103 protein-coding genes and 4 tRNA genes (1 of these 107 running past the window's edge) are annotated in these 115,343 nt (G+C 41.5%); 53 read left to right on the forward strand and 54 right to left on the reverse strand.

All coding sequences use genetic code 11. The features are described 5' to 3' along the window. Window positions 1-193: 193 nt before the first annotated feature. The 4 genes from E0H89_RS08650 to E0H89_RS08665 form a co-directional block, all read right to left on the reverse strand. Complete coding sequence (locus tag E0H89_RS08650; RefSeq protein WP_131216240.1) at window positions 194-1,009, reverse strand: XAC2610-related protein; 816 nt, start codon at window positions 1,007-1,009, stop codon at window positions 194-196. A gap of 100 nt (window positions 1,010-1,109) precedes the next feature. Beyond that, on the reverse strand, window positions 1,110-2,126 hold the full coding sequence (gene ilvC / locus E0H89_RS08655) for a ketol-acid reductoisomerase (protein ID WP_131216241.1): 1,017 nt from the start codon (window positions 2,124-2,126) through the stop codon (window positions 1,110-1,112). Between the two features lie 120 nt (window positions 2,127-2,246). After that, entirely contained in the window at window positions 2,247-2,738 is a 492-nt protein-coding gene (gene ilvN / locus E0H89_RS08660) for an acetolactate synthase small subunit (RefSeq protein WP_131216242.1), read from the reverse strand. Beyond that, window positions 2,735-4,462 (reverse strand): acetolactate synthase 3 large subunit, encoded by a 1,728-nt coding sequence (locus E0H89_RS08665; protein WP_131216243.1) that lies wholly within the window; start codon window positions 4,460-4,462, stop codon window positions 2,735-2,737. The genes ilvN and E0H89_RS08665 overlap by 4 nt, the downstream gene beginning before the upstream one ends. A gap of 779 nt (window positions 4,463-5,241) precedes the next feature. Here E0H89_RS08665 and E0H89_RS08670 point away from each other — a divergent pair. The 7 genes from E0H89_RS08670 to E0H89_RS08700 all read left to right on the forward strand — a co-directional run bounded on the left by E0H89_RS08670 (window position 5,242) and on the right by E0H89_RS08700 (window position 15,129). Continuing rightward, window positions 5,242-5,619 (forward strand): DUF4124 domain-containing protein, encoded by a 378-nt coding sequence (locus tag E0H89_RS08670; RefSeq protein ID WP_131216244.1) that lies wholly within the window; start codon window positions 5,242-5,244, stop codon window positions 5,617-5,619. Between the two features lie 148 nt (window positions 5,620-5,767). Beyond that, entirely contained in the window at window positions 5,768-8,404 is a 2,637-nt protein-coding gene (leuS, locus tag E0H89_RS08675; RefSeq protein ID WP_131216245.1) for a leucine--tRNA ligase, read from the forward strand. A 233-nt stretch (window positions 8,405-8,637) separates the two neighbouring features. Continuing rightward, window positions 8,638-9,174: an LPS-assembly lipoprotein LptE gene (locus tag E0H89_RS08680; protein WP_131216246.1), complete on the forward strand. Its 537-nt coding sequence runs from the start codon at window positions 8,638-8,640 to the stop codon at window positions 9,172-9,174. Window positions 9,175-9,192: 18 nt separating this feature from the next. After that, on the forward strand, window positions 9,193-10,182 hold the full coding sequence (gene holA / locus E0H89_RS08685; RefSeq protein WP_131216247.1) for a DNA polymerase III subunit delta: 990 nt from the start codon (window positions 9,193-9,195) through the stop codon (window positions 10,180-10,182). Between the two features lie 203 nt (window positions 10,183-10,385). Next, window positions 10,386-11,732 carry a MacA family efflux pump subunit gene (locus E0H89_RS08690; RefSeq protein WP_131216248.1) on the forward strand — a complete coding sequence of 449 codons (1,347 nt, stop codon included), beginning with the start codon at window positions 10,386-10,388 and terminating at the stop codon, window positions 11,730-11,732. Window positions 11,733-11,734: 2 nt separating this feature from the next. Further along, complete coding sequence (locus E0H89_RS08695; RefSeq protein ID WP_131216369.1) at window positions 11,735-13,714, forward strand: MacB family efflux pump subunit; 1,980 nt, start codon at window positions 11,735-11,737, stop codon at window positions 13,712-13,714. 11 nt (window positions 13,715-13,725) lie between these two features. Continuing rightward, window positions 13,726-15,129 carry an efflux transporter outer membrane subunit gene (locus E0H89_RS08700; protein WP_131216249.1) on the forward strand — a complete coding sequence of 468 codons (1,404 nt, stop codon included), beginning with the start codon at window positions 13,726-13,728 and terminating at the stop codon, window positions 15,127-15,129. A 608-nt stretch (window positions 15,130-15,737) separates the two neighbouring features. On the opposite strand, the gene E0H89_RS08705 is transcribed toward E0H89_RS08700, so the two are convergent. Next, window positions 15,738-16,259 (reverse strand): CHAP domain-containing protein, encoded by a 522-nt coding sequence (locus tag E0H89_RS08705; protein ID WP_131216250.1) that lies wholly within the window; start codon window positions 16,257-16,259, stop codon window positions 15,738-15,740. Between the two features lie 741 nt (window positions 16,260-17,000). On the opposite strand from E0H89_RS08705, the gene thyA reads away from it, so the two are divergent. The 5 genes from thyA to msrA all read left to right on the forward strand — a co-directional run bounded on the left by thyA (window position 17,001) and on the right by msrA (window position 20,729). After that, window positions 17,001-17,843 (forward strand): thymidylate synthase, encoded by an 843-nt coding sequence (thyA, locus tag E0H89_RS08710; protein ID WP_131216251.1) that lies wholly within the window; start codon window positions 17,001-17,003, stop codon window positions 17,841-17,843. Between the two features lie 77 nt (window positions 17,844-17,920). Then, entirely contained in the window at window positions 17,921-18,433 is a 513-nt protein-coding gene (locus E0H89_RS08715; RefSeq protein ID WP_131216252.1) for a dihydrofolate reductase, read from the forward strand. Window positions 18,434-18,460: 27 nt separating this feature from the next. Next, on the forward strand, window positions 18,461-19,522 hold the full coding sequence (locus tag E0H89_RS08720) for an Lnb N-terminal periplasmic domain-containing protein (RefSeq protein WP_131216253.1): 1,062 nt from the start codon (window positions 18,461-18,463) through the stop codon (window positions 19,520-19,522). Window positions 19,523-19,625: 103 nt separating this feature from the next. Next, entirely contained in the window at window positions 19,626-20,084 is a 459-nt protein-coding gene (locus E0H89_RS08725) for an META domain-containing protein (RefSeq protein ID WP_131216254.1), read from the forward strand. 120 nt (window positions 20,085-20,204) lie between these two features. Further along, window positions 20,205-20,729, forward strand: coding sequence for a peptide-methionine (S)-S-oxide reductase MsrA (msrA, locus tag E0H89_RS08730; RefSeq protein ID WP_131216255.1), 525 nt, complete (start codon window positions 20,205-20,207; stop codon window positions 20,727-20,729). A 69-nt stretch (window positions 20,730-20,798) separates the two neighbouring features. On the opposite strand, the gene E0H89_RS08735 is transcribed toward msrA, so the two are convergent. The 5 genes from E0H89_RS08735 to E0H89_RS08755 all read right to left on the reverse strand — a co-directional run bounded on the left by E0H89_RS08735 (window position 20,799) and on the right by E0H89_RS08755 (window position 24,489). Further along, entirely contained in the window at window positions 20,799-21,203 is a 405-nt protein-coding gene (locus E0H89_RS08735; protein WP_131216256.1) for an ExbD/TolR family protein, read from the reverse strand. Further along, a complete protein-coding gene (locus E0H89_RS08740) occupies window positions 21,203-21,826 on the reverse strand; it encodes a MotA/TolQ/ExbB proton channel family protein (protein ID WP_131216257.1) in 624 nt (207 codons plus the stop codon). Before E0H89_RS08740 ends, E0H89_RS08735 begins: the two co-directional genes overlap by 1 nt. A gap of 20 nt (window positions 21,827-21,846) precedes the next feature. Beyond that, window positions 21,847-22,632 (reverse strand): TonB family protein, encoded by a 786-nt coding sequence (locus tag E0H89_RS08745; RefSeq protein WP_131216258.1) that lies wholly within the window; start codon window positions 22,630-22,632, stop codon window positions 21,847-21,849. A 210-nt stretch (window positions 22,633-22,842) separates the two neighbouring features. Then, window positions 22,843-23,709 (reverse strand): formyltetrahydrofolate deformylase, encoded by an 867-nt coding sequence (gene purU, locus E0H89_RS08750; protein WP_131216259.1) that lies wholly within the window; start codon window positions 23,707-23,709, stop codon window positions 22,843-22,845. A 78-nt stretch (window positions 23,710-23,787) separates the two neighbouring features. Then, window positions 23,788-24,489: a TetR/AcrR family transcriptional regulator gene (locus tag E0H89_RS08755; RefSeq protein ID WP_131216260.1), complete on the reverse strand. Its 702-nt coding sequence runs from the start codon at window positions 24,487-24,489 to the stop codon at window positions 23,788-23,790. A gap of 116 nt (window positions 24,490-24,605) precedes the next feature. On the opposite strand from E0H89_RS08755, the gene E0H89_RS08760 reads away from it, so the two are divergent. From E0H89_RS08760 to E0H89_RS08775, 4 genes are all read left to right on the forward strand, one after another. Next, window positions 24,606-26,054, forward strand: coding sequence for a coniferyl aldehyde dehydrogenase (locus E0H89_RS08760; RefSeq protein WP_131216261.1), 1,449 nt, complete (start codon window positions 24,606-24,608; stop codon window positions 26,052-26,054). A gap of 162 nt (window positions 26,055-26,216) precedes the next feature. Then, window positions 26,217-26,453: a 50S ribosomal protein L28 gene (gene rpmB / locus E0H89_RS08765; protein WP_053578814.1), complete on the forward strand. Its 237-nt coding sequence runs from the start codon at window positions 26,217-26,219 to the stop codon at window positions 26,451-26,453. 12 nt (window positions 26,454-26,465) lie between these two features. Then, a complete protein-coding gene (gene rpmG / locus E0H89_RS08770; RefSeq protein ID WP_001205031.1) occupies window positions 26,466-26,621 on the forward strand; it encodes a 50S ribosomal protein L33 in 156 nt (51 codons plus the stop codon). Window positions 26,622-26,758: 137 nt separating this feature from the next. Continuing rightward, the gene (locus E0H89_RS08775) at window positions 26,759-28,477 is read left to right on the forward strand and encodes a cation:proton antiporter (protein ID WP_131216262.1); all 1,719 of its coding nucleotides are present in this window, start codon (window positions 26,759-26,761) and stop codon (window positions 28,475-28,477) included. A 59-nt stretch (window positions 28,478-28,536) separates the two neighbouring features. On the opposite strand, the gene E0H89_RS08780 is transcribed toward E0H89_RS08775, so the two are convergent. The 12 genes from E0H89_RS08780 to E0H89_RS08835 form a co-directional block, all read right to left on the reverse strand. Next, window positions 28,537-28,815 (reverse strand): hypothetical protein, encoded by a 279-nt coding sequence (locus E0H89_RS08780; protein WP_131216263.1) that lies wholly within the window; start codon window positions 28,813-28,815, stop codon window positions 28,537-28,539. A 104-nt stretch (window positions 28,816-28,919) separates the two neighbouring features. Then, entirely contained in the window at window positions 28,920-29,423 is a 504-nt protein-coding gene (locus E0H89_RS08785; RefSeq protein ID WP_131216264.1) for a DUF6586 family protein, read from the reverse strand. A 132-nt stretch (window positions 29,424-29,555) separates the two neighbouring features. Further along, entirely contained in the window at window positions 29,556-29,828 is a 273-nt protein-coding gene (locus tag E0H89_RS08790; RefSeq protein ID WP_131216265.1) for an RNA recognition motif domain-containing protein, read from the reverse strand. A gap of 97 nt (window positions 29,829-29,925) precedes the next feature. Then, window positions 29,926-31,917: an ATP-dependent helicase gene (locus E0H89_RS08795; RefSeq protein ID WP_131216266.1), complete on the reverse strand. Its 1,992-nt coding sequence runs from the start codon at window positions 31,915-31,917 to the stop codon at window positions 29,926-29,928. A 333-nt stretch (window positions 31,918-32,250) separates the two neighbouring features. Beyond that, on the reverse strand, window positions 32,251-33,396 hold the full coding sequence (locus E0H89_RS08800) for a glycerate kinase family protein (protein WP_131216267.1): 1,146 nt from the start codon (window positions 33,394-33,396) through the stop codon (window positions 32,251-32,253). An 80-nt stretch (window positions 33,397-33,476) separates the two neighbouring features. Beyond that, window positions 33,477-34,049: an HdeD family acid-resistance protein gene (locus tag E0H89_RS08805; protein ID WP_131216268.1), complete on the reverse strand. Its 573-nt coding sequence runs from the start codon at window positions 34,047-34,049 to the stop codon at window positions 33,477-33,479. Window positions 34,050-34,185: 136 nt separating this feature from the next. Continuing rightward, a complete protein-coding gene (locus E0H89_RS08810) occupies window positions 34,186-34,944 on the reverse strand; it encodes a hypothetical protein (protein WP_131216269.1) in 759 nt (252 codons plus the stop codon). A gap of 5 nt (window positions 34,945-34,949) precedes the next feature. Next, a complete protein-coding gene (locus tag E0H89_RS08815) occupies window positions 34,950-35,756 on the reverse strand; it encodes an NYN domain-containing protein (RefSeq protein WP_131216270.1) in 807 nt (268 codons plus the stop codon). Window positions 35,757-35,847: 91 nt separating this feature from the next. Then, a complete protein-coding gene (gene topA / locus E0H89_RS08820; RefSeq protein WP_131216271.1) occupies window positions 35,848-38,487 on the reverse strand; it encodes a type I DNA topoisomerase in 2,640 nt (879 codons plus the stop codon). A gap of 35 nt (window positions 38,488-38,522) precedes the next feature. Then, a complete protein-coding gene (locus E0H89_RS08825; RefSeq protein WP_131216272.1) occupies window positions 38,523-38,972 on the reverse strand; it encodes an ammonium transporter in 450 nt (149 codons plus the stop codon). A 71-nt stretch (window positions 38,973-39,043) separates the two neighbouring features. Beyond that, window positions 39,044-40,042, reverse strand: coding sequence for a hypothetical protein (locus E0H89_RS08830; RefSeq protein ID WP_131216371.1), 999 nt, complete (start codon window positions 40,040-40,042; stop codon window positions 39,044-39,046). 98 nt (window positions 40,043-40,140) lie between these two features. Beyond that, entirely contained in the window at window positions 40,141-40,386 is a 246-nt protein-coding gene (locus tag E0H89_RS08835; RefSeq protein ID WP_131216273.1) for a SlyX family protein, read from the reverse strand. A gap of 33 nt (window positions 40,387-40,419) precedes the next feature. Here E0H89_RS08835 and E0H89_RS08840 point away from each other — a divergent pair, with 33 nt between their 5' ends. The 3 genes from E0H89_RS08840 (at window position 40,420) to E0H89_RS08850 (ending at window position 44,508) form a co-directional block, all read left to right on the forward strand. Beyond that, window positions 40,420-42,327: an ATP-binding cassette domain-containing protein gene (locus tag E0H89_RS08840; RefSeq protein WP_131216274.1), complete on the forward strand. Its 1,908-nt coding sequence runs from the start codon at window positions 40,420-40,422 to the stop codon at window positions 42,325-42,327. Window positions 42,328-42,433: 106 nt separating this feature from the next. Then, window positions 42,434-43,369, forward strand: a complete 936-nt coding sequence (gene lpxL / locus E0H89_RS08845) for an LpxL/LpxP family Kdo(2)-lipid IV(A) lauroyl/palmitoleoyl acyltransferase (protein ID WP_131216275.1) — start codon at window positions 42,434-42,436, stop codon at window positions 43,367-43,369. A 38-nt stretch (window positions 43,370-43,407) separates the two neighbouring features. Continuing rightward, on the forward strand, window positions 43,408-44,508 hold the full coding sequence (locus E0H89_RS08850) for a glycosyltransferase family 4 protein (protein ID WP_131216276.1): 1,101 nt from the start codon (window positions 43,408-43,410) through the stop codon (window positions 44,506-44,508). A 671-nt stretch (window positions 44,509-45,179) separates the two neighbouring features. Here E0H89_RS08850 and E0H89_RS08855 read toward each other — a convergent pair. After that, window positions 45,180-46,307 carry an endonuclease/exonuclease/phosphatase family protein gene (locus tag E0H89_RS08855; protein ID WP_131216373.1) on the reverse strand — a complete coding sequence of 376 codons (1,128 nt, stop codon included), beginning with the start codon at window positions 46,305-46,307 and terminating at the stop codon, window positions 45,180-45,182. A gap of 189 nt (window positions 46,308-46,496) precedes the next feature. On the opposite strand from E0H89_RS08855, the gene asd reads away from it, so the two are divergent. From asd to truA, 5 genes are all read left to right on the forward strand, one after another. Further along, the gene (asd, locus tag E0H89_RS08860) at window positions 46,497-47,615 is read left to right on the forward strand and encodes an aspartate-semialdehyde dehydrogenase (RefSeq protein ID WP_131216277.1); all 1,119 of its coding nucleotides are present in this window, start codon (window positions 46,497-46,499) and stop codon (window positions 47,613-47,615) included. 142 nt (window positions 47,616-47,757) lie between these two features. Next, window positions 47,758-49,206, forward strand: a complete 1,449-nt coding sequence (locus E0H89_RS08865) for a FimV/HubP-related protein (protein WP_131216278.1) — start codon at window positions 47,758-47,760, stop codon at window positions 49,204-49,206. Window positions 49,207-49,275: 69 nt separating this feature from the next. Then, window positions 49,276-50,577, forward strand: coding sequence for a T4P machinery localization factor FimV (gene fimV, locus E0H89_RS08870; protein ID WP_131216279.1), 1,302 nt, complete (start codon window positions 49,276-49,278; stop codon window positions 50,575-50,577). A gap of 48 nt (window positions 50,578-50,625) precedes the next feature. Then, entirely contained in the window at window positions 50,626-51,594 is a 969-nt protein-coding gene (locus E0H89_RS08875; protein WP_131216280.1) for an asparaginase, read from the forward strand. Between the two features lie 12 nt (window positions 51,595-51,606). Beyond that, the gene (truA, locus tag E0H89_RS08880; protein WP_131216281.1) at window positions 51,607-52,404 is read left to right on the forward strand and encodes a tRNA pseudouridine(38-40) synthase TruA; all 798 of its coding nucleotides are present in this window, start codon (window positions 51,607-51,609) and stop codon (window positions 52,402-52,404) included. A 136-nt stretch (window positions 52,405-52,540) separates the two neighbouring features. Here the strand turns inward: truA and E0H89_RS08885 are convergent, their stop codons facing one another. After that, the gene (locus tag E0H89_RS08885) at window positions 52,541-53,551 is read right to left on the reverse strand and encodes an AraC family transcriptional regulator (RefSeq protein WP_131216282.1); all 1,011 of its coding nucleotides are present in this window, start codon (window positions 53,549-53,551) and stop codon (window positions 52,541-52,543) included. Window positions 53,552-53,782: 231 nt separating this feature from the next. Here E0H89_RS08885 and infA point away from each other — a divergent pair, with 231 nt between their 5' ends. From infA to E0H89_RS08900, 3 genes are all read left to right on the forward strand, one after another. Continuing rightward, entirely contained in the window at window positions 53,783-54,004 is a 222-nt protein-coding gene (gene infA, locus E0H89_RS08890) for a translation initiation factor IF-1 (RefSeq protein ID WP_001284370.1), read from the forward strand. Between the two features lie 138 nt (window positions 54,005-54,142). Continuing rightward, on the forward strand, window positions 54,143-54,526 hold the full coding sequence (locus E0H89_RS08895; RefSeq protein WP_250697853.1) for a hypothetical protein: 384 nt from the start codon (window positions 54,143-54,145) through the stop codon (window positions 54,524-54,526). 142 nt (window positions 54,527-54,668) lie between these two features. Further along, window positions 54,669-55,070 (forward strand): hypothetical protein, encoded by a 402-nt coding sequence (locus E0H89_RS08900; protein WP_131216283.1) that lies wholly within the window; start codon window positions 54,669-54,671, stop codon window positions 55,068-55,070. Window positions 55,071-55,122: 52 nt separating this feature from the next. Here E0H89_RS08900 and leuB read toward each other — a convergent pair whose 3' ends face one another. The 5 genes from leuB to E0H89_RS08925 all read right to left on the reverse strand — a co-directional run bounded on the left by leuB (window position 55,123) and on the right by E0H89_RS08925 (window position 59,667). Then, window positions 55,123-56,202 (reverse strand): 3-isopropylmalate dehydrogenase, encoded by a 1,080-nt coding sequence (gene leuB, locus E0H89_RS08905; protein ID WP_131216284.1) that lies wholly within the window; start codon window positions 56,200-56,202, stop codon window positions 55,123-55,125. A 24-nt stretch (window positions 56,203-56,226) separates the two neighbouring features. Then, window positions 56,227-56,811: a hypothetical protein gene (locus E0H89_RS08910; RefSeq protein ID WP_131216285.1), complete on the reverse strand. Its 585-nt coding sequence runs from the start codon at window positions 56,809-56,811 to the stop codon at window positions 56,227-56,229. A 102-nt stretch (window positions 56,812-56,913) separates the two neighbouring features. Then, window positions 56,914-57,564, reverse strand: coding sequence for a 3-isopropylmalate dehydratase small subunit (leuD, locus tag E0H89_RS08915; protein ID WP_131216286.1), 651 nt, complete (start codon window positions 57,562-57,564; stop codon window positions 56,914-56,916). 146 nt (window positions 57,565-57,710) lie between these two features. After that, the gene (gene leuC / locus E0H89_RS08920; RefSeq protein ID WP_131216287.1) at window positions 57,711-59,144 is read right to left on the reverse strand and encodes a 3-isopropylmalate dehydratase large subunit; all 1,434 of its coding nucleotides are present in this window, start codon (window positions 59,142-59,144) and stop codon (window positions 57,711-57,713) included. A 331-nt stretch (window positions 59,145-59,475) separates the two neighbouring features. Beyond that, window positions 59,476-59,667, reverse strand: a complete 192-nt coding sequence (locus E0H89_RS08925) for a hypothetical protein (protein WP_131216288.1) — start codon at window positions 59,665-59,667, stop codon at window positions 59,476-59,478. A 175-nt stretch (window positions 59,668-59,842) separates the two neighbouring features. Between E0H89_RS08925 and E0H89_RS08930 the strand changes: the two genes are divergently transcribed. From E0H89_RS08930 to ovoA, 3 genes are all read left to right on the forward strand, one after another. Further along, window positions 59,843-60,097 (forward strand): DUF2061 domain-containing protein, encoded by a 255-nt coding sequence (locus tag E0H89_RS08930; protein ID WP_131216289.1) that lies wholly within the window; start codon window positions 59,843-59,845, stop codon window positions 60,095-60,097. 193 nt (window positions 60,098-60,290) lie between these two features. Continuing rightward, complete coding sequence (locus E0H89_RS08935) at window positions 60,291-61,157, forward strand: LysR family transcriptional regulator (protein ID WP_131216290.1); 867 nt, start codon at window positions 60,291-60,293, stop codon at window positions 61,155-61,157. A 150-nt stretch (window positions 61,158-61,307) separates the two neighbouring features. Beyond that, a complete protein-coding gene (gene ovoA / locus E0H89_RS08940) occupies window positions 61,308-63,494 on the forward strand; it encodes a 5-histidylcysteine sulfoxide synthase (RefSeq protein WP_131216291.1) in 2,187 nt (728 codons plus the stop codon). A 44-nt stretch (window positions 63,495-63,538) separates the two neighbouring features. On the opposite strand, the gene E0H89_RS08945 is transcribed toward ovoA, so the two are convergent. Both E0H89_RS08945 and E0H89_RS08950 read right to left on the reverse strand, forming a co-directional pair. Further along, entirely contained in the window at window positions 63,539-63,784 is a 246-nt protein-coding gene (locus E0H89_RS08945; RefSeq protein ID WP_131216292.1) for a DUF2789 domain-containing protein, read from the reverse strand. Window positions 63,785-63,961: 177 nt separating this feature from the next. After that, a complete protein-coding gene (locus E0H89_RS08950) occupies window positions 63,962-64,612 on the reverse strand; it encodes an HAD family hydrolase (protein WP_131216293.1) in 651 nt (216 codons plus the stop codon). Window positions 64,613-64,794: 182 nt separating this feature from the next. Here E0H89_RS08950 and E0H89_RS08955 point away from each other — a divergent pair, with 182 nt between their 5' ends. Together E0H89_RS08955 and ptsP are read left to right on the forward strand one after the other, a co-directional pair. Further along, a complete protein-coding gene (locus E0H89_RS08955) occupies window positions 64,795-65,271 on the forward strand; it encodes an RNA pyrophosphohydrolase (protein WP_131216294.1) in 477 nt (158 codons plus the stop codon). Window positions 65,272-65,358: 87 nt separating this feature from the next. Next, complete coding sequence (ptsP, locus tag E0H89_RS08960; protein WP_131216295.1) at window positions 65,359-67,656, forward strand: phosphoenolpyruvate--protein phosphotransferase; 2,298 nt, start codon at window positions 65,359-65,361, stop codon at window positions 67,654-67,656. 7 nt (window positions 67,657-67,663) lie between these two features. On the opposite strand, the gene E0H89_RS08965 is transcribed toward ptsP, so the two are convergent. The 3 genes from E0H89_RS08965 to E0H89_RS08975 form a co-directional block, all read right to left on the reverse strand. Further along, window positions 67,664-67,855, reverse strand: coding sequence for a DUF7230 family protein (locus E0H89_RS08965; RefSeq protein WP_131216296.1), 192 nt, complete (start codon window positions 67,853-67,855; stop codon window positions 67,664-67,666). 163 nt (window positions 67,856-68,018) lie between these two features. Then, window positions 68,019-68,399 carry a YkvA family protein gene (locus E0H89_RS08970; protein WP_131216297.1) on the reverse strand — a complete coding sequence of 127 codons (381 nt, stop codon included), beginning with the start codon at window positions 68,397-68,399 and terminating at the stop codon, window positions 68,019-68,021. 318 nt (window positions 68,400-68,717) lie between these two features. Next, window positions 68,718-70,373 (reverse strand): acyl-CoA dehydrogenase family protein, encoded by a 1,656-nt coding sequence (locus E0H89_RS08975; protein ID WP_131216298.1) that lies wholly within the window; start codon window positions 70,371-70,373, stop codon window positions 68,718-68,720. A 94-nt stretch (window positions 70,374-70,467) separates the two neighbouring features. Between E0H89_RS08975 and E0H89_RS08980 the strand changes: the two genes are divergently transcribed. Then, complete coding sequence (locus tag E0H89_RS08980) at window positions 70,468-71,103, forward strand: TetR/AcrR family transcriptional regulator (protein WP_131216299.1); 636 nt, start codon at window positions 70,468-70,470, stop codon at window positions 71,101-71,103. 261 nt (window positions 71,104-71,364) lie between these two features. Beyond that, the gene (locus E0H89_RS08985) at window positions 71,365-72,165 is read left to right on the forward strand and encodes an SEL1-like repeat protein (RefSeq protein ID WP_131216300.1); all 801 of its coding nucleotides are present in this window, start codon (window positions 71,365-71,367) and stop codon (window positions 72,163-72,165) included. Window positions 72,166-72,349: 184 nt separating this feature from the next. Here the strand turns inward: E0H89_RS08985 and katG are convergent, their stop codons facing one another. Next, window positions 72,350-74,542 carry a catalase/peroxidase HPI gene (katG, locus tag E0H89_RS08990; protein WP_131216301.1) on the reverse strand — a complete coding sequence of 731 codons (2,193 nt, stop codon included), beginning with the start codon at window positions 74,540-74,542 and terminating at the stop codon, window positions 72,350-72,352. Between the two features lie 305 nt (window positions 74,543-74,847). On the opposite strand from katG, the gene E0H89_RS08995 reads away from it, so the two are divergent. Next, window positions 74,848-75,291 (forward strand): thiol-disulfide oxidoreductase DCC family protein, encoded by a 444-nt coding sequence (locus E0H89_RS08995; RefSeq protein ID WP_131216302.1) that lies wholly within the window; start codon window positions 74,848-74,850, stop codon window positions 75,289-75,291. A 28-nt stretch (window positions 75,292-75,319) separates the two neighbouring features. Further along, window positions 75,320-75,682 carry a DoxX-like family protein gene (locus tag E0H89_RS09000; RefSeq protein WP_131216303.1) on the forward strand — a complete coding sequence of 121 codons (363 nt, stop codon included), beginning with the start codon at window positions 75,320-75,322 and terminating at the stop codon, window positions 75,680-75,682. Window positions 75,683-75,688: 6 nt separating this feature from the next. On the opposite strand, the gene E0H89_RS09005 is transcribed toward E0H89_RS09000, so the two are convergent. The 9 genes from E0H89_RS09005 to hcaE form a co-directional block, all read right to left on the reverse strand. Further along, complete coding sequence (locus E0H89_RS09005; protein WP_131216304.1) at window positions 75,689-76,744, reverse strand: MBL fold metallo-hydrolase; 1,056 nt, start codon at window positions 76,742-76,744, stop codon at window positions 75,689-75,691. A 76-nt stretch (window positions 76,745-76,820) separates the two neighbouring features. Next, window positions 76,821-77,759 carry a cation diffusion facilitator family transporter gene (locus E0H89_RS09010; protein WP_131216305.1) on the reverse strand — a complete coding sequence of 313 codons (939 nt, stop codon included), beginning with the start codon at window positions 77,757-77,759 and terminating at the stop codon, window positions 76,821-76,823. Between the two features lie 268 nt (window positions 77,760-78,027). Beyond that, on the reverse strand, window positions 78,028-78,927 hold the full coding sequence (locus E0H89_RS09015) for a DMT family transporter (protein ID WP_131216306.1): 900 nt from the start codon (window positions 78,925-78,927) through the stop codon (window positions 78,028-78,030). A gap of 320 nt (window positions 78,928-79,247) precedes the next feature. Continuing rightward, window positions 79,248-80,474: a 3-phenylpropionate/cinnamic acid dioxygenase ferredoxin--NAD(+) reductase subunit gene (hcaD, locus tag E0H89_RS09020; RefSeq protein WP_131216307.1), complete on the reverse strand. Its 1,227-nt coding sequence runs from the start codon at window positions 80,472-80,474 to the stop codon at window positions 79,248-79,250. A gap of 4 nt (window positions 80,475-80,478) precedes the next feature. Continuing rightward, window positions 80,479-81,444 carry a 3-carboxyethylcatechol 2,3-dioxygenase gene (locus E0H89_RS09025; protein ID WP_131216308.1) on the reverse strand — a complete coding sequence of 322 codons (966 nt, stop codon included), beginning with the start codon at window positions 81,442-81,444 and terminating at the stop codon, window positions 80,479-80,481. An 86-nt stretch (window positions 81,445-81,530) separates the two neighbouring features. Further along, window positions 81,531-82,346: a 3-phenylpropionate-dihydrodiol/cinnamic acid-dihydrodiol dehydrogenase gene (hcaB, locus tag E0H89_RS09030; RefSeq protein WP_131216309.1), complete on the reverse strand. Its 816-nt coding sequence runs from the start codon at window positions 82,344-82,346 to the stop codon at window positions 81,531-81,533. A gap of 2 nt (window positions 82,347-82,348) precedes the next feature. Further along, window positions 82,349-82,675 (reverse strand): 3-phenylpropionate/cinnamic acid dioxygenase ferredoxin subunit, encoded by a 327-nt coding sequence (gene hcaC / locus E0H89_RS09035; protein ID WP_067722172.1) that lies wholly within the window; start codon window positions 82,673-82,675, stop codon window positions 82,349-82,351. Next, window positions 82,675-83,193: a 3-phenylpropionate/cinnamic acid dioxygenase subunit beta gene (hcaF, locus tag E0H89_RS09040; protein WP_067722174.1), complete on the reverse strand. Its 519-nt coding sequence runs from the start codon at window positions 83,191-83,193 to the stop codon at window positions 82,675-82,677. The genes hcaC and hcaF overlap by 1 nt, the downstream gene beginning before the upstream one ends. Continuing rightward, complete coding sequence (gene hcaE, locus E0H89_RS09045; protein ID WP_131216310.1) at window positions 83,190-84,557, reverse strand: 3-phenylpropionate/cinnamic acid dioxygenase subunit alpha; 1,368 nt, start codon at window positions 84,555-84,557, stop codon at window positions 83,190-83,192. Before hcaE ends, hcaF begins: the two co-directional genes overlap by 4 nt. Window positions 84,558-84,838: 281 nt before the next feature. Here hcaE and hcaR point away from each other — a divergent pair, with 281 nt between their 5' ends. Continuing rightward, a complete protein-coding gene (gene hcaR / locus E0H89_RS09050; RefSeq protein ID WP_131216311.1) occupies window positions 84,839-85,738 on the forward strand; it encodes a DNA-binding transcriptional regulator HcaR in 900 nt (299 codons plus the stop codon). Window positions 85,739-86,021: 283 nt separating this feature from the next. Then, complete coding sequence (locus tag E0H89_RS09055) at window positions 86,022-86,699, forward strand: DUF1345 domain-containing protein (RefSeq protein WP_131216312.1); 678 nt, start codon at window positions 86,022-86,024, stop codon at window positions 86,697-86,699. 88 nt (window positions 86,700-86,787) lie between these two features. On the opposite strand, the gene E0H89_RS09060 is transcribed toward E0H89_RS09055, so the two are convergent. Both E0H89_RS09060 and E0H89_RS09065 read right to left on the reverse strand, forming a co-directional pair. After that, on the reverse strand, window positions 86,788-87,645 hold the full coding sequence (locus E0H89_RS09060) for an alpha/beta fold hydrolase (RefSeq protein WP_131216313.1): 858 nt from the start codon (window positions 87,643-87,645) through the stop codon (window positions 86,788-86,790). 289 nt (window positions 87,646-87,934) lie between these two features. Continuing rightward, the gene (locus tag E0H89_RS09065) at window positions 87,935-89,176 is read right to left on the reverse strand and encodes an OprD family outer membrane porin (protein ID WP_131216314.1); all 1,242 of its coding nucleotides are present in this window, start codon (window positions 89,174-89,176) and stop codon (window positions 87,935-87,937) included. A gap of 517 nt (window positions 89,177-89,693) precedes the next feature. Between E0H89_RS09065 and E0H89_RS09070 the strand changes: the two genes are divergently transcribed. Genes E0H89_RS09070 through E0H89_RS09080 form a run of 3 tightly spaced genes read left to right on the forward strand, consistent with a single transcriptional unit; the run spans window position 89,694 to window position 93,528 of the window. Further along, window positions 89,694-91,328: an arylsulfatase gene (locus E0H89_RS09070; protein ID WP_131216315.1), complete on the forward strand. Its 1,635-nt coding sequence runs from the start codon at window positions 89,694-89,696 to the stop codon at window positions 91,326-91,328. Between the two features lie 6 nt (window positions 91,329-91,334). After that, window positions 91,335-92,306 carry a formylglycine-generating enzyme family protein gene (locus E0H89_RS09075; RefSeq protein WP_250697854.1) on the forward strand — a complete coding sequence of 324 codons (972 nt, stop codon included), beginning with the start codon at window positions 91,335-91,337 and terminating at the stop codon, window positions 92,304-92,306. A gap of 28 nt (window positions 92,307-92,334) precedes the next feature. Then, entirely contained in the window at window positions 92,335-93,528 is a 1,194-nt protein-coding gene (locus E0H89_RS09080) for an OprD family outer membrane porin (protein WP_131216316.1), read from the forward strand. 244 nt (window positions 93,529-93,772) lie between these two features. Here the strand turns inward: E0H89_RS09080 and dmpG are convergent, their stop codons facing one another. From dmpG to mhpD, 3 genes are read right to left on the reverse strand one after another with little or no spacing between them, the layout of a single operon-like run. Continuing rightward, on the reverse strand, window positions 93,773-94,792 hold the full coding sequence (gene dmpG, locus E0H89_RS09085) for a 4-hydroxy-2-oxovalerate aldolase (RefSeq protein ID WP_131216317.1): 1,020 nt from the start codon (window positions 94,790-94,792) through the stop codon (window positions 93,773-93,775). Window positions 94,793-94,802: 10 nt separating this feature from the next. Continuing rightward, window positions 94,803-95,717: an acetaldehyde dehydrogenase (acetylating) gene (locus E0H89_RS09090; RefSeq protein WP_131216318.1), complete on the reverse strand. Its 915-nt coding sequence runs from the start codon at window positions 95,715-95,717 to the stop codon at window positions 94,803-94,805. Between the two features lie 39 nt (window positions 95,718-95,756). Beyond that, window positions 95,757-96,554, reverse strand: coding sequence for a 2-keto-4-pentenoate hydratase (gene mhpD, locus E0H89_RS09095; protein WP_131216319.1), 798 nt, complete (start codon window positions 96,552-96,554; stop codon window positions 95,757-95,759). A 604-nt stretch (window positions 96,555-97,158) separates the two neighbouring features. On the opposite strand from mhpD, the gene E0H89_RS09100 reads away from it, so the two are divergent. Beyond that, window positions 97,159-97,374, forward strand: coding sequence for a hypothetical protein (locus E0H89_RS09100; RefSeq protein WP_131216320.1), 216 nt, complete (start codon window positions 97,159-97,161; stop codon window positions 97,372-97,374). A gap of 79 nt (window positions 97,375-97,453) precedes the next feature. Here the strand turns inward: E0H89_RS09100 and E0H89_RS09105 are convergent, their stop codons facing one another. Further along, entirely contained in the window at window positions 97,454-98,122 is a 669-nt protein-coding gene (locus tag E0H89_RS09105) for an HAD-IA family hydrolase (RefSeq protein WP_131216321.1), read from the reverse strand. Window positions 98,123-98,362: 240 nt separating this feature from the next. Further along, window positions 98,363-99,334 (reverse strand): RluA family pseudouridine synthase, encoded by a 972-nt coding sequence (locus tag E0H89_RS09110; protein WP_131216322.1) that lies wholly within the window; start codon window positions 99,332-99,334, stop codon window positions 98,363-98,365. Between the two features lie 755 nt (window positions 99,335-100,089). Here E0H89_RS09110 and E0H89_RS09115 point away from each other — a divergent pair. The 6 genes from E0H89_RS09115 to E0H89_RS09140 all read left to right on the forward strand — a co-directional run bounded on the left by E0H89_RS09115 (window position 100,090) and on the right by E0H89_RS09140 (window position 106,384). Beyond that, a complete protein-coding gene (locus tag E0H89_RS09115) occupies window positions 100,090-103,554 on the forward strand; it encodes an Rne/Rng family ribonuclease (RefSeq protein WP_131216323.1) in 3,465 nt (1,154 codons plus the stop codon). A gap of 173 nt (window positions 103,555-103,727) precedes the next feature. Continuing rightward, the gene (locus E0H89_RS09120; protein WP_131216324.1) at window positions 103,728-105,569 is read left to right on the forward strand and encodes a long-chain-acyl-CoA synthetase; all 1,842 of its coding nucleotides are present in this window, start codon (window positions 103,728-103,730) and stop codon (window positions 105,567-105,569) included. A gap of 192 nt (window positions 105,570-105,761) precedes the next feature. Then, window positions 105,762-105,837, forward strand: a tRNA-Lys gene (locus E0H89_RS09125). A gap of 17 nt (window positions 105,838-105,854) precedes the next feature. Further along, window positions 105,855-105,930 (forward strand) — tRNA-Lys (locus tag E0H89_RS09130). Window positions 105,931-105,994: 64 nt separating this feature from the next. Then, window positions 105,995-106,070 (forward strand) — tRNA-Lys (locus tag E0H89_RS09135). Between the two features lie 238 nt (window positions 106,071-106,308). Next, window positions 106,309-106,384: transfer RNA gene (locus E0H89_RS09140), tRNA-Lys, on the forward strand. Between the two features lie 68 nt (window positions 106,385-106,452). On the opposite strand, the gene E0H89_RS09145 is transcribed toward E0H89_RS09140, so the two are convergent. Then, window positions 106,453-107,085 carry a hypothetical protein gene (locus tag E0H89_RS09145; protein WP_131216325.1) on the reverse strand — a complete coding sequence of 211 codons (633 nt, stop codon included), beginning with the start codon at window positions 107,083-107,085 and terminating at the stop codon, window positions 106,453-106,455. 300 nt (window positions 107,086-107,385) lie between these two features. Between E0H89_RS09145 and E0H89_RS09150 the strand changes: the two genes are divergently transcribed. Beyond that, entirely contained in the window at window positions 107,386-107,652 is a 267-nt protein-coding gene (locus E0H89_RS09150; protein ID WP_131216326.1) for a PspC domain-containing protein, read from the forward strand. Between the two features lie 61 nt (window positions 107,653-107,713). Here E0H89_RS09150 and E0H89_RS09155 read toward each other — a convergent pair whose 3' ends face one another. Both E0H89_RS09155 and E0H89_RS09160 read right to left on the reverse strand, forming a co-directional pair. Then, complete coding sequence (locus E0H89_RS09155) at window positions 107,714-108,820, reverse strand: HPP family protein (protein ID WP_131216327.1); 1,107 nt, start codon at window positions 108,818-108,820, stop codon at window positions 107,714-107,716. Between the two features lie 273 nt (window positions 108,821-109,093). Beyond that, window positions 109,094-109,900 (reverse strand): transglutaminase-like domain-containing protein, encoded by an 807-nt coding sequence (locus E0H89_RS09160; RefSeq protein ID WP_131216328.1) that lies wholly within the window; start codon window positions 109,898-109,900, stop codon window positions 109,094-109,096. A 755-nt stretch (window positions 109,901-110,655) separates the two neighbouring features. Here E0H89_RS09160 and glyQ point away from each other — a divergent pair. The 4 genes from glyQ to E0H89_RS09180 all read left to right on the forward strand — a co-directional run. Further along, window positions 110,656-111,645: a glycine--tRNA ligase subunit alpha gene (gene glyQ / locus E0H89_RS09165; protein ID WP_131216329.1), complete on the forward strand. Its 990-nt coding sequence runs from the start codon at window positions 110,656-110,658 to the stop codon at window positions 111,643-111,645. Continuing rightward, entirely contained in the window at window positions 111,645-113,714 is a 2,070-nt protein-coding gene (glyS, locus tag E0H89_RS09170) for a glycine--tRNA ligase subunit beta (RefSeq protein ID WP_131216330.1), read from the forward strand. Before glyQ ends, glyS begins: the two co-directional genes overlap by 1 nt. A 69-nt stretch (window positions 113,715-113,783) precedes the next feature. Next, window positions 113,784-114,851, forward strand: a complete 1,068-nt coding sequence (locus tag E0H89_RS09175) for a hypothetical protein (protein WP_131216331.1) — start codon at window positions 113,784-113,786, stop codon at window positions 114,849-114,851. Further along, a protein-coding gene (locus E0H89_RS09180; protein WP_131216333.1) for a hypothetical protein crosses the window boundary here: on the forward strand, window positions 114,844-115,343 show its 5' portion. Its footprint extends 31 nt past the window's final position; 500 of the gene's 531 nt are visible here — the first part of the coding sequence; it begins with the start codon at window positions 114,844-114,846; the stop codon falls past the right edge of the window. The genes E0H89_RS09175 and E0H89_RS09180 overlap by 8 nt, the downstream gene beginning before the upstream one ends.

The raw sequence follows: 115,343 nt of genomic DNA on the forward strand, positions 1-115,343 counted from the left end.
ACTATTTTATTATTTATATAAGCCTGGAAGAGCAAGCAATCATTCTAAATGATTAAATTTTTAAAACCAATGTTTTTGATATAAATGAATTTTCAATCTGCTTTATATAAAACTTAATATTATAAATTATTTAGATTAAACACTTAATTTGATTTAAATCCATTTTCTCTATTAAACTGTTAAAAATTTCCGCTCATTCCATTCGATTCAATAAGCCATTTTTTACTTGATATAACTGCCCCTCCCCAAAATCAATTTGTTGTTTTTCTCCATGTAATTTTGGAAATCCTACAATTTTTTCAAGTTGTGGTGAGCGCTGAAACTGTTGAGTTTTAGGATTATACATCCAGTAAATATAACGCTTATCCTGAATAGTGTGTTCCTCTGAAATATCGGATAAAACGATGTCGTAATATCCATCAAAATTAACATCCATATAACCGATACTTTTCGGGAAGGCGGTAAATCCCGTCAGAGTTTGTACAACATTATTATTATTTTTATTCACTATATCTAAACGTTTGAGTAATGAACCATAGGGCTGGTTAATATCTTCTAGACCATAAAATTTAAAAATGAAATTAGGTTTATCAGAAACTTTTATTGCAGGCTCAAATTGAATAGATTTTTCCGAAGTATCCTCACCATCAGCCAACATCGCCTTAAGATCACCGCTATTGGCATTGAGTATCCCTGATAATTGATAAGTCTTATTGGTTCTATTTTCAGAATCAGCATCAACGGATTTTAAATTCAGCTGATCTCCTTTTTGCGTTCCTTTTAAATTGATTGTCTGCTCTTCAACAAGGTCATATAGCGTGGCATGTGGATTCCAAACACCTGCATATAAGCTGAGGAAATATCTTCCCTCACTTGAACGCAACATGCGTTGCATGGAAACACGAACGCTATTGAGTGGTTTGTATTCTGGAGCATTTAAAACTATTTCAGCAGTACTGAGATTGGAAAAAGCCAACGCAGCAATACAAAGCAATAACTTAGTTTTCATTGTTCAGCACACTCAATAATGCAGACGATTATGAGTACTGTATCACAAAAAAACCGCTCAATTGAGCGGCCTTTTTGTATCTTTGAAACAGAAAGAAAATTTAGTTTTTCTCTTTGTCTACGATTTTGTTTGCTTGAATCCAAGGCATCATAGAACGAAGTTTGTTACCCGTTACTTCAATACCGTGAGCCGCGTTTTGACGACGACGTGCAGTCATAGATGGGTAGTTCAACGCACCTTCTTGGATGAACATTTTCGCATATTCACCAGACTGGATACGTTTAAGCGCATTACGCATCGCTTCACGAGACTGTTCGTTGATTACTTCAGTACCGGTTACGTATTCGCCATATTCAGCATTGTTAGATACTGAATAGTTCATGTCCGCGATCCCGCCTTCGAACATCAAGTCAACGATCAATTTAAGTTCATGTAGACATTCAAAGTAAGCCATTTCAGGCGCATAACCAGCTTCAACCAAAGTTTCGAAGCCCATTTTAACCAATTCAACCGCACCACCACAAAGAACTGCTTGCTCACCGAAAAGGTCAGTTTCAGTTTCTTCACGGAATGAAGTTTCGATGATACCTGTACGACCACCACCCACGCCTGAAGCGTAAGAAAGCGCAACGTTACGTGCATTACCAGACGCATCTTGGTGAATCGCGATTAAGTCAGGCACACCTGAACCACGTTGGTATTCAGAACGTACCGTGTGACCTGGTGCTTTTGGAGCAACCATGATTACGTCTAAGTCAGCACGTGGCACAACTTGGTTGTAAAGAATAGAGAAACCATGAGCAAATGCTAAAGTCGCGCCTTGCTTGATGTTTGGCTCAATCACGTCACGGTAAAGTTGTGACTGGAATTCATCTGGAGTCAAGATCATTACTACGTCAGCTTGCGCTACAGCAGCAGGAACTTCAGCAACTTTAAGACCTGAATTCTCAGCTTTTTTCCAAGAAGTAGAGTTAGCACGTAAGCCTACAGTTACGTCAACGCCAGAGTCTTTAAGGTTAAGCGCATGTGCATGACCTTGTGAACCGTAACCGATGATCGCTACTTTTTTGCCTTGGATGATAGATAAGTCACAGTCTTTATCGTAAAAAATTTGCATTGCTGTCTCCGCTTAAATGCTTTTGTTTCCTTTTATCCAAGCCAATGATGTTATTGGTATTCATTGGCTTAGAACCTCATCTACGAGATGAGCAGAATGTGTGAATAAAATTAAAATCTGTTAAATAGTTAAAACTTTTTCGCCGCGTGCGATACCTGAAACGCCAGAGCGTACCACTTCAAGAATGGTATTTTCCGCTAGAGCATCAATAAAACCATCTAGCTTTTCAGTGGTTCCCGCAATTTGAATGGTATAGGTTGTCGGTGTTACATCGACAACTTGAGCGCGGAAAATGTCTGCCGTACGTTTGATCTCTGCACGTGCTGATCCAAGTGATTTCACTTTAATCAACATCAGTTCACGCTCAATATGTGCACCTTCCGACAAATCTACAACCTTTACAACTTCAACCAGCTTGTTGAGCTGTTTAGTGATTTGTTCAATTTTATGATCATCACCATACGTAGTCAGAGTCAAACGCGACATGGTTGGATCTTCAGTCGGTGCAACGTTCAAAGTCTCAATGTTATAACCACGTTGAGAAAATAAACCCACCAAGCGAGAAAGCGCACCAGCTTCGTTTTCAACGAGTACAGAAATTATGTGTCTCATTTTGTGCGCTCTCCTTTTCCTAACCACATATCTTTCATAGACTGACCAGCAACCAGCATTGGATACACATGCTCTGAACGATCAACCATAACATTGATGAATACGCATTTATCATTGATTGCCATTGCTTCTGCAAGCTTAGACTCAAGCTCATCTGCATGGTCAATTTGAATACCGACGTGACCGTATGCTTCCATCAATTTGGCAAAATCTGGCAATGAATCAACATAAGAGCTTGAATGACGACCTTCGTAGTTCATATCCTGCCACTGTTTCACCATACCTAGGGCACGGTTATTCAAGCAGAGGATTTTTACATTTAAGCCATATTGCTTACATGTCGATAATTCCTGGATACACATCTGAATCGAGGCTTCACCAGTAATACACACCACTTGCTGATCCGGGAATGCGAGTTTCGCTGCCATGGCATAAGGCAAGCCCACACCCATAGTGCCTAAACCGCCTGAGTTGATCCATTGACGTGGACGTTTGTATGTATAGTAGTTTGCACCAAACATTTGATGCTGACCTACGTCTGAAGTAATGATGGCTTCACTGTTGGTGACGCGATCAAGTGCCTCAACCACTTGTTGTGGTTTCATTACACCGTCAACGCCCGCTTCATAACGTAAGCCATGGACTTTGCGCCATTCATTGATTTGAGACCACCATGCAGCAATCGCTTCAGGATTTGGCTTAGAAACATTCATTTGTTTCAATTGAACCAACATCTCTTGAAGTACAGGTTCTACTGCACCCACGATTGGAATATGCGCCATGATGGTTTTTGAAATCGTCGCTGGGTCGATATCAATATGAATCACTTTAGCATTTGGACAGAATTTTGCTGGATTGTTGGTTACGCGGTCATCAAAACGCGCACCGATACACAAAATTACATCTGCATTGTGCATGGTCATGTTGGCTTCATAGGTGCCGTGCATGCCCAGCATACCAATAAACTGCTCATCATTACCCGGAAACGCACCTAAGCCCATAAGGGTATTGGTTACCGGGAAGTTTAGAAGATGTGCAAGCTCGGTAAGTAACTCAGATGCATTACCCTGTACCACACCGCCACCACTATAGATGACTGGACGTTCAGCACTAATCAATTCTTCAATCGCTTTACGGATTTGACCCGAGTGACCACGATGCGGTGGTTGATACGAACGCATCTTCACTTTTTCAGGATATTCGTAAGCAAATTTTTCTGCAGGATTGGTTGCATCCTTAGGAATATCAACAACCACAGGACCTGGACGACCTGAAGAGGCGATATAGAATGCTTTTTTAATAATTCCAGGAATTTCACTGGCATGACGCACTTGGAAACTATGTTTCACGATTGGACGAGAAACACCAACCATGTCTGTTTCTTGGAATGCATCTTCACCAATTAGATGTGTTGCAACCTGACCAGACAAAATCACCATCGGGATTGAGTCCATATATGCGGTTGCAATAGGCGTTACTGTATTAGTTGCACCTGGACCTGATGTAACGAGAACGACACCAGTTTTACCTGTTACACGTGAATAGGCATCTGCCATGTGACCAGCAGCTTGCTCATGACGCACGAGGTAATGATTGATTTTGTCTTGTTGAAAGAGCGCATCGTAAATATGTAGTACTGCGCCGCCTGGGTATCCAAATAAATGTTCAACGCCTTCGTCCGCCAATGCGCGAACGAGCATTTCACCACCAGATAAAAGTTCCAACGTGATTCACCCTAATCTTTTCACTAACAAATGGAGGGCATTTGTAGTGGTTAATTCATTAACTGTCTGCACTGTTATAGCACACAAATTTCATAGTTTTCATAGCAATAGGAAAAAAATCTGACCTGACTGCTGTTTGAGCAATATGAGGTCTAAAACATGTTGGGATAAACACATTTTGTTGGCTTTGTTCAACTTCTCGGCTAGAGAGGAAGTCCACTGCTAAAATGACGCTGATTCGAAGGGTGATCAAATCAACGCATATAAAACTACAGTCAGCATTTTTGTGGTTTCGACTATTAAAGTCAAGTTTAAAAATTAGCTTTTTCTTGATTATTTACAGACCGTCTATTTTTTAAGCTTTATGCATGATTTTACAGTTTATTTGTTTATTGCAGATTTAATGAGAAAAACCAATCACTTTGTAATAAAAAAATATTATAAATTAAATAAATAATTTTAATGTGTTATTGCTTTGCAGATTCCTTCTCATTGATAAAAATTTAAAGTAATGCTGTCATTTACCTAATATTTTGTCTTTATTTTTATATTAGCCACAGTACTCAAAAGAGCATAAATCAATCAACATAGAACAGTCTTATATTTAAAAAATTACTGCCAAAATAGAATATGTTCGTGCAGAACTCAACAACCCATATCATTCATCAGCTTATCTTTTTTTTCTGCAATTAAATGAAAATCATATAAAATAGAACACATAGAATATGACTATATTTTATACTTTATAACTGACTGATTATTCTAGGAACTTATTCATTATGTCATCATCTTTCATTAAAACTGGATTCATGGCTGCATGCGTTACCTTCAGTCTAAGCTCCACCACTGGTTTTGCCAAAGAATATTATAAATGGGTCGATGCCAAAGGCTCTACGCACTATACCACCTCTCCTCCACCAAAATCGGCCAAGAAAAAAGGGAAAGTGGATACCTATGGTGTTACTCGTTCTTCAACGCCTAGCCAATCGGCACCTGAAAATATCAAGACCATAGAACAGCCGACTCAAAACACCACCATAGTGTCAGGCGAAAAAGTTATTGTTTTACCGCCACCCACTACAACTCCAGTTATCCAAGCACCTACCCCAATATCTACTCCAACGTCAACTGACACTTCAGCACCTTCGGCACGATGACCGATTTGGCTATATAAATTCACCCGCTAATATTTATCCAAAAACTTCAATATTTTTCTTATTTATCCATCGCCGCAAAATTCACTTTTAGGTGCATTTTGCGCTATGCTGTGCAACAAACTTTTAACCGTTGTTCTTAATTACGTTTATGACTACTCACATTGACCCTGAATATCAAGCTAGTGCGATTGAGCCAAATGTCCAACAAGACTGGGAAACTCGCAAAGCCTTTAAAGTTGCCGACACTGTAGAAGGTCCACATCGTTATATCCTCTCGATGTTCCCCTATCCAAGTGGCAAGCTGCATATGGGTCATGTGCGTAACTATACCATTGGTGACGTGATCAGCCGTTTCCACCGTTTAAAAGGGGAAACTGTACTGCAACCAATGGGTTGGGATGCGTTCGGTTTACCTGCAGAAAACGCAGCCATTGCCCATCAGGTTGCTCCTGCAAAATGGACTTTTGAAAATATTGCATACATGCGCGATCAATTGAAAAAGCTTGGCCTTTCCGTGGATTGGGATCGCGAATTTGCAACCTGTACGCCAGAGTATTACCACTGGGAACAATGGTTATTCGTACAGCTCTATAAGAAAGGTTTGATTTATCGCAAACTTTCAACAGTGAACTGGGATCCGGTTGATCAAACTGTTTTGGCGAATGAACAGGTTGAAAATGGTCGCGGCTGGCGTTCAGGTGCATTGGTTGAAAAACGTGATATTCCAATGTATTACTTCCGCATTACCGATTATGCACAAGAATTACTAGACGATTTAGATTCACTTAAAGACGGCTGGCCTCAACAAGTGTTGACCATGCAGCGTAACTGGATCGGTCGCTCTCAAGGTATGGAAATCACTTTCCCGTCAGCAAATCCAGAAATCTATGCCGATGATTTAACGGTTTATACCACACGTGGCGATACCTTGATGGGTGTAACTTATGTTGCGGTTGCCGCTGAACATCCAATGGCACTGAAAGCTGCTGCTCTCCAATCAGAAGCAGGCAACCCTGAATTGGCTGCATTCATTGAAGAATGCCGTATGGGTTCTGTTGCCGAAGCAGATCTTGCGACTGCCGAGAAAAAAGGCATGGCAACAGGTCTTTCTGTTAAGCATCCTGTAACGGGTGAAGCTGTTCCAGTGTGGATTGCTAACTATGTATTGATGTCATACGGTTCAGGCGCGGTAATGGCAGTTCCAGCACACGATGAACGTGACTTCGAATTTGCCAATAAATACGGTTTAACCATCAAGCAAGTGATTGATGCCAAAGGCGCAGACGATGCAGACTTTGACTCAACCCAATGGCAAGAATGGTACGGTTCTAAAGAAGGTAAACTGGTTAACTCGGATGAGTTTGACGGTTTAGATTTCCAGGGTGCTTTTGATGCCTTTATTGCAAAATTAGAACCACAAAATCTGGCAAATACCAAAGTTCAGTTCCGTTTACGTGACTGGGGTGTGTCGCGTCAGCGTTATTGGGGTTGTCCAATTCCAATGATCAACTGTGAAACGTGTGGTCAGGTGCCTGTACCTGAAGAACAGCTTCCGGTGATTCTTCCGACTGACGTGGTTCCTGATGGTTCAGGTAACCCGCTGAACAAAATGCCTGAATTCTATGAAACGACTTGTCCTTGCTGTGGCGCAGACGCGCGTCGTGAAACAGATACCTTGGATACCTTTGTCGAGTCTTCTTGGTACTACGCACGTTATGCATCTCCAGATTTTACGGGTGGTATGGTGAAACCTGAGGCTGCACAATCTTGGCTTCCAGTGAACCAATACATCGGTGGTGTTGAACACGCGATTCTACATTTACTGTACGCACGTTTCTTCCATAAATTAATGCGTGATGAAGGTGTGGTACAAGGTAACGAGCCGTTCACCAACTTGCTTACTCAAGGGATGGTACTTGCAGATACATTCTACCGTGAAGCAGAATCTGGTAAGAAAACCTGGTTTAACCCAGCAGACATCGAGTTAGAAAAAGACGAAAAAGGTCGTGTTCTTTCAGCAAAATATAAAGGTGACGGTCAGGAAGTTGTGGTTGGCGGTCAAGAGAAAATGTCGAAATCGAAAAACAACGGTATCGACCCGCAAGCCATTATTGATCAATACGGCGCAGATACTGCACGTGTATTCATGATGTTTGCTGCACCGCCGGATCAATCATTAGAGTGGTCTGATGCAGGCGTTGAAGGTGCGCACCGTTTCTTGAAACGTGTATGGCGTTTAGCGACAGGTTTCCTTGAACAAGGCAATAGCGCTACCACGATTGATAAAGCAAATTTATCAAAAGATGCACAAGATTTACGCCGTAAAACGCATGAAACCATTCAAAAAGTCGGTGATGACCTAGATCGTCGTCATGCATTTAATACAGCTATTGCAGCGATGATGGAACTGTTAAATGCCAACAACAAGTTTGAAGCGAAAGATGATAATGATGCTGCTGTAGCACGTGAATCTATCACCACCCTTCTGACTTTGTTAGCGCCATTTGCGCCTCATTTAAGTCAAACCTTATTGAATGAATTTGGCATTGAGCTCACCACTGCTTTATTCCCTGTCATTGATGAATCTGCGTTAACCCGCAATACTCAAACGATTGTGGTTCAAGTCAATGGTAAACTTCGTGGTAAATTGGAAGTGTCTGTCGATGCATCGAAAGATGATATCTTGGCGCAAGCAAAAGCATTACCAGAAATTCAACAGTTCTTGACTGGTCCAACCAAGAAAGAAATTGTTGTTCCAAATAAGTTAGTGAACTTGGTGGTTTAATTCTTATTTAAAATCCCTACCCTTGCGGAGCATGCTCCTCACCTTTGATAAAGGGAGGAGCTGTACTGGCTAGAGCCAATTCAAAACCTGGGAAGCCCCCCTTTGGAAAAGGGAGATTAAAATTTAAGATAAAACAAAAGCTAAACAAAGCCCGTTGCCAGCCAACGGGCTTTGACTTTACAATCAACTCAGAAATTCATTTACCCATCTTTGGGATAAACAGAGGAATAAGCATGCATTTAGTTCAACGTGTTGCAGCAGTTGTATTAACTTTGGGTCTAAGTGCCAGCTTAGTCGGTTGCGGTTTTCATCTAAAAGGGACTAACCCGAGCACAGCCCCTGTTGCGTACTCGAAAATGAGTTTAGCACTTCCAAATAACACAGAAGAATTACACGAAAAACTTGCCATTTACTTGGGTGCAACCGGTATACAACTCAGCAACAATCCAGATGCTTATGTGTTACATGTACTCGAGTACACGCCTCAACGTCATGAACTAAACGGTAAGTTGATTGAAACCTTGCTTCGCTTAACCGTGACTTTCCGTATTGAAGATGCGCAAGGTAATCCCGTGACTGAACCACGTACCCTGACCGCTTCACGCAGCTATCAATATGATGTCGCAACCGTAAACACCGATGACCAAGAACAGAAATATCTCAATCAAGTTATTGTTGATGATATTGCACAGCAAATTGTGCGTCAGATTTCATCGAACCGTTTACCGAAAGTCGTGACCAAACCAGCAGCTTCAACCACCCAACCTTAAAAATAGAAATTAAGCGCTATGAAACTTGACTATCCTCAAGCACTAAAACGTGTTGATGAAGCTCGCGGTGCCTGGATTATGTATGGTCAAGAGCCATTGCTTGAGCAAAACTTACTGGATGCTTTTCGAAAAAGCTGGCATACACAGGAAATTGAACGTCAACGCTATGACATTAACAATGTCAGCGACTGGAAAACTGTCTTTAATGCTTTAAATAGTTTATCGCTTTTTTCTAATCAACTTGCCATTGAAGTGCATGGCAATATTAAACCCGATGCGAATGGCATCAAGCAACTGAAAAGCTATATTCAGCACAATGAACAAAACCTGTTGCTTGTGGTGATGCCCAAACAGGACAGTAGCAGCTTAAAATCAAGTTTTTTCCAAGTGGTGGATGCCAACGGGGTGACCGTTCCTCTCACAGCCAATTATCCACAAGACCGACAACGGATTTTAGGGCTTGAGGCAGAAAAGCTCGGGATTAAACTCGCCAATGATGCGTGGCAGTGGCTTGAACAACATCATGAGCACAACTTGCTCGCAGCCAAAAACAGTTTAATGCGCGTCAGTGATACTTTTGCCGATGTCGATCTAATCCAGATTGAGCATTTGTATTCCTGTTTACAAGATCAATCCCGTTACACCACTTATGACTTAAACGATGCCGTGCTTGCCGGAAATCTGGCTCAGGCAATTAAAATTTTTCAATATTTAATTGCCTCAGGTGAGCCGATGAGTCTGATTTTATGGAGCATCAGTAAAGAAATGCGCCTACTGATGCAGCTGTTTGAACAACCGCAAAATGCCTTGCAACTCGGGATTTGGAAAAATAAGGTCAGTCAATATCAACAGGCTTTAAGACGACTGAACCCAAATAACTTTTTAACTTGGCCTTCGTTGCTGTTACGTATTGATGCATCCATTAAAGGGCTAGGAAAAGAGAATCCCGAACATCTGGTCTTGCAAGCCATTAGCAGCATGTGTGGTCAAAGTTTATTTTCAGAATAAAGCCAAATGCTGACGGTTTGGCTGATTGTTTTTCAGACTTAATACTTGCCTTTTAATATCTTTTTCAATCAAAAAAGTTCAGTTTACACATAAAAATTTGTCCAAGAAATCAATAACAATTCTCATTTATTATTAAAAAATTCACGTTTTATCCTCATTTAGCTTTTATAATCTGTTCAATTCTATTCATTTACCTGCTCACCATGCCAAAAATAAAACCGTCCAAAATCGTTGTCGCGGTGGTTTGCATTCTTGCTATCGCTTTTACCGCCTGGTATTTCTTAAAACCTAAAGAGCAACCCCCTCAATACATTACCAGCGAAGTCAGCCGCGGCGATATTGAAGACTCGGTACTTGCAACAGGTGTACTAGAAGCCACCAAAATGGTTAGCGTTGGTGCACAGGTTTCCGGTCAGGTTAAGAAAATGTATGTGCAATTGGGCGACCAAGTGAAACAAGGTCAACTGATTGCTCGAATTGATTCAATTCGCCAGGAAAATGATCTTAAAACGGCTGAAGCGAGTATTAAAAATCAACAAGCGCAACTCGCAGTCAAACAAGCAAACTTAGCCAAAGTTCAAGCTGAATATCAACGCCAGCAAGCTATGTATGCACAAGATGCAACTTCACGTGCTGAATTAGAATCAGCATTGGCCAGCTATAAAACAGCTCAAGCCGACATTCTGGCGATTAATGCACAAATTGAACAATCTCGCTTAACCTTGGCAACGGCCAAAGAAGATTTGGGCTACACCCAGATTGTTGCGCCTATGGATGGCACTATTGTGGCGATTGTGACCGAAGAAGGTCAGACCGTAAATGCCAATCAAAGTGCACCGACTATTGTTAAATTGGCCAAACTCGACACTATGACCATTAAGGCTGAAATTTCAGAAGCCGACGTGATGAAAGTTGAAGAAGGACAAACCGTTTATTTCACTACCTTGGGAAATAGCGACAAAAAACATTATGCAAAACTACGCCAGGTAGAACCTGCACCGAATTCAATTAATACTGAAACCAATAACAGCTCAACTTCATCTTCAAGTTCTGCAGTGTATTACAACGCCTTATTTGATGTACCAAATGAAGATGGCAAGTTACGTATTGATATGACAGCACAGGTTTATATCGTACTCAGTGAAGCAAAAAACACCTTAACAGTTCCTGCAGCGGCCTTACAAAGCTCAAACCGTCCTCAAGGCAAACGTGCTGATCGTAATCCAGATAAAGCTAAAGAACAAAAACCAACGGATACAGATCAAGCTAAAACTGAACGTCCAAAACGCTTAGAACTGTCTGCTGAAGAAAAATCACTGATTGAACAAGGCAAAGCCTCTATGTCAATGGTTCGCGTGGTTCAGGCCGATGGTACTGCAAAACCGCAACCAGTCTTGGTCGGTTTAAATAACCGTGTAACCGCTCAAGTGATTAAAGGCTTGAAACAAGGTGACAAAGTGGTGATTGCAGATGCTTCCGATACCTCGAATGATTCTGCAAAACGTAGTAGTAACCGTTCTGGCGGTGGTGCTGGCCCAATGAGAATGTAATGATGAGTCAAGATCAACAACCTTTGCTCAAGGTCACAGATCTGACTCGTGAATTCCCTGCCGGGGAAAACACCATTCAGATTCTGAAGGGCATTAATTTAGAGATTTACCCCGGAGAACTGGTGGCCATTGTCGGGCAATCCGGTTCGGGGAAATCAACCCTCATGAACATCCTCGGTTGTCTAGATCAACCGACTGCGGGTAGCTATCAGGTTAAAGGGCGGGAAACACGCAAATTGGAACCGGATGAACTGGCGCAACTGCGCCGTGAATATTTCGGTTTTATTTTCCAGCGCTATCATTTACTCGGTGATTTAACTGCAGCAGGTAACGTTGAAGTTCCGGCCATTTACGCCGGTGTAGATGCTTCAGCCCGTCAGCAACGTTCAACCGAACTGCTCTCGGACCTAGGTTTGGCTGAAAAAATCCAGAACCGTCCCAGCCAGCTTTCCGGTGGTCAGCAGCAACGTGTCTCCATTGCACGTGCCCTGATGAACGGTGGTGATGTGATTCTGGCCGATGAACCAACAGGTGCATTGGATAAAAACAGTGGTATTGAGGTGATGCGTATTTTACGTGAACTGAATGCCAAAGGTCATACCATCATTTTAGTCACCCACGATCATAATGTGGCGAAAAATGCCTCGCGCATTATTGAAATCAGTGACGGGAATATTATTTCGGATCGGGCCAATGTGCCTGAAACGGACGGCGAAGTGCTGAAAAAGCAGCAGCTTGACCGCACCCCACAAAAGAAAACCCCGTCTTGGCGTTCTGCTGCCGACCGACTGGCCGAAGCCTTCCGCATGGCACTGCTTGCCATGAATGCTCATCGTATGCGTACCTTCCTGACCATGCTCGGGATTATTATCGGGATTGCATCGGTGGTTTCAGTGGTGGCACTAGGAAATGGCTCGCAGAAACAGATTCTGGAAAATATCAGTAGCCTTGGCACCAATACCATTACCGTATTCCAAGGACGTGGTTTTGGTGACAACTCCAAAACAGCCCAAGTCAAAACCTTGGTTCCTGCCGATGCTGAAGCTTTGGCTGAACAACCCTATGTCGACGGGGTCAGTCCGTCGGTCACCAGTAGTGTTACTGCACGCTTTAAAGATACCGAAGCTTCAGCTACCGTGAATGGCGTCAGTGAAGATTTCTTCTATGTAAAAGGTATGACCTTCGAATCCGGACAACCTTTTGACAAAGAAGGAGTCACTGAACGTGCCCAGGATGTTGTAATTGATAACAACACCAAGAATACTTTCTTTAATGATGGCACCAATCCGGTGGGTCAGGTCATTTTATTGGGCAGTGTACCGAGTCGTATTATTGGCGTGATTGAAGCGCAAAAATCGATGATGGGTAACTCAGACAGCCTAAATGTTTATCTGCCCTACTCGACGGTCATGAGCCGCATGCTGGGTCAGTCCAATGTGCGTAACATTATTGTGCGGATTAAAGATGAATACCCAAGTGCTGCCGCTGAAAATGCCATTTTAAATTTATTGGTACAACGTCACGGTGCGCAAGATGTGTTTACCCAAAACTCCGACAGTATCCGTGAAACCATTCAGCAAACCACGCAAACTATGACCTTACTGGTTTCTGCGATTGCGGTGATTTCCCTGATTGTGGGCGGTATTGGAGTCATGAACATCATGCTGGTTTCGGTGACTGAACGAACCCAAGAAATTGGGGTGCGTATGGCGGTCGGTGCACGTCAAAGTGACATTTTGCAGCAGTTCCTGATTGAAGCGGTGTTGGTGTGTATTTTAGGCGGTGTCTTAGGGGTACTGTTATCTTTAGGGATTGGACAGCTGATTGGTCATTTTGCTGGCGGTACTTTCCAGATGGCTTACTCAACCACTTCGATTATTGCAGCCTTTGTCTGTTCCAGCATGATCGGGATTATCTTCGGCTTTATCCCTGCCCGTAATGCAGCACAGCTCAATCCTGTTGATGCACTTTCTCGCGAATAAGGATACTTAGAATGCAAATGAATTTTACCAAACTTGCCACTGCCCTTATTTTAACTGGTTCGCTGGTCGGTTGTGCTGCGGTGGTGAAAACACCGTATGAGCAACCTGCCGTAAATATTCCTAGCAACTTCCAGAACAGCAAAGCCATGAGTCAGCAAGTGCATGCCGATGTCTATGCAGACCAATGGTGGACCTTATTTGGCGATACTCAGCTGAATCAACTGGTTAATCAAGTTTTAGCGAGCAATAGTGATTTAGCAGTGGCGGGGATTAACTTGCAGCAAGCTCGTTTACAAGCTGGTTTGGCAAAAAATCAGCAAGGTCCACGTGTCAGTTCAAGCGTATCGGCAGGACATACGATTGACTTAAATTCAGGTGATGATTCGTCGCGTGGCTTGTCTTTAAGTGGCGGTGTAAGCTATGAACTGGACTTATTCGGAAAACTGGCTCGTCAAACTGAAGCAACTAAATGGGAAGCTTTAGCAACTGAACAGGATTTGCAAAGTACTGCACAAAGTCTGGTGGCAACGACTGCCAATTTATACTGGCAATTGGGTTATCTGAACGAGCGTTACGCCGTTGCACAGCAAAACCTGGCCAGTACGCAAAAGACGTATGAACTGGTGCGCATACAGTATCGTGCCGGGGCGGTTTCTGGTCTGGATTTAACTTCTGCTGAACAGTCTGTTCAAAGCCAGAGAGCGACGTTGAGCCAGATTGAGCAGCAAAAAGTGGAAACCAGAACGGCTTTAGCTGTTTTGATGAATCAACCTGTACAGCAACTGAATATAGCCGAACCGCAGCGCTTACCGCGTATAGCTTTGCCGAGCATTGCAGCCGGCTTGCCAGCAGACTTGCTGTCACGTCGCCCAGACTTACAGGCCGCTGAACTACGTTTACGTAAGGCTTTGGCCAGCAAAGATTCCACCAAAGCCAGTTATTACCCTTCAATTAATCTAACCGGAAATTTAGGTGCTTCAAGTACCTCTTTAACCAATCTATTACAGAATCCGGCTTTAACTTTGGGTGCCAGTCTCAGCTTACCTTTCTTGCAATATAACGATATGAAGAAAGATTTAGCGATTAGTGATCTGGATTATGAAAAAGCGATTATTCAATACCGTCAAACCTTGTATCAGGCTTTTGCAGATGTTGAAAATGCACTCTCGGCACGTACCGAATTAAACAAACAGGTGGCCTTACAAGAACGTAATGTACAACTGGCCGAGAAAACTGAGCGATTAACTGAAGTACGATACCGTAACGGCGCAATTGCACTTAAAAACCTGCTCGATGCCCAGGAAACCACACGTAATGCCCGTTTGTCTTTGGTACAAACCAAGCAGAGTCAATACAATGCCTATGTGACCTTGATGCAAGCCTTGGGTGGTAGTCCAATCAAACAGCTACCTTAACTCAGGCCATAAAAAGCCTCTGCGAAGCAATGCCAGTCAATTAAGAAATTGACTGGCATTTTCTATTTTTAAACTTGAAATGTTATTAGATACACAGAAAGGTCATCCGCAACTGTTTGAGTCAGGATTATCTTAAAAGAAACTGTTTCTGCGATAGATTTGTCATAAGAGGGTAGTGAACGAGTTTTGACGGTGAGAATAGCCGAAAATGTTTTTTCACATATTCGCAAGATGGTTTGACCTTGCACAACAATGTTGCTCATTCCGAAAGAAAAGTAGCATTTGAGCTGCAAACGTTTGACTTAATAAAGAAAAGACTCCAGCATAATATTTTAAAATATAAAAATATTTATGTTTTAGGACATTAACTAATCAGCATTATCCTACGAAGGCTTTTCTTATTGAATCAATAAACTTCTTCCATAAATCATTTTAAAAACCAAAATCGAAAATAGATTTTTAGCAAATATTAGAGTCATGAGCGTGACATGAATGCCTACAATAAGGTAAAAAAATTAAATCAATCAAATGAGGCCGTGCTGATTTAAAAAATCTAATATTGAATATTTTTTGATTTATGAAAGAGATCTAATGTTTATAGAAAAACTTTAAAAACTCGGACGATAATATTTATAGGTCAGCCCTTTTTCATTATAAACGTCATAACTTTTTTGCTTAAAGTCGGATACCCATTGCGTGCCATTAAACCCTGCAATATGTCCATAAACATGTTTTCCGGTTCGATCGATAATATAAATATCGCCTTCTTTCGGAGCATCAAATTTAGGATTAATTTGTCGATAGCCAATTTTCGTTAAAGTATTGCCCCAGTCTGCGGCAGCAACGGGATGACTTTGGAACCTTGCCCCTGCTGACTCCAAAGCAAGTCGGATACTTTTGGCACATTTTTGTGAACTACTGTATGAACTAATACCTTGCAAGAAATTCGTGAATTTATCAACATCAATTCGCTGCCCATTGCTTACAACGATGTTCTTTTTCGGAAAGGCTTGAACGGATTTGGACTCTGTATTTTTATTAGAATTGTTACCAGATTGGGAACGAATTACGATATTTGTTTGGACAGGAGCATAGACTTCATTCATGTTTACATTATGATCATACAGCATTCTTTACAACTACTCCTAACCCTTATAATTCGGGCTTTTCACTCATTTCGACGGCAAAGATAGTACCTTGTCAAATGTGATTTTTCATGCAATAAATGTAATTAAATATAAATAAATCGCTTTAAATTAACTTAACTGATTATTTTTTGTTAATTTTTATATTTGTAATTCTTCCCCGTAATTTAAAGTCATATTTAAATCATTCAAACTTTAATGAATCTTAAAATAAAAAAATAATCAGTTTTAAATCCTTCTATCATCCATATAGTTCAAGATTAGATTGATATTCTGTTTAGCTAATTTTTACTTTAAGAAACGACAAATAGGAACTGTGAGTATGCTCACCTATGAATTTATTTCTGTATTCAGATAATCCATTTCCTAATACCTATGTTTCAGTTTGTCTTTCAAAGGATTCTTCTCGCTCGAACTTAAAAATAGCCTGCTGAAATACAATCCACAGAAATTTTTATAGATTTCTATTGTTCGTTATAATTTTTAGTCAAACATTATTAGGCTGAAGATCAATCCTTCATATCAGATTCAAAAAAAATACTAAAAAAATTTAAAATCACTAACTTAAAATAAATCTAAATGTATTTTTAATTTCCTCAGATTTGATGAGATACAGTTTTCTGTAAAAAAAGGCTAATATGTAGGGTTAGCCAACAGATTCTAAAATTAGAGTTATCAAACAGATTCTAATGATAGAGACATAAACCAGATTCTAATGAGAGAGACATGCGTCAGTATTTAGACCTTTTACAACATATCCTCGACAACGGTGGTGACAAAGGCGACCGTACCGGTACAGGTACACGTTCTGTATTTGGTCATCAAATGCGCTTTGATCTTTCCAAAGGTTTTCCTTTATTGACCACCAAAAAAGTCCATTTCCGCTCTATCGTGATTGAACTGTTATGGTTCTTAAAGGGTGATACCAACGTCAAATATCTACAGGACAACAAAGTTTCAATTTGGGATGAATGGGCAACTGCAGAACAAACTGCCAGTTTTGGTCGTCCTGAAGGCGAATTGGGTCCAGTTTATGGTCATCAATGGCGTAACTTTGGTGCTACCAAAAAAGAAAATGGTTTATATGAGCAAGATGGTTTTGATCAAATTGAATGGTTGATTAATGAAATTAAAACCAATCCAAATTCACGCCGTTTAATCGTGTCGGGATGGAATCCAAATGAAGCAGGAACTGTGGCTCTTCCGCCTTGTCATACCCTGTTCCAGTTTTTTGTACAGAACGGCAAACTGTCTTGCCAGCTCTATCAACGCAGTGCGGACGTATTCTTGGGTGTGCCATTTAATATCGCCAGCTATGCCCTGCTCACGCATATGATTGCGCAAGTGTGTGGTTTAGCTGTAGGTGACTTTGTCTGGACTGGTGGTGATACCCATTTATATACCAACCACTTTGAACAGGCAAAATTGCAACTCAGTCGTGAACCATTACCGCTTTGCCAATTAAAACTGAATCCAGAAGTGAAAGACATCTTCGATTTTAAATTTGAAGATATCGAAATTGTTGGCTATGAGTCACATCCAGGGATTAAAGCACCGGTTGCCGTTTAATTTCTAAAATCCCCCTTTAATTCCCCCTTTTGCAAAGGGGGAAAACGTATCTGAGTATAAAAAATACAGGGAAAATTATGACCTTCCAAAACTTAGAAGTTGTACATGTTGTAGCCATGGATCAACAGCGCTGCATTGGTAAAAACAATGACTTGCCTTGGCACATTTCTGCTGACCTCAAGCACTTTAAAGAAATCACCCAAGGTGGTGTCGTGGTCATGGGTCGTAAAACTTTAGAGTCTATGGGACGCACTCTGCCGAAACGTGTCAATTGGGTGATTACCCGGGACATGAATTGGTCATTTGAAGGAACTAAAGTGGCCTATTCTATTGAAGATGCTTTGGCTCAAGCTGTAGCGGATGTGCAAGCTTCAGAAAAACCAGATGCGATCTTTGTGATTGGTGGCGGTGAAATCTTCAAACAGACTATGAATATTGCCGACCGTTTGGAATTGACCCATGTCGAGCTTGACGTTCAAGGCGATGCCTATTATCCGGAAATTCCAGCTGAATTTAAAAAGGTCGCTTCTGAACAACATATTGACGACAAAACTGGGATTGCTTTTGAGTTCGCAACTTACAGAAAATAAAGACAATAATTACTTATAAAGTCAAATATGCATAATATTGGAAAAAGGGAATTTTTCACTGCACTGGGCATGGCTTTACTCCATTCCGTGTTCAGTCTCTTCGTTATTATGTCCTCTATTTGGCTGTGTCTTGCTTTATGGTTTCAAGAACCTTTTGGTGGGTTAGTCACCCGGCTACTGATTGGCATTTGGATTATCTTTGCTTTAAGCATTCTCGGCATTTATATCACCCAGCATTTCTTTAACCGTCATACGGATGTGCTGATTTATGTCCTGGTTTTTCTACTGGGCTTATTTTGGTATTTTAACCTGGAAGCCAAACAAGATCGTGAATGGAATCCGGAAGTAGCCCGAATGCTGTTCTATGAACAAGAGGATGACAAGATCATCTTGCACAATGTACGTAATTTTAATTGGCGTGCTGATGGGAGTTATGATGAACGCTGGGAAACGCGTGATTTTGATTTAAACCAAATTACCGGTGTGAATATCATCACCTCCTATTGGATGGGACCACAAATTGCACATACCTTGGTTAGCTTTGATTTTGCCAATAGCAAGCCACTGACCTTCTCGATTGAAGTTCGCAAACAAAAAAATGAAGAATTTTCGACTTATGGTGGTTTTTTTAGAAAATATGAACTCAGCCTGATTGCAGCAGATGAAAAGGATCTGATTTATACCCGCAGTAATGTCCGTGGTGAACATGTCTATTTCTTTCCGGTCAATATGTCCAAAACTGAAAGACGTGCCTTGTTTGAAGAATATCTGCGTAAAGTCCATGAATTAAAAAATCAGCCGAAATGGTATAACAGCCTCACCAGTAACTGTACTACGCTGGTTTTTGATATGGTGCAAGCAGTATCTAAAAGACACTTACCGACTGATTACCGCCTGCTGGCTTCAGGATACTTGCCCAATTACCTGTATGACTTAAATGCCATTTCACACGATTTAAGCCTGCAACAGTGGTATGAGGTTGCTTATATCAACCCACGGGTCAGTAAATTAAAGCATATCTCCAGCACTCAATATTCATCCCTTATTCGTCAGGGTTTACCACAACCTATAACTGTAGATAAACCCTAACAGGTAATCTAAAAAATATATAAAACATACATTTAACGCTAGTTAATTGGCTATTTTTTTGTTTATATAGAACATAAGTTAAATCAACAACGAGAATTCCAATATGTTAAAAAAATTATTTGCTGTTGGCATACTGGGTGCTGCTATTGCTTTTAGCGGTTGTGAAACTACACCGAGTGCCTCTACTACGATTGAAACTGCAAATTTAGTGCAACTGCAAAACCGCACCTGGATTGCAACACATATTGGCAATACTGAAATAAAAACAGCCCCAACTGGACATAATATTCCAAGCTTACAGTTTGATGCTGCAACGAAACGCGTCAGTGGTGCAGATGGTTGTAACCGTATTATGGGGAGCTATGAGGCAGGACGGGATACTTTGGTTCTTGGCCCAATGGCAGGCACCAGAATGGCATGTCTAGATAGTCACAATGTATCGCAACAGTTTAATGAAGCACTGACTAAAGTGGCAAACTATCAAGTCTTTGGTAAAACACTCAAGCTGCTTGATCGTCATGGAAATCTTCTCATCCAATTTACCAGTCCGGTTCTCCGTTAAATAATGCAGATAAAAAGCCTGAAAATGCAGGCTTTTGTATTTAAAATACATAAATAAATACATTGTAGCTTCATAAAAAACCCATATATTAAAAATAATAAACAAATATAGGATAAAACCATGCAACAGGCATTATTTGGTGGTGGATGTTTTTGGTGTGTTGAAGCCATATTTTTACAGTTGAAAGGCGTAGAAAAAGTGGTCAGTGGCTATGCGGGTGGTCACACCGACAATCCAAGTTATGACGATATTTGCCGTGGAGACACCAATCACGCAGAAGTAATTTTAATTGATTATGATGAAACGCAAATTAGCTTTACCCAGCTTTTGGATGTATTTTTCACTACCCATGATCCTACTACATTAAACCGTCAAGGTAATGACGTTGGCACTCAATATCGTTCCGTGATTTATTACCTGAATGATGAACAGCAACAGCAGGCACAACAAACCATTGACGCTTTAAAAGCAGAAGGCCTGAATATTGTGACTGAGCTGAGTCCTGCACCCAAGTTCTATCCGGCTGAAGAATATCACCAGAATTTCTTTGCCCGAAATCCATCTCAAGGCTACTGTAATTTTTCCATTCCACCGAAACTGATGAAATTACGCAGCAAGTTTCAAGATTTGCTTAAATCTGAGTAACTCCATTTTTTCAGCAAACGTTAGACATAAAAAAAGCGACCCTCTCGGTCGCTTTTTTTACATTTTTTCTTAGTTATCAGTTGCAAAAGCAATATCGCTGAGCCCGGCTTCGCTCGCACGAGACATCACTTGTGCAACAGCGTCATAACGTGATTCTTTATCTGCTTTCAGCACAATGGTCGGCTGACGCTCTTCCTGACCCGCTTCTTTAAATTTTGTCTGTAGCTCATCAAGCGTGAGCACATCGCCATTCCAAGCCACGTCTCCACCCGCATTAATACTGATGGTCACATTTTTAGGAGGCAAATCAATAATATCTGCCGTGGTTTTTGGTAAGGTTAATGGAATTGAGGGGTTAGCAACGGTTGCTGTCACCAGGAAGATGATCATCAATACCAACATAATGTCGATGAGTGGAATGAGATTCATCTCATTCATGCCTACATCGTTGTCTTCGCCCAATTGAAAGCCCATTAAGCTTGACCTCCAACCAAATGATTCGAGGTTGCTTTAGCTTCAGTCACTTGAGCCGTGCTATCTTGTTGCAACATGGTATCAATTAAAAGACTGTGTGCCTGGTCTTGTAACTCATGCGATAAACCACGGTTTACACGGGTACAAATATTATAAGCCAATACTGCAGGAATTGCCACGGCCAAACCTAAACCGGTCATGATCAGGGCTTCACCCACAGGGGTCGCCACTTGTGCCAAACCGGCTTGTCCACTTTTACCGACTGCGACCAAGGCATGGAAAATACCCCAAACTGTACCGAACAAACCCACAAACGGTGCAAGTGAAGCAATAGTACCGAGAACTGCTACACCTTTTTCTGCACTCGATTTTTCAGCAGAAATTTGACGCAATAAAGCTTGTTCTGCAACAGCCTTACGCTGTTCAAAACTGAGCGGGGCAAATTTCGCTTTTAACTTGCTTAACGCTTGAGAAAGTTGAGCATAAGCTTGTTGCTTCAGTTGGCGAGTCCCCATTAAACGTAAAACGAAGACTGTCCATGTCGTGATCGACATTGCCAATAACACGAAATACAGTGTTTTACTCACTGCATCGGCGTGTTGCCAATAAACTGAAAAGTTCATACTCGAACTCCTAAAAAATGTTAGCCGTGTGGATTCAATGTCAATTCAAATGGTTGGTCAGCACTAATTGGGTAAGCCACGCCATTTTCTTTGTACGGTTTGAATTTGGAACTACGCACTGAGCGCAAAATCTTGTCATCTAAAGCAGGAATGCCACTTGAACGTGAAATGTGGGCAGAAGTGATCACCCCTTTTTCATTCGCTTCAATATGAACCACAATAGTTCGCGTCTGCCCTTCTAAATCATTGTTATTATAAGAAGGTTTTGGCGAACGACTCCATTGCACGCCTGAACCGCCAATTGATACACTTTTTGGAGATGGCGGTGCAGCAGGTGCCGGTGGTGTTACTGGCGCTGGCGGTGCGGGTGGCGCTACCGGTGCCGGTTTCACAGCTCTAGTTTCAGAAATCGTTGTAGTGACAGTCGGTTTAGGTGGTGCTTCAACTGGCTTTACTACAGGTTTTGGTGTTTCTGCTTTCTTAACCTGTTGAACCTTCTCTACCTTTTTCGGCGGTGGTGGAAGTTGTTTTTCTACAATTTCAACTTTTTTCACTTCTTTAGGCTTTGGCTGCTCTTTTTTTGGTTCAGCTTTTGGCTTCGGCGGCAAAGGTTTTGGAGGTTCTTGAATTTTAACAAAACGAACTTTTAAAGGTTCTTTTTCAATCGGTTTGAGTTCTGGGGTTTTCATTTGCCCCACCGCCCACAATACGCCCATGTGACCGACCACAACGGCTATAAGCGCTGTGATAATTTTCTTTTTCATCGGATTGGGAGTTTGCATATTTAGAGCGGGAGATTGACTCATTAAAATCAGTTACCTAATTAAAGCGATTGCAGGTCTATACAAATTTAAGCAATCAAGCTCATCGATTAATACAATTAAAGCAACGCAATAATAAATGAGAAGTGTTTTCATTTGCAACTATTAAATCGTAAGTTTTGATGAGTTTTTTGAATCAAAAACAAAAAAGGCAAGCCTAAAGCACGCCTTTTGAATGAATTATTTTAACAATTATTATTGGAAAACAACTGTTTTGTTGCCATCCACAATAATGCGATCTTCAAGATGCCATCTTACCGCACGAGCCAACACGTTTCGTTCGACGTCTTGTCCCAGTTCACGCAGTTGATCGACTGTAAAATCGTGATTTACCCGTTCTACATCTTGCTCAATAATCGGCCCCTGATCGAGATCCGCAGTCACATAATGCGCTGTAGCACCGATCAGTTTCACACCTTTTTCATAAGCTTGTTTATAGGGATTTGCACCAACAAAAGCAGGCAAGAATGAATGGTGAATATTGATCACTTTCATTTCCCATTTTTTGACAAATTCTTCATCCAGAATTTGCATATAACGTGCAAGAACTAACAAATCATTACCTTGCATCAATTCATCAATTTTTGCATAAGCTTCACGTTTGTTTTCTTTATTGACCGGCACGACTTCAAATGGAATACCAAAGTTTTCCACTGACTCGCGTAAATCTTCATGATTGGACACTACTTTGGTAATTTCACAAGGTAAACCGCCACGCGCATGACGCCATAAAAGCTCAAGCAAGGCATGATCGACTTTAGAGACTAAAATACCGACTTTTTTGACATCGCTGACCAAAGCCAAACGCCAATTCATGTTATAGCGCTCTGCAACATTGGTCGCAAAAGTTTGAGTCAAATTTTCTTTGCGGCTTTGCAAGTTATCCAGTTCAAACTCAACACGCATGAAGTAACGCCCGCCCTGAGCTTCAGTCGCGTATTGATCAAGTGCGGTAATATTTGCTCCCTGATGATACAAAAAGCTCGATACAGCTTGCACGATTCCCGGTTTATCCTCGCAAGTAATCAGTAAACGTGCTGTGTTGGCAGTGGTCATATTCATGTTGGTTTATATCACTAATCAGTTAAATTGAAAAACAAGCCGAGCATTCTAACGCTTTTTTAAGGCTTTCTAAATAGGCTATGTCGCATCGTGATTTTTACTTGAAGACAGACTTTCAAAAAGTTCTGAAGGCCCCAGCGTTTCAAGCAAATGTTCATACGTTTGACGACTTTCACCACGCAAATACGCCCCTTCCAGGAATACCATTTGACGTAATGCCTGCCAAACCCACTTTTCCTCTAAAGTATTGGAGTCGGTAATATGACCCGACATATATAAGAAGTTGGTCCAGTTGGTCAACACAATCCACAAGTTAATAATCAGAGCCTCAATTTCCGAGTCCGTCATTTGCATTAACCCTGCATTGACAAAGGCTTTATAAATTTTTTGCCCCTGCTGCATCACCTGACCGGCAAAACGTGGATACATTTTTCGAAAATCATCATTATTTTCAACCAAATGATAAACATCACGATGCAAAAAGCGATAAGCCCACAGCTGGCTGCTCAGCACTTGAAAATAACGAATCTTATCATTGGCATCGAGCAAGCGATCATCCGGCAATGCAAGCATTTCCAGAGTTTCTTTTTGATACTGCTCCATCAACTCTTTGATAATTTCGTTTTTATTACGGAAATGGTAATACAAATTACCCGGACTCATACTCAGTTCAGCTGCAATATGATTGGTTGTAACTGAACGCTCACCGCGCTCATTAAACAACTGTAAGCTGAGCTGTAAAATACGCTCTTTGGTTTTCACCGTTTTGGAGTGAGACATCCTGAAGTGACCATTTATTCAATAGGTTAGCGAGCTAACACATAAAGTAACTTGACTATTTAGAGCTTTTACTCTAAAAACTAACTTAATCGCTTTTTATTTAATGGTAGCAGGTCATGAATAGTCAAACAAAAACAACTTCAATGACACCACATTCTTTCGATATTCAGCACTTGCATAATGTGCTGGAACAGCAAAAACATGCCTATCAACGTCATTCTTTGCCAAGCGCAAAAGAACGTATTGATCGTTTAGCACGTTTAAAACGTATCTTAGTTAAATATCAAGATCAATTCGCCGAAGCAATTAACCAAGACTATGGTAACCGTTCTATTGGCGAAACCAAAATCGGTGAATTACTCACCTGTCTTGAACAGATTAAATATTATAGCAAGCATTTGACCAATTGGATGAAACCTTCGAAACGCCATGTCGGAATTATTCATCAACCGGCAAAAGCCTGGGTTCAGTATCAACCGCTCGGGGTAGTGGGAATTATTGCCCCTTGGAACTATCCTTTATTATTGTCGGTTGGTCCATTGATTTGTGCAATTGCTGCCGGCAACAATGCCATGATCAAAATCTCCAGTGCATCAAGCAATTTTGGTCGTGCCCTGGAAAAAGCCTTAAGCGAAGCCTTTCCGATCGAATTGGTTGCAGTCATCAATGGGGGTGGTCCTATTTCTGATGCCTTTAGCCACTTAGCTTTTGATAAAATTATTTTCACCGGTTCTACAGAAATTGGTAAAACCGTGATGGCAGCTGCATCAGAAAATTTAGTGCCTGTAATTCTAGAATTGGGCGGGAAATCTCCTGTTCTGGTTCATCCATCAATTGATTTAGAAGATGTCGCCCAACGTCTGGCTGCCGGTAAACTTTGGAATGCAGGTCAAACCTGTGTGGCACCTGACTATATGTTCCTGCCTAAGGGTAAAACGGCCGAATTCATCGAGCAGTTTAGGCTGTGTGTGGAAGAGATGTATCCAAATTTTGCCTATAATCAAGATTACACCTCGATTATTAATGACAAACAGTACAATCGCTTGCAAGGTTATTTGGAAGATGCCGTTAATCAGGGTGCCGAAATAATCGAAATCAATCCTGAACATGAAGATTTAACAGCAGTTCGAAAAATTGCGCCGACTTTACTGACCGGTGTAACCGCTGAAATGCGGATTATGAAAGAAGAAATCTTTGGGCCAATCCTGCCAATTCTAGAATATGATCAAATTGACGATGTTATTGACTTTATTAATAGCCGTCCGCGTCCACTTGCATTATACTATTTCGACTTTGATCAAGCGCGTGCCGACTATGTCGCACAGCATACTCATTCAGGGCATTTCGGGCAAAACACGGTATTGACCCATGTGGCACAAGACGATTTACCATTTGGTGGCGTAGGTGCTTCAGGTATGGGCAAGTATCATGGTCCAGAAGGTTTCTTCAGTTTGTCTCATGAACGGTCGGTGATGTCGAATCCTAAGCTCTATAGCTTGAAATTCATTCTCCCACCATTTAACAAGCCGATTCATAAATTGATTTCGAAGACCCTTCTTCGCTAACTGATCAAGGCATGAGCTATTGTACATATTCATGCCGGGTTTTTATTAAATTCGCTTGTCTTTTAAGCGCATTTTTGGTATAAAACGCCCCTTGAATGATTTCATCCGTTTACTTTTAATGACTAGCCGCACAATCGGTGCTGTCTAGCAATGGAGTTCACCATGTCTAAGGTTTGCCAAGTTACCGGCAAGCGTCCAGTCGTTGGCAACAACGTCTCGCACGCCAATAACAAAACCAAACGCCGGTTCGAGCCGAACCTGCATCACCACCGTTTCTGGTTAGAAACCGAAAAACGTTTCGTACGTCTTCGTTTAACCACTAAAGGTATGCGTATTATCGACAAATTGGGTATTGAAAAGGTTGTTGCTGACCTTCGTGCTCAAGGTCAAAAGATCTAAGGAGTTCGAACCATGCGTGATAAAATTCGTCTAGTTTCTTCAGCTGGTACAGGTTATTTCTATACTACGACTAAGAACAAACGTACTATGCCGGAAAAAATGGAAATCAAAAAATTTGATCCAAAAATCCGTCAACACGTGATTTTCAAAGAAGCTAAAATTAAATAATTTTGCCTTCTTAAAAAAACGACCTTTTAGGTCGTTTTTTTTGCATTTTTTTTATCCGACTTGATACACTTTAGCTACTTTTTTGGCACCACTTGTGCTTTTGTATTTTACCCTTAACTAGGCTTAAGGAGTTTTTAGTGCCTCATGACGTAGATCTCATTATATTATTAGCAGTTGGCTTTGGACTGGCGCTTATTTTTGGCTATATTGCGGCTCGTATACGCCTCCCCCCTCTGATCGGCTATTTAATTGCCGGTATCCTTATTAGTCCGAACACGCCCGGTGTGGTCGGAGATATTCAACTTGCGAATCAACTGGCTGAACTTGGGGTAATGTTCCTCATGTTTGGTGTCGGAATGCATTTTTCCTTAAGTGATTTAATGCAGGTGCGTCGAATTGCTTTACCGGGTGCTATTTTACAAATTGCTGTCGCGACCTTATTAGGTATAGGCGTTTCCATGATGTGGGGCTGGAGTTTTGGTTCTGCACTGGTGTTTGGTTTAAGTCTTTCTTGTGCCAGCACAGTAGTTTTACTTAAAGCTTTAGGTGACCGCGGTTTACTGAATTCCGTAAATGGTAAAATTGCCGTGGGTTGGCTGCTGGTTGAAGACCTGGTCATGGTGCTGGTCTTGGTTTTATTGCCTGCCACGGCAGTTTTACTTGGTGGCACACCCATTGCCGGAACAGATCCAAATGCAAACATCTGGCTCACTTTAGGTGTGACTCTACTTAAAGTTACAGGCTTCATTGCCTTTATGTTGATTGTCGGTAAACGTTTAGTTCCTTGGATCATGCAAATGGTTGCACGCTTGGGTTCGCGTGAACTGTTTACTTTAACCGTTGTTGCAGCTGCGGTTTCAATTGCCTTTGGTGCCTATAAAGTTTTTGGCGTTTCAATGGCACTGGGTGCATTCTTTGCCGGTATGGTGGTTAAAGAATCCGACTTTAGTCACCGGGCCGAAGAAGAAACTTTACCCTTACGTGAAATTTTCTCGATTTTATTCTTTGTTTCTGTCGGTATGTTGTTCGATCCACGCATTCTGATTGAGCAACCCTTACATGTACTTGCTGTAATTGGCATTATCATGATTGGCAAGACTATTGCAGCGATGGCTTTGGTTTTATTCTTCCGTTATCCGATTAACACTGCGTTAACCGTCGGGGCTAGCCTTGCACAAATTGGCGAGTTTTCTTTTATTCTGGCGACTTTGGGTCTCTCACTCAATTTACTCTCTATAGAGGGACAAAACCTGATTCTGGCAGGTGCGCTTATTTCAATTACACTTAATTCATTTATATTCTCTGCTATTGAACCCGTGCAAAACTGGATTCGTGAACGCTCGCATCTGGCGCGTTTGCTGGAACGAAGCGGTGATCCTCTTTCCATGCTGCCTGACGAAGTATCTCAAGAGTATTTACGTGATCAAGTAGTGCTGGTAGGCCATGGTGAAGTCGGTCGTCGTATTACCAAAGAATTAATGGCGCAAAATATTAAGGTGGTCATTGCCGAAGAAAACCGTGAAATTGTAGAAAGATTGCGACAAAAAGGGATTGCAGCGGTTTCCGGTCATGCCACCGAACCGAGTGTATTAATTCAAGCGCATATTCAACATGCGCGGCTTTTAGTTCTATCCCCAATGGATATTTTAGATATTCATAAAATTGTCGATATTGCCAAAACACTGAATCCTCAAATTCAGGTTCTAGTCTGTGCAGAAAGCAAGGAAGAAGCTGAAGTGATTCGGCGTGACAATATTGGTGAAGTCTATTTTTCCAAAGAGGAAATGGCGAAGAATATGACCAATCATATTCTCAATCAGATCCAGATTGCTCATCATCAAGAACCGACGCATTAATCTGGCATCGTAAAAAAACGCACTCATGAGTGCGTTTTTTAGCTTACTTCGATGAACGATCAGCTCAAATACTTCGGTTGCTCATCTACAATTTCTGCCTGCCATTCATTGACTTGCTTTTCCATCATGGCGAATAAAGCAGCTTGCACCATATGTTGTGCAATTTCAGGCATTTGGTCACCTAATAATGACTTTACTTCATCATTAAACTGAATTTTAACCAAGGGTTCTTTTTGAGAGCCTGCATTGCGTAATGCCAACTCACCACCTTCAAGTTGAACCAATTCTAAAATAGCTTCTTGATTACCAAATAATTCTTTCAATTGTTCTATAGACATAGTTCCTCCATGTTCAACATGGTGGCAAAGGCGGTTGCACTTTGCATTACATAGACTATTTATATCGGGTCGATGCTAAAAACTTCAAGAGCAGATAAAAAAGATTAAAACTCAACCATCTCATTACGAAAGCCATCAATCAGCTGAGTTAAATCACGATGCCATTCACGTATAATTTTGGTGTCTGGCAGCCAGGCCTGAGGCGTTTGCGTCACTTTAATAATTAGATTTGAAGATGTCTCACTCTCAGGTTCTGGCGCACTCGGTTCTGGCGCATACTGGCACATACGATAAGCACGCTTCAATTCTGCAATAAAACCTTGTTTTGCCAATTGCTGCATCACGTTTACTTCAGGAGAAACTTGCCCCTTTTCTGCCATGCCGTCTTCAATCGACTTGAGTGTCGGCATAAAGTCATTTAAGCGATAGTAACGTACTAATTCCTGTAAAAATGCCAAGACTGCACCATGTAAATGGAATACAGCAGCTTCACGATGTGCCTGTACCTGTTGAATATGATCGGTTTGCTCAGCTTGCTGACATGAAAGTCGTGCAAAATACAGTTTTTGATTGGTACGATCAGCATGGAAACGAGCAACACGGGACATAGCGATATTCCTAAATTTTGGCATTTGTTACATGCTTAAGCTTAAACTTTATTTTAGTCAATTCACAATAAAAATTATGCCTGATCCCTTACATTTCTTTTATTTATAAAAAAGGAGCTTTCGCTCCTTTAATTATTTGTTTTCAGTTTTACTGGTCACTTCAGGCTTATCATCCGCCTGTTTTACACGGATACCATGACCATGCAAACGAAGCGTATTTAAACCTTTAATCGCTTTGATCGCTTCACGAGCATGTGGCATTTCAACAAAAGCAAAACCTTTCGATTTACCGGTTGTCGCATCAAGTACCAACTTGCATGACTCAACTGTGCCAAAATCTTGAAATAGCTTCAATAATTCAGCTTCTGTTACTGTACGTTCTAAACTACGAACTAAAATTTTCATCTTACAACCTTAAAATAGGCAAAATCATCAAAAAGCACTCGCCTACTCGACTTTTTGAACTTCGCAATAAAAAACAGAATGACGCAATTGTGATAGTTTAATCGAGATCAATGCCAAAATCTAAATTAATCGACTGTCGTTCAATTAAAGCACTTTTTACGGTTTGCTGGCGTTGTTTGTAATGGGTTTCGCTAATACACAAATTTCGGCTTAATTCATTCAGAAAATAGCTTTCAATCTTACGCCCTTGATCATCGACCTGATCACGCGCCCATAAATTCAGATTCTGCTTGGTGAGAATCAATTCATTTTTGGCTCGGGTTAAGGCCACATACAACACACGGCGTTCTTCTTCGACGTCATCGAAATTACCCTGTGCCCTTGCATGCGGATACTGTCCTGCAGAGACATTCGCTACATAACAGACTTTTTGCTCTGTCCCTTTAGCAGAATGGATGGTGATAAGTGTGACCACATCATCCTGTGACTGACGCTCAATTTCACTGATCGACACGGGATCGAGCACATATTCCTCCAAAAACTCACTCAGTTGATCGTGTTTAGAGGCGAGTTGCTTTACTAAATCAAAATCGCCTAAACGTTTTGACCAGTCTTTTTTAGCGTAATTTTCTTCAAGCTGATCTTTTAACGCTTCAATACCCAGCGATACACAAGCCTGCACATGATCTTTCAACACCAGCATTTGTTTCATGATCAGCAAAGTATTGTCTGGAATACGGCCAAATTGTTCTAACTTTTCAAAAATACGGTCGGTCTCAGACTCAAGCAATAACTGTTGAGCCAGTTTACTTGCCCCGACATCACCCACACCATTCCACAGCGTCAGGAAGCGCATCCAGGCAATATCATCCAAAGGATTGGCAATCACACGCAATAGGCTCAGCAAATCTTTTACATGCGCAGTCTCGAGCAATTTCATACCGCCAATAAAACGGTAAGGTACATTGGCCTGAATAAAAGCCGCTTCAATATGTCGCGCGGCAAAACTTGAACGAACCAGCACCATGTGTTCATGCCATGCCGAACCTTGCAGCAAATGACGCTCTTTAATGTCGATGGCAATCCATTTTGCTTCATCAAACTCATTCGGGAAAATATGCATGCGCGGTTTGATGCCCTCACCGCGATAAGCCTCCAAATGCTTGTCATATTGAATTGGACTCTGATCGAGCAACCAGTTGGATAGATCTAGAATTTCTTGCGTAGAACGGTAATTTTTTTCCAGTTTAAAAATCTGTGCATCAGGCACACGCTCTTTAAAATGATGAATATTTTCAAAGTCCGCACCGCGGAAACCATAAATGGATTGTGCATCATCACCGACACAGAACAGGCGGGTTTTATGTTTGAGGGGGTCAAGCAAAGCCCATTGCAAAGGATTGGTATCCTGCATTTCATCCACCAGCATGTGCTGACAGATCGATGAAACATAATCCACCAAGCCTTCTGATTGTGTCAGAGCTGAAGCCACCACGGCCAAGATATCGTCATAATCCAGAAAGCTACGTGCCTGTTTTCGGGCTTCATACTCTTTCATGATTTCGGCAATTTGATCTTTATATTCCAGAAATTCTGGCATTTGCTTTTCTAGCGCCAGACTTAATTTTTGCCGCGTATTTCGTGCAAAAGAATAGAGGTCACATAATTCTTTCGGCTTTGGCAGGGCATTTGGATTTTTCTTATCATCTTTGCCCCGAATCAGGCGAAACATCATTAACTGATCATCACGGTCGATAATCGAGAATTGTTCCAAGCCAAACGCTTTCGGAATGCGGCGCAGCAAGTACATACAGAAGGTATGAAAGGTTGATGCTCGAAGCCCTTTGGCCTGTTCACCTAAAGCCAGTTCTACACGTGCCACAATTTCACTGGCTGAACGACGGGTAAAGGTCAGAATCTGGATTTGATTGGCAGGCACACCTTGATCAATCAGATAAGCTGCACGCGCCACAATGGTTTTGGTCTTGCCACAGCCTGCGCCTGCAAGTACCAAACTGTGCTTAGATTCGGTGGTTGCAGCTTGCTTTTGTTGAGGGTTTAATTCATCAATCAGGGTGGCTAAACTCATGGTGTCTCATCGTGTTCGGTAGACGAATAGTTTAACAGAGCTCTCCATAGAAAACTTGATGAGCAAACATGACGATATATTTTCAGCGCAATGCAGAACCGCTTTGTTGCTATCACGACTCATCTAAATTCACGACTAGGACGGCATGGATGCCGTCAGTTGGATTGGGGTATAGGGAAGTACCCTCAATCCAACAAAGGATTTTTGTTACTTTTCATCCATGAAAAGTAAATGTGCCTACCCGAAAACCGATGCTAAAGCTATTCATTCGAGGCCGTGAATATATGTAGATTATTATCCAGTTTATTATTTAATATGAACCTCATCAGAAAATTAAGAATCTTTTTCCAAGAAGTTGCTTAGAACCTCAACTACCGCATCCTCTAAATGTCTTTCTGCATTTTGCATTGCATCTTCTAAATCAAAATTAAGTGGATTAATCCCTATAATTTGACTAAAGCCCAAGTCATATAATTCATCTACACCATCGCCAACTAGACCCGAAAAAGCAATCACAGGCTTATTGAGTCTCTTCGCGACCTGCGCCACACCATAAGGGGTTTTGCCAAATTTGGTTTGAAAGTCGATGCAGCCTTCACCGGTGAATACATACTCTGCCTGAGCAATTTTCTCTGCCAACTGAGTTTGTTCAATGACAATTTTGACACCTGAATGAATACTTGCACCTGCAAATGCCATTAAACCAAAACCTAATCCCCCCGCAGCACCTGCACCTGGGATATTTTGTTTGCTGAGTTTTAAAGCTGATTCAACCACCTCGGCAAAATGTGAAAGATTTTGATCAAGCTGTTGTACCATTTGAGGCGTGGCCCCTTTCTGTGGCCCAAAAATATACGATGCGCCATTTACTCCACATAAAGGATTATTCACATCACTGGCAATCATGATTTCTACTTTTTTTAAACGCTTATCCAAACTTGCAGTATCAATTATTCTGATTTGATCAAGTTGCCCGCCACCTACTGCAACCTGAATATTATTGTCATCTAAAAATTTCACCCCTAAAGCTTGTGCCATACCTGCACCGGCATCATTATTAACACTCCCGCCCAAACCGATAATGATTTTAGAAACGCCTAAATCCAGTGCTGCTTTGATCATCTCTCCTGTGCCCAAAGTGGTGGTGAGCAAAGGATTATGCTGAGCAGGTTCAATCAGATGAATGCCATTGGCTTTCGCCATCTCAATGACTGCTGTTTTGACTTCATTCAGCAAGCCAAAATAAGTTTTTACTTTTTGTGTAGGTAAAGGTCCTGTGACTTCACATAAATTTTTTTGCCCATTTAAAGCTGAAATCAAGGCATCGACTGTCCCTTCACCACCATCTGCCATAGGAACCGAAATGCAAATTGCATCTGGACATACCTTTTCAATACCACGTTGCATTGCCTGACAAGCTTGTTCAGCAGTCATGCTTTCTTTGAAAGAATCGGGAGCGAGAACAAAAGTTTTAGGCATGATCTTGAAAAAATGAAATGAATAAATCTTTTATACAATAAAAAAAGAGCGCATATAGCGCTCTTTTGTCAAATTGTGCTTTATACATCAGCAGAACTTTTGGGCACATCGTGTTTGATATAAGAAGCTAAAGTGAGATAATTAATCCCTTGGAATAAAATATCCACGGCAAGAAATAAACCCAATACCCAGAATGGTGCATTAGGTGACATCAAAATAAGAATCCCTGTCACCAAGGTTAAAATGCCTGAGAATAGTGTCCAGCCCCATCCTTGATATGTCTTAAAGATCACAGCACTAAAGATACGAATTACACCCGCAATAATCAAAACGATGGCTAAAATATTGGTCAGGACAATTGCAGTTTTTACTGGCGTAGTAAATGCATAATAGCCTGCCACCAAATAAAGCAAGCCGAACAATGCCCACAACCAACGATATCCTCCATCAAAGATTTTAAATGCTGCAATGAAGTGTAGAACGCCGCCAATCATCATCAGTATTCCAAACAGGAAAACCACCGATAAAGTTGCAAACGGTAAAGATGCCAGCAACACCATTCCGAATAGGATCAGCAGAATGCCCAAACCTAAATACCATTTCCGATTTTCATGCAGTTGATGTCGAACTAAATCATTTCCTACTGTTTTCATGTTTCTTCTCAAGTCTTTTGTTGAGGAACAAATTTATTTTTCAATCTTTTAAAACTGATTTCTATTAGAAATATGCGACATTTTTACCCACATCAACAAGCTCAACTGTGGATAAATCAGGCATTATCCACAGCTTTTATTTTTTCCAACCCAGTTCAAGCGCACTAATTTCATTGATTAATGTCTGTTGCAAAGTGTCCGGCATCTTACTTTTGTCGCTTGACACAGGAATATGTCCTGCCATTAACTCTGCTTTGGCTTGGGGAAATAAAGGCTGTTGATTTGGATAAGCATAACCCACCGGATACAACGGTTGTCCTGTAGCTAAATCATATTTATCACTCGCACCGAAAGCATGGAGTAATTCATGTACCAGTACAATTTTATTTTGTTGCGACTGTTTTTTAGAGGCAAATAAATTGACTGAACCAATCCGCCCTTTTTGTAAGGCTGTAGAATGCTTTAATTCTTTGCTGTGCTTTGGATCATAATAATTTAAAAATAACGTCACACTGGGTGAGCCATCTTTGCTTTCATGCTGTTTCCAGGCATAAAAACGGAACCTTAAACTCCATAGAATAGTATCCAGCATATTTGCATGCTCAGGTACTTTTGGAGGCATTTTTTTGAGTTCGCGTCCCATTTGAAAATACAGAGAGATAGGTTGTCCACGGTATTGTGCCGACATATATTTGAGATATTCTTGTGCAGCAGTTAACTCAGACAAATTCAAAGATTGAATATAGTTTTGGGTAGCAACCTGTCCGTCTGCATTGATGGGATGCAGCATGACAATAATGGGTTTAGACCAATCCTGGTTTTGGTCACGGTAAGCGTTGACTGCCACGATGAATAAAATGATGAGTAAACACAGTACCCGAATTTTTTTCCACATTACAATTAAATACTCTGCTTTTTAATTTTGCGTAAGTACATCTGGCTCATTTCTATTTTTGTTTCAAATAAATTTAAAGTTTTTATTAATCCAGATAGTTTTGCTCTACCGTAGTTGCGAGAATCAAAATCAGGTTTTACAGCGCTAATATATTGTCCCACCATTCCCAAGTTGGCCCAACCATTTTCGTCCGCGTTATCTTTTACAGCTTTATAAATCAAATTTAAAGTTGCCCGATCCATTGATTCAGGAATATTCAAATTTTCCTTCGTAGTGGGGCTTGTTTTATTCTCGGGTAGTTTATCAGAGGCCAATGGTTTTTTCTGTATAGGACTTAATCCCTCCTCATCATCTTGTTGTTTAATATCTATATCAGCAATTAGATTTTCGACATAAATAAATTTATCACATGCTTTTTTAAATGCTTCTGGTGTTGATTTTTTACCGAAACCAAAAACATTTAATCCATTTTCACGAATTCGCGATGCTAAAGGCGTAAAGTCACTGTCACTTGAAACGATACAGAATCCATCTAATGCACCAGCATATAATAAATCCATAGCATCAATAATTAAGATCATATCTGTGGCATCTTTGCCCTTTGTATAAGCAAATTGCTGCACAGGTGTAATGGCATGAGGAAGTAAAACGTCCCTCCATTTTTTTAGTGTGTCACTACTCCAATCACCATAAACTCTTTTTACACTTGCAATTCCATATTTGGCGACCTCTTCTAATACAGAGGAAATTGCATTAATGGATGAATTATCTGCGTCAATTAATACAGCAAACTTTTTCGTTTGAATTTCCACGATTCCCTCAAATTAATTTTTTAAATTCTTATATAAATCATTCTGACATAAAAAATGCCGACTTTCGTCAGCATTTTTTCACTTCTTAAAATTAGGCTTCAACCCATTTTCCATCTTGGTAAACAAGGCTCCACTTGGTTTGTTTGCCTTCAGCATTTTCAGAACCAATATATTGTACTTGATTCTTACGACTGAATTTCACCAATGCTGGATTACCTTCAGGGTCTGTATCTGGTGCTTGTAAAATAAACTGGTATTTCGGGTCAAGCTGTTCAGCTACAGAACGTAGTTCAGCGACTTTCGGTGCACGCGTTTCACGAACTTTCGGGAATTTGCTGGCTGCCAGGAATAAGCCTGCTGCACCATCACGAAGGACAAAGAAGTCATCGTGTTTGGTTGAACGTAAATGTTCCATTCGGATTGGATCGACACGCGGAGGTGCAGGCTGGCCACTCTTTAATACTTTACGCGTATTGTCACAGCTGGTACATGCAAAGTAAGGTCCAAAACGACCGGTCTTAAGTTGCATTTCACCATCACATTTGTCACATGGAATGGTTGGACCATCGTATCCTTTAATCTTGAACTCGCCTTCTTCAAGCTCAAAACCGGCACAATCTGGATTATTACCACAGACATGCAGTTTGCGCCCGCCATCAATCACATAACTGTCCATTGCCGTTTCACAAATCGGGCAACGTTTTTTCGACATGAGATCAGCTGTTTCTGCTGTATCATCGTCAGACAAGGCCGCAAGTGACTCAACCGGAGTCAGGTTCAAGGTTCCCTTGCAACGCTCTTTTGGCGGCAAGTTATAACCTGAACACCCCAAGAACACGCCTGTGGTACCGGTACGAATCTGCATTGGACGGGAACATTCAGGACAATGTACTGCTTCAACTTCAACAGGCTGATTACGACGCATGCCGTTTTCACCCTGTGCTGTGGTTAAGCGGTTTTTAAAGTCACCGTAGAAGTTATCCAGTAATTCCTTCCAGTTGCGCTGTCCGTCAGCCACTTTATCGAGCTGACCTTCAAGATCTGCGGTAAAAGCATAATTCATCAGATTGTTAAAGTTTTCATCGAGACGATCCGTCACGATTTCACCCATCTTCTCAGCATATAGACGACGATTGTCGAGCTTTACATAACCACGATCTTGAATGGTTGAAATAATTGCTGCATAAGTTGATGGACGACCGATGCTTTTTTTCTCTAGTTCTTTAACCAATGAAGCTTCGGTAAAACGAGCCGGTGGCTTAGTGAAATGTTGAGAGGGATCAAGCTTCTCAAGTTGGAGAATTTCCCCCACTTTAACTGCCGGTAACAAAATATCATCATCGGCTTTGTTGGCACCGCGGACTTTGGTAAAACCGTCAAAAACTAAAGTACGACCTTTGGCTTTAAGTTCCACCCCATTGGCATCAACTAAAATGGTTGAAGACAGGTATTCTGCCGATGTCATCTGACAGGCAACAAACTGACGCCAGATCAGATCATACAAGCGCTGTGCATCACGATCGACACCGACCAACTGATCACCTTTCAGGGCCACATTTGAAGGACGAATTGCTTCATGGGCTTCTTGCGCGCCTGCTTTATTACCATAACGGTTGGGCTTGGCAGGTAAGTACTTTTCTCCGAACTCAAGTTCAATGTGATTACGAACCATATTGACTGCATCATCACTTAAGAAGGTTGAGTCAGTACGCATATAGGTAATAAAACCTGCTTCATATAGACGCTGCGCCATCGTCATGGTTTTCTTCACAGAGAAACCTAAACGTGTGCTTGCTGCCTGTTGCAAGGTCGAGGTGATATAAGGTGCGCTTGGATTAACCTTGGTCGGCTTATCTTCACGCGTCGACACTTTATATTCGGCATTATTCAAGACTTTTAATAAAGCATCCGTTTGTGCCTTATTTTGCAGTTTTAAGGTTTTTCCGCCTTGTTTCACTGCTTCCAGACGAATGTCATCGCTTGAAGATTTGGTATCTGCAAACACTTGCCAGTATTCTTCAGGAATAAAAGCGCGAATCTCACGTTCGCGTTCCACCACCAGTTTTACGGCAACTGATTGCACACGACCTGCCGATAAACCGCGGGCAATTTTTTCCCACAGCAATGGCGAAATCATAAAGCCCACCACACGGTCCAAGAAACGGCGTGCTTGCTGGGCATTGACCTTATCAATATCTAAACGTGAAGGCTGTTTAAAAGCTTCCTGAATCGCATTTTTGGTAATTTCGTTAAAGACTACACGTTGATAACGTGAATCATCGCCACCAATCACTTCTTTTAAATGCCAGGCAATGGCTTCCCCTTCACGGTCCATATCCGTTGCAAGATAGATTTCATCGACTTGTGATGCCAGCTTTTTCAGTTCAGCAACGACATGTTCCTTACCCGGAAGCACTTCATAGTGAGCTTTCCAATCATGTTCAGGATCGACGCCCATACGATTAACCAACGCTGATTGGGCTTTTTCAGCTTTTTGCTCATCGGTCAGTTTGGCACGTGATACAGGTTTTTTTTCTGTACTTTTAGAACCACCAGTCGGTAAATCACGGACATGACCAACGGATGATTTCACAATATAATCCGAACCTAGGTATTTATTGATTGTTTTCGCTTTTGCAGGCGACTCCACAATCACTAAGGCACGCTTTTTCGCAGCACTCGGTGATTTTGCTGTGGTGCTTTTGGATGTAGACCGAGGAGCGTTCGCCATAGTTAACCGTTAATCCTGTTTGTTTCGTATATAAATTAAATTTCAGCTAAAGACTGTAAATAGGTTTTGATGTCATCTAACTGTGTCGCTCGAAGGTCAGATTCTTCTTCCCAATAGAGTCCTACACAGTTTGCCTGCATATCAATAGCATAAATGCCCTTTAATGCAATGGGCAAATCGTTAAACTTATCATCACCCTGCACAATTTTTAGCTTTTGATCTTCAACACGCGCACGCATTAAAGGCAGGCGAGCATCTGGAATCAGTATGCTGTAATAAGCCACCATACTGGCACGGCTTTCTGTTGCCATAGGAATTTTGGTCCAATCGGGAGCGGCCACTAAACGTGGGTGCAGCCCCATTTTGCGTGCCTTCTCACGCATTATCCCTAATGCTTTTTCTCGCGGACTAACGCGAAGACCCAAAATTGAGCCCAAAACAAATACAATAATGAAGCCAATGACCCAAATACCGGTATTTTCCATAGTACAACCTTGTCTGTTCCTTTATTAGAGTTGCATAAGCTGAATATAAAACGCAAGTTACAACGATGAAATTAATTCAAGAACATCTCGTGACTATACAGCACTTCACTGCCATTCCAGTAGATATATCCCTTTTCAATCAACTCTTTAAGCAATAATCTGACATCCGATTTCGGAAACATTTGCTCCAGCAAATCACGTAAAGCATAAATATCTTTAGGTTTATCCGATTTTAATTCACGCAATTTACGCGCAACAATGACCTGCACCGGATCAATTTTAGAGAAGTTTTTAAATAAATCTTTTTGTGCCTGATGAATGGGATTTGACTGCTTCGGCTCTTCATCTACAGGAAGTTCTGTTTGTAGTTGAGCAAAAATTGGGGAAATGTTGTCTGCTGTTTCTAAAGGCATTGCTTGCTCTAAATTAAGTTCCGCCCATTGTTTCAACAGTTTTTTACGGAAGTTAATTTGCTCATCATAACGTTTCACAATTTTTAGATTGATCAGTAAAGCAATCAGCTGCTGAGCCTGATCACTTTCAATTTGCAAAATATTACTGATCGAGTTTTTAAGTTTCTCAATCGAGTTAGGTTTACCCTTCATTTTACCCAAAACATCACAATATTTTTTGATCAATAACAACTCTGGTTTTTGCTTAATCGTTTCAACACTTGGAAGTTTATATTTTGAATTTAAAGAAGAGCTTTCTGGCTGAATTTGAATCCAGTGACAGTTCATGTCTGAGGATTGCATCATTTCAAGCAGAATTTCACTGCTTGGCATGGCAGAAATGACTTCAATCGTCGTTTCAGGGTCTAACAATGCAATCAATTGTCCAACTACAACTGCATATTCAAATTCTTTTTGATCGATTTCTGCGGTTTCTAAAATCACCACTTGTCCACTACTGACCCAACTTGAAAACTCGGTTAAATCTTCAAGTGAGTATTCAAACTTTCCTTGGCAGTTAAATAAGTAAATTACAGCGTAGTGTTGAATAATCTTACGCAGCAATTGAGCGCTCGGCATATTATTTTCAAGATCAAGAAGAACGACTTTGTTGGACATAATCTCAATAGACAAGTAAGTAGACTTTGAGCCCGCATTAGAGCGAGCCTGAATAAAAAGGTCAAATCAATTCAGCAAAAAGACCAATAAATATTGACTCAATAATGCGGTGGTCGATTGGTCATTGGATCAAAATTGGCAATTCCATCGGATAAATCGGAAGACTCAATGCGTTGATACAAAAACTGCATTTGTTTTTTCAAATCAGCTATTTCGGCATGTTGCAGAGACACCTGCTCATTTAATTGTTCAACTAAATCATCTAAAAATGTAATTCGCACTTGCAAATCTTCTATGGGTGCGGAAAATGACGCCTGATCATTAAGATTTTTTTGTTTAGTCATTTTAAGTCCTCATTTTGGATTTCAGGAAACAGTATGGCCTATATTACGTTAAGGGATGTCCAACTCGCGTTTGGCGGACCTTCCCTGCTCGACGGCGCGAACTTCAATTTGGAACGCGGTGAACGAGTGTGTTTGATTGGCCGTAACGGTGAAGGTAAGTCTACTTTACTTAAACTCATTGAGGGAAGTTTACTGCCGGATCGTGGTGAAGTTTCTATACAAAATGGCATCACCATTTCCATGCTGGCTCAAGATGTACCCATGGATTCCGGTAAAGTTGCTGATATTGTAGCTGATGGTGCAGGGGAAGCTGCTACAGTCCTCAGAGCTTATCATGAAGCCAGTGACGCATGTGTCTTGGGCGATATGGACGCCTGTGACCGCATGGGTGAACTCCAGCACAAACTTGATCAAGTAGATGGTTGGGCTTTAGAAACTAAAGTAAATTCTATTTTAAGCAAGATGGGGTTAGACCCAGATGCTGATTTAGCCGATTTATCGGGGGGTCGTAAACGTCGTGTGCTATTGGCACGCGCATTGCTGACCCAACCGGATGTACTTTTACTTGACGAACCAACCAACCACTTGGACGTTGAAAGTATTGAATGGTTAGAAAAATTCCTCCTCGATCAGAATAATTTAACTTTATTATTTATTTCACATGACCGTTCATTTGTCGACAGCATTGCCACGCGTATTGTTGAACTTGATCGCGGTACTTTGCGCAGCTATGAAGGCAACTACACACGTTACCTTGACCTTAAAGCACAGCAAATGGAAGCGGAAGAAAAGCAAAATGCGTTGTTCGATAAACGTTTAGCTGAAGAAGAAGTCTGGATTCGTCAAGGCATTAAAGCCCGCCGTACCCGTAACGAAGGTCGTGTTCGTGCGCTGAAAGATTTACGTGAAGAATCAAAAGCGCGTCGCTCGCAACAGGGCAAAGTCAGCATGGCAACGCAAGATGCCAATCGCTCTGGTAAGCTTGTCTTTGATATTGAACACTTAAGTGTTGCTTTCGGCAATCAGGAACTGATCATCAAAGATTTCTCTGCTTTGGTACTTCGGGGTGATCGTATTGGGTTGGTCGGTGATAACGGTGTCGGTAAAACCACCTTAATCAAAGCCATTTTGGGTGAGCTTGAGCATGGCGGCACAGTAAAAACCGGTACCCAGCTTGAAGTCGCTTATTTCGATCAATTGCGTAATGCACTTGATCTGGAGAAATCGGTTAAAGACAACGTGTCTGAAGGTTCGGACTTTGTTGATGTTAACGGCGGTCGTCGTCATATCTACAGTTATCTTCAGGATTTCCTGTTCTCTCCTGAACGTGCTCGTACGCCAGTCAAAGCATTGTCGGGTGGTGAACGTAACCGGATTCTGCTGGCAAAACTACTCCTTAAACCATCGAATTTAATTGTTATGGATGAGCCAACCAATGACTTGGATATGGTGACCCTAGAGCTATTAGAAGAAATGTTGGGAGGATATACCGGTACATTACTTTTAATTTCGCATGACCGTGCATTTATGGACAATGTCGTAACATCAACATGGGTATTTGATGGTAAAGGTCATATCGACGAATACATCGGCGGTTATCAGGATTATCTGGAACAACGTCCTGATCAAACTGCTGTAGATCAAAAAAGTGATGTGAAAAAAGCCTTGGCAAAAGCCGAAGCAGCGGCTGCCGCAGCAGCACCTAAAAAAGTAAAACTCAGCTATAAAGACCAGCGTGCTTTAGAGCAGTTACCCGCTGAAATGGAAGCACTTGAGAAAGAACAAGCCCACATCAATGCACAACTTGCCGATGGTTCTTTATTTACTTCAGATGCTGATCAAGCGATGAAACTTTCTAATCGCCTGACGGAAATTGACGAGCAATTGCTTGAAAAATTAGAACGTTGGGAAGAATTAGACAATCTTAGTAAAGGCGAGTAATTTAGCCGCGTTATAAAAGCACCTGTAAAGTATTTTGCAGGTGCTTTTTTATTTAAAAAATAACTTCATGTTAAACTGCAGATAATTTTTGGTATAAACAGTCATTATGAGTAAAAAGCCAGACTACAAACCGGGCGAGTTTCAATGGTCTTTCCTGCTGCCTCAATACTGGGGCATTTGGATTGGAATCATCTTTTTAATGATTCTGGCAATTTTACCGTGGGCCATTCAACACCGTTTAGCCACCTTTATTGGCAATCTAGCGTTCAACAAACTAAAATCTCGCCGTAAAACTACAGTACGTAATCTGGAAGTCTGTTTTCCTGAATGGACAGCCGAACAAGTTCAGGAAAATACCCGACAAGTTTTTGTCGACCAAATGATTGGGATTTTTGAAACCTTAAATGCCTGGTATTGTCCACAATGGTTTAAAGGGCGTGTCACTATTGAAGGCTTAGAACATCTGCAAAAAGCACAAGCCGAGGGCAAAGGAGTTTTATTGCTAGGCACACATTCAACATTATTGGATGCCGGTGGTTATTTATGTGCCCAGTATTTTGAGCCAGATGTGGTCTACCGCCCGCAGAATAATCCATTGCTGGATATGCTGATCTACCGCTGCCGAGCCACTATTTACACCCACCAAATTGATCATGATGATATGCGTGGTTTAATTCGTCATTTAAAAAATGGGCGTGCCATTTGGTACAGTCCCGACCAAGATTACGGTCTAAAACAAGGCGTGATGGCACCCTTTTTTGGTACACCTGCTGCAACGATGACCGCACATCGTCGTTTGATTAAAATGACCAAAGCTGCTGCAATTCCACTGTATTTTTATCGGGCTGGTGATATTGCCAATCCACAATATAAAGTACTGATTGAAGCTGCCGTAGAAAATCTGCCGAGCGAAGATGAAGTTGATGATGCGACGCGTGTTAATAAGATTATTGAAAATCAGCTACGTATCGCACCCACTCAATATATGTGGTTTCACCGCCGCTTTAAAACTCGCCCTGAAGGCTATGACGAGATTTATTAATCAATTCCCCCACCTTTAAAATAATGAAGATAATACCGATGAAAATTATGCAGCTTCTTCCTGAATTGAACAGTGGTGGTGTTGAACGTGGCACACTAGAAATTGCACGTGCGCTTATTGCAGATGGTCACGAATCTTTGGTGGTTTCAAATGGTGGACGTTTGGTCGCACAACTTGAAGCAGAAGGTTCACAGCATCTCAGTTTAGCCATTCATAAAAAATCATTATCCAGTCTTTGGCAAATACGCCCTTTGCGTAAACTGATTGAGCAACATCAACCAGACATCGTACATGTTCGTTCACGTGTCCCTGCATGGCTAACTCATTTTGCATTAAAAGGCATCCCGGCAGATAAACGCCCACATCTCATTTCAACGGTACATGGTTTTTATTCAACCAATCGTTATAGTGCCATTATGACGCAAGCTGAAAAAGTCATTGCTGTCTCGGACAGCGTGGTGCAATACATTACCGAGCATTATAAAAACTGTCCGCCTGAAAATATTGTGCGCATTTATCGCGGTATTTCACCGCAAGAGTTTCCTCACGGCTATCAACCTTCTGCACAATGGATTAATCAAACCTTTAAAGATTTCCCTCAACTGGAAAATAAGTTTTTAGTTTGTCTTCCTGGACGGATTACTCGCTTAAAAGGTCATGAAACCTTGATTGATTTGATGGGCAAGCTCGTGCAGCAGTACCCTCATGTACATGCTGTAGTGGTGGGTGGCGCAGATGCGAAAAAACAGGCTTATTTGGAAGAATTAGAAAACAGCATTCAAGCCCAGGATCTAAGAGAAAAAATCACTTTTGTTGGACATCGTTCTGACATTCGAGAGTGGCTAGCATTCAGCGATGTGGTGCTTTCGCTGTCCAATCAGGCCGAAACATTTGGCCGTACGGCATTAGAAGCATTATCGGTGGGAACACCCGTAATTGGCTGGAATCGTGGCGGTGTCGCAGAGATTTTATCGAAGATTTATCCGCAAGGTTTAATTGATGTTGATGATCAATCTGCACTATTAAATGCAGTCAAGCAACATATTGATCAGCCTCAAGCAGTAAAACCTGTTGAAATGTTTAGTCTAAAAGAGATGTGTGATCAAACCATTGCTTTGTATAAACAGGTTTTGAAATAAACCCAAGTTTCTTTCTCCCAGCTGCTTTTAATCTCTTTGTTAAAGATAAAAGGAAAATTGGGAGATACCAATAAATGCGGAAATACACCACTCGATGTCCATCAGAGATTATATTTCCCAGACGAATAAGTACTCCATCTCGTCTGGCTGTAACCAGACTATACGAATGATGTAATGCTGCCATCAGCTGAACTGACTTTTGCGCTCATGACCAATGATTTACTGGATAAATTTTTAAGACTTCTGCTTCAGCAACCTGATCATGTGTGGATATTTTAAAAGTCATAGCACAGTTATAGAGATGTACAGCATCACATGTTAAATCAGTAAAGTTAAAGATATATTTTAAATGCTTGGAATTGGGATAAATCCGTAGCTGAATTTCCATTTTTAAGACCCGCTATAAAAGTAGAACCCGAGTTCTGCATCCTGCAAAACTCGGGTATATAAGGTTGTGCTTTCCAAATCATATTTTTATTATAGTGTTGCTATCCATTGCTGCATCATATCCATGATGACTCACTATCAGCCTATACCGTCTTCCATAATGGGATTTTCCATTCCCAGCTCCTTGGCTGATGAGTCTAGATTAAGTGGAAATGGAAAAAAGAACTATTCGCAATTAACCTCTATCCTTGTAAGCCATTTCGTACACTTTTCCTCTAATTGTCTTAAGGTACTTTCGCACCATTTTTATAGTCCTGTGCAATTTCATCAGTGACTAATTTTTCTTCTTTTTCTGCTTTTTGAATACCTTCCTGAATCGCCTCTTGAGCTTCTTGTTCATCGGCATCAGTTTGTTCCAGCTCGTCCTGAACCTGTTCGAAAACACGACCAGTTTGTAGCACCACATATACCGGAAAATGATCAGAACCGATATGCGGCAATCGTTCCATATGAACCAGAGCAAAATCGGTACTATGAAATATATGATCCAGTGACCAGCGTAACAACGGATAATCTGCATGGAAGGTATTGATATAATGCCGCCCTACACGTGGGTCAAGCAGTCCACTAATCCGCTGAAATAAGCGTGTGGTTCTTGACCAAGCCACGTCATTCAAATCCCCCATCACAATACAGCTTTCATCCAAATCTTTAATTTGATCACCCACCAATAAAAGCTCCGCATCACGCAGGGTGGAATCTTTGGCTTCAGTTGGGCTTGGCGGTTTAGGGTGCAAGCAATAGAGTTGTACAGGTTGGCCTGAGCGTAAAATTATAGTGGTATGAATGGAAGGAATCTCATCACTTAAAATGAATTTCACTTCGGTATCTTTCAACTCAAGACGACTATACAGATGCATGCCATATAAATTATCCAACGGTACCGGCACACGGTATGGATAATCTTTTTCAATCACTGAAAGCGCATTTTGCCAGATCTGATCCGATTCTAATGTCAATATCACATCAGGTTGATGTTTTTGAATCTGCTCTATCAACAAATGATATTTATGATTTGGAGTCAATACATTACAAACAATCAAAGAGATCTGCTTATCGGGGATGAGCTGATTCTTATGGACTTTTTTGACCTGTTTTTTCCAAATAAAAGTATAAGGCAGTACCATTTTCAGTTGATATGCGAGTGCCGCAATCAAGGCAATAAAGATAATTTCACGCCATAGATCCCACGGCTGATCCCAGACCACCAATAAGACAAAAGCGATCAGTCCCAAAACCAAAATTTGCAAGCGTGGAAAATCCGCCCCTCGAATCCACCATTCATCACGCGGGATCAGCGACCAGAAAGTCAGCCAAACCACAATGACTGCGATTATTTCCACCCAAACCATAGCCATTTACTCTTGTGTATGTTTTTAATTTATTTAGATTTAAAAAAGTTTATCAATTTTGTATGTAACATAAACAAGATATTCTCCTCAATAATATTGATGTTTTGATTATGTAGCACTTGCAGTTGTGGTCTCTTTTGATACACTCAAGCCCCCTTTTTATTTTTTTACGCACCGAGGCAAAATGACATGAAAGTAGGTCTGGTCGGTTGGCGCGGGATGGTTGGTTCTGTCCTCATGCAACGTATGGTTGAAGAGAATGATTTTGCTCACTTTGAGCCATTCTATTTTTCTACCAGTAATGCCGGTGGTGAAGCCCCTGCGTTTGGTGGTAAGACTGCCCCAGCACTTATGGATGCATCAGACATTAACAGTCTGAAGCAAATGGATGTCATTATTACCTGCCAAGGTGGTGATTATACTTCGGACGTTTTCCCTAAATTAAAAGCAGAAAACTGGAACGGTTACTGGATTGATGCAGCATCTACCCTGCGTATGGATGATGAAGCGATCATTGTACTTGATCCAGTAAACATGAACGTGATTAAAGATGGCTTAGTTAATGGGACTAAAACATTTGTGGGCGGTAACTGTACCGTTTCCTTGATGTTGATGAGCATGGGCGCACTTTACCAAAACAATTTGGTTGAGTGGATGACTGCAATGACGTATCAGGCAGCATCTGGTGCAGGGGCGCAAAATATGCGTGAACTGATCACCGGTATGGGTTATTTATATAACAATACCAAAGAATTGCTAGATGATCCCCGTTCCCCAATTCTAGATATCGACTCTAAAATTGCGGACTTGCAACGTGGTGAAGGCTTCCCTGCTGCCAACTTTGGTGTGCCTTTAGCTGGTTCTTTGATTCCATATATCGACAAACAACTTGATAATGGTCAGTCTAAAGAAGAGTGGAAAGCGCAAGTTGAAACCAACAAAATCTTGGGCAATCAACAAATTGTTCCGATTGATGGTCACTGTGTGCGTATTGGTGCAATGCGTTGTCACTCTCAAGCCTTAACTTTGAAGCTTAAGAAAGACGTACCACTTGATGAAATTGAAGATATGATTCGTCAATCTAACCCATGGGCGAAAGTGGTGCCAAATACCCGTGAAGCGTCAATGACTGACCTGACTCCTGTCGCGGTAACAGGTACCTTAACTGTTCCTGTAGGTCGTTTGCGTAAATTGAATATGGGTAAAGAATACCTCGGTGCCTTTACTGTAGGTGACCAATTACTTTGGGGTGCTGCAGAACCTTTACGCCGTATGCTTCGCATCCTTATTGAATATAAAAATTCTTAATTTTTTAAGTCAAGAAAACAAAAAGCCGGTCACAATTGACCGGCTTTTTTATGTATCCTTTATGTTAGTATTTTACAATTATTCAACATCTCGTTAATCTACAACTTTCGCAATGCGATATAAGACCGAGCTAAAAATTAAGATGACTGCATATAACAAATTAAAGATTGCCATTTTAGCTATTATTGCTTCACAGAATATTCATGCGATTACTATTGATCCTATCCAAATTCAATCTGCACCGGGCGAATTACTCTATGCAGAAATGAATTTCCGCCAGGCGGATGCTAATGCGCAAATACAGGCCAGCTTAGCCAGTGCATCAGATATCACCACTTTAGGCGTAGTCCATCAACCACCTGGCCATCTTAATTTTTTTACCCGTCGTGATAGCTCTGGTAATGGCGTGATTACTGTTACCTCTTCCCGTCCACTGACTGAAGCAGAACTGAATATTATTATTAAAATTCAAGAAGGCAATACGACGCATCTAAAACATATTAAAACACCGCTACCACGTGGTAACACAAATACTCAGGCCCGTATTCCAAACAATGAAAAACCTTTAACGCCTATCACGATTGTTAGTGAAAAAGATATTGCCTTGCACTTGCCTGAAAGCACTCAATATCAGGTTGCAAAAGCACCAGCCGCTTATCAATCCTTTGAAGCTCCGTTAATGGTAAAAAAAGCAGCGCCACCGCGCTTAAATACCATGAATCCCGCACCTGTGGTCATTTCAGCAATGAGTATGCCAGCAGCTCAACCGAATAAAACTGCTTTAGCCGAAATAAAAATACCAGAACCAATCACAATAAAAAATGAGATTAAAGATACTGCGTTTGCGTCTAACAAAACGGCATCCAATGCAATTTTTTCTGCAGACCCCTTAGTGAAAAAATATGCAGCCTCCCCCACTCAAAAAATAGCCGAAAATAAACTAGCGAATAAACCTGCAGAACAAGCGACTGCAAAAACCAAACCGGAAGCACCTAAACCTACTCCTAAACCACCCAAACAACAAAATGAAAGTGTAGCTACTGCACCAACCACTAAACATGTGGTGCAATCTAATGAATCTCTTTGGGCAATCGCTACACGTGTGGCAACTGAGCAAAATCGCCCGGTCGGTGAGGTCATGAAACAGATTAAAGCGAATAATGAACATGCTTTTATTCAAGGTGATATGAATCGTTTACGGCGCGGCGCGGCACTGAATTTAAACACCACCAATAGTCAAAAAGAAGATAAGAAAGTCAGCGTTGCAAACTTGGCAAATACACCGTCCAACCAATCGGGTAAAGCCAAATATCGCCTAAATCAAGCAGAGATGAGTCTGGTTGCAGAGAAAGAACAAGATTCAGCCAGCGGTTCTGCTAAAAAGAACACAGAAAAAAATCAAACATCGAACGAGTTATCATTAAAAGTTATGACATCGCGTGAAAAAACCGTTAAATTACAGAGAAACGTAACACAGTTAGAATTTGCATTACGTCATAAGGATCACAGAATTCAACTATTAAATACTCGTCTTGCCCAATTGCAACAACAATTGGAAGCACAACAAGTAGAGAAAAAGCCAACACACTAAGGTGTTATACAATTTGATTTTTTGGATGAGTTTCATTGATAGAAACTCAATCCTGTAAGGGGTAACAACATGCTGCTTTATGTGATTCCGTTTATATTATTATTAGTGATCGCAGTTGTATTAAAAAAGCGTGACGCAAATAAACAGGCAGAGCAAACATCCGCATCGAAGGCTAAAGCTAAAAAAGTAAGCTCAACAAAAAAGCCCTCACAAAAAACTCAAATTGTGGCAAGTACTGTTGTTGAGAAGAAAAAAACCACCCCTTTGTCTGTTGATGTCCACAATAAAATTGAAGCGCTCATCCGTGAGCGTAACTTTTTCTCGGCTGAAGCACAGATTAATCAAGCCTTAAATAAAGACAATTCTCAGCATGAGTTGTATTTGCTGTTGCTAGATATTCACATCTTACAAAAAGATGAGTTTGCAATTAGCCAACTGATTAATCATCTACGTTCATTAGAACTGGATGAATTTTTAGAACAAGCGCTCGCTAAAAAAGCCGCGTATGAAAAAGAAGCAGAAGGTTCTAGAGATACCATTGATTTCAAATTAGAATCTACAGTTCCAACACCTGTTCATACAGCACCGCTTGAACAAAAAAATATTGCTGATTTTGATGCATTGATGAGTCCTACTGCAGCTTCTGCGACAGTACCTCATCAATCTTTCGATCAATTACAGCAAGACTCGTTTTTGGCCAAGACAGAAGCAGTGGATGAAATCCAGCCCTTAGATTTCAATACCTTTGCCCTCGATACAAAAAAAGCAGAAGTACCACCCCCTACTGTTGAAGAAATCAAACCTTTAGACTTCAGTACACTTTCTTTAGATCCGAGTCCTGTAGCAGTCACTCCGAAGCAAGAAGTAATTCCTTTAGCAGAAGAAATCAAACCTTTAGATTTCTCTTTTAGTTTGGATACCCCAGCAACAGAGCAAATAGCGAATACTGCTGAACCTGTGCTTGATGAGAAACCTGAATTTAATTTTGATTTTTCAGCGACAGAAACTGTTACACCGACTGAAGTAAAAATTGCGGTTGGAGAAACCAAACCAAGTCTAGATTTAGACTTCAATTTAGAACCAGTAACAGTCACTGAACAACTGCCTGCAGAACCAGTTTCAGGTGTGAATTTTGATATTAGCAATATCAGCTCATCTGCATCTAAAGCAGATCAAAATGATCCGCTGGCTCAATCCTTTCCTGAACTGATTGAAGTCAATGAAATCAGTCTTAATTTAGATCTTGCACAGCAATATATTCAATTGGGTGCGTTTGAATCGGCACGGGAATTATTAGCAGAGCAAGAAGCTGAATATACGGCTGAACAACGCCAACAAGCGGATCAGTTACGTAATCAGATAGCTTCTTAAGGTATTTCGATCTACTATAAAGCAGTCATCATTGACTGCTTTTTTATTATGAAAAAAATAGCTTTAATTTATATGGGGGGAACATTTGGTTGCATTGGCGAGCCACTGAGTCCTATGCCGGCTGAAAACTTTATTCCCCAATTACAACGCGTTCTTCCTTTACATCTTCATATCGAATGTTTTGTCGCACCCAGTATAAAAGACAGCAGTGCCTGCACAGCAACTGACTGGCTGCAACTTATTCAGTTAATTCAAAATTTACAACTTAAAAATTATCAACATTTTGTCGTAATACATGGCACTGATACCCTGAGCTATGCCAGTGCTACACTTGCCCGATTTCTGGGACAATCTGCACATGTGGTCATGACCGGTAGCCAATACCCACTACTCAATATAAGCGGAACCAATACCCGTGAATTTACCGACGCCATCGATAATCTTAATTTTGCCCTTGATGCGGTAGCAACTAGTTCTGTCGGTGTATATTTAGCTTTTCATCACCAGCTTATTCATGCCCAAACAGCGTTGAAACAACATACGACTGAATTAGATGCATTCGCTGGATTAAACGCCCAAGAGAACTTGGTTACCCATCAGCAAAGCTACGTCGTACATGAACATGATATTGAAAAGGCACAATCATTTAACTGCTTAAGTTTAATGGCACAGCCCATAGTCATAGAACAACAAATTAAAAACTTAAAAAACTTACAGCAACATCTTCCTCATGTTCTGATCTTGCAGGGTTTCGGTATAGGTAATCTGGCAGTGAATCAGGAATTCATTACCACACTTCAAGATATACGTGCACAAGGCTGTGCCATTATTCTCACCACTCAAGTGCCTTTCGGTATCATTGACCAGCGCTATGCCGTGAGCGAATGGATACACCATGCCAACATCCTGATCAGTGATTGTCTGGGACATGCAGATCTTTATGCAAAAGCACTGAAAATGTATTTACAATACGACAGCGTAGACCAGTGGCATGCTCACTGGCATGATTCATTGTAAATAGAGGTAAATATGCAGCGTTTTGCGGTCGGTATTGAGTTTTCTGGGGTTGAGTATCGAGGTTGGCAAACTCAGCAAAGCGGCGTGCGTAGCGTACAGGAAACCATCGAAAAAGTACTGTCCAAAGTAGCAAATGAACCGATCTTGTTACATGGCGCAGGGCGTACCGATGCCGGCGTGCATGCTACCAATATGGTAGCGCATTTTGATACTCATGCCATCCGCAGTATTGATGGTTGGCTGATGGGCTCAAACAGCCAACTCCCTAAAGATATCTCAATACAATGGATTAAAGAAATGGATATGGCATTCCATGCCCGTTTCAAAGCACAAGCACGACGTTATCGTTATGTGGTATATAATAATCCGGTGCGTCCTGCGTTACTTTATAAACAAGTTACCCATGTATATTATCCGCTTAATGCCGACAAGATGATTGAGGCTGCAAAGAAATTTGAAGGCACACATAATTTCGAAAGTTTTCGCGCCTCCTCCTGTCAATCGAATCAACCGGTTCGTCATGTCAGCCATTGCCGTTTAATCCGTCATGGTTGTTATTTGGTGCTCGACATTCAGGCAGATGGTTTTTTACATCATATGGTGCGCAACATCATGGGATGTCTACTTGAAATTGGTCAGGGGATGTATGAAATTGACCATATTGACAAAATTTTTGCAGCCGAAGACCGTAAAGCGGCGGGCATCACAGCCCTACCCGATGGCTTGTATTTTATTCACGCTGATTATCCAGAACAATTTGATTTACCCAAAGCACCGCTTGGCCCACATTGGTTAAATATGCCGGAATAATTTACTTCTATAATCCTCCCCTTTTGCGAAGCTGTGCTTCTCATCTTTTCAAAGAAGGGAAATTTTACTGTCACTTAAAATGGATGAGAAAAAACCCCTCCTTCAGGAGGGGCTTAGGAAGGGGTTTTTATGAAACTTAACGCTGCTTTCTTTTGCGATATTCCACAGGCGTTTCATTGGTCCAACGCTTAAAGGCACGATAGAAAGTACTCGGCTCAGAAAATCCAGTGAGATATACAATTCGTTCCACACTTTCAGCAGTATTGGCCAGTAATTTTTTCGCCAAACGACAGCGATAGTCGGACAGAATTTGCTGAAAACTGGTATTGGCTTCACTCAACTGTGTGCGTAAACGGCGCGGTGTAATATTTAAATGCGTCGCAACAGTTTCTAAAGTGGTTTCACCACTTTCTAGCGTCGAACCAATCGCACGGCGAACCTCACCCACCAAATCATAGCGCGCCAGCTCTTGCAACTTTTCAAGCGCCAATTGCTCATGCAACTGCAATAGCTCCGGTTCAGCTTGCCATAACTGGTAATCCAAAATAGCAGGATCAAAATATAAGCGGGTTTCCTTTTGACCTAAACTCACCGGGCATTCGTAAACCCGGAAATACTCTTCGTCAAAAGCACCTTGGTTAAAATTAAAATCGATATAAATGGGCTGAAAACGGCCTTCAGTAATAAATTTAAAGAAGCGCAATACTCCAGACATCGCACATTCAGAAAAATGACGATTGACCAAATTGTCCGCCCAGGCGCCCTGCTCACCATTAGTGAGATAACAACGATCATCTTCAATAATCAGTTTGGCATGAAAGGCATCACTAATCAGTCGTTGGTAGGCCAAGGCCCGTTTTAGCCCTTCACCAAAGTTTTCACTCGAAATAAACAGATGTTCAATCACCTGTCCGCGATATAAAGGCAGGTGTTCACCTAAATGCAAACCGATGTCAGGATCTTTACTTACTTCCTCTGCAGCCACCCAAAACGCATATTGGGCACTGAGCGGAGTACGATCATTCGTTTCGACCTGATTTAAGGCCACACCAGCTTTGGTTAAAATTTCTTCAGTTGGCAAACCTGAACGACGAATGGCTTGGTAGCCCAATCGCAAAACAACCGATGCATCAGTTAACTGACCCACGCAAAGACCTTCCTTATATATTATTTATTTATACTTAAAAAGATTAATTTTAGATTAACTGTGATTGACCAAACTGACAACAGAACAATACGCTTTTTTGTAGAAAAAATTTAAACCGGCGGTTCGCTTATTTAACTGACAGATGATCGGGCAAAGCCGCATTGCGCCTTGTTTTATGCAAAAAAATTGACTATAATTTGCGCCTTTCCAATTTATTCATTCAGGTAGGCTATGGCCAATAAAGAGGAACTCATCGAGTTCGAAGGCGTTGTCACCGAGACGCTTCCTAATACTATGTTCCGTGTACGTTTAGAAAACGGTCATGAAGTGATTGCCCACATCTCTGGTAAAATGCGTAAACATTATATTCGTATTTTAACTGGCGACAGTGTTAAAGTAGAAATGACCCCTTATGATTTGACCAAGGGTCGTATTACTTATCGTGCGCGCTAAGTTTTAGCGAAAGCAAAAGCCACTTTCAAGTGGCTTTTTTATTCCCTTAATTTTTTATTATTCAGTAAAATAAATTCGACAGGAGTCTTTAAATTCACGACTATCAATTGAATTAAAATTAAATTGATACCTTTAAAAATGATAAAACTAAAGCATTTAGCCCTACTTTGCAGTTTAGTCCTAGCAGCTTGCGCGACAGGTGGTCATCATCGTCTTAATAAGTCTTTACAACAATATGTAGGTCAAACTGCAGAACAAGTTCGCAGCCAACTTGACCTTCGTGCAATGAGATTTAGAACCACTCAAGAGCCTATTCAAACAGTAGAATCGCTCAGCTACACTATTATTCGTGATATGAATATTCCGATAGGCACGCCCAATATTAGTCACAGTATTTCGATGGGTGCACCCATGCCTACCCCCTCAAATGGTGGGTATAACATCGAGATGAAATGTCAGGTCTGGTTTAATTTGAAAGATGAGATTGTTCAATCCATTCGCTATAGCGGTAGAGCTTGTTAAACAGCGAGAATAGCCGGTAACAAATTTTAAAGGATCAGATCGGATCTTATCATGACTATCCATCTGTACCGTGTATCAAATTACAACAGTATTTTTGCCTGTAATTTGCTTAAACTGATTTTATTTGGTGTGAGGATAACTCATGAAATTCACACTGATTTTGGGCTGCTGTACCGCTTTTGGTTTAGTTACTGCGTGTACTACCACACCTACCACAACTACTATACAGCGTGATGCCTATTTACAGCAATTCATTGGACAGAGCAGCCAAGCTATTCAAGCCAATCTAGATTTGGGAAGTATTGGGTATCAGCAAGTATTATCGCCTACCGTAAATGACCAGACACTCACTTATACAGTGATTCGTCCCATGACCATTCCGGTACCCATGGTACAAAATCCTGCTGATATTGATTCGGGCGCTATCCCCATACAAATCACTCCTAGAGCACAAAGCTATGATGTGAACTTGCAATGCAAAATTGTCTATTATTTAGAGCAGAACATTGCAAAATCTGTTCATTACACAGGTCGTACTTGTTAAACAGAATAAAAAAACGCAGCACTTTGGCTGCGTTTTTTTATTCAACTAAAACTTAGTTCAAAGCTGTAACCACAGCTTGACCCATTTCAACTGTACCGACTTTGTTCATTCCTTCAGACATAATATCTGCTGTACGCAAACCTTGGTCTAGAACTTGACCTACAGCCTGTTCAATGGCTTGTGCGGCCGTTTCTTCACGGAAAGTATAACGAAGCATCATGGCAACAGAAAGAATCGTTGCAAGCGGGTTTGCCAGGTTTTGACCTGCAATATCTGGTGCAGAACCGTGGCAAGGTTCATACATACCTTTACCATTTTCATCGAGTGATGCAGATGGCAACATACCGATTGAACCAGTCAACATTGCCGCTTCATCAGACAAAATGTCACCGAACAAGTTAGAAGTTACAATCACGTCAAACTGTTTTGGTGCACGGACCAACTGCATTGCTGCGTTATCCACATACATGTGTGACAAATTGATCTCAGGATATTCTGCTTCTTTCATTGCAGTCACCGTTTGCTTCCAAAGCTCAGTCACTTCAAGGACATTGGCTTTATCAACAGAACAGACTTTACCACCACGTAAGCCAGCAAGTTCAAACGCCACTTTAGCAATACGCTTGATTTCAGATTCTGAATAAACGTCAGTGTTAAAACCTTGTTTCTCACCATTCTCTAATTCACGAATACCGCGCGGTTGACCGAAATAAATGCCACCTGTCAATTCGCGCACAATCAAAATATCTAGGCCGGATACAATTTCCGGTTTCAAGCTCGAAGCGTCTGCCAATTGCGGATATAAAATCGCAGGACGCAAGTTAGCAAACAAATTCAGTTCGCTACGCAATTTTAATAGTCCGCGTTCAGGGCGAATTGAACGCTCAATCGTATCCCACTTAGGACCACCGACCGCACCGAGTAAAATTGCATCTGCTTTTTTTGCCTGTTCAGACGTCACTTCCGGATATGGCGCACCATGTGCATCAATCGCGGCACCACCCAATAAACCTTGTTCCCAAGTCAAACCTAAATTGAATTTTTCATTTACGCGTGTGAGTACTTGCTCTGCGGCTTTAACAATTTCAGGACCGATGCCGTCACCAGCTAAAATCAAAATATGTTTAGACATGAGTTTTTCCATTTTTCAATTCAGTCATTTGACTGATGGGGATTTTAAATTTTTTTGTTCTACAAACTCGCCTAAGCCATTCAGGACATTATACGGTTTGCAGAAACGCCGAATGGTCTTTTGTTCTTGATGAAGTTCAACACACAGTGGATCTGGTGCAGATGCGTTCAACAAATTACCTTTATGATTGCTTCGGTCACGATACATCTTAAAGGTATAGGTTTTTTGCGAAATAAAATTGTGGAATACATGCAGCGTTTCAGCGCGGTCCTTGGACACAGGATAGAAGCGAATCACTAATTCATGCTGCCCGGCAGGTACCGACAAAGACAAAGGATTAGCATCATTTAAAGACTTGGCTTGCAGACGAACCAGACCTTGTTGAATTGCTTCACGACTCACCCGATGACTTTTAGCATCGACAATGTGAATTTGATCGAAACGCTCAAATTCACATTGTTCTGTACCGGCACAGAAAATCAACGCATTTAATTCCGTCGATTCTGTTTCTTTTACCTGTTTAATACGTACTGTATCAATGCTTTGGCATGCACTTAAGGATGCGACCATAAGACTGAGTACAGCAAGCCGACCATAAACTTTTGCCATTGTTCGAGCCCCCTCACCAATTCAAGCCAACGAGATATTTTTATGGACTCGATATTAGCAAGAGTTAGGCTCCGATACTACTAGGGCTGAAAATTCAAATAATTAAGCGCGAATTTCCTGAAACACCCAAGGACGCGATTGCTTGGTTTTTTCTTCATAGGCACGAATATCATCCGCGGCCTGAAGGGTTAAACCAATATCATCCAAACCATTCAATAAACAATGTTTACGAAACGGATCAACTTCAAACTTAAAGCTTTCACCCGATGGTGTGCGTACTTCTTGGGCGTCCAAGTCAATCGTCAGTTGATAACCTTCAGTTGCAGCACATTCTTTAAACAACTGATCCACAATCTGTTCAGATAAAATCACAGGCAACATGCCATTTTTAAAGCTGTTGTTAAAGAAAATGTCTGCATAGCTTGGCGCAATTACGGTACGAAAACCGTATTCTTCAAGTGCCCACGGCGCATGCTCACGGCTTGAACCACAACCAAAGTTGGCACGTGAAATCAAAATTGAAGCACCTTGATAACGCGGCTGGTTCAAAGCAAAATCTGGATTTTTTGGACGTTTAGAATTATCTAAACCCAAATAACCTTCATCCAAATAACGCAATTCATCAAACAGGTTTTCACCAAAACCGGTACGTTTGATCGATTTCAAAAACTGTTTTGGAATAATTAAATCTGTATCGACATTGGCACGGTCTAATGGTGCAACGATACCTTGTTCAACGGTATATTTTTTCATGATTATTTCCCAATGAATCCGTAACCTCTCCCTAGTCCTCAATTGTGCTTCGTTTTAAAGCAGTGCTTAAAACTCACTCAGGAGAGGGAACCCCTTCTCTTACACCATTCATGGCTCAGGAAGAAGGCGGGGATGAAGGCTTAAACTTAGAATGAACGAACATCAACAAAGTGACCTGCAATTGCAGCAGCAGCTGCCATAGCTGGACTCACCAAATGGGTACGACCGCCATTACCCTGACGACCTTCGAAGTTACGGTTAGAGGTTGAGGCACAATGCTCACCCGGTTGCAATTTATCGGCATTCATCGCCAAACACATTGAACAACCTGGTTCACGCCACTCAAAGCCAGCTTCCAAGAATACTTGATCCAAGCCTTCAGCTTCAGCTTGCTGTTTCACCAAACCGGAACCTGGAACCACCATCGCCTGTTTAATTGAACCGGCAACTTTCCGTCCTTTAATCACTTCAGCAGCAGCACGAATATCTTCAATACGAGAATTGGTACACGAACCAATAAATACGCGGTCTAACTGAATATCTGCCAATGCCTGACCCTCATTCAAACCCATATATTGATAAGCACGTGTCCAGTCATTGCGTTGTACGTCATCTTTGGCCTGTTCTAAAGTCGGTACAGACTCTGAAACAGGAATTACCATCTCAGGAGAAGTTCCCCAAGAAACTTGCGGTTCAATCTCTTCGCCTTTTAACACGACTACAGTGTCAAAGTATGCGCCTTCATCCGAATGCAAAGTATTCCAGTATTCAACTGCTTGATCCCAGTCTTGACCTTTTGGTGCATAGTTACGACCTTTGACATATTCAATCGTTTTGTCATCGACAGCCACCATACCGACACGTGCACCGGCTTCAATCGCCATGTTACACACGGTCATACGACCTTCAATCGACATATCACGGAACACTTGACCACCGAATTCAATCGCATGACCTGTACCGCCAGCAGTACCAATTTTACCAATGATCGCTAACACCACATCTTTTGAAGTGACACCTTGACCTAATTTTCCGTCAACACGCACCAACATGTTCTTCATTTTCTTTTGAACCAAGCATTGGGTTGCCAATACATGTTCAACTTCTGAAGTGCCAATCCCGTGTGCCAAACAACCAAATGCACCATGCGTTGCCGTATGTGAGTCACCACACACCACAGTCATACCCGGCAAAGTCAAACCTTGTTCAGGGCCGACCACATGCGCGATCCCTTGGCGAATATCATTGATTTTAAATTCAACGATATTGAAAACCTCACAGTTATCATCCAAAGTTTGTACCTGAATACGTGAAGTTTCATCTTCAATACCGGCAATCCCCTGATCACGTTCAGCTTTTGAGGTCGGTACGTTATGGTCTGGAGTTGCAACATTGGCACTTAAACGCCAAGGTTTACGACCTGCAAGCTGTAAACCCTCAAAAGCTTGTGGCGACGTGACTTCATGTAATAAATGACGATCAATATAAAGTAAGGCTGAACCATCATCTCGTTGTTTTACTAAATGGTCATCCCACAATTTGTCATACAAAGTCTTTGCTTTTTGGGTATTGCCTGCCATGTCGACGCGCTCCATAGAACTGGGTAATGCTTTCATTAACTTCGATTATAACCACGTATTCGCATAAATCTAATTTATCATTTTTATTAGTTTGAAAACTTTTTGGAATTAGTTTTTAGTCGATACAATCCGATATATTTACTCAATTATCTGCTCAATTTTTTCGACCAACCTGCTATTTCTACATCATTTTTGAACAGCCCCATATTCAGGATGGCTCTATAGAACGTTTAGATTTTAATAAGACAACTGAATCTGTGCTGCTCACGCAACCCTTATTTACCCAAATTTACTTAGTCCCAAAAATATTGAACTCTTGAGACTCAGCTTTTTAACTAGAAGAGTTCGGTTTGTCTGCTGCTAGTTGCTCAATGGCCCTGATTAATTCTGCTTTCGCAATATTACACTCAGCAGCGGCTCTGTTTTCATCACCTTCATCATCTGCAATCTCGTAGACACCCATCCGCTTTTCGACCGCTTCTTCGAAAATATCGAGTAAGAATTTAATATGTTTAATGTCCATAATTTACATCCTTTTAGTCGCACATCAGTAGTTGATACTGTTTATTTATTTTTGTGATTGACTCACCTTAAAATTCATAAAACCGATTAAAAAATTCAAAATATTCGCTTTTACAAATCAAATAAGACTGATTATCATTTAGTCATATCCCGAGTAAAGATTGAGGACTTATCCCATGGCTCAGATTCAAAAATTCGTTGATAACAACCAACGCATGTTTAAGAAAACTTTTAGCTATTACATTATGCACATCACTATTGCCATGTTGGTGGGCTATTTCGTGACAGGAAGTATCTGGATGGCTTTAACCCTAAGCTTGCTTGAACCAACCATTCAGGCCTTTGCCTTCTTTTTCCATGAAAAAATTTGGGAAGCTAAACCTTCAAAAAATAACGAACAGCAGGAATATGGACAGCTCAACGCAGGTTAAACCCTATAAATCTTGGGTATGGGTGTTCTCTTCTTGATCAAAATCACTTCAATTATAGGGGGGATTTTTTTATGGCCAAGACTTAAATTCACATCTTTATACATTTTTATGTATAGATTTTTTATGATTTGATTCACTTTTAATATAAAAATATTTTATAATTATTTAAATATTTCATAACCAGACTACCCTTATGAATCTTGCCGCCTTTGAAGCGTTTGTTAAAGTCATGGAAACCGGCTCTATTTCTATGGCTGCCGATCTGTTGTTTATTACCCAGCCGGCTGTTACCAAACGTATTCATAGTTTAGAAGAATATTTTGGTGTGAAACTTTTTGAATCTGCGGGTCGTGGTGTTCAAGCCACCCATGCCGCACATTCCTTACTACCAAAAGTGAAAAACTGGTTAAATGAACTGGGCGATATTCACCACACTCTCAGTCATGAACAAGGACAAGTTCAGGGCAAACTCAAAATTGGCACCAGTCATCACATTGGCTTGCATCATTTACCCAGTCACCTGCGTAATTATGTGCAAGAATTTCCAAATGTGACTTTGGATGTGCATTTTGTTGACTCTGAACAGGCGCATGAAAAAGTGCTAGCCGGTGACCTGGAACTGGCATTTTTGACGCTTCCTCCTCAAGGCGATGCTCGTCTCAGTTATGTCACCATCTGGGATGATCCTCTGGTTTTTGTGGCAGCACCTTTTCACCCCTTAGCCAATCAGAAAGATTTACAACTGCAAGATCTGATTCAATATCCGAGCCTATTGCCGGCGGCCCAAACCTATACCACGCAAATCACCGTGGCAGAGTTTGAAAAGCAAGGCGTTAAACCGAAAATCACCATGAGTAACAATCCGCTTGAATCCATTCGGATGCTGGTTTCGATTGGACTGGGCTGGTCGGTATTGCCCAAGACGCTGGTTAATCATGATTTAAAACAACTGGATATTAACCTGCAGATGAACCGTCAATTGGGCATGGTCTGGCATCCTGGACGCACCCAGTCACGTGCAGTACAGGAACTGGTTGCCATGATGCAACAATCGATTTAAATCTAAATTGCTCTTGCTGCATCTAAACTGATGCAGCATTTTGTTACCTAAATCCTGAGAACAGACAGCTTGCTTTCGAGTACTTTTAGACAGAGCACATCAAGAATGTAGTTTCAAATCTAAAAAAAGAACTCAACGGAGTATGGCCATATGTTGATGGATTCATTATCTGTAACCTCCAAGAAAAACCTAGCTTTAAGCTCACAGCGCAAGCCCGGTCTCTGGCAAACTGCCCATGTCTCCCTACTGCCTACCCCGAATTTAAATTTTCCAGACGAAGCGACTGCACGACGTACATTGCGTGAATATTTCCTGAATACTTTTGATACCTATGAGCTGTTGTTTGAATGCCTGAAAGATCAGGAAGCTTATTCCCTTAGACCCATTAATTTACGACATCCACTGATTTTCTATTTTGGTCATACAGCAACTTTTTTTATCAACAAGCTGCTGTTAAGCAAACTGATGAGTGAACGTGTAAATCCGCAGCTAGAAAGTATTTTTGCGGTGGGTGTCGATGAAATGAGTTGGGATGACTTGAATGATGCCCATTATGAGTGGCCAAGCCTAGAACAGGTTTGTACTTATCGGCATCGGGTTCGTTCAGAGGTGCTAAATGTGATTGAACATGCGCCGTTGAGCTTGCCCATCAACTGGCAGAATCCATGGTGGTCCATCATCATGAGTATTGAACATGAACGGATTCATCTTGAAACCTCATCAGTACTGATTCGTCAGCAGCAGCTGGAGCATGTGCAAAATCATCCCCAATGGCGTGCCAATATCATCACAGGTATTGCGCCAGAAAACACCCTAATTGCCGTTCCCGAAGGGCAAGTTAGCTTGAACAAGCGTTTAGACAGCTGCTTTTATGGCTGGGACAATGAATATGGCCAGCACCAAGCTGAAGTACCCCGTTTTGCAGCCTCGCAATATCTGGTGTCCAATCAGGAGTTCTTAAGTTTTGTTGAAGATAATGGCTATTCAACTGACAACTACTGGACCGAAGAAGGACTGGCCTGGTTACAGTTTACCCAAGTCAAACATCCCAGTTTTTGGCTTAAAACTGCTTCAGGCTGGTCACTCCGAATTATGCTGGAAGAAATTCCAATGCCCTGGGATTGGCCAGTAGAAGTCAACTACCATGAGGCCAAAGCTTTTTGCAACTGGAAGGCACAGCAAACCGGTCAAAGTATTCGCTTGCCTACCGAAGATGAATGGTACCGTTTATATGATGTTGCCGGTTTAGAAGCTGAGCTGCCCAGTCCTGACCATGCCAATATTGAACTGAAATATGGGGCACAGCCCTATCCGGTCGACTATTTTCAACAAGGGGATTTTTTCGATATTCAGGGCAATGTCTGGCAATGGACTGAAACCCCGATTTATGCCTTTGAAGGTTTTCAGGTGCATGCCATTTATGATGACTTCAGTACACCCACTTTTGATGAACGACATAATTTGATCAAAGGCGGCTCCTGGATTTCTGCCGGCAATGAGGCTTTGCATAGTGCACGTTATGCCTTTCGGCGGCATTTCTTCCAGCATGCTGGGTTCCGCTATGTTTCTACAGCACAAGAATTGAAACAGTTCCACTCCCAGTATGAAACTGACCAGCTGATTTCTCAGTATTTAGAATTTCAGTACGGTGCCGAATATTTTAATGTTCCCAATTTTGCCAAAAGCCTGGTTGAGCTTGCCCAACCTCATTTCAAGCATCTTGCAACCCATAAAGCCTTGGATATCGGCTGCGCTACGGGGCGTGCCAGCTTTGAACTGGCACGCTATTTTGATCAGGTCAACGGACTGGATTTTTCCGCGCGCTTTATTCAGCAAGCGGTACAGTTGGCGCAAGGTGAAACGTTACGTTATACCCTTCCAGTCGAAGGCGAACTGCTCGACTATAAAGCCTGCAACTTAAAAGAACTGGGGTTGGATGCCTATGCCAATCGTGTAGATTTTTTTCAAGCCGATGCCTGCAACTTGAAAGCGCATTTTAGCGGCTATGATTTTATTCTTGCAGCGAATCTGATTGATCGCCTGCATCATCCAAAAGATTTTTTAGCCGAGATTCACACCCGATTAACTCTGGGCGGAATTTTAATGCTGAGCTCACCTTATACTTGGTTAGAGGAACATACAGCACATAGTGAATGGCTGGGTGGCTTTAAAAAAGACGGGGAAAACTTGAACACGCTAGATGGGATTACTGAGCTGTTACAAGAGCATTTTGAAATGCTGGCTGACCCTCAGGAGGTTGCCTTTGTCATTCGTGAAACCGCACGTAAATATCAACATACTTTATCGCAAGTAACGCTATGGAAACGGGTAAAATAATCCTTTCAAGCTTAAAAAGCCAATCATTTGATTGGCTTTGATCTTTACTTCATAACTGAGTCTTCATGCAGTGATTCGTTCAGCTGATCGACAATAATGGCCCAAGAACCATCTGACTTAATTTTTTCCGATAAAAACTGGCGTTGGGATTCTGTCCAATAACTCGCTTCGCTAATTTTAATATGAGCGCTGAGTTGATGTGTGGCAATGAACTGCGCAATGGCTTCATCACTTGATTCGAGTCCAAGTTGCTCAAAAAGATTGGTCATTCTTGGTGTTACAGTAATCATTCTCCCCCTCCACTGATTATTAATTAATCGCATCAGCATAGCATCATTCAAAAACTTTAAAAGCATCCTGGATGATTTAAAAATGTATAACCTGGCGGCAGGTTTTAAAAAAAAACCTGACTCATCTTTCAATCAGTCAGGTCTTAAGCATTTATTTAAAAAAGATTTAAAATTTTACTAAATAGACCAGTCCTGAATTTCCCAGTTTTGTTGTTTGGCTAAAACCGCTAAACGGTCATCTGGGTTAACCGCAATCGCATGGTCGGCATGTTCCAGCAAAAAACGGTCATTGATGGAGTCCGAATACGCCCAAGATTCTTCCACATTGCGTCCTGAAAGCCACTGTTCTAAACGGATCAATTTACCTTTTTGGTAACAGGCAGTATTGATGACTTTACCGGTATATTTCCCGTCAATGACTTCTGCATTGGTAGCAATAATTTCAGTAATGCCAAACTCATGAAAAATCGGTGCAGTAATAAAATCAGAAGTTGCAGTAATGCCGACCAGCTCATGTCCGGCATCGCGATGTTTTTGAATGGCAGCAAAACCTGCTGGACGCATTTGTGGACGAATCACTTTTTTCATGAATAATTCATGTAATTCAGTCAAATACTCATTTTCATGCTGGGTTAAAAATTCAAATACAAATTCGTTATAGGCAATCGGGTCAAGTTGACCTGCTTTATAGTCTTCATAAAACTTGTCATTCATTCGACGATGTCGGATTGGATCGACTAAACCTTCGTTAACTAAAAACTCACCCCATGAATAATCTGAATCGGTATTTAGGAGGGTATGGTCGAGGTCAAATAAAGCCAATTTCATGAAAATACTCGTAAAAACTGCAATTTAAGAAAAAAATTGTAAATCTATCTCCGCTAGTCGATAGAAATTCGTTAAGATCATAGCAATTTTTAACATTTAAGCTGTGCTTTTTTTCGAGATGGATATAGAAATAACAATCCCCGGAGAAAAAGCCATACATTATAGAAGATTTAGGTAGCCAAATGATCGACTCAGAAGGTTTCCGACCGAATGTCGGGATCATTTTGGCAAACGACGTTGGACAAGTTTTATGGGCAAAACGCATTGGACACAATGCTTGGCAATTTCCACAAGGAGGTATCCAGTATGGAGAAACCCCTGAACAGGCACTTTATCGAGAGCTGAGAGAAGAAATTGGTTTATTGCCCGAACATGTTCAAGTTATAGCGCAGACAAAAGGCTGGCTGCGTTATCGTTTGCCACAACGGTATATACGCTCGGATTCAGACCCCGTGTGTATTGGCCAAAAACAAAAGTGGTTTTTACTCAAACTCACAGCATCCGTAAAAAACATTCAGCTGGATTTGTCTGATCCACCCGAATTTGACCAATGGCAATGGGTAAGTTACTGGTATCCATTAGGACAGGTCGTGAATTTTAAACGCGATGTATACCGAAAAGCGATGGTGGAACTGTGTAACCAGTTACCGTCTATATAAGCATAAAAAAATCGTATGAAAATGCAGATTTTTTAGTAGCATATTGTTATAAATAAAACGAATTTAGACTTTTTTGGAGCAGATTTTATGTCGAATATGCAACTGGACACCTTAAGACGTATTGTACAAGAAATCAATGCGTCCACCAGTTTGCATGAATCGCTCGACATTATGGTCAATCAGGTGGCAAATGCCATGCACGTTGATGTCTGCTCTATTTATTTGCTGGACGAACGTAACCAGCGCTACTTGCTGATGGCCTCTAAAGGTTTAAAAGCAGAAGCTGTAGGACACGTTTCACTGCATACCGGTGAAGGCTTGGTCGGTCTGGTCGGGCAACGTGAAGAAATCGTCAATTTAGACAATGCACCCAAACATGAACGCTTTTTATATCTGCCGGAAACAGGTGAAGAGATTTATAACTCTTTTCTTGGCGTTCCAGTGATGTACCGTCGTAAGGTGATGGGTGTACTGGTCGTTCAAAATAAAGAATCTCAAGACTTTAGTGAAGCAGCAGAATCTTTTCTGGTGACCTTATGTGCACAGCTTTCTGGAGTGATTGCTCATGCACATGCGGTCGGAAATATTGATGTCTTTCGCAAACCCAACAGCTTGCCGGCTTATAAAACCTTCCAAGGTGTATCGGGTTCAGGTGGCATTGCCCTAGGGCGTGCAGTCATCCTGTATCCCCCTGCCGATTTAGCATCTGTTCCTGATCGTGAAGCCGATGACATTAGCGAAGAGCTGCAATTGCTTGATCATGCCATCAGTTCAGTGCGTCAGGAAATTCAATCGCTTGATGACAAAATGCAAGATGCATTGATGGCAGAAGAACGCGCACTATTTAGTGTGTTCTTGCGTATGCTGGATGAAAATGCCCTGCCTGCCGAAATTAAGGCTGAAATTCGAGATGGTAATTGGGCACAAGGCGCGGTTCGTATCGTGATTGATACCCATATTGCCCTGTTTTCTCAAATGGAAGATGACTATTTGCGCGAACGTGTTTCAGATCTTAAAGATCTTGGACGGCGCATTTTAGCGTTCTTGCAAGAAGCTGATGCCAGTCATCGGGAATTAACGGATGAAAGCATTCTGATTGGTGAGGAAATTTCCACTGCGGCGCTGGTTGAATTGCCGGTAGATAAAATTGCCGCCATTGTTACCACTGAAGGTGCGATGAATTCGCACATGGTGATTGTAGCGCGTGCACTTGGCATTCCAACCGTAGTGGGTGTAACTGAACTGCCGGTTAACACACTTGATGATGTCGAGATGATTGTCGATGCACATCAAGGCCGGGTCTTTATCAACCCGCCGCGGCGCTTGCGTACCCGCTATAAAGAAATTCAAAAAGAAGAAGAGCAAATTGCCAAAGATTTAAAGCAATATGAAACCAAAGATGCCATTACCCCTGATGGCGTTTCGGTTAAACTCTTCGTCAATACCGGTCTAATGATTGATGTGGTTCGGGGTGTGCAACGTGGGGCCAAAGGAGTCGGTTTATATCGCTCTGAAATTCCATTTATGCTACGTGACCGCTTTCCCGGTGAAGAAGAACAGCGCGCCATTTACCGTCAGCAGCTGAGTCACTTTGCCAATAAACCGGTGGTGATGCGGACTTTAGATATCGGTGCAGATAAGGATCTGCCTTATTTCTCCATTGAAGAAGAGAATTCGGCACTTGGCTGGCGTGGTATTCGCTTTACACTGGATCATCCGGAAATTTTCTCATCGCAAATTCGTGCCATGCTTAAGGCCAGTATCGGCTTAAACAACCTGCACATTTTGTTGCCGATGGTGACCAGCGTCAGCGAAGTTGAAGAAGCTTTATATTTGCTAGAGCGCGACTGGACAGCGGTTCAGGAAGAAGAGCAGGTTAAAATCACCAAGCCGAAAATAGGCATTATGGTCGAAGTACCCAGCGTACTTTTACAAATTGAAGAATTTTCAGAATTAGTCGATTTCTTCTCGGTGGGTTCAAATGACTTAACCCAATATTTACTGGCGGTTGACCGTAATAATCCACGTGTTGCTAACGTCTATTCACATTTCCACCCTGCAGTCTTACGTGCTTTAACACGTTTGGTTAAAGAGTGTCATAAGTACGATAAACCGGTCAGCATTTGTGGCGAGATGGCCGGTGATCCATTGGCTGCCGTGTTATTGATGGCGATGGGCTTCAATACCCTGTCGATGAGTTCGAGTAATATTCTGCGGGTACGTAAAGCGATTTGTCATGTTCCGATGACCGAGGCACTGCAACAACTGGAACATGTCTTGAAAATGGATAACCCATTGATCGTAAAAAGCTGGATGGAGTATTACTTTAAGACCCATGGTCTGGCGGATATGGTGAAATCTGCAACACGCATTGTCGGCGCTTAAAACAGCTTTATAGAATAGCAACTACCGGGAAAGAAAAAGGGAGATAGTCATTTGAGTATCTCCCTTTTTTGTGCTTGTCGTAGCCACGTTTTGCATTTTTCTTTCGATCTACAAACACTTGGCTTTTGTTGACCTCATGCATGTGTTTTGCCACAAAGTTGTGAATCACAACCTCTGGCAGAGCTTTTTTCTTTGCCATTTTACTCACCTGTTTTCATTCACCATCCGCAGTGGATAGCAAAGTGATATTACGCTTTTTTGTACAGAATTCAAGCGGTTTTTCTGGTGAAATCAATTCTATATAAAAAGTATTTATTTCAACAACTTAATCTTACATCTTCAGTCTTTATATAAACCCCTTATTACAATGCCTGTCTATTGATAAAATACAGGGCTAAATAGCCCAGAAAAAGCAGCCAAATTAAAATGATCACGCCTTCCACCCAGCGATTGACAGGCCGTTCCGCCAATAGCGAAGCACGCATTCTACAACCGTCTATAATTTCTTTTGGTGTAAGCTTAATCACCAATAACAGCCCCAAGGGCACAATAATAATATCATCCAGATATCCCAGCACTGGAATAAAATCAGGAATTAAATCAATGGGCGATAGCGCATATGCCGCAGTAATCAGTGCCAATATTTTGATCCAGACAGGTGTTCGCTCACCTTTAGCCACCAGCCAGACGACCACAATATCTTTTTTAAGTGTTTTGGCCCACTGTTTAATTTGGTGATACATACAGGTCGCGATCATCAAAACTTTCTAGACCATATTAAATAAGTTTTCTTAAATAAATATAAATTTTCCAGTTTCAACCTTATGTTTGTGGAAGCGTTAGCCAAGTAGAATTGAGAAAAAATAGAAGACATCTGATTAATTTATAATTGTATCTTCCATTCAAAATGAAAATTCTCCCTTCTGTTAGCAGATGAGCACTCTCAAAATATATTTTAAATGCGCAAGGGAGAGGTTTTAACATTTAATAATTTAATTCGCCCTCTCTTGCGAAATGTATTTCTTATCCTGAAAGCAGAAACTGCTTTTATCCTGAAAATATCAGTTAACATGAGCTAAGGCCCGCTCCAACAAGCGATCTACCTCCACCTGCTTCGCTTCCAGCATACCCACCACGCGGCCATAAAACTGACTATAACGGCTTTGAATAAAAGCATTTGCCACATAATCAGGCGAATAGCGTTTTAACAAGACTGCTTGAGCTAAAATTACCAAACGACTGACCAGACTACGCCCCATAAACTGCAAGTCCTCTGCGGATTGATGAAATAATTTGAACAAAGCCTGTAATTCATGATTCAGCCTTTCATCTTGCGTGGCAATGGATGCCAGATCTTTAAAGAGTAGTTCAATAGATTCAGGTTCACGCCCAATCGCACGCAGTACATCGAGGCACATCACATTGCCCGAACCTTCCCAAATGGTATTCACCGGTGCTTCTTTAAAAATACGCGCCATAATGCCGTTGTCGACATAGCCATTACCGCCAAAGACTTCCATCATTTCACCAGTTAACTCGACTGCCCGCTTGCAAATCCAGAACTTGGAGGCAGGTGTCATGATTCTTTTCCACGCCAGAGACAGAGCATCATCAGATTCATAACAATTTGCCAGATGAAAACTTAAGTGCAATGCTGCTTCAGTTTCCAAGGCTAAATCTGCCAGTACAGCACGCATTAAAGGCTGTTCGGCCAAATGCTTGCCAAAGGCTTTACGTTGGCGGGTATAGGCGACGCATTGTACCAATGCTTGGCGCAGCATCGCCGTACTGCCAACTGAACAGGTCAGGCGGGTGTAATTCGCCATTTCAATAATGGTGGGAATGCCACGTCCTGCTTCCCCCATCATGATGCCCCAAGCATCTTTGAATTCAACTTCCGAACTGGAGTTGCTGCGGTTGCCGACTTTTTCTTTTAAGCGTTGCACATGAATATTGTTCTTACTGCCATCCTCTAGCCAACGCGGGACAAAGAAACAGGCCAAGCCATCCTGCTCGGTTTTTGCCACCACCAGATGCGCATCACACATCGGAGCCGAGAAAAACCATTTATGCCCAGTCAGCAAGTAAGCCTTGCCACGACCTGACTCAGCCACAGGCATGGCAAAAGTTTCATTGGCACGTACGTCTGAGCCGCCCTGCTTTTCGGTCATGCCCATACCCAACCAGATCGATTTTTTCTGGGCAATCGGCAAGTCACGTTCATCATATTCAGTAGATAGCAGTTTCTCGCCAACCTTGGCCCACAGTTCAGGTTCACGCTGAATTAATGCAATGCTGCCCAACGTCATCGATGTGGGGCACAAACTGCCGCATTCCACCTGCCCGCTTAAGTAAAAACGCGCTGCCCATTCCACCCATTTGGAAGACAATTTTGTATGAATAAATGGATAAGCATGGCTATCGAACTTGCGATTTAGTTCCATCCATTTGTGCCAAGCAGGATGAAACTCAATGCAGTCTTTACGGCGGCCGCGAGCATCGAAGGCATGCAAAATGGGCGTGTGTCTATTGGCTAAATCGGCATATTGATAATATTCAGACGAGCCTACGACTTTGCCCATCTCAGATAATCTTGTCTGATCCTGACTGCCATAACGGAACAGGATTTCCTGCAAGACCTGATCGGTTTCAAACAGATTGTAGTCTTGCAGTTCGTCAAACTGGTTGCTGATCTGATGGGTCATCCATGAATTCATTGTGTATACTTCCTGCTTGTTGTTCTAGGCTTTTCATTCCAGTATAAAGAAAAAATAGCCACAGGATGTTCGGCTTTACTGGATCAAAATTTTTATGAAAAATCCCGAGATTCAAGTACGGCGCAAGCCACGCCAGTCCAGAGCCAAGCTGACTCAGGAAGCCTTGCAGGACAGTTTTGTTCGGCTTTTGCATGAACGTTCGGCGAATAAAATTCCCATTCGAGAAGTCACTGATCTTGCAGGCGTGGGTTTAGGCACGTTTTATGAGTATTTTTCCAAAAAGGAAGATTTGATTGCGCTGACCATTTACAGACATGTGAAAAACAATGCCGAGGACTTAAAAACTTATGCACACAGTCTGATCAAGTTATCCCCAAATCTGGTTCTAGATAATTATTTAAAGCTAGTGATTCATTATCAGCTTGAGCAGATTCAGGCTCAGCAGTTCTTATGGGCGCAGACGTTTTTGCTGGAACGGCAGATTTCCAATATTGAGAGTTATCGCAAGAGTTATGAAATGATGCTACAGATGTGGCAAAGCATTCTTGCGCCATTTATTCAGGATACTGAGCAACTCAAACGGATGAGTTTAAATGTGCAACGGATCTGTTATGGCTTTGTGTCACAGACGTTGCTAGTGGAGCCTGAATTTGGCCAGTGGAAAATACTGGAAAGGGATATTTTTCATAATTTAAACAACTTGATTTTTAATAAAAATCTCCTTTTTTGAAGTTAAAGATCCGTTTGGAATGGGAAACACATACAAAATTAGCTCATAAAAAACCAACTTGTTTCAGAATTGGCCTTTTACTGTTTTTCAGGTTTTCTATTTTAATATAACCAATTGATATTAAATTATTATTGCAACCGTGTTTCGTTTAAGCAACCTTATGTTAAATGGGTAGAGATTTAATTAATTTAGTAATGTTATTTAATAAAGATTCAAAGCTACACTACAATTTTCTCACTTTAATAAAATAGATATTTGATAATGAAATTCACTAAAAAAATATTATTACCACTCACTTTATCTCTATTTATGAATCCTACATTTGCTAATACAGATAATTTTCAACAGCTTCAAAAAATAGCTCAGCAAGGGCATGCAGGTGCACAACATGATCTTGGGATGATGTATGCTTATGGTGAGGGTATAGCTAAAAATGATGTCAAAGCTTTTGAATGGTATAGCAAAGCAGCCAATCAAGGATATGCACTTTCACAACATAACCTTGGGGTAAGGTATGAAAAAGGTCAGGGCGTAACTAAAAGTGATGTCAAAGCTTTTGAATGGTATAGCAAGGCAGCGGTTCAAGGAGAGGCATTTGCGCAATATAATCTTGGTAGGATGTATGACAATGGTCAGGGCGTAACCAAAAGTTATGCCAAAGCTTTTGAGTGGTATAGCAAGGCAGCACTTCAAGGGCTTGCATCTGCACAACATAACCTTGGTTTAATGTATGTCTATGGGCAGGGTGTAAGTCAAAATTATACCAAAGCCTTTGAATGGTTTAGTAAGGCAGCAGCTCAAGAACATGCAGGTGCGCAATATGATCTTGGATCAATGTATGCAAATGGTCATGGAATAGCACAAAGTACAGCACTATCAAATAAATGGTATTTAAAGGCGGCTAATAATGGTAATGCAATGGCACAATTCAATATTGGGAAGAAATATTTAAATGGTGATAATGGATTACTAAAGAATCGAGGACAAGCACTGAATTGGCTAAAAAAAGCATCAAATAATGGACATACTGAAGCTAAGTTAATGCTTGTTAGACTTCAATGATTATTAAGTATTTTTGAAATTACCATAATACACCTTATACGAAATGCAATATAAGTTAAATGATATCAATCCCTTGAAATCTGTAAAAAAGCCTGAGGGGCTAAAAATTCAGGTTTTGCATGAAATTTTAACGTTTCATTAAAAAAACCGCCTTTTCGAGCGGTTTTTTACTTCTCAATGCAAATTATTTCTTCACATCAAAACGGTCTGCATTCATTACTTTGGTCCAAGCGGCAACAAAGTCTTTCACGAATTTTTCTTTATTATCATCTTGTGCATAGACTTCTGCATATGAACGAAGAATCGAGTTGGAACCAAACACTAGGTCCACACGTGTTGCAGTCCATTTCGGTACACCGGTTGCACGGTCTACAATCTGGTAGCGGTTCTTGCCCACTGGTTTCCAGTTGTACTTCATGTCGGTCAAGTTCACAAAGAAGTCATTGCTTAATACGCCTTCCCGGTCTGTGAACACACCTTCTTTCGCGCCATCGTAGTTAGTACCAAGCACACGCATACCGCCAACAAGTACCGTCATTTCAGGTGCAGTTAAGCCCAATAACTGAGCGCGGTCTAACAGCATTTCCTCAGGCTGTACCACATAATCGTCTTTCAACCAGTTACGGAAACCGTCTGCTTTAGGCTCGAAATCTTCAAATGAATATGCATCGGTTTGTTCTTCCGTTGCATCCCCCCTGCCTGGTGTAAATGGAACCTTGATGTCCACACCCGCAGCCTGAGCCGCCTTTTCCACCGCAGCTGTACCACCAAGTACAATCAAGTCGGCAATGCTGACTTTCTTCTCAAGACCTGCCTGAATTTCTCCAAATTTCGCCAGCACCTTAACCAGACGTTCAGGTTCATTACCTACCCAGTCTTTTTGCGGCGCCAAGCGGATACGCGCACCGTTTGCACCACCGCGGTAATCTGAACCACGGAAAGTACGCGCGCTGTCCCATGCGGTATTGATCAACTCGGCAGACGTTAAACCGCTGTTTAACAGTTTCGCTTTAAGTTCATCAATTTCTGCTTCGGACAAAACGTAGTTCACAGATGGAATCGGATCTTGCCAGATTAAATCCTCAACGGGCACATCCGCACCGAGGTAACGCGATTTTGGCCCCATGTCACGGTGAGTCAACTTGTACCATGCACGCGCAAACACTTCCGAGAAGTACGCAGGATCTTGATAGAAGCGCTCTGAAATTTTACGATATTCAGGGTCAATTTTCAGTGCCATATCGGCATCTGTCATCATCAGGTTACGGCGAATATTCGGGTTGTGTGCATCAACAGGTTTGTCTTCCTCTTTGATGTTGATCGGTTCCCACTGTTTCGCGCCTGCCGGGCTGATGGTTTTTTCCCACTCGTAGGTGAACAATAAATAAAAGAATTCGTTGTCCCATTGGGTTGGATGGGTAGTCCAGGCACCTTCCAGACCACTGACCATAGTATTGGCACCATTACCGGTACCTTCAGGGTTATGCCAGCCTAGACCCTGGAATTCAACATCTGCACCTTCAACGTCTTTACCCAGCAATTCAGCTTTACCGTTACCGTGCGCTTTACCAATGGTGTGACCACCCGCAGTCAATGCAACAGTTTCCTCGTCATTCATGCCCATACGGTCGAATGTCACACGCATATCCTGTGCAGTACGCAGCGGATCCTGCACACCATCCACACCTTCAGGGTTCACATAGATCAGGCCCATTTGCACTGCAGCAAGTGGATTTTCCAGTGATTTACGGTCTTGGTCATTGTCATAACGGTTTTCAGTCGGTGCTAGCCATTCACGCTCCTCACCCCAGTAAATGTCTTTTTCAGGATGCCAGACATCTTGACGTCCTCCGCCGAAACCGAAGGTTTTCAGACCCGCTTCTGCATAGGCAACTGTACCTGCAAGGACAATCAAATCACCCCATGAAATTTTATTACCATATTTACGTTTAACAGGCCAAAGTAGACGACGGCCTTTATCGGTGTTGACATTATCTGGCCAGCTGTTCAATGGTGCAAAACGCTGGTTACCGGTATTGGCACCACCGCGACCGTCCTGCTTACGGTAAGAACCCGCCAAGTGCCATGCGGTACGTACGAACATGCCAATATAGCTGCCGTAGTCTGATGGCCACCAGTCTTGGCTGCTGTTGATGAGTTCACGTAGGTCTTGTTTGACTGCTTCTAAATCCAGGGAATTAAATGCCTTGGCATAATCAAAGTCAGGATCCATCGGATTGGTTTTTTTATCATGCTGGGAAAGAATATTGAGATTAAGTGCATTCGGCCACCAGTCTGAGTTCTGAGTTCCGCTGGAACTTGTATGGCCGCCGGCTTTACGAAATGGGCAACCTGAAGTTTGTTGATCTTGTGACATGTTTGAACTCCCAAAAATACGTTCAAATGATTATTGTGAGGAACCGTTTAAAAAATTTAATTCATAATCAAAATAGCTGTTTTCTATGACAATATAAAGCAAGTTATATGAATGGGAACGATCGAAAAAGCCTATTCAAGATCAGCTTAAAAATAGGATTAATATATTTTTAAATAATGAAATAAAAATTTAAAACAACATGTTCACTGCATGAAAAAAGAAGCATGATCTGATTTTTTGACAATATTTCTTATCAAGAATAATTTGCTATAGTGGCGTTATAACAAGCAAGAATAAATCAAGTCATGAAACATCACATTGCCGCAATGATTCAAAAACATGACATTATCTTATTTGATGCCGTCTGTGTGATCTGTAATGGCTGGGCAAATTTTTTGATCACGCATGATCAAAACTCGAAATTCAAACTGGCTTCCGCCCAATCTGCGTTGGGTGAACAGATTCTGCAATATTACGGCATGTCCACCACGCACTATACCACCATGGTAGTGATCCTGAATGGACAGCTCTATACCGAATCGACAGCTTTACTCAAAGTCATGCAGCATTTAGGGCTACCTTTCTCGCTAATGAATGCAGGCTATCTCATTCCTCGCCCAATCCGGGATTTTCTCTACCGGCGTGTCGCACTCAACCGTTATAGGCTCTTTGGTCAAACCCATGATTGCCTGATTCCGTCTGCTGAAAACAAGCAGCATTTTTTGGAACATTCCATTCGTGAATCATAAGCTTCAATTAGAAAGATCACTGTAACTTATTCAGATCACGCTTGCTGTACTTTGGATTTATCAGGGGTGGATACCCAAAATACTGTTTCAGTCTGCTGCGGAAATCGCCATTTGGCAGACCATGGGCTTCGAACAAGAGTTGGCAAGAATCTGTGTTGCCCTATCAGGCCTGATCGAGATTATGTTTGGCTGTACTTTTCTGCTTTGGCAAAAAACGGTCTTCATCCATCAGCTTAATATTCTGGGCTTGAGTGGTTTATTACTGCTGATTATGCTCACAGATCCTTTACAACTCACCACTGCATTTAATCCCGTGGTGATGAATATTGCCATGATCACCCTTTCAATGCTTGCCATTCAACTTTTCAAGCTTAACCAACAGCAAGCTTAAACAAAATCAGACCACCAAACGCCGTCCTTCACGAATACAGACAAAAGGATTCATCAGCTTTGAGCTGTTCTTCATTGCCACTTTTAAATCGATTTCCGGTTGTTCACGACTTTCATCAGTCAGTTGAAAGGTTCGATAATGAATCGCCAGCGAACATTTTGAATGTAAATCCTGATGCGCCTGAAAAGCTTCCTGCGGATTCATATGCATATAGCTCATCAGCTCACGTGGCTCATAGGCACCTATTGGTAACAATGAAATACGCGGTGCCCCCAAACGGTTTTGAATTTCCTTAAAATGCGGTGAATAACCGGTATCGCCGGCAAAGAAACAATGATCCTTTCCAGCAAACACTGAAAAACCGCCCCAAAGCGCCCGGTTGTGATCGCGTAAGCCTCGACCTGAAAAATGCTGCGCCGGGGTATAGATAATTTTTAAATCATGCAATAAAGACGATTGCCACCATTCCATTTCCAGCACATGAAAATTTTTCGGTAAATACCATGAATTGCCCAATCCGGTATAAATCGGCATGGCAAATTTATCATGCAACCATTCCAGACTGGCTAAATCCATATGATCATAATGATTATGACTGAGCAGCACCGCATGAATGGTCGGTAATTCTTCTAAAGCAATTCCCGCAGGAATGACCCGCTTTGGACCTTTACCCTGCTTCGGACTGACATGTTCACACCATACCGGATCGGTGAGCAAGTTATACGGACCAATCTGTAACAGTACGGTGGCATGTCCCACAAACCACACTTGCCAATCATCCATGCTGGCCTCTGGACGATCTTGAGGAAGTGCCCGTTTAGTCGCATGGAATTCTGCATATTCTTTATCAATATCCACATTCCAGGTCGATGACTTACGGGTTAACAGCCATTTAAACAAATCTGCACGGCCATGCCCTTCTGGACGTGGTAGTGCATTGAAGAATCTTTCACCATCATAATGATTCGAATGCATAAATTGAAATGAAGGCTGACGCCAGGTATGTGACCAACATTCTTTAGTCGGGAGTCGAAAGTGTAATTGCTCAGGCATTTGCTTCATGTACATTCAATTTCTTAGTGTGACTTAAACATTCAAAATCCGATATTTTGAATATTACGCCATATATATCACGTTTTTATTCCAAACGTCCTTTCATACGTTCCAACCACACCTTTTTAGTTTGTGGTTTAATAAACAATGCCACAATTTCAGGATGAATCTGTTTGATTTTCGCTTCAATTCTGTTGACGCAGGCTTCGATGTCATCAGAACTCAAGTTGTCTTCAAACTCAAGACTTAAAGATGCCAGAACTTGATGGGCCCCCATCTGTTCAGTCAGTACGCCATTGGCAGAAAGTACAGCGTGGTCTTCCTGCGCAATCATCAAGATATTATTGCGCAATTGTGGATCTGCGGATTCCCCCAATAAGAGACCCTTGGTTTCCCGCGCCAGTAAAATAGCAGAGATGGCCAATACAACACCAATTAAGATTGATGCTACACCATCTAACTCCGGGATATTTAAGGCATGGGCCAGATAAATTCCGATCAAGGCAATAAACAGACCACATAACGCGGCGGTATCTTCAAACAGAACGGTAAAGGTGGTCGGATCTTTACTACGGCGAAAAGCTTCAAAATAACCTTGCTGGCCTTTAATCTTCCGAAAGGCTTTTAAAGCCACAAACCAGGATATCCCTTCACATACAATCGCAATCGTTAAAACAATATAATTTAAGGTAGGATTCAGCATTTCTTCGGGATGGCGCACATGCTGAATCCCCTGATAGATTGACACAACTGCACCTAAAGCAAATACCATCAAGGCAACAATAAACGCCCAGAAATACAGTTCACGTCCATAACCAAAGGGATGCCTGACATTGGCCGGTTGTTGCGATTTTTTCATGCCATAGAGCAATAAAATTTCATTCAGGGTATCGACGACCGAGTGAATGGCTTCACTCAGCATGGCCGAACTATTGGTAATATAGGCCGCGACAAACTTGACCAAAGCAATTGCCAGATTGCCCAATAAGGCAGCATAGACCACGACTTTATTCGAATCAGACATGCAAATTGGTCCTAAATTTATTGTTCTCAAATAGATTGATTTGATTTTTCTGTTTATCCAAGTTCATATTAACCAAACTACACGGATAAATTCTTTACGTTTTGTTGTTGTATGCCTTAGAGCACTCACTGATTTTAGAAATTGCCAGTAACTTTAAACTACATAACCGCCCGAAACGAAAATTGAAACGAATCCGTTTTCGATTTTGCATCTCAAATCAATGACAAAAAGGCGGCTTAAACTTCGTTTTATACTTCCTGAGATGAATTCAAATTTTAGAAAAATACTGCTCGCGCCATTCTTTCCAGAAATACATCACAATCCCGAACATCACCACTGCAATACCGACAAAAGCATTTGGGCTGATATGCTCGTGATTTAAGGTTGCTCCCAATACCAGAGCAATGAGGGGCGTCATCACGTTACTCAGCGATACAGTTGAAGCCGCCAAACGGCGAATCAGCCAGAAGTAACACAGCATTGCCACAATGGATGACATGATCATGGTAAAGACAAAACCAATCATGGTGTGCATACCCGGCATTTGAGTCGGCATGTGCTGCCAGATAAAGGGCAATAAGCACAACGAGCCTAGCGCTGAAATAATCAGTGAACCTGTGGCTTGTGACATTGGACTTAAAGGCGCATTAAGCTGTTTGACCCAGAAGATCGAACTGATATAAGACACGATACTGATCAGCATCAATACCACACCAATCGGGTTAATTTTACTATCGGCGGAATCGGCAAAAACAAAACTTAAACCAGCGACGGCAATCGCCATCCCCAACCACTGTAGCCAGATCAATTTGTGGGTTTTTAGAATCACATGCCCAATCAGACCGGCAATTAACGGTGAGAAACCGAAAATCAATGCCATTAATCCTGAAGTTAAATAATTTGCGGCCAAGTAAATAAACAGCTGCGCACCAATTAAATTTAAGCTCCCTGCCAGATAGCTTTTCATTGAAGTCTGGTCAAATGGCAAGGGATCACGCATTAGCTTCAATAGAAAAAGCGCAATGATGGATGCGCCGAAGTAACGAATGATCAGCACCCACATCGGGTGAATCTCGGCCACACTCCAAACAATCGCCAAAGGCGTTGCTGCCCAGATCAGGACCAGTAAAGCGTAAATACTTGCCGTGACCGGCAATGAAGATTTCATATCATTCTCAAATCTGATTGTTGTAAATAGTAAACCTGAAATCTGTTATTCAGATCTGTAGAGAGTATCGTGACTGACGGCATGGGTGTCGCCCGATCGTTTCGGGTATATGGACATCTTGCGAGGTACACTTCTCTAGATCAGCAAAAGATTCTTGTTACCTTGCGCCATATTTGGCTCATCTTTGAAAATTAACAAATGCCTGTGCAAAGACATTTCAATTGATAATCTAATTTGAGGCTATGGCCTCAATGATATAACAACCATAAAAAAACAGACCTATGAAAACATAGGTCTGTCCAAAGATATCTCAATAAAATTTAAGCAATTTTGCGTAAATCTTGTGCCAAATCTAAATGTTTTTCAGCTTCAAAAGCAGTATTTTTGCTGATCATTTTTTTCAAATGACGCATTTCTTTCGCCGCATTGACGGTAATACCGGCAACGATTTGACCATCCGTCACACCGTACATCACGAATGAATTGTCTGCACCTTTGGCTGCATCCATTTCACCGCGGACCAGCCATTGCTCTGCTGCCATATCACCCACGAACTGGAAATTGATGTCCAGTTGATCCGTCCAGAACCAGGCTGGACTGGCTTTCGGATGTTCAACACCCATTACGTGACGCGCGAAAATACCTGCTTGAAGGTTGGCATTTTCCCAGGTTTCCACACGGCGGTGATGACCACAATCACGAATTTGAGTGGCTACGTCACCCGCTGCATAAATATCAGCATTGGAAGTCTGGCAGTTCTCGTTGACTTTAATTGCAACATCCACATCCAGACCAGCATCTACTGCAAGCTGAGCATTGGGTACGATCCCAATGCCGTAAACCACCGCATCAGCACGAAGTTCTTCGCCACCTTCAAGAGTCACAATAACTTCTTCACCATCCAGTCGGCAAGCCGCGATAGATGTTGAAAGACGAACATCCACACCTTTAGCACGGTATTGTTCAAGCAGGAATTCGCTCAGAATCCGTGGTGAACAGCGACCCATTACCATTGGACCCATTTCAATCACGGTAACGATACAATCTTTGAAGCGTGCAGATGATGCCAGCTCTAAACCAATCACACCGCCACCGATCAGGATAAGACGACGGCCGGCTTGAAGTACCGGAACTAAGGCTTGTGAATCTTCAAGGTTACGCAAGGTATAAACGTGTTTACCCAGAGTATCGAAATTTGGTAAACGACGCGCTGCACCACCGGTTGCAAGAAGCAACTTGTCATAATCAACAACTTCACCATTTTTAAGTTCAATGCTGTGCGCTTCCGCGTTGATTTTCACCACGCCATTGCCACGAATCACTTCAACATTCAAATCTGCCAGTTTTTGTTCTGACAGAATTTCAATTTTGGTGTCTTCCGGTTTCAAGATCACATCTTTAGATAAAGGCGGACGTTCATAAGGAAGATGGATTTCATCACCTACAAGAATGATTTTGCCTTCGTATTTGTTACCGCGAAGTTCTAAAATGGCGCTCGCACCGGCTTGGCCAGCTCCAACAATAACGATGGTTTCGATGTTACTCATGTGCTTACCCTTTCAATTCTGCAGATACAATGCCGAAGCCTGCAATCCATTCACTGATTGCTTCATAAACTTGCGTGGTCATTTCGTATTCGCCCAATTCAGACAAGGCTGCAAATGCTGCAATCCATGAACGAACTTCCTGACCACCACGACCACCTTCACGGCGAATGTCTGCTTCAGTCATGGCTTCAATCGCTGCGAAATCGGCATTCTTGAAGGTTTCAAGCAATGCGATATCCCATTCAGCATTTAAAGGTACGGCAACAGAAGTATCTCCTGCTGCCAGCTTTTGACCGACTGCAATAATTTTTGACTGACGTACTTCACGTGCTTCAGGACTAGGATTACGGCCACAAATCAGGAATTCTTCCACTTCAGGTGGCACAGAACCCATTTGCGGTGTCGGTGGATCATGCGAAAGACCACCCGTACCTAAAATAAGAACCCGTTCATTTTCAAGATTTAAAGATTTGATGAACTGCCCAATCGCACGACCTAAAGCCACGGTACGCTTGGTGGTTGGCATCGGTGCTGCTGCACCATTAATAAACACCGGAATGGTTGGATAACGATCAAGCTGACCATCGCACAGGAAATGCAAAGGCTGAGTCACGCCATGGTCAGCCTGCATGCGGTAAGAATAGGTAACATCCACACCTTCATCCAATACGCGGCGCACGAGAGCAAGCGCAGTATCTTCCGGCACATTAATCTTGTTGTTCTCTGCACCATAATTCCAGTCGCCTGCGGCTGTAGCACGAATGCCCACGCAGAAACTTGGCATCAAGTCGTAAAAGAAACCGTTGAAATGGTCAGGTCCAAAAGTAATAATTAAAGTTGGATCAAAGGCTTTGACTTCAGCCGCCATTTTTTCAAACGCAGCACGAACATTTTTTTCTTGTTCTGCATTTTGAGGTGCAGCAAATTCCATAAGTGGACTATGTGACGCACAAATCAGTTTAACGGACATGAGTCGCTCCTAAACGAAGGCAGCCAAATGGCTGCCAGAGTGTGATTCTGAGTTTTTCAGAATAAGGTTTGATGAAGACTTTAGACTTAGTCTTCAAAAAAACCTGCACGTGGCTGACGTAAACCACGAATTCCCAGACCACAGTCAGCATTAATTAAAACACCAGTCAGCGTACGGTTATTGGCACGAGACGCCAGCAACACATACGAACCGGTCATATCTTCAGGTTCTGGTAAAAAATTCAACGGCATGCCACGGGCAATTTTCTCGGGATCACGTGCATCCAGCAGACCTAGGTTTTCTTGACCCAGTGATGCCGCACCTTTGATATTGACGTTCATGCCTGATGGTGCAACTGCGTTGACTCGCACTTTCGGTGCAAGTTCATAGGCCAATTCTTTCATGATACCCACGCCCGCATGTTTAGATGCGGTATAAACTGGACCACCACCCGCTGAATACAACGCAGAATTAGACAGGGTGAAGATGATTGAACCTTCAGATTTGACCAATTCATCCAGCGCAGCTTTGGCACCCAAAATGAGTGACTTGGTGTTAATGCCCATGATTTCATCAAAGGCTTTTTCCAGCTGCTCACCTGAAGTATTGACGATATCAGCATAATGATCCCAAATGCCGGCATTACCAACAAAGCAATCCAGCTTGCCAAAACGCTCAACGGTTGCATTTACCGCACGGACATTATCTGCATAGTTGGCTACATCACCTTCAATCGCAAGAACTTTACCACCGAAGTGTTCGTTCAATGCATCCACTTTAGTTTTTGAACGTTGAAGAACCGCAACTTGTGCACCCTCTTCCAAGAACCGCTCAACCAAAGCCCAGCCTAAACCTGAACCACCACCCGTAATAAGTGCAACTTCGCCTTGTAGCCAACCCATGATTATTCTCCTGCCATCTCTACAAACAATTGACCATCTTCAACAATCACTGGGAAAGTTTTGATTGGATCAGTTGCAGGTAGACATAAAGCTTCACCCGTTTTCAAGCAGAAACGTGCTGAATGCAGTGGGCATTCAACCGTACCATCATCTTCAAGATAACCTTCAGACATAGACGCATTACCATGTGAACAACGGTCATTCATGGCGAAGAATTCTCCGCCATTGTTGAACACTGCAAGCGCTTCAATACCATTCACGCCGCAATCTACTTTTAGCGCTTCGCCTTCGTCTAATTCGTCAACTTGGCAAACAAAAATCTTATTCATTAGAAGAATACACTCAGGTTATGTGAGTTATAGGTCACTTGATCTAACGTAATTTTACGGTTGAAGATCTGGAAGCCCAAATCACTTTCAACTTTACGGATTTTGTCGTGACGCTTACCACAGTAAATCGTTACGTCTTTCTCTTTTTGGGTACGGTATAACAAATAAGTTACGTACACGTCGTATTCGCCTTCCACTTCAGTCGGCTCTACAATCACGTTGCTCACCATGTGAGTGGTACGTGATGGAGGCTCTTCAGCCCAAGCCATACCGGTTTCAAGACGCGCAACACGGCGTTCAAGCAAATCTTTGGTGTCGTTAAATACCCAAGTTGTCGGTGGTTCAACTGAACGGCGACGGTCACGGGTTTGAGCGTTTGGCGTGGTACGCAGCGTATAAGAAATATCTTCTGCCAACATGTCTAGCCAATCGCGGAATTTCCAGTCGTCCAGTGCTTTGCCTTCACGATACAGAAACTGACTGATTTGATGATGAAGTTCTAAACTGATCTGACTCATTTCATTAGCTCCTTCTCGTATTCGTCAGCGGCTTTCTCTACGTCTTCCCATTTTTCATGGATCAACAGGTCTGCCCAACGGCGGTATAAGCCACGTGCAGCAGTTTCAGAGAAAATGTAGTTGGTAATCCCTGGGATACCATCTTCACGTTTTTTCTCGTTACCCAAGCCCATTTCCATAATCAGTTTGTTATTACGTGCTTTATAACCACGTAATACTTTTTGAATCTCAATCCAGTTCTCAGAGTCATCTTGCTCTAAGAAACCGGCAGGACCGAAGGCACGGGTTGCAGAACGTTCGAATGCTTCTTTCACTTCTTGCGACGCTTCAGCATCGGCAATACAGAATGCCCACACTTCAGTTTTATTTGGACCACGTGGATGCCAAACACGAAGTGTTGCAGTACCGTTTAACCAGGACATGGTCGGGAACATGTTGTTATGACCCGCAAGACGAAGTGCACGCGTTTCACCCAGACGTTCTTTTACTTCCTCGAAAGTTTCACGGAAGTAGTTGGCAACTTCACCGTCTACCCAAACGTTAGCGTCTGGTTTTTCAGTAAAGAAGAAACCTGAACCATGACCGCGCGCGCCATACTGGATCGCGTCTTTCGCGGTTTCCCAAACTGGACGAGCCGTTTGCGCTGCGCCTAATTTTTTCGATGATTCATCATCTGGTTTTGCACCCAATACTTGAATGGCAGAGGCGTGAGAGAACAGTGCGTGATACTGGTCAGATGCAAACTGTTCAGCTGCAAATTTCCAGTTACATTCAATTTCCCATTTGTGCACGCCACCAATGATTTCAGTACCACCTGGACGACGGTCTAATACACCATCCAGATACCATGCGATATCACCCATGTATTCGATTAAATCTGGTGTGGTTTCATCCCAGCAGCCGAAGATCAGGCCTTTATAAGACTCAACCCGATTCACTTCAACCAGACCCCATTTCTCTTTGCATGCGCCTTGCGGGAAAGCACGTTCTTCTAATGGAATATCTTTCAATGAACCATCAATACCGTAAGACCAGCCGTGGTATGGGCAAGTAAATGCACGCGTATTACCACAGTCTGCGAAGCTCACACGCATAGAACGGTGACGGCATTGATTTAAGAATGCTTTGATTGAGCCGTCTTTTTGACGTGTCACAATAATCGGATCTTCACCCATATAGGTATTGAAGAAGTCGCCCGATTTAGGAATTTGGCTTTCATGACAAAGGAACAACCAAGTACGGCCAAAAACGCGTTCAAGCTCTAATTCATATAAATCTGGATCTGTATAGATCGATGGCGAGATACGACCATTTTGTGCATCGACCAAAGCATCGATTTCGCGCACATCAATTTTTCCACTCATGAGAAGCTCTCCTGTGACGGACTCAGTCACAAAGTAAATAGACTCAACTTTTAGTGGATAATGGTTTTATAGCGACTTTTAGTGAAATATTTTTTTTGTTTCAATTAAGATATTTTATGGATTATTAGCAGTGTTATTTTCTATATTAATTTCGTCATGAAAAAAGCAAGACCATTTATTTTCTAAATGGAAGAATCATCTTCACGGCATAGTTGTTTATAGATTATACTCTCCCAAAATTATAGTAAGACATTTTTTGGATTACTCATGGGACTGCTTATATGGAATTACGACACCTTCGATATTTTATCACCGTTGCAGAAGAACTGAACTTTAGTAAAGCGGCGTTAAAGCTTTATACTGCCCAACCTTCTTTAAGTCAGCAAATTAAAGACCTTGAAGAAGATGTAGGCGTACAACTGCTGTATCGCACCAAACGAAAAGTTGAACTCACGGAAGAAGGGGCTGTATTTCTTGAACAGGCACGCTTAACACTGGCTCAAGCAGACAAAGCCATTGCCATGGCACGTCAAGTCTCGCAAGCGAAACAGCAAATGCTGCGTATTGGCTTCGTTCCGGTCGCGGAAATGAAGATTTTCCCTTATGTCTTGCCAAATTTACGTGTGCAAAACCCTGATGTAAAAATCGAATTGCTCAGCCTCAATAACAATGAGCAAATGAAACTGTTGAAAAAAGGTGAACTGGATGTCACGTTTACCCGGCATAATTCGAATAGTGAAGACATCGAAAGTTTATTTGTTTTACGCGAACCGCTGATTTTTATTTTGCCCGAAAATCATCCTTTGGCGAAGTATGAACGTATCCCGGTTAAGGCATTGAATGGAATAGATTTTATTATTCCTGCTGCTGAACAGTCCCTGACATTACATAATGCCATTCTGGATTTTGCCAAATCTAATGCCATTGAATTCAATATTGTGCAGAAAGCCGACAATATTTTGTTCAATATCAACTCGATTGGTATGGGTTTAGGTTGTACGATTTTACCGGGCTATGTAGCACCCTTGACCATGAACAATACCGTCATTCGTCCTTTAGACGTTGAGCTTCCTTACCTCGACTTGTATGTCAGTTACCATAAAAACAGCAGTTCTATGGTTGTGAAGAAATTTATTGAATTACTGACTCGGGTTTTTTATCTGAATATCAATCGTGATTGATTAATGTTTACCAAAATGTTCTCTCAATTCGGCCCCATTATTTTCCTGATAAATAGTGGTGGCTTTTTATGCACCTTTTTGGTTATTTCTCCCTCAGATTAGACTGAAGTCTTATAAAAATTTATCATTTCGAAACCCGTCTTGATGGGAAATAACGTATAACTTTTGCTTATCTAATTTATAAAAATATCTCATAATTATTAAATTACAACTTAAGTCTAATAAGCTGATCACAATATTTTTAAAATGCTTGTAAAAAATAAACACCACTGTAGAGAAGATAATGAAAATACACCCATTGCATCGAATAAAAACAGCTCTTCAATACCATCCTTATTTCTTTTTTACTTTTCCTGCTATTGCGGTGTTTTATTATTTTCTACACTGGCTGACCCAATGGGGGTGGTCTACCTGTCTTTTAATCAGCTGGAATATCGCGATCTATAGCTATTTACTCTTAACCCTGAAGAAATTATGGCGTACAGAACATGAAAATATTTTACAGCGCGCACAACAACAAGATGCCAGTAAATGGCTGATTTTACTGCTGGTGATCCTGACTTTAATCATGTGTTTCATTGCCATCGTTATTGAAATTAATCATTTACCCCCAGGTACCACCATTCGTATAGGACACTTAACCTTATCGGTTCTCACCCTTGTTTCTGCATGGTTTTTTATGCATACCATTTTTGCCATTCATTATACCCATGACTTTTACCTGGCATTACAAAAACATACAGATGGTGGCCTGGATTTTCCCAAGACACCACGCCCAACTTACCCAGATTTTATTTATTTCAGTTATGTGGTCGGAACCTCAGCGCAAACCGCAGATGTATCCGTCACTTCACGCTCCATGCGGGTATTAAATACCTTGCACCTGCTGTTGGCCTATGGATTCAATACCACTATTCTGGCGATCAGTATCAATGTTGCGGCTAACTTTATTAGCACTTAATTATTGACACTTAATTATGAGTCCTTAATTAACGGCATAAAAAAGGATGACCTCAGTCATCCTTTTTCATTTTATTCATACAGCGCGATTAAACACCACGAGCTGTTAAATAGTTTTTGATCACAGTATTAAATTCTTCAGATTTTTCAACTTGAGACCAGTGACCACATTGGCTGAAGATGTGTGCATCAGCATGCGGAACTATATTCAAGATATCCCATGAACGAGACACAGGAATCACCACGTCTTGTACACCATGAATCAACAGCACAGGAACTTTGATTTCTTTCATTTTTTCGAAGTCTAGCGGAAATTCGAAACGGTCACGGTCACGTGCGCCAACCACGTCCATCAGACGGTCAGAGGCGTAATCGTTTTTTGCAGAATCAAAACGTACTTTCACCAATTCATCAGTGATCAAGTCTTTGTTCACCACAAACATAGAAAGCGTTTTCTTGATTCCTTCTTCAGTAAGCACTGGATTAGCATGCGCTTTAAGTGCAGCAGTCTGTTTGGCGCCGCCAGTACCCATAGACACGATACCCAAAACACGTTCAGGATAATCAAGTACCATCTGGAAAGCTAACCAGCCACCCAAAGAGTTGCCTACTACCCAGGTCTTTTCGATACCCAAAGCATCTAAAGTACGGACTGCATGATCTACCCAGGCACGGATACCGTAAGCAGTGTTTGGTGCAACTACACTTTGACCATAACCGATGGTGTCAATTGCGATACAACGCGCTTGCTCACCAATTTGTGGCAAGTTTAGCCACCAGTTTGCAGCAGCAGATACGCCTGTACCTGAACCGTGTAAAAATAGAATAGGTGTACCTTCACCAATTTCGTGGTAATGCGTCAGCTCGCCTTCCGCGGTTTCAATCCATTTGTCTTCTAAGCCAAAGAATGGATCTGTTTGATAGTCAGGGATTTGAACAGTGCTCATATTGATTCCTCTTACAGTCTTTAGCTTGCGTGTCCCTCTATTACAAGAATTCGACGTCAAGTTGACTCATTAAAATGACTTTTTACATCTTTATATTAACCGTTCAAGACCTGCAAACTGATACAAATTTACGATCAAACCCTATAAAAAAACGATTATTTAAGTCTTTGTTTTTTATATAATAAAAATAAAATTATACCCATAATTTACTTAAGGTATTTAAAACCAAAATATTCTAAAGACAAAAAAGAGCGACTGCTCAGCAGCCGCTCTTTTTAAATTAAACGATTTAGAACTTATAAGTATAGGTCGTTGCTACACGATACTCTTTAAGGTCAGATTTATAATCGAAGTCAGCATCGATATACATCGCCTGGAAGCCTAAACCTTTCAACTGACCTTCAGGCACTGTGTAGTTCAAGATTAAATTAAGCTCATCCGAATCCTGGTTTTTCTTGCCATTTACTTCAGCATCAAAACCCATCATATAGACCGCAGTAGCATTCAAGCCTTTTGCGCCCAGTTCAGAGAAGTCATAACCATAAGTTAAACCTACGGATTTCTCATCGATTGCAGTGAAGGTCGCAACACCCCAGTTAACTAAATAAGGCTGTGGCACCCAGCCGCCCAATGTCGGGAAAGCACTGTCACCGAACATTTGCTGATAGCCCAAACCAACGGTGTGCGCGCCGTAATTAACTTTTGCACCGGCAGATAATGCCTGATTATCAATTCGGCCATACAGTTTGTTGCCTGAATCCGAGTTATCGAAATAACGGATATGGCTATCCAGTTTGGCCTTTTCCCCTAAGGTAGTTTTGTAATTCATACCTGCATAATGCTGTTGGTAGATATCTTTTACATCTGCATACCAGTAGCTTGCACCCAGCTCTTTATTAAATTGATGATCCACACCTGCAATATACATACCGTCTGCTGTTGCACCATTATCATATGCAGGCGGAGCAAATTTGGTTAAGTCACGGAATTGGTTGTCATAACGGTTGTTAATGCCATCAATATACGCAAGAGTTAACTTGGTATCTTTAATGTCTTTCGATTCCAACCATGCACCGCTAAAAGTAGTCAACAACTGACGCGATGGATCGAAGACCAATACTGGAGATACCGGTAATAACTCCCCTACTTTTAATTCGGTTTGTGAAACCTTGGCTTTTAAGGTCGCGCCGACTTTACCGAAGTTATCTTTGGACTCTTTACCATCATGTGGCAACACAAAGTCCGGATTTTTATCACGGCCCTTCAATTTAAATGCGTGCTGTACCAAAAGATCTGCACCCACTTGAATGCCAGCGCCAATATCCTGATAACCGGATTTTGCATCCAGGGTAATGCCTTGTGACCATGAACCCCAGTTTCTGTCTGGTGTTTCTGCAATCTGGCGATCAAGATAGAAATTTTTGAATTTTAATTGGACTTGGCTATCGTCGATAAAATCTGCATTCGTTGCAGTTGTACCTAATGCTAGAGTCGCAGCACAGATGGCTTTCCATAAAGTTTGACGACGCATGGCTTATTCCTGTAATCAAATTAAGCTATGCCACCATCATGCTCAACCATGCCGCTAAAAAAAATCAGACCAGAGTATTAAAGAGCAACTTATATAACTTTATTTTTCTTTTTTCTAACATTTAATTCCAAATTTTAATATTTTTTAACAATAACTAGTTTTTGCTTACTGCTATTACGATCCATTTAAAATACTGTTAATTAAATTCTTTTTTTTTAGAAATGAATTAATATCGATTTATTAAGTGTTTTTTTAATTAAGCAGTCTCATAAGATCTTAAATCTATAAGCGGTATTTATAATAAATATCTAATAATTGAACTCAATTAAAAAATTAATATATAAATACATAAATAGTATGACTTAATATTTAAAATGTATTAATTATCACTAATATTCCATCCAATTACACTCTATATATTTGATTTTTATAAAAATAACGTTTTGTCTAATATAAGTTGACCTTAAACCATTTACACTACTCTAATAGTTGTAAATCATAATCAAGGATGAGTGAAATGAAATTCAACAAATTGGCCTTAATTACATCATTATTAGTTTCTACTCAGCTATTCGCTCAAAAGCCGAATGTGGTCATCATTCTGGCAGATGATTTGGGATATTCTGATCTAGGTTCATTTGGTAGTGAAATCAAGACTCCCAATATTGATAGTCTTGCTCATCAAGGAACCCGCTTTACCAATTACCATACTCCTAGCACGTGTTCTCCCACGCGTTCCGAGTTGATGTCCGGTACAGATCATCATCAAGCTGGGTTAGGTGCAATGGCGGAGACTATGCGGGAAGATGCAGCAAAATTTGATTTAACGCCCCGTCCACAATTTTTAGGTAAACCTGGTTATGAAGGTTATTTAAATACTCGCTCAATGACCTTGCCTCAAGTATTAAAAGACAATGGTTATAAAACACTGATGGCAGGTAAATGGCATCTTGGTTATACCCCCGAAACCAATCCGGCAAAGAGAGGTTTTGATTTTTCTTATGCATTATTAAATGGTGCAGACTCTCATTTCAAAACACTGCCTAATGGTATCGAACGTAAAACCATTTACACTGAAAATGGTCAAAAGGTGGAATTACCAGATAATTTTTATTCAACAGATTTCTTTACTCAAAAAGTGATTGAATATATTGGTAATGATAAGAAGCCAAGCCAACCTTTCTTTGCGTATGTTGCTCTCACCGCCCCACATTGGCCGCTTCAGGTACCGACAAATTATTTGAATATTTATAAGGGCCACTATGACCAGGGTTACGATGCAATCAAACAAAAGCGTTTAGAAAAAATGCTTAAGCTAAAGCTGATTAATTCTACAAAAACAGCCAATGTCGTTAGTAAAGAACTTGCTCCAATGAATTTAGATACCTGGAACAATCTAACGGCTGAACAGAAGAAAATCGAAGCGCGTAAGATGGAAATTTACGCGGCACAGATTAAAAATATGGATGACAATGTCGGAAAACTGATTAAACATCTGAAAAATATTAAGCAATACGACAATACTCTGTTTATTTTTATGTCAGATAATGGCGCAGAAGGGTTTTATCGCCCACTTCCAGGTTATGACAATAGTTATAATAATTTAGGTAAAACTAAATCTTATGAACTTATTGGTCCGCGTTGGACTGAAGTGAGCAGTGCACCATTTTCACTTTGGAAAGGAACTGCAGCTGAAGGCGGCGTCAGTGCACCTGCGATTGTTAAACTTCCAAATAGCACCACAGCTAAAATCAGTAATAGCTTTGTTAATGTAAAAGATGTTTTCCCAACTGTTCTTGAAGTGACCCAATCTTCATTAAAACCAGATTATCAGGATCCTAGCAAGTTCAACCAGCTTTCCGGTAAATCGTGGATCAGTTATCTTAAGGGTAAAACCAATTCCGTATATGGCGAAAACTTTATCTATGCAGATGAATTGCATGGCGATGCCTATGTGCGTAACAAGAAATGGAAACTCACGCGCACCATTACCAAAAACCTGAGTGGTCCGGACTGGAAGTTATATGATCTAGAAAATGATCGTACAGAAACCACTGACCTAAGTAAAAAACATCCTGAAATTGTAAAACAGCTCCAGCAAGAATATGTGAAATATACTCAACGTGTAGGTGTACAGGATTTCGCGGAGTAATACCCCATGTCAAATTTGATGAAAGGGAGTTGTCTGGTATTGCTCGTGTTCAGCCTTGCAGGATGCGACTCTTCAAAATCTGAGCAAGCTACAGAAACTGTCACTCTTGGAAGTGTCAGTCAATGTAAGCAATATTCAGGCTTGCCTGCGCTTTGGGGAAAATCCAAAACATCCGGTATGGTTGAAATTCCGGCAGGTGAAATTCTTTTTGGCTCAAACGCGGGTTATGAAGACGAACGCCCTTTCGATCAAAACAAACTCAAAGTAAACGCTTTCTGGGCTGATCAGACAGAAGTTACTGTTGCCCAGTTTAAAATTTTTGTAGATGCAACTGGCTATATTACCGATGCTGAAAAACAAGGTGGCGCAGCTGTTTTCATCAAACCTGAAACAGATAATGTTGCCATGATGTCCTGGTGGAAATTTTTGAAAAATGTTTCATGGAAAAACATTGATGAGAAATTTCCTGCGCTGAATGAGCCAGTTCGTTATGTGACTTATAATGATGCATTGGCATATGCAACATGGCTGGGTCGTGATCTGCCTACCGAATTAGAAAATGAATACCTCTCCAAAGGGTTTAGTGATCAGGAAGATATCGGCCCAAAATCGCATGGCAAAATTACCGCTAATTACTGGCAGGGTGAATTCCCTTATTCAAACTCTAATCAAGATGGATTTAAAGGTATAGCACCTGTCGGCTGTTTTGAAGCCAATCCTTTTGGCCTACATGACATGATTGGAAATGTTTGGGAATGGACAAATTCTGCATACAAAGGCCCTCATTCCGATATGCATATGGGCAATCCACAAATGACCCGTCACCACTCAGAACAGGTCATGACGATGACCATCAAAGGCGGTTCCTATTTATGTGCAGATAATTATTGTGCACGTTACAGGGCTGCTGCACGACACCCGCAAGAATTTGATCTTGCCACCTCACATGTTGGCTTCAGAACCGTACTACGAAAATAAACTTTAAATTTACAAGGATTGATTTTTAATGAAAAAATTTATTTTTTCAGGGTTACTTTTGTGCCTAGGAAATGCACATGCAATAGAAGACCTGAAAATAAGCAATACCGTTACTTTAAAAAACCTGTATGCAGAGCGGGATTATAGTGAAAGTGATGCAGACCTAGGCAGTTGGACACAAGGGCTGATTTATCGAGGAAAATTTAGCTATAAACTGAATCAGGACTGGAATGTCGCGTTAAATCCTTCTTTTCAATATGCTTACCGACTGAGTAATGATAAAGGTCTTGCAGATACTATTTTGCCTTTTGATCCAATCGCCCAAGAGCAAAAACAACATCAGCACAAGCAAGGGATTAATTTCGAGGCTTCATTTCAAAATCATACGCTAAGTTATGGTGAACAATGGATTAATAATCCAATGCTAGTGGTAGATCCATCTCGACAATTACTCCCATCATTTCATGGTGCGGTATATACAGGGAAATTTAAGGATACTACCGTTTCAGCAGGTTTAATTGATAAGTATTCACGTCGTAGTGCTGAACATTTCAAAAAAATTAGTGTAAAAAATATTGAATCTGATGGTTTAACTTATTTAGACATTCAGCATGCAATATCACCTAATTTAAAATTACATGTGTTCAATGGTTATCTGGAAAACCTTTATAACCAAAGTATGTTGGGGTTAGATTATAAATGGCAATTTCTTGATACAAAAATGCAAACCAACTTCCGTTACTTTAATAACACAGATATTGGAGATGCAAAACTAGGTTCAGTAGACAGCAACAACATTGGCATTATCAACTATGCAGAAGTACTGCCAAAATTGAAAGTAGGTATCGGCTACCAAAAAATATTTGGCGACAATAATTATCCTTTAATTGATGGTCCTATTCCTGTACTTGATTTTATTAACTGGACTCAAGGCTCGTTCATTAAAAAAGATGAAGAGTCATATCATCTAACTTTAAGTTATGATTTTGATGCCCTCATACCCGGTTTAAAATTAGACACCAAATATATTCGCGGTGAAAACTTTAAGACCCAAGGCAAGGACGACAATGAAACAGAGTTTAACTATCGTTTTGGCTATACAATTAACGACGGTCTGTTCCAAGGCTTAAGTTTCTCATGGCTCAATATTGATTATAAATCTAAGTATGGTCGAGATTATAACGAGAATCGTGTCTATACCATGTATACCTTTAAATTTTAAAATCCATGATAAAAACAGCTGAATTATTCAGCTGTTTTACACGCTAGATACTCAGAATAAAATACAGTAAAGATAAATCTAGCGCTCATTCCAATAAAGCAATGAGCAAAACAATTCAGGATTATTGATTAAATCACATCGAAAACACCAATCAAATAATTGATTAAATAATTTTAAATCAAATTATTCAAAATTAAAAAGCACCCATATTCGGGTGCTTTTTCTTTGAAACTTAATACTTTAATTAAGCGTGAAGCTCTTTTGCTTTGGACATGGTCAAAGCAAGGTCTTCAATCATGTCTTCCTGACCACCTACCGTACCGCGGCGACCCAATTCCATCAGAATTTCACGCGCGGAAACACCATATTTCGCTTCAGCACGTTTAGCGAATAACAGGAAAGAAGAGTAAACACCAGCATAACCTAAAGTTGCTGCATCACGGTCGGCACGAATCGGTTGCTGCATCATTGGAATAATCAGTTCTTCAGCAATATCCTGAACTTTAAACAAGTCCACCCCTGTGTCCATTTGCATACGGTTAGCAACCGCAACAAACAATTCAAGTGGTGTATTACCTGCACCTGCGCCTAAACCGGCAGAAGCCAAATCGACACGCGTTGCACCGGCTTGAACCGCTGAAACAGAATTGGCAACGCCCATACCCAAGTTATGGTGACCGTGGAAACCGATTTCGATCTCTGAAGCCAAGTTGGCACGTAAGATACCCACTCGGTCAGTCACATCATTCGGTAACATATAGCCGGCAGAATCCGTCACATAGATACAGTTTGCACCGTAAGACACCATTTTCTTCGCTTCTTCAAGAAGATGCTCAGGTGATGCCATGTGAGCCATCATCAAGAAGCCCACAGTGTCCATGCCCAGTTTGCGCGCAGCAGTAATGTGCTGTTCAGAAACATCAGCTTCTGTAGAGTGTGTTGCAACACGAATTGTTGCTACACCTACATCATGTGCCATTTTTAAGTGGTCAACCGTACCAATACCGGGAATTAAAAGTGCAGATACTTTGGCTTGTTTAAGCTTTGGAATTACCGCAGTTAAATATTCTTCATCCGTTGCAGCTGCAAAACCGTAGTTCACAGAGTTGCCGCCTAAGCCGTCACCATGGGTTACTTCGATTAAAGGTACCCCAGCATCATCAAGGGCAGTTGCAATCGCAACCATTTGCGCTGGTGTAGTTTGATGGCGCATCGGGTGCATACCATCACGTAACGTCATATCATTAATAATAATTTTTGACATGGTCTGCTCCTTAAACTTCTGCTTCAGCGTGCGCTGTTTGGTTAGCGATGAGACGTTCTGCAAACATTTCTGCAGTACGTGCAGCAGCTGCAGTCATAATGTCCAGGTTGCCGGCATATTTAGGTAAGTAATCGCCTAAGCCTTCAACTTCCATAAATACTGATACACGGTTGCCATCAAAGACTGGACCATTTACAAGTTTGTAACCTGGTACATATTTTTGAACTTCCTTGATCATGGCATGCACAGATGCTGTGATTGCAGCTTGATCCGGCGTACCTTCAACAAGACAGTGCACCGTGTCACGCATCATGAGCGGTGGCTCAGCAGGGTTGATAATGATGATGGCTTTACCTTGTTTCGCACCGCCCACTTGCTCAATTGCACCGGCAGTGGTGCGTGTAAATTCATCAATGTTTTTACGTGTGCCTGGACCAACCGATTTCGTTGACACAGTGGCAATAATTTCACCATAGTTCACAGGTTGAACACGTGAAATCGCTGCTACCATAGGAATAGTTGCCTGACCGCCACATGTCACCATATTTACGTTCGGCAATTCACCTTGTTCAAGCAAAGCTTCTAGGTTGACCGGTGGTACGCAGAATGGACCAATCGCTGCAGGCGTCAAGTCAATCATCTGTACGCCAAGTTCGTTTAACTTGCGGCTGTTTTCAGCATGGACATAAGCAGACGTTGCATCAAAGGCAATTTGAATATTGTCTGTTAAAACGTGAGGCAATAAACCGTCTACGCCCTCAGCAGTGGTTTTAATGCCCATTTTCGCAGCACGTGCCAAACCTTCCGATGTCGGGTCAATCCCCACCATCCAAACTGGCTCTAACCATTCGCTACGTTGAAGTTTGTAAAGCAAGTCAGTCCCAATGTTCCCAGGACCAATCAATGCACATTTAATCTTTTTCATGAATGTGTACTCTCAAAAATTCTGTGTTTAGCTCAATGCTTATTCAGCTGCAAACGCTGCTGTCACTGAACCAAAGCCTTCAATTTCAACTTTAAATTCATCACCTGGGTTTGCAACAACCATCGGGCCTAATGCACCGGTTAAAACGATGTCACCCGCCAACAGTGGACGGCCACGACGAACCATTTCATCAGCCAACCAAACCGCAGCATTGAGTGGATTTGCAAGGCAGGCTTTACCTACACCTTGAGAGACCACTTCATCCCCGCGGGTCATGGTCATTTTGCAGTTCACCAAGTCCAGGTTTTCAAGTTTCACTGGACGTGAACCTAAAACAAATGCAGCTGAAGAGGCGTTATCGGCAACGGTATCAATCAAGGAAATTTTCCAGTTTTCAATCCGGCTATCCACCACTTCTACCGCTGGCAAGGCATATTCAGTCGCACTAATAATGTCTGCATAGGTATGATGTTCTTTGGTAAGATCTTTATTGATGATTAATGCGATTTCTGCTTCAACTTTAGGCTGAATCAAGAGACCTACCGGGATTGCTTCGCCATCACCATACGACATGTCGGCAAACAACATCCCGAAGTCAGGCTGATCTACACCGAGTTGAGCTTGTACAACTTTTGAAGTCAAACCGATTTTGCGGCCGACTAAACGACGTCCTTCGCTTAGGGCACGTTGGGTATTTACTTCTTGAACTGCGTAAGCAATATCTACATCCGCACTTTCACCACCCAGTTGCGGGCGAATCGGTGCAATCGCAGTTTGTGACAACTCAGCTTCTCTAAGCGCTAAGGCGACTGATTCAACAACAGCAGAATTCGACATCAATGTTTCCTTAAACTGCAAAAAATTGGACTTATACCGTGATCGATGGAAATGGAATGAACAATCAGAAAAATTCTATGCAAATGATCAAACCCATCAGCAAATGGGTGCTGCCCATCTTGGGAAAACGTGTATATGTATAAACTAATTTAGAATCTGAAAAATGCGCTTTTTATGCCAATACTTATTTTATTTTTTACAATAGCTATTACCTATAAAAGGAATTCTACTTTTTTGAGTGATACAAAGCAGTTAGCCTAGATATTCTATGATATCCGAGTCAGCAGCTCTGCAATGCAGGTGATTCATTTTAACAATCAATCCCGCCTACGACTAAAAGATGAGACTATTGCTCCATTTTGAAGAAAAACGACATATTCATTGTTTTATCAAAATGATATTTTTAAATAATTAAAAACAAGAACTTAAAATATGAGTAATGAAAATCAGGACACTGCTATTAACGGCTTTACTCACCCCTTTATGTCATACAGCCCTTGCATAAAATTATCAAAACAAAAACAAATATTTAATTTTAAGCGGCGCAAGTTGTCCGGGACTAAAATTTAATCCTCAAGCGACCGCTGCGGCCTAGCAAAATGAAATGAAATGTAGTCGTGGCTACTCCAATACCGATGCATGGCGTATTAGCTGGATTACACCAAAGATTTTTATGATGACTGAAGTCATTCGTCCCAATGAAATTTCACCACCGCGTAATGATCTTTATAAAATTATGAGTATCCAAAATAAAACCGTCATTGTGGTCAATTCCTGGACCGGTTGGGGTAATCACAAACCTGATGTGCAAAAAATTTAGAATTCAATAAGTCAATTTAGAATTTACTACGTATAAAAAAGGGTGATTTGAAATCACCCTTTTGAGCATCCGATAGATCTTAAACTGCTTGTTTTAAATTCACCTGATTTAAGAGAACCTGATGCAAACTTGCGACATCCTCTGCAATAGCCAACGGATTAAATTGTGCCAGCGTCTCAGGTGTATGCACCCCATAACTCACTCCAATACGGGGCATGGCAATGTTCTGTGCCATTTCCAAGTCATAAGAGGTATCACCGACCATAATCGCATTTTCAGCGTTTACGCCAGTAATGTGCAAAATTTCTGTAAGCATCAGTGGATCAGGTTTAGATTTGGTTTCGCTTGCTGCACGAGTCACGACAAAAAGCTCATGACTCTGGGTCTGACTTAACACACGGTCTAAACCTTTACGGCTTTTCCCTGTGGCAACCGCAAGTTTTACATCCTGCTGCGTTAGATCATTCAACAATTCCGCCACACCCTCAAACCATGCATCACCTTTCGAGTTTTCAACATAGTGAGTCGCATAACATTGCAAAATATCAGCGTGCAATTCAGGTACATCCGGAAATAACACTTGCGCGACTTCCGGCAGACCTAAACCAATGATGCTTTTCGCAGCTTCATCCGTTAAAGGCTGTTCATATTCTTGAGCAGCAAATTGCAAGCTTTTTACAATCTGACCGACTGAATCAAATAAAGTGCCATCCCAATCGAAAATGACAAGTTCTACTGCTTTTTTCATGAATTAATCCAATATTTGATTCAACGCAAAACCTAGCATTTATCTTTAAATCTCTCGGCCTACCTCTGTACCCACGAAAGAGGAATAAAATTTTCATAGAAAATTTAAAACAAGTATCTGCTATGCAATGGCGACATGGATGTCGCCTTATGCATATCGTTTTCGCATCATAAATTTTTTAATTACTCTTGGGTGACGGGACTATTCATCGAATACTCCCGCTGCTTGAGAGAAGAAAATTCAGTCTTGGTCACGATCCGTTAGAACCGGTTCCTTATCTTTCTTCTGCGCACGTAACTGCGCCACCAGACTCTGCATATCTTCAGGCAATGGTGCTTCAATGGTTTCATAACCCGGAATTTCCAGGCGCAGTGCATGTAAGCATAAACGACGTGCTTTCGGACCTTTGTAGGCAGTTTCATGACCATATTTTTCATCGCCAATTAAAGGATGACCAATACTTAAACCATGCACACGAATCTGGTGAGTACGACCTGAAAGCGGCGATGCATAGACAAGCGTTGCATGCATAAAGCGCTCCGCCACATTCCATTGCGTCTTAGACTCTTTACCTTCTTTAGATACGCATACACGACGCTCGCCATTGGCAAGCTCATAACGATGCAATGGTGCATCAATCAGTTGACGATCGATCACGACATTGCCTTTTACAATTGCCGCATAGGTTTTTTTAATTTTGTGTTCACGCAGTAAATCTTGCAGGGTTTTTAAAGTGCTGCGTTTTTTACTGATCATCACCAGACCGGAAGTATCACGGTCAATACGGTGAATCAGTTCAAGATATTTCTTGCCGGTTGCTGCGCGCAAGCCTTCAATCAGACCATAGGCCACGCCGCTGCCGCCATGTACGGCAATGCCAGAAGGTTTATTGACCACCATCAAGCCTTCATCTTCATAAATCACGCGGCTGAGCAGGCTTTGAGCCACTTTGTCCGATACCGGTGCAGGTGTTTCATCTTTAGGCTCATAACGAATTGGCGCAACACGAATTTGGTCGCCAATATTCAGTTTGGTTTCGGCTTTGATACGCTTTTTATTGACCCGAACCTGCCCTTCACGCATCAAACGATAAATACGACTTTTAGGCACGCCTTTAAGTCGGGAAAATAAAAAATTATCAATGCGTTGGCCTGATTGATGCTCGTCCACTTCAAACCAAGTGACACTTTGCCATTCTTGCGTAGAATTCATACAGTTACTATGACCCAAAAAAATACTAAAATTGATTAAAAACTGATCACTTAGGCTATGCTTTACACAAGAAACATAAGCTTAACCCATAGGCAGATGCTGCAAGGTTTGATATAGTCAGCGCACGGATACCACCGTTAGTGTGAAAAAATTTAATTCCTTCAATATTTTTGAAGCTCAAAATTAAATTTCATAATTCACATTAAATACGGAAAGGTCCCTAAAGAATATGCCGACGCCGAAGGCTTATTATATCGGCAAAAAAGCAAACTGTTGCGTTTAATTGTACTTCGGTACATAAATCAGTCTGCCCTAAAAAATATGTCGCCAACTTAAAGTTGGTTTTAAACGTAAACTGATACACATCAGATTAGTCGCACCCTGAAGTCGCATTCAGGCTACAACGTTGATGCATTGGATCTGCACCTAAAGCAACGATACGATGATAATTCCGTATCAAGACGCTCTATCTTAATGAAGGGATGATCTTCAAGCTACGTGACAGTGAAAGTTACTCACATCTAATGCACCGTTTGTCCGCCAGTGAATTGTTCAGGTGACTTTAATCGTTTAAAGATTGAAGCCGTATTGGTCATCATCAATACATGAATCAAAAACCGAAGCCCAAAAAAAGGCCGGTAAAAAAGCTCAGACCACAAGCGTTTATTTGAGATCTGAGTATTGATCCGTAATGTGTGATGTTCGCTACGTGAATAGCGATGTTTTGCTGTGTATCACTATTAGGTGTTACACCCATGAAACGTATGTTGATTAATGCAACACATGCCGAAGAGATTCGCGTTGCACTTGTCACTGGTCAGCGTCTTTACGATTTTGATTTAGAAAATCGTACCCGTGAACAGAAGAAATCCAACATCTATAAAGGTCACGTGACTCGCGTCGAACCTTCTCTAGAAGCTGTTTTTGTTGAGTATGGTGCAGGTCGTCAAGGCTTCCTGTCTATGCGTGAAATCGCAAATTCATACTACAAGGCAGACCCTCGCCAAACTTCAAATATCCGCGAATTGATTACTGAAGGCACCGAACTTCTGGTTCAAGTGGAAAAAGAAGAACGTGGCAATAAAGGAGCTGCGCTTTCTACCTTTATCTCGCTTGCCGGTCGTTATTTGGTGCTTATGCCAAACAACCCGAAAGGTGGCGGTATCAGTCGTCAAATTTCAGGTTCAGTTCGTGAAGAGTTGAAAGAAATGTTGTCGTCACTGAATATTCCACGCGGCATGAGCGTGATTGTTCGTACTGCAGGTATTGGTCGTTCACAAGAAGAATTGCAACTTGACTTGCAACACTTGATGGATCTTTGGGCACAAATTCAAACTACAGCAAGTTCTGGTCCATCACCAATGTTGGTGCATCAGGAAGCGGGTGTGGTCACTCGTGCCATTCGTGACTATTTACGTGACGATGTTGCAGAAATTTTAATTGACTCTGAACAAGCCTATAACGAAGCTTACAACTTCGTTAAAGCCGTGATGCCACGTCAGTTAGAAAAACTTAAAACTTATACTTTAAATGAGCCTTTATTTGCTCATTTTGCAATTGAAAGCCAAATTCAAACTGCTTATGAACGTGAAGTAAAACTTCCTTCCGGCGGTTCAATCGTGATCGATCAAACTGAAGCTTTAGTGTCGATTGACATTAACTCGGCTAAATCAACACGTGGTCACGATGTTGAAGATACAGCGCTAAACACCAACTTGGAAGCGGCGGAAGAAATTGCACGTCAACTGCGTTTACGGGATATCGGTGGTTTGGTGGTGATCGATTTCATCGACATGACTAAAGACCGCAATCAACGTATGGTTGAAGCAAAACTTCGTGAAGCAACCCAAAGCGACCGTGCCCGCATCCAATTCGGTCAATTGTCACGTTTTGGCTTAATGGAAATGAGCCGTCAACGTTTACGTCCATCGCTTGAAGAAGCAACCGGTTATGTTTGCCCGCGCTGTCATGGTACCGGTATGGTGCGTGACTTACGCTCTTTATCACTTTCAATCATGCGTAAAGTGGAAGAAATTGCACTGCGTGAACGTCATGGTGAAGTTCAGGTTGAAGTACCTGTTGAAATTGCAGCATTCTTATTGAATGAAAAGCGTCATACTTTGGTATATTTAGAACAAACTTCAAATGTACGTGTAACCGTGTTACCTCATCCGCACTTGGAAACACCGCATTACGAAATCACTTATAATGCTGAAGGTTTTGCACCAACCAGCTATGAACGTACTGAAGCAACACGTTCAAGTGAAAAAGAGTTGGGTTACGAATCTTCTGAATGGCATTTAGAAGGCGAGCAACAAGCTCAAGCTGCTGCGCAAGCGCCTGTTCAGCAACAAGCTAAAAACCAAAACAACAAGCAACCACGTGGTTCACAACCAGCAGCTCAAGAAGTACAGCAACCACAGCCAACTCAAGTTGCGCCTGTTGCTCAAGCTTCAGCAAGCCCATGTGCATGGCTAGAAAACCTGTTTGTACAAAAGCAGGCCAAAACTGTTGATCAAGCCCGTACTGCAAACAATGCTGCTGCTGCGATTGAGCAAATGGTGAATGGCGGTGCAGTAAGCCGTGGTCAATTCGGTCAGGTTGCAACCTCTGCACCTGCTCAGAGTGCACCACCTGTTGCAACTACAAACAACAATGCTTACTTATCGCCAACTGTGCCTGTAACACCAAAACAGGAACAGGGTGAAGTTGCGGACAAATACTCTGATCGAGAAGAAAAAGCGCAACGTCACAATAAAAAGCGTAATAAGCCTAAAGAACAACGTGAACAAGTTCAGCACGACAATCAACAAAATCAAGTGCATGAGGAAATTGTTCAAGTTCCGCGTCATGAGCAGCGTCAAGAAGCACGTCAGGAACAGCGCCCAGAACCACGTCAAGATCAGCGCCATGAACAGCGCCAAGATCAACGTGACAACAAGCGCCCGACTCGACGTCACCACGTTGAACAGCAGGCTTCTGAAGCTCAAACAGAGCAAAATGCTGTTCCACGTCGTGACCGTAATAGCCCACAACGTCCAAACCGCCCAAATCGTCACCGCGATCAAAGTGTATTGAACGAACAAGCTGTTCCTCAGCAAGCCATTGCTGCTCCGGTAGTTAACGAACAACAGCCTAAAGTCGAAGTGATTGATACGCCTCGCCAGGATGTGATTCCAACTGCATTGGTCGTGAATGTCGATCAGGCGAAAAGTGAAATTGTTGCGTTAAATGCATCAGCAGCTGTTGTTGAAGCACCGATCGCTCAAACCGCACCTGTGGCTGTTGCAGAAACCAAAGCGCCTGTAATCGAAAAACCAGTGGTTGCGAAGGAAGAAAAACCTGCACCAGCAACTGAAACTCGCGAGCCACACCAACCGCGTTCTGCTGACAAACGTGCGAGCAATGATCCGCGTATGCGCCGTCGCCAAAAGCGTGAAGCACAAGTAAAACAGGCTCAAGCTCCAAAATTGAATCCATCTCAGGTTCCAACTTTGGGTCAATATACCGTGGGCAGCCTCATTCGCCATGTGTATGGTGAAGACTGTTCAGTGCTGATTGAACAATTTGGTTTAATCCCAACCTTCAACCGTGCATTGGTGAAATTTACCGAGCAATATGCGGCAACTCTCGTGCATCACACAACTGAAGCGGAAGTACCAGCACAGCCGGTTACCCGTGATGTTGCTGTAACCAAAGCTGCGCATGAGGCTGAACCTGCACCCGTGCTGGACTTAACCCCACCTCCTGCTGTTTCGGATAACCGTGTTGCTAATGATCCACGTGAACGTCGTCGTTTGGCAAAACTTGCTGCGGAACAGGCTTTAGAGCAAGCTAAGCAAGCACATAGCGAACCTGAAGCCACCAAGGAAGTAGTGGAAACAACAACTGCTGAAGTTGCTCCGGCTACAGCACCAGAAACTGTGATCGAAGAAGCGGCAGTGACTGAAAAGCCTGATGTGGTCACAGCTCCTGAAGTGGTTGCTGAACCGATCAAACAAGCTGAAGCTGTTCAAGCTCCTCCTGCTCAAAAGGCAGTAAAGCCAAAACCGGTTCAACCTGAGTTAGCGGTAGAGAGTGTTCAAAATGCACCAGCACAGGCTGATCCAAAAGCTGATCTAGACAACCCAGATGCTGATGATGATGCTGACAAACCTGTCCGTCCTCGTCGTCCTCGTGGTCGTCCACCGAAGAAAGCAACTCCTGCCAATGAGTCATAATTAGCTCTAATGCAGCGAATAAAAAAAACCTAGTCATTTCGGTGACTAGGTTTTTTTTGTTACTTTTGTCAAATTAGGTTGATTGCACTAGGATTAAACGATTAAAAAGACACCTGTACAGATAGTCGCAAACAAATAGACATATTGGATTATGAAAAATAAATAGGATTCTTATGAACCACACCCCACAGAGCGATCTTATTGGCATTGCTGATGTTGCAGCAAAACTACCTAAATTTATGAGCAAAGTCCCCCACCTATTGAGTGGTCTCAAGCAAGCCTATTTACGCACATCCGACACCCCTGCAGGATTAGGTATTGCCTTTGAAAAAGCGGTCAAGCGTAATCCTCGCGGTATAGCATTATTATTCGAAGATCAAAAATTCAGCTATCAAGAACTAAATGAATGGGCTAACCAAATCGGGCACTTTTATCTGTCCCTTGGCGCCCGTAAAGGCGATGTCATCGCGGTGATGGTGGAAAACCGTCCTGAACTGGTGGCGACTGTTGTTGCTTTAGCGAAAATTGGCGTGACGGCCGCTTTAGTCAATACCTCACAAACAGGTAAAGCACTCACGCATAGTATTAATTTGGTTAAGCCAATCGCCCTTATTGCCGGAGAAGAATGCCGTCCTGCTGTAGAAGAAGTACATCAAGACTTAGCGCTCGCAGCAGATCGTTTTCACTGGTTTGCTGATCAAGCCACTCAAATTGATGCAGGTCAAGCCCCGAAAGGCTGGGCAAATCTTGCAAATAAAATCGATAACTTTCCCAAATTCAACACACCAACCACGCACACCATTCAAGGTAAAGATGGCTTATTTTATATCTATACCTCAGGTACGACCGGTCTGCCTAAAGCAGTCATTTTCACGCATAGCCGCTGGACTTTGGCCTATGGCACCTATGGACATGTGTTAAATCTGAATAAAGAGGACGTCATGTACGTGACCTTGCCGCTATATCATGCAACCGGTATCGTGGTCTGCTGGTGCGGTGTCATTGCCGGCAATGCCACACTGGCCTTACGACGCAAATATTCCACTTCTTCTTTCTGGAAAGATGTGCAGAAATTTGATGTCTCGGCAATTGGTTATGTCGGTGAATTGTGCCGTTATCTGATGGATGCTCCGGTTTCTGAACTTGAACAGGGCCATCGTGTTAAAAAAATGATTGGCAATGGCATGCGCCCCAATATCTGGGATAAATTCAAGGCACGTTTTGGAGTGGAAGAAATTCTTGAACTCTATGCATCCAGTGAGGGTAATGTCGGTTTCAGTAACGTGTTTAATTTTGACAATACCGTGGGTTTCTCCCCTACCCCTTATGCAATTGTTGAGTTTGATAAAGAAACCAATGCACCGGTAAAAGACGCCAAAGGCTGGTGTAAGAAAGTTAAAAAAGGTGAAGTCGGCTTATTGATTGGCAAGATTACCCGTCGTTCACCCTTTGACGGCTACACCGATCCTGAAAAGAACAAATCGGTCATTATGAAAGATGTGTTTAAACGCGGTGATGCATTCTTTAATACTGGCGATCTGGTCCGTGATATTGGCTTCCGTCATGCCCAATTTGTAGACCGCTTAGGTGACACTTTCCGCTGGAAAGGTGAAAATGTATCGACTACTGAAGTTGAAAATACAGTTAGTGAATATGAGAAAATTGCTGAAGCCGTGGTATACGGAGTAGAAATCCCAAATACCAATGGTCGTGCAGGTATGGCAGCAATTACCTTGGCAGAGGGTGCACAATTAACTGCAGAAGATTTACAGCAGATGGTAACCGAATTTAAAAAATGCTTGCCTGCTTATGCTGTTCCGGTGTTCTTGCGTGTTCAAGCGCAGGTGGAAACCACAGGTACTTTTAAATACCAAAAGAACAAGCTAAAAGAACAAGCTTTTGATCCCCATAAAACAGACGAACGCTTGCTGGTTTTACTGCCGAGTGCCACGGGATACTCTGACTTAACAGCAGAAATATTCGACTATATTCAAGCTTATCAATACCGTTTCTAGCTCAAAATGGCTGTTTTTTGAGTAGATATAGCAAATTTGTTGCATTTATAATCAAACATCAACAAGTTTGCTAATTTTTACTTGCGCTCGTTTAATAACTTGCTACAATACGCCCATCAAAACGAAGTGGTGTTTAGGAAATTCCTTATTTTCTTACACTGTGCATTCAGGCAATGCTTGAATGTTGGTTTCGGGCCGTTAGCTCAGTTGGTAGAGCAGTGGACTTTTAATCCATTGGTCCCGCGTTCGAGTCGCGGACGGCCCACCACTTATTTTGATGATCTTGGGCCGTTAGCTCAGTTGGTAGAGCAGTGGACTTTTAATCCATTGGTCCCGCGTTCGAGTCGCGGACGGCCCACCAAGATTCTAAGAAGCTTCTCAAAAGGGAAGCTTTTTTACTTCTCAGATATTTTCTCTGAAAATATGGGCCGTTAGCTCAGTTGGTAGAGCAGTGGACTTTTAATCCATTGGTCCCGCGTTCGAGTCGCGGACGGCCCACCATATTTTTCTTAATGCTTCTTTCTGTACTAAAATATCTATACTACAATAGAAACGAAACCTGCACATATTCCGACCAAGACAAACCATACCATTTCGGTAGATTTGCCATTCTCAAAATTTTGCTATACCGATGTTTTTAAAACACAGTACTTTAATGCATCTTTAAAAAATCTTCGATTTTTTCTTGGACTCGGGTGAACCCTTAAAGCGAGGCTTTAAGTTCACCAATCCTCGTTCAGGGTTGTTAGCTCAGTTGGTAGAGCAGTAGACTCTTAATCTATTGGTCGAGGGTTCGAGCCCCTCACAACCCACCAAGTTTATGCTTCGCCTATTATGTTAAACATAAAACATGTGTCCATTAAATCAAAATATTTCAAGTTTTCTATTTCGAATTAGATAAATCTCTCACCAGCTCATATGCTCTAGAAGGTTGAGGGTAACCTCGTTCAAATATTTTTTTGTTTTTACCCTTATTAATTTTTTCCAGATCCATAACTAAATGGTTTTGATCTTTGATCTGGTAATAAATATCCACCCCCTCCTTGCGATGTACAATCAATTCTGCTTCTGCCTGGTTAACTGACCAGCTATCACGGCGATAATTTGCATTGCTGAATTCAGGTCTAGTTTTTTCAGTAAAAATTTTCCCATATTGCACAATACTGCGATGTACTGATCCATCTTCACCTAAATTAAGAATATATTCAGCAGTCCCCTCAGTGCAGGGCATAAAATCATCACTACACAGAATTTGGGCATGATAACGCCCAACAAATGGCTTTTCATAAGACTGAATGGGTGATGAGGTCTTAATAGTGTCTTCTGGAATAGTTGCTCGGCCTGCAACTTGAGTGAGTGTGTTTGCCTGCTCGATTTCTTTTAACTTCTGTAATTCATTAGAAGGTGGATGAATGTCTCTGGGTTCTTGTCTAAAATCACATGCAGTTACTCCCCCTAGCCCGATGAGAATCAAACTCCAGCGGAAATAAAATCCCAAATGCGCAACTGAAAACACCGACCACTCCTTTTAAATACTGTGTAAGCTCATCTCATAAATAAAAAAATATGATTTAAAACCTAGACGAGAATTAAATATTAATTTATTAATTATGTATTTATTTGATTTTTATAAACAAAAAATCAAACTTTCAAGCCAACTTTATTCTATGGTGTACTCTGGTAATAACGAATACTCAGTTACACAACTTAACCATTTTCCAGTCTTCCTCACTTTAAAAAAAAATTTACATCACCATTTCTAAACTATAGGTAAGTTGATTTAACCTCATACCTTTTCTAATTTAAGGAGACCTAGATGGCCAATGTTGGTTTATATCGCTCTAACCGACAAAACATGATTGCAGGTGTAATGGGTGGTATTGCTGAACGATTTGGTTGGAATGCAAATTTACTCCGCATTATATTTGTCCTTGTTTCCATCATGAGCGCCGCATTTCCAGGAATTTTAGTCTATTTGGTTTTATGGTTGATTATGCCTAAAAAACAGTTTCAGATAGACCCTGCTCACGGCTATAAAAATCCGGTTCGCATGGTAAATCAAGACGCTAATCCATACCATTAATACTTTCCTGTTTTATGCTACGACTACTACCCCAATCAGTCGTAGCTTTTTTTTGCCCGTGTTAAATTTTAGCCACCAAATTTAGTTCTTGATTCAATGCGGCAATCATATCGGCGCGGCTAATAATTCCGACCATTCTCTGGTTGTCCATCACAGGAATATAATTAAAAGAACGTTCCACAAAATACGGCACCAAATCCTGAATCGGTTGTTCGGGTTTCACGGTGACGACTTGACGCACCATGATATGTTTCACTTGACGCTCCCAAGTGGTTCTTAAATCTGCGGCACGTTTAAACCACTCCACCACTTCATATAAAGCCAGTGTTCCCACCAATTGATGCTGAGTATCTGTCACTGGCAAGCTCATTAAATTCATATGCTTGAATTTATCCAAAGCGGAATGGATATCATCGTTTTCATTTAAGCTAATGACATCCTTTGTCATGATGTCCTGACACTTAAAATGACTCACGCCTCGTGCATTGGCCTTTTCTTGTGCTGCTAAAATAATTTTCTGTAAGTCATATTCACTAATATCCAAAAGCTCGGTTTGCTGATCCAGAGTGTCCTGAATATCTTGCGGTTGAATGGTGACTTTTTGGGTGGGTGTTGGGTCTTTAGAACGCTGATTGATTTGTGCCACTTGCGGATATTGTTTGCCTAGCAAGCGGTTAAATACAATCGCAATTACCAGCAACAACATAGAATTCAATAAAACCGGATAGAAAATAAAGTTGTATCCAAGTTGGTGTACCGCCTCTCCCCCCAAAACAGCAGTGATAGCCACCGCCCCACTCGGTGGATGCAAGGAATCTGTGGTCATCATTAAGACAATCGAGAGACCGACCGCAACACTAAAGGCTTCCGTTAAGTTAGGAATATACATTGCACAGGTCACACCAATAATGCCTGCAAGACTGTTTCCAACCACCATATTCCACGGTTGAGCCAATGGACTGGCCGGTACGGCAAACAGCAATACTGATGAGGCACCCATTGGCGCGATATACCAGGCGTTGATATCGCCTAACACCCACCAGCTGATCAGCGATGAAAGTGCAAGCCCCATCAATGCACCTATGCCACACAACAGGCGGTCTTTTAGCGGAAGGATTTTAAAATTAGGTTTTAGGGTATTGAGCCATTCAAGTTGTGGATGAAACACGGCACGCCTTTTGTGGTTTTTAAGTGGAAGTCGCAAATTATAGAATGATGCCAAATAAAGGTGTATTCATTTTATATCTTTTCTTTATCAATTTATTGATAGACTTTTAAAATAAAAAACCTATACATTAATTACAGCCTTCATAAAGATTGAGCCATATTTTTCATTCATTCTCCAGAATGATTTAACCAAATAATGCTGCACAGTGAACATTTCACCTTGCTTTAAAAGCATTGTACTTAGCAACACCTTTAATCACCTTTAATCTCCTCCTTAGCCATCCACCTGATCAGTAATAAGGGGTTCAATCTTTATCAGCTCAATCTCACCATAAAATGTCGAAAATGCGACATCCCCGGCATCCATTCCAGTGCCAATTCGAATTAAATTTTCTACAGGCGCCAAACGGGTCGGATCAAACAACACCCAACCACCTTCTAAATAGGCTTCAAAAATGGCATGAAAATCCGGTAGAAATTTTTCAATCTCGACATAACCGACTACCATCCGTGCCGGAATCCCTAAAGCACGACACAGGGCAATTCCCAAATGAGCAAAGTCACGACATACCCCCGCGCGATGGATAAGTACGTCTGTTGCTGTGGTAAACTGGTCAGAGCTACCAGACACATAAAAAATATTGTTATAAATCCACTGCTCAATGGCTTTGACACGACTATAGCCCGGCTTCATCCACCCAAATGACCGGTTCGCCATATCCCCCAACAGGTCTGAATTACAATAGCGACTGGCCAACAAATACGGCAAAACCTCATCCGGCAGATTAGGAACTGCCACTTCATTAAGGTTTTGCTGAACAGCTGCATTGACTACAGAATGACGTTCAACTGTCGCGTTATAATTTATTTCAAAAGCATCGCATGGTTCGACATGCAAACGAATATGACGATTTTGATGGCTTGAATCTTGGAATTCGCGCCATTCGATTGGCGGATTAAATATCAGCTGTTCTTCAATAATGGTCTGGTCAGGATGATGTGCAGCTTGAAGCTGAAAAACAAATTCTGTGGCTTGGACAATCTTGTATTTTAAATGGCATTGAATTTTACAAGTTGTCATGGTCTTCCTTATTTTTTAAACATTATTTTTACTGTATGCAGATTAAACCAATTTCACACAAATAATCGTATAAGATCAGTTTATCTTTCTCATAATGCCCTTTAAATAACGCTCTATATCTGCTTTATTCTTAATTTTTATATCATCGTAAAAAATAGTCATAAAAATAAACGACTAATCTAAATTTAGCATTGTGATCAAAGCAAAATCACTACATCTAGTACTATGCAGGCACTTGTCGATTGGCTCTCTCAGTCTTTACAACCCAAGCTTGGATATTTATGTTTAGCGCTTTTAGTCAGTCCATTTGGTACACTTGTTTTTAGCCCCTTATTTTCTGTTCAAGCTTTATAAGCGCAGTACAGTATTAAAGAGCATCATGCTCACTTTTAATGCGCCATTTTTTTACTTGTCTGTATTTATCTTATTTTCTTCATGAGCATTTTTCCTTTGCTGCTTCTGAGTTAAATTATTTCAAAATACTTAAAAATCTTAAATTTTGTGACCATCATTTTGAATTATTGGGGCTTCAGTGATTTGTTAGGATTTATTTTTCCGCCAAATCTGACGCTGCAAAATTTAACTGTCGTGTTGTATATCTCGCCCCTTATAGCCATTCTTTATATTTTTCTGCTTTTTCGATACACCCTCCCTATCCGTCAAAAGCCTCGATGATTCCTGTATAACCCTTTGCCACTCCTCTACAAAGTCCTTATAATTGAGCACAATTTTTCTCTAATTCTAAGTGGATGACCATGAGTCGCGCCATATCGCATATTGATACCTTCCAAGGCTTAATTCTTGCCTTACAAACTTACTGGGCTGAACAAGGTTGCGTCATTTTGCAACCTTACGATATGGAAATGGGTGCAGGGACATTCCACACTGCGACTTTCCTTCGTGCGCTTGGCCCTGAAACCTGGAATGCTGCATACGTTCAACCGTCACGCCGTCCGAAAGATGGTCGTTATGGTGAAAACCCGAACCGTTTGCAGCACTACTACCAGTTTCAGGTGGTACTGAAACCAAACCCGGATAACATCCAGCAGCTTTATCTTGATTCATTAAAAGCAATCGGAATTGACCCGCTGGTACACGACATCCGTTTTGTCGAAGACAACTGGGAATCTCCAACACTGGGTGCTTGGGGCTTAGGTTGGGAAGTTTGGCTGAACGGTATGGAAGTGACTCAGTTCACGTACTTCCAGCAAGTCGGTGGCGTTGAATGCTACCCGGTGACTGGTGAAATCACTTACGGTCTGGAACGTCTGGCAATGTACTTGCAAGGTGTAGACTCGGTTTACGATTTGGTTTGGACCAAAGGTCAGTTCGGTACGGTGACTTATGGTGATGTATTCCACCAAAATGAAGTGGAACAATCGACCTATAACTTCGAATATGCCAATGTTGAAAAAATGTTTGAATTGTTCGACTTTTATGAGGCTGAAGCAACGCGTTTAATTGAAGCGGAACTTCCACTGCCTGCTTATGAGCAAGTGATTAAAGCTTCACATTGCTTTAACTTGCTGGATGCACGTGGCGCGATTTCAGTGACTGAACGTCAACGTTATATTCTACGTGTCCGTACTTTGGCACGTTCAATTGCACAAAGTTATGTGGCAGCGCGTGCCAAGCTTGGCTTCCCGATGGCAGAACCTGAATTACGTGATGAAGTCCTTGCACAGTTAAAAGCACAAGTTGAAGCGGAAGCGGCTCAAGCAGAAAAAGCAGCGGAGAAGAAATAATGTCTAAACATACCGTATTGTTCGAATTGGGCTGTGAAGAACTTCCACCAAAAAGCTTAAAAAAATTACGTGATGCACTACAAGCAGAAGCCGTTAAAGGCTTAAAAGATGCAGGTCTTGCATTCGATTCTATTGAAGCTTATGCAGCACCTCGTCGTCTGGCTTTAAAAATCGTTAATGTTGATGGTGCTCAAGCCGATACACAAAAACGTTTTGACGGCCCTGCGCTACAAGCTGCTTATGATGCGGAAGGTAAGCCAAGCAAAGCATTAGAAGGCTTTATGCGCGGTCAAGGCATCACGGTAGATCAAGTATCGACTTTCCAAGCCGGTAAAGTTGAAAAGGTTTGTTACTTGAAAGATGTCAAAGGTCAAAGCCTAGACGTTTTACTGCCGCAAATTTTGCAAAATGCTTTGGACAACCTGCCGATTGCTAAACGTATGCGTTCTGCGGCTAGCCGTACTGAATTCGTACGTCCGGTGAAATGGGTTGTATTGTTAAAAGACAACGATGTTGTTGATGCAACGATTCAGGATCATAAAGCAGGAAATGTGACTTACGGTCACCGTTTCCATGCACCTGAAGCGATTACACTGAACCATGCAGATGAATATCTTGCTAAGTTAAAAGCGGCTTATGTAGTTGCGAACTTTGAAGAACGTCAAGCGATTATCGACCAGCAAGTGAAAGCCTTGGCTGATGAAGTAAATGCGATTGCGATTGTCCCAAGCGACCTGCGTGACGAAGTAACGGCATTGGTTGAATGGCCAGTTGCACTTCGTGCCAGCTTCGAAGAACGCTTCCTGGCTGTGCCTCAAGAAGCATTGATCACCACCATGCAGGACAACCAAAAGTACTTCTGCTTAGTGAATGCTGACAATAAACTTCAACCGTACTTCATTACTGTGTCGAACATTGAGTCGAAAGACCCGACACAAATTATTGAAGGTAATGAGAAAGTTGTTCGTCCACGTTTGTCGGATGCTGAATTCTTCTTCTTGCAAGACCAAAAACAACCGCTTGCATCTCGTAAAGAGAAACTTGCCAACATGGTCTTCCAAGCTGAGCTTGGTACACTTTGGAACAAGTCTGAACGTATTGCAAAACTGGCTGTTGCCCTGGCTCCTATTACAGGTGCGAATACTGCGGATGCTGAAAAAGCTGCCCTTCTTGCGAAGTGTGACTTAACGTCTGAGCTTGTGGGTGAATTCCCTGAACTTCAAGGGATCGCGGGTACTTACTACGCACGTCTTGAAGGTGAAAATGCGGAAGTCGCTGAGTCTTTAGGTGAGCAGTATTTACCTAAATTCGCGGGTGACGTTTTACCGAAAACCAAAACAGGTACAACCATTGCTCTTGCCGACCGTTTAGACACGCTCACAGGCATTTTCGGTATTGGTCAGGCACCTACAGGTTCTAAAGACCCGTTTGCATTACGTCGTTCTGCAATTGGTATTCTTCGTCTTGTCACTGAAAACGAGCTTGATGTGTCGATTGAAGATCTGATCAAGCTGGCTTTGGCTGCTTATGGCGATGTATTGAAAGATCACGACAAGACTTTAGCTGATGCTGTTGCATTCTTAGAAGGTCGTTACCGTGCGAAATACGAAGACCAAGGCGTTGCTGTTGATGTGATTCAAGCTGTTCAAGCCTTGTCACCAAAATCTCCTCTTGATTTTGACAAGCGTGTAACTGCGGTAAATCACTTCCGTGCCTTGCCTGAAGCGGCTGCGCTTGCTGCTGCAAACAAACGTGTTGCAAACATTCTTGCAAAAGAAACTGCGCCTGCAGGTTCAGTGGTTGAAGCAAACTTAGTTGAAGATGCTGAAAAAGCATTGTTCGCTGAACTTGCGAAAATTGCGCCTGTGGTTGAACCGTTATTTTCTGCCAAAGACTACACCGCTGCATTGTCTGCACTTGCTGCTCTTCGCGTGCCTGTCGATGCGTTTTTTGACGGTGTAATGGTCATGGCAGATGATGCCGACCTTAAAGCAAACCGCTTACGTATGCTTGCTCAGCTTCGTGATTTGTTTACGAAAGTGGCTGATATTTCGGTGTTACAGCACTAAGCGTAAATGCTTGAAGTTTAAATAAAACCCCGCTATAAGTTAGTGGGGTTTTTTAATGAAATTAATAATATGTCTTCTAATACTATAGCTAAGATAACTTTATACAAAGTCAAAGAATGTGGTCTTTATGAAAGAGGAAATGATGAAAAGGCAATTTTCGGTAATCTTGAAGTTTTTTTAAATGATTTAAAAGAATGGGTTACCCAAGGTGATAAAGAGTTAAAAGAAACATGTACTTATGCTCCATTTGATGACAAAGATGTAAAAAAAACTTTTTGCTATGACATAAAAAAAATAAAAAATGATTTTTTATTAGTTACATGGAATGAGTCAGCGACTACTAACAATAAAGTACCTTCTATTTCAGGCTCTTCTAAAGTTGGTGAAGCTAATATTAATTTTAACAATATATCGGATGATGAGATTCCTGGATTTCCAACTTACTTTTACTTCATGGTTAAGGAGGGGAAAGTTGCAACTATTAGCTTTGATTACACACAAAATGGTAGATTGAATTTAGAAAAATATCTCAAAGAGTTTTTCTCTAAATTAAGTAGTTATGTGCTAAGTAGCTTGCAAAGGAATACGGATGACTCTTTTGAGCACATTATTACAGGATGGGGTGATGATGAAGGTAATGTATATAAAAACTTAGTGGGAAGACTTCATTTACAATTGATTAGAAATAAAGGAAAAATTGATTTCCTTACAAAAAATCATTCACAAATTAGAAAAATTCATCAGCACAATAAGATTTCAACTATAGATTTTTTGAAAATTAGTGGTTGGCAAAGTTTTACAAATAAAATACTACGTAAAAAAGATCAAGTTAATGAAAAGACTATTAAGTTTTCATTAGAAACAGACTATCAACCTCAAAATAAAGAAGAACTAGTTAAAATTCTTGAAGAGTGGGAAGCACAGTCATCTCTTAATAGTAAATGGGATGATCTAGGTTTTTCCTTATTAGGAAATTCATCCAAAATTTATTGGCTTAGTAAAAGCATAGCTAATGACGAATTTAAACTAGATATCGAAAGAAACGAAAATAATATTTTTGATACAGATAAATTATTAGGTTGGCTTAATAACCATAAAAAGGACATCCTTCTTTTAGAAGAAGAAAAAGATGAATAAACGTGAACTAATTTTGCTCATAACTTTATTTACACTTATAGCTTTCTTTGTGGGTAAGTGGATTCCATTTGAAGATCAAAAAAATATTTTCGAAAATATAACTAGTACTACTTCCATTATTTTTGCAATCTTGGGAATATGGTTAGCCTTATTCTACCCTGATACTATTTCTAAGATTTTCAATCAAGAAGAACCATCTGGTTTAAAAAAAATCTATGAAAATGATAAAAATGAAATTTTTAAAAGATTGAGTTTAAGCCTTGTTATTATTACTTTCATATTAATACTTTGTATTTTGACAAATTTTGTTATTTTTATTGTCAAAAATATAAGTATTTTCGAACCCATAAAATATTGGCTTAGAAGCCTATTTTTTGCATATTTATTTTTATTAAGTATTTTTCAAATTTTTGCATTGATATGTACTTTGCTACCAAATAGTTTCCTCGAAATAACCTTAAAGAGAAATAAAGAGGGTGAAGATTTCGCTAA

Source organism: Acinetobacter sp. ANC 3781 (genome assembly GCF_004331285.1).
In the GTDB taxonomy this organism is placed as follows: domain Bacteria; phylum Pseudomonadota; class Gammaproteobacteria; order Pseudomonadales; family Moraxellaceae; genus Acinetobacter.

What these genes read in the sequence shown, in the direction of transcription:
- hcaB (WP_131216309.1), bottom strand. Translation starts at nt 82,346, where the DNA reads ATGGGTTGGCTACAAGGCGAAGTTGCACTTATTACGGGTGGTGGTTCA.
- E0H89_RS08785 (WP_131216264.1), bottom strand. Translation starts at nt 29,423, where the DNA reads ATGTCCCGTGTTGCTCGTTTCCATGCTGATCGTACCAATCAAAAACTG.
- E0H89_RS08780 (WP_131216263.1), bottom strand. Translation starts at nt 28,815, where the DNA reads ATGTCTATAGAACAATTGAAAGAATTATTTGGTAATCAAGAAGCTATT.
- E0H89_RS08910 (WP_131216285.1), bottom strand. Translation starts at nt 56,811, where the DNA reads ATGGCAAAAGTTTATGGTCGGCTTGCTGTACTCAGTCTTATGGTCGCA.
- E0H89_RS08975 (WP_131216298.1), bottom strand. Translation starts at nt 70,373, where the DNA reads ATGAATTCATGGATGACCCATCAGATCAGCAACCAGTTTGACGAACTG.
- E0H89_RS08930 (WP_131216289.1), top strand. Translation starts at nt 59,843, where the DNA reads ATGGCTCAGATTCAAAAATTCGTTGATAACAACCAACGCATGTTTAAG.
- E0H89_RS08670 (WP_131216244.1), top strand. Translation starts at nt 5,242, where the DNA reads ATGTCATCATCTTTCATTAAAACTGGATTCATGGCTGCATGCGTTACC.
- E0H89_RS09015 (WP_131216306.1), bottom strand. Translation starts at nt 78,927, where the DNA reads ATGAAATCTTCATTGCCGGTCACGGCAAGTATTTACGCTTTACTGGTC.
- truA (WP_131216281.1), top strand. Translation starts at nt 51,607, where the DNA reads ATGCAGCGTTTTGCGGTCGGTATTGAGTTTTCTGGGGTTGAGTATCGA.
- E0H89_RS08950 (WP_131216293.1), bottom strand. Translation starts at nt 64,612, where the DNA reads ATGAAATTGGCTTTATTTGACCTCGACCATACCCTCCTAAATACCGAT.
- E0H89_RS08995 (WP_131216302.1), top strand. Translation starts at nt 74,848, where the DNA reads ATGAAACATCACATTGCCGCAATGATTCAAAAACATGACATTATCTTA.
- E0H89_RS09080 (WP_131216316.1), top strand. Translation starts at nt 92,335, where the DNA reads ATGAAAAAATTTATTTTTTCAGGGTTACTTTTGTGCCTAGGAAATGCA.
- E0H89_RS08840 (WP_131216274.1), top strand. Translation starts at nt 40,420, where the DNA reads ATGGCCTATATTACGTTAAGGGATGTCCAACTCGCGTTTGGCGGACCT.
- E0H89_RS09005 (WP_131216304.1), bottom strand. Translation starts at nt 76,744, where the DNA reads ATGAAGCAAATGCCTGAGCAATTACACTTTCGACTCCCGACTAAAGAA.
- E0H89_RS09160 (WP_131216328.1), bottom strand. Translation starts at nt 109,900, where the DNA reads ATGACAACTTGTAAAATTCAATGCCATTTAAAATACAAGATTGTCCAA.
- E0H89_RS08650 (WP_131216240.1), bottom strand. Translation starts at nt 1,009, where the DNA reads ATGAAAACTAAGTTATTGCTTTGTATTGCTGCGTTGGCTTTTTCCAAT.
- E0H89_RS08695 (WP_131216369.1), top strand. Translation starts at nt 11,735, where the DNA reads ATGAGTCAAGATCAACAACCTTTGCTCAAGGTCACAGATCTGACTCGT.
- glyS (WP_131216330.1), top strand. Translation starts at nt 111,645, where the DNA reads ATGTCTAAACATACCGTATTGTTCGAATTGGGCTGTGAAGAACTTCCA.
- ilvN (WP_131216242.1), bottom strand. Translation starts at nt 2,738, where the DNA reads ATGAGACACATAATTTCTGTACTCGTTGAAAACGAAGCTGGTGCGCTT.
- E0H89_RS09090 (WP_131216318.1), bottom strand. Translation starts at nt 95,717, where the DNA reads ATGAAAAAGATTAAATGTGCATTGATTGGTCCTGGGAACATTGGGACT.
- hcaR (WP_131216311.1), top strand. Translation starts at nt 84,839, where the DNA reads ATGGAATTACGACACCTTCGATATTTTATCACCGTTGCAGAAGAACTG.
- E0H89_RS09065 (WP_131216314.1), bottom strand. Translation starts at nt 89,176, where the DNA reads ATGCGTCGTCAAACTTTATGGAAAGCCATCTGTGCTGCGACTCTAGCA.
- E0H89_RS08735 (WP_131216256.1), bottom strand. Translation starts at nt 21,203, where the DNA reads ATGGGCTTTCAATTGGGCGAAGACAACGATGTAGGCATGAATGAGATG.
- leuS (WP_131216245.1), top strand. Translation starts at nt 5,768, where the DNA reads ATGACTACTCACATTGACCCTGAATATCAAGCTAGTGCGATTGAGCCA.
- ovoA (WP_131216291.1), top strand. Translation starts at nt 61,308, where the DNA reads ATGTTGATGGATTCATTATCTGTAACCTCCAAGAAAAACCTAGCTTTA.
- rpmB (WP_053578814.1), top strand. Translation starts at nt 26,217, where the DNA reads ATGTCTAAGGTTTGCCAAGTTACCGGCAAGCGTCCAGTCGTTGGCAAC.
- E0H89_RS08755 (WP_131216260.1), bottom strand. Translation starts at nt 24,489, where the DNA reads ATGTCTCACTCCAAAACGGTGAAAACCAAAGAGCGTATTTTACAGCTC.
- E0H89_RS08715 (WP_131216252.1), top strand. Translation starts at nt 17,921, where the DNA reads ATGACCTTCCAAAACTTAGAAGTTGTACATGTTGTAGCCATGGATCAA.
- ilvC (WP_131216241.1), bottom strand. Translation starts at nt 2,126, where the DNA reads ATGCAAATTTTTTACGATAAAGACTGTGACTTATCTATCATCCAAGGC.
- E0H89_RS09055 (WP_131216312.1), top strand. Translation starts at nt 86,022, where the DNA reads ATGAAAATACACCCATTGCATCGAATAAAAACAGCTCTTCAATACCAT.
- E0H89_RS08790 (WP_131216265.1), bottom strand. Translation starts at nt 29,828, where the DNA reads ATGAAAATTTTAGTTCGTAGTTTAGAACGTACAGTAACAGAAGCTGAA.
- E0H89_RS08895 (WP_250697853.1), top strand. Translation starts at nt 54,143, where the DNA reads ATGATAAAACTAAAGCATTTAGCCCTACTTTGCAGTTTAGTCCTAGCA.
- E0H89_RS08850 (WP_131216276.1), top strand. Translation starts at nt 43,408, where the DNA reads ATGAAAATTATGCAGCTTCTTCCTGAATTGAACAGTGGTGGTGTTGAA.
- E0H89_RS09105 (WP_131216321.1), bottom strand. Translation starts at nt 98,122, where the DNA reads ATGAAAAAAGCAGTAGAACTTGTCATTTTCGATTGGGATGGCACTTTA.
- E0H89_RS08830 (WP_131216371.1), bottom strand. Translation starts at nt 40,042, where the DNA reads ATGTCCAACAAAGTCGTTCTTCTTGATCTTGAAAATAATATGCCGAGC.
- dmpG (WP_131216317.1), bottom strand. Translation starts at nt 94,792, where the DNA reads ATGTCAAAAATTATTATTAATGATATGACGTTACGTGATGGTATGCAC.
- E0H89_RS08720 (WP_131216253.1), top strand. Translation starts at nt 18,461, where the DNA reads ATGCATAATATTGGAAAAAGGGAATTTTTCACTGCACTGGGCATGGCT.
- E0H89_RS09025 (WP_131216308.1), bottom strand. Translation starts at nt 81,444, where the DNA reads ATGTCCGTTAAACTGATTTGTGCGTCACATAGTCCACTTATGGAATTT.
- E0H89_RS08900 (WP_131216283.1), top strand. Translation starts at nt 54,669, where the DNA reads ATGAAATTCACACTGATTTTGGGCTGCTGTACCGCTTTTGGTTTAGTT.
- E0H89_RS08725 (WP_131216254.1), top strand. Translation starts at nt 19,626, where the DNA reads ATGTTAAAAAAATTATTTGCTGTTGGCATACTGGGTGCTGCTATTGCT.
- E0H89_RS09120 (WP_131216324.1), top strand. Translation starts at nt 103,728, where the DNA reads ATGAACCACACCCCACAGAGCGATCTTATTGGCATTGCTGATGTTGCA.
- E0H89_RS08875 (WP_131216280.1), top strand. Translation starts at nt 50,626, where the DNA reads ATGAAAAAAATAGCTTTAATTTATATGGGGGGAACATTTGGTTGCATT.
- E0H89_RS08810 (WP_131216269.1), bottom strand. Translation starts at nt 34,944, where the DNA reads ATGTGGAAAAAAATTCGGGTACTGTGTTTACTCATCATTTTATTCATC.
- leuB (WP_131216284.1), bottom strand. Translation starts at nt 56,202, where the DNA reads ATGTCTAAACATATTTTGATTTTAGCTGGTGACGGCATCGGTCCTGAA.
- mhpD (WP_131216319.1), bottom strand. Translation starts at nt 96,554, where the DNA reads ATGTCGAATTCTGCTGTTGTTGAATCAGTCGCCTTAGCGCTTAGAGAA.
- E0H89_RS08760 (WP_131216261.1), top strand. Translation starts at nt 24,606, where the DNA reads ATGAATAGTCAAACAAAAACAACTTCAATGACACCACATTCTTTCGAT.
- hcaF (WP_067722174.1), bottom strand. Translation starts at nt 83,193, where the DNA reads ATGAGTCAGATCAGTTTAGAACTTCATCATCAAATCAGTCAGTTTCTG.
- E0H89_RS08795 (WP_131216266.1), bottom strand. Translation starts at nt 31,917, where the DNA reads ATGAGTTTAGCCACCCTGATTGATGAATTAAACCCTCAACAAAAGCAA.
- E0H89_RS08705 (WP_131216250.1), bottom strand. Translation starts at nt 16,259, where the DNA reads ATGCTGTATGATCATAATGTAAACATGAATGAAGTCTATGCTCCTGTC.
- E0H89_RS09175 (WP_131216331.1), top strand. Translation starts at nt 113,784, where the DNA reads ATGTCTTCTAATACTATAGCTAAGATAACTTTATACAAAGTCAAAGAA.
- E0H89_RS09150 (WP_131216326.1), top strand. Translation starts at nt 107,386, where the DNA reads ATGGCCAATGTTGGTTTATATCGCTCTAACCGACAAAACATGATTGCA.
- E0H89_RS08985 (WP_131216300.1), top strand. Translation starts at nt 71,365, where the DNA reads ATGAAATTCACTAAAAAAATATTATTACCACTCACTTTATCTCTATTT.
- E0H89_RS08690 (WP_131216248.1), top strand. Translation starts at nt 10,386, where the DNA reads ATGCCAAAAATAAAACCGTCCAAAATCGTTGTCGCGGTGGTTTGCATT.
- E0H89_RS09110 (WP_131216322.1), bottom strand. Translation starts at nt 99,334, where the DNA reads ATGAATTCTACGCAAGAATGGCAAAGTGTCACTTGGTTTGAAGTGGAC.
- E0H89_RS08835 (WP_131216273.1), bottom strand. Translation starts at nt 40,386, where the DNA reads ATGACTAAACAAAAAAATCTTAATGATCAGGCGTCATTTTCCGCACCC.
- topA (WP_131216271.1), bottom strand. Translation starts at nt 38,487, where the DNA reads ATGGCGAACGCTCCTCGGTCTACATCCAAAAGCACCACAGCAAAATCA.
- ptsP (WP_131216295.1), top strand. Translation starts at nt 65,359, where the DNA reads ATGTCGAATATGCAACTGGACACCTTAAGACGTATTGTACAAGAAATC.
- thyA (WP_131216251.1), top strand. Translation starts at nt 17,001, where the DNA reads ATGCGTCAGTATTTAGACCTTTTACAACATATCCTCGACAACGGTGGT.
- E0H89_RS08965 (WP_131216296.1), bottom strand. Translation starts at nt 67,855, where the DNA reads ATGGCAAAGAAAAAAGCTCTGCCAGAGGTTGTGATTCACAACTTTGTG.
- leuC (WP_131216287.1), bottom strand. Translation starts at nt 59,144, where the DNA reads ATGGCAGGCAATACCCAAAAAGCAAAGACTTTGTATGACAAATTGTGG.
- E0H89_RS08865 (WP_131216278.1), top strand. Translation starts at nt 47,758, where the DNA reads ATGACTGCATATAACAAATTAAAGATTGCCATTTTAGCTATTATTGCT.
- leuD (WP_131216286.1), bottom strand. Translation starts at nt 57,564, where the DNA reads ATGAAAAAATATACCGTTGAACAAGGTATCGTTGCACCATTAGACCGT.
- hcaD (WP_131216307.1), bottom strand. Translation starts at nt 80,474, where the DNA reads ATGAGTAACATCGAAACCATCGTTATTGTTGGAGCTGGCCAAGCCGGT.
- E0H89_RS09115 (WP_131216323.1), top strand. Translation starts at nt 100,090, where the DNA reads ATGAAACGTATGTTGATTAATGCAACACATGCCGAAGAGATTCGCGTT.
- E0H89_RS08970 (WP_131216297.1), bottom strand. Translation starts at nt 68,399, where the DNA reads ATGTATCACCAAATTAAACAGTGGGCCAAAACACTTAAAAAAGATATT.
- E0H89_RS08855 (WP_131216373.1), bottom strand. Translation starts at nt 46,307, where the DNA reads ATGGTTTGGGTGGAAATAATCGCAGTCATTGTGGTTTGGCTGACTTTC.
- fimV (WP_131216279.1), top strand. Translation starts at nt 49,276, where the DNA reads ATGCTGCTTTATGTGATTCCGTTTATATTATTATTAGTGATCGCAGTT.
- E0H89_RS09075 (WP_250697854.1), top strand. Translation starts at nt 91,335, where the DNA reads ATGTCAAATTTGATGAAAGGGAGTTGTCTGGTATTGCTCGTGTTCAGC.
- E0H89_RS08925 (WP_131216288.1), bottom strand. Translation starts at nt 59,667, where the DNA reads ATGGACATTAAACATATTAAATTCTTACTCGATATTTTCGAAGAAGCG.
- E0H89_RS09070 (WP_131216315.1), top strand. Translation starts at nt 89,694, where the DNA reads ATGAAATTCAACAAATTGGCCTTAATTACATCATTATTAGTTTCTACT.
- E0H89_RS08825 (WP_131216272.1), bottom strand. Translation starts at nt 38,972, where the DNA reads ATGGAAAATACCGGTATTTGGGTCATTGGCTTCATTATTGTATTTGTT.
- E0H89_RS08745 (WP_131216258.1), bottom strand. Translation starts at nt 22,632, where the DNA reads ATGAGTCAATCTCCCGCTCTAAATATGCAAACTCCCAATCCGATGAAA.
- E0H89_RS09060 (WP_131216313.1), bottom strand. Translation starts at nt 87,645, where the DNA reads ATGAGCACTGTTCAAATCCCTGACTATCAAACAGATCCATTCTTTGGC.
- E0H89_RS08945 (WP_131216292.1), bottom strand. Translation starts at nt 63,784, where the DNA reads ATGATTACTGTAACACCAAGAATGACCAATCTTTTTGAGCAACTTGGA.
- holA (WP_131216247.1), top strand. Translation starts at nt 9,193, where the DNA reads ATGAAACTTGACTATCCTCAAGCACTAAAACGTGTTGATGAAGCTCGC.
- purU (WP_131216259.1), bottom strand. Translation starts at nt 23,709, where the DNA reads ATGAATATGACCACTGCCAACACAGCACGTTTACTGATTACTTGCGAG.
- E0H89_RS08740 (WP_131216257.1), bottom strand. Translation starts at nt 21,826, where the DNA reads ATGAACTTTTCAGTTTATTGGCAACACGCCGATGCAGTGAGTAAAACA.
- E0H89_RS08680 (WP_131216246.1), top strand. Translation starts at nt 8,638, where the DNA reads ATGCATTTAGTTCAACGTGTTGCAGCAGTTGTATTAACTTTGGGTCTA.
- lpxL (WP_131216275.1), top strand. Translation starts at nt 42,434, where the DNA reads ATGAGTAAAAAGCCAGACTACAAACCGGGCGAGTTTCAATGGTCTTTC.
- E0H89_RS08980 (WP_131216299.1), top strand. Translation starts at nt 70,468, where the DNA reads ATGAAAAATCCCGAGATTCAAGTACGGCGCAAGCCACGCCAGTCCAGA.
- asd (WP_131216277.1), top strand. Translation starts at nt 46,497, where the DNA reads ATGAAAGTAGGTCTGGTCGGTTGGCGCGGGATGGTTGGTTCTGTCCTC.
- katG (WP_131216301.1), bottom strand. Translation starts at nt 74,542, where the DNA reads ATGTCACAAGATCAACAAACTTCAGGTTGCCCATTTCGTAAAGCCGGC.
- rpmG (WP_001205031.1), top strand. Translation starts at nt 26,466, where the DNA reads ATGCGTGATAAAATTCGTCTAGTTTCTTCAGCTGGTACAGGTTATTTC.
- E0H89_RS09010 (WP_131216305.1), bottom strand. Translation starts at nt 77,759, where the DNA reads ATGTCTGATTCGAATAAAGTCGTGGTCTATGCTGCCTTATTGGGCAAT.
- glyQ (WP_131216329.1), top strand. Translation starts at nt 110,656, where the DNA reads ATGAGTCGCGCCATATCGCATATTGATACCTTCCAAGGCTTAATTCTT.
- E0H89_RS08700 (WP_131216249.1), top strand. Translation starts at nt 13,726, where the DNA reads ATGCAAATGAATTTTACCAAACTTGCCACTGCCCTTATTTTAACTGGT.
- hcaE (WP_131216310.1), bottom strand. Translation starts at nt 84,557, where the DNA reads ATGAGTGGAAAAATTGATGTGCGCGAAATCGATGCTTTGGTCGATGCA.
- E0H89_RS08935 (WP_131216290.1), top strand. Translation starts at nt 60,291, where the DNA reads ATGAATCTTGCCGCCTTTGAAGCGTTTGTTAAAGTCATGGAAACCGGC.
- E0H89_RS08955 (WP_131216294.1), top strand. Translation starts at nt 64,795, where the DNA reads ATGATCGACTCAGAAGGTTTCCGACCGAATGTCGGGATCATTTTGGCA.
- E0H89_RS08805 (WP_131216268.1), bottom strand. Translation starts at nt 34,049, where the DNA reads ATGAAAACAGTAGGAAATGATTTAGTTCGACATCAACTGCATGAAAAT.
- infA (WP_001284370.1), top strand. Translation starts at nt 53,783, where the DNA reads ATGGCCAATAAAGAGGAACTCATCGAGTTCGAAGGCGTTGTCACCGAG.
- E0H89_RS09100 (WP_131216320.1), top strand. Translation starts at nt 97,159, where the DNA reads ATGAAATGTAGTCGTGGCTACTCCAATACCGATGCATGGCGTATTAGC.
- hcaC (WP_067722172.1), bottom strand. Translation starts at nt 82,675, where the DNA reads ATGAATAAGATTTTTGTTTGCCAAGTTGACGAATTAGACGAAGGCGAA.
- msrA (WP_131216255.1), top strand. Translation starts at nt 20,205, where the DNA reads ATGCAACAGGCATTATTTGGTGGTGGATGTTTTTGGTGTGTTGAAGCC.
- E0H89_RS08800 (WP_131216267.1), bottom strand. Translation starts at nt 33,396, where the DNA reads ATGCCTAAAACTTTTGTTCTCGCTCCCGATTCTTTCAAAGAAAGCATG.